The sequence below is a fragment of the Streptococcus sp. V919 genome (genome assembly GCF_054353475.1).
In genome coordinates this window covers 651,193-766,535 of sequence record NZ_JBTHHY010000001.1, presented here as the reverse complement: position 1 = coordinate 766,535, position 115,343 = coordinate 651,193, and the positions used below count along the sequence as shown (strand labels likewise).

Below are 115,343 nucleotides of genomic sequence, written 5' to 3'. Positions count from 1 at the left end.
GTTTAGGTGACTAAGATGCTGTACAAACAAATTGCTAGTAATAAACGTAAAACTTGGATTCTTTTAATTGTCTTCTTTCTTTTGCTAGCCATAGTTGGTTATGCGGTTGGTTTTCTGTTCATGAACTCAGGTATCTGGGGCGTGACCATAGCTATGATTATCGGTTTCATCTATGCCTTGACCATGATTTTTCAATCTACAGAGATTGTCATGAGTATGAATGGTGCGCGTGAGGTTGATAGAAACGAAGAACCTGTTCTCTATCATGTTGTCGAGGATATGGCAATGGTGGCACAGATTCCTATGCCACGAGTTTATGTAATTGATGACCCGGGTTTGAATGCCTTCGCCACCGGTTCGAATCCTCAAAATGCTGCTGTTGCTGCTACGTCAGGCCTTCTAGAGATTATGAATCGTGAGGAGTTAGAGGCAGTAATCGGGCATGAAGTTAGTCACATTCGCAACTTAGATATTCGAATCTCTACTATTGCTGTTGCTCTTGCTAGTGCCATCACTCTTTTATCGAGTATGGCTGGTCGTATGATGTGGTGGGGTGGAGCTAGTCGTAGTCGTAGAAGTAATGACCGTGATGGTGGAGGAATTGAAGTGATTATGTTAGTTGTTTCTCTCCTAGCCATCGTTCTAGCACCTCTTGCAGCAACTTTGGTGCAGTTAGCTATCTCTCGCCAACGAGAATTTTTAGCGGATGCTTCAAGTGTGGAATTAACACGCAATCCTCAGGGGATGATCAATGCCCTCCTTAAACTAGACAATAGTCAACCCATGAGTCATCATGTAGATGATGCTAGTAGTGCCCTTTATATCAATGATCCTCAAAAACCAGGTTTCTTGAAAAAACTATTTTATACTCATCCGCCCATTTCAGAGCGGATTGAACGTTTGAAAAATATGTAAAAAACATCCAGAGGTTTTTCTCTGGATGTTTGCTATTTTCTACAGTTATAAATCTTGTAAATCAACGACTTCCAACCCATTTTCGCTTAAATGATAGATACTCCTACAGACTTCTTTTAAGAAACGTCGATCATGCGAAACAGTGACAAGACCACCAGGATAATTAGCAAAGAGTTTTCTAATTTCTGGTTGAGAAGTTGGAGAAAAGTTTCGTGTGGGTTCATCCAGAAGGAGAAAGTTTGGTTTTCGCAGAACTAAATTCAAAAGAAGGAGTTTGCCTTGTTGGCCGCCAGATAACGAGCGGATTTGCTGGTGCATCTCTGGATAGCTGAAATTAAGACTGGCTAAGCGAGATTGGATTTTCTGTATTTCCTCTTTGTGTCCAGTTTGGCTGAGAAATTCTACTGGCGATAGAGCCAATTGCAGTGTTTCTTGGTAATTTTGTGGCATAAAACCAAGCGAAATCTCTCTTTTGCCACTTAGTAGTTGATGTAACTTTGCTAAAAGAGTGGATTTGCCAACGCCATTGGGACCGATAATGCCGATTTTATCTTGACCACGGACAGTTAGTTGTAACTCCTGAGCTAAAACATGCTCACCAATGGACAAATTTTCCTTTTCCAGTCGAATTAAGACTTTAGAAGTTGCTAATGGCTCTATATCTGAAAAGAAAAGTTGGATTTGTTCCTCTTCAAGTGGTTTTTGGATCATGGACTGAGCTTCCTTTTCAAAGCGTTTTTCTTGAGAGAGAATAGTTTTCATCTTTTTAGCCAATAGGCGACCAGCAGTACTGTCTTTGGTAGCTCGAAGTGCAGTTTCTACATTTTGCTTAACTCGGCGATGTTTTTCCATGGTTTTGTCATAGGTTCTCTGGTCGTTGGCAGCTTGCTGGCTTTGCCTGGCAAAATTAGCCTTTCTCTGCTCACTATAGCGATCATAGTCTAAATGCTCGACTAGCGTTTCCGCTTCTTTCCGATGCTTGACCAGTCGCAAGTGGACGATAGTATCAGACGTTTGAGAAAGAAAGTCTTCATCATGGGAAATGAAAATAACTGTTTGCTTCATCTTCTGTATCTTCCTCTTTAGCCAATCAACCGTCTCAAGGTCTAGGTCATTTGAAGGTTCATCTAAAAATAGAACCTCAAAAGGTTTGGATAACTCGTGGATGAGCTGAATTTTCAAAGCTTCGCCCCCTGATAGACTGCCAATTTCTTGGTCGCTAGCAAAACGGTCGCTGTCAAAGTGCAACTCCTCCGCAAAACGATAGAGGATATTGTAGTCTAAATCAGCAGGATCCAAAAAGAAGTAGTCCTGCAGAGATCTTTTTTTCAGTTCTTCAGGGAGATGTTGGGGAATGTAGGCTAGGGACTGAAGGTCAGATTGGATTTCTCCCCTGATAGAGAAATCAGCTAATTTTTCTCCCATTAAACTTTTAAGTAAGGTTGATTTTCCATTTCCTTCTTCGCCTATAATAGCGACTTTTTCTCCGTCTTGGATGGTAATGTTTAAATCGGAAACAAGGTCTCTTAAATCTTTGTTTTGTGTAATGGTCAGATGATTGATGTTTATCATATTATTGCCCTTTCTAGAATGTCCATATTGCATAACAAAAAGGTCTACTTTACCTAGTAGAGCCAATCGTCTATGTCAAAAAAACTCTTTTAAAAGGGCTGAAAATCCAGCAGAAAAAGAGCACACAAAAAAGAGACAGAAACAAGATCTACTAAATAAAGGTTCTTTATTTGATAGACTTAGTTGTTCATGTCTCCCTTACCTCCGAATATTATTGCAATCATCATACTCTTTTTGAGAAAATTTGTCAAGATTAAGCTAGAAAATCCTCTATTTTTAAAACCCAAAAACAGGTCCATAGAGTGTCAAAACGTGCTTAACTTGATCGTAATGAAACTTGTCATAGTTTCGCCAAGCAGTGCGAGCTTGATTGTTTAGTTTTAGACTACCAAGTCCAATCAAAAGGCTAGTCCGTTGGTAAAAAGATTCCAGTTCAATTAAGATGGCGTTGTCTACTTTCTCAGCTTTTTTAAGCGCTCTGAGAATTTCGTCTATATTTTGCTGTAAGCGTAGATCATCAGGCAATCCCTGTTTACAACTTTGTATTGTTTGATTTATTTTGAAACGAGTCGATAAGCTTCTTTTAAAAGAGCTTTGTCTTCCATATTAGCGTCCTCCTTTGCTCATGTATTAATGCCGATAGTATAGCACAAAAAATATATTTGTCATAATAAATATATCAAAAAACGCAGAAAGATGTTTTAAAAGTTTAGAGGCTTTACTTGACCTCCTTTCATGGTATAATCAAGGGAGTAAATCTTTATGGAGGAAGTATGAAATTAAATATTCAAGAAATCCGTAAGCAGCCTGAGGGTTTGTATTTTGAGCAACCTCTAGACTTGTCAGCTGACTTACTTAAACGTAATCAAGAAATTTTAAATGTAAAAGATATTGTCGCAGTAGGAAAAGTCCAGTATGAAGACCGTATGTTTTTCCTAGACTATCTCTTGTCTTATACAATCGTTCTAGCTTCTAGCCGCAGTATGGAGCCGGTAGAATTGAAAGAGTCTTACCCAGTGACAGAAGTCTTTATGGAAGGTGCTACCAATCAATTGGACCAAGAAGTTCTAGATGATGACTTAGTATTACCGATTGAAAATGGTGAAATCGACCTTTCTGAGAGCGTATCTGATAATATCTTGCTAAATATTCCAATAAAGGTCTTAACAGCAGAAGAAGAAGCTGGTCAGGGTTTTGTCTCTGGAAATGACTGGCAAATCATGTCTGAGGAAGAATATCAAGCTCAACAAGCAGTTAAGAAAGAAGAAAATAGTCCTTTTGCAGGGTTGCAAGGGCTGTTTAACGGAGATGAGTAGATGGTTTTATCCAAAAAACGTGCTCGTCATGTCATAGAAGAAATCATAGCTCTTTTTCCTGATGCGAAACCAAGTCTAGATTTTCGCAATCATTTTGAACTTTTAGTTGCCGTTATGCTATCTGCTCAGACGACAGATGCTGCGGTCAACAAGGCCACACCAGGCCTCTTTGCAGCTTTTCCAACGCCTCAAGCTATGGCAGATGCAAGCGAGAGTGAAATTTCTAAACATATTTCTCGTCTAGGTCTCTATCGCAATAAGGCTAAGTTTCTTAAGAAATGTGCCCAGCAGTTACTAGACGATTTTGATGGCCAAGTCCCTCAGACTAGGGAAGAATTAGAGAGTTTGGCAGGAGTTGGCCGTAAAACAGCTAACGTAGTTTTGAGTGTAGGTTTCGGTATTCCAGCTTTTGCAGTTGATACTCACGTAGAACGTATCTGCAAACACCATGATATTGTTAAAAAATCAGCTACGCCACTTGAAGTTGAAAAACGTGTCATGGATGTCTTGCCACCAGAAGAATGGTTGGCAGCCCATCAGGCTATGATTTACTTTGGTCGTGCTATTTGCCATCCGAAAAATCCAGAATGCGAACACTATCCACAGTTGTACGATTTTAGTTCTTTATAAGGCCGAGTATTGAATGTTTTTACTTGCTTTGAACTAGGCTTTGTGATATAGTAAGGACAATAAAATATTCCTTTAAACCTGTCCCGTGAGGCAGGCAAGGAGCTCGATAAAGTAGAAGGGTAAGTCTATACTGTTTACAGTAAGGCTCGCTTAGTTATACATTCTCAAGTCTCCTTGAAAAAGGAGACTTTTCTTTTTGGAGGTTTGTCATGAAGACAAAAGAAGTTGTAGACGAATTAACCGTCAAGCGAGCAATTACGCGTATCACTTATGAAATCATCGAACGCAATAAAGATTTGAATAAAATCATTTTAGCGGGTATCAAAACACGTGGTGTCTTTATTGCTCACCGTATCCAAGAACGTTTGGAACAATTGGAAAATATCTCTGTTCCTGTTGTAGAATTAGATACTAAACCTTTCCGTGACGATGTTAAAAGTGGTGAGGATACTTCATTGATTTCTGTCGATGTGACAGACCGCGAAGTCATTTTGGTGGATGATGTGCTCTATACAGGCCGTACAATTCGAGCTGCTATCGATAACATTGTTGGACACGGTCGTCCAGCGCGCGTGAGTCTTGCGGTGCTAGTTGACCGTGGACACAGAGAATTGCCAATTCGACCAGATTACGTTGGGAAAAATATTCCAACCAGTCGTTCTGAAGAAATCATCGTTGAGATGACAGAACTTGATGGCCAAGATAGAGTTTTGATTACTGAAGAAGCTTAATAGCTAAAGGAGTAGCCATGTCAGAAAATCAACAAGCACTCAACCATGTGGTGTCCATGGAAGATCTCACTGTGGATCAGGTTATGAAATTGATTAAACGAGGGATTGAGTTTAAGAATGGAGCTCAGTTGCCTTACGAAGACCATCCCATTGTTTCCAATCTTTTCTTTGAAAATTCGACAAGAACGCATAAATCGTTCGAAGTTGCAGAGATTAAACTAGGATTGGAACGACTTGACTTTGATGTAAAGACAAGTTCAGTCAACAAGGGTGAGACACTCTATGATACCATCCTGACTTTGTCAGCGCTTGGTGTAGATGTCTGCGTTATTCGTCACCCTGAAGTTGATTACTACAGAGAATTGATTGCGAGTCCGACGATCACGACTTCGATTATCAACGGTGGCGACGGTTCAGGGCAACATCCTAGTCAGAGTCTGCTTGATTTAATGACAATTTACGAAGAATTCGGACATTTTGAAGGACTAAAGGTCGCGATTGCTGGAGACTTGGATCATTCACGTGTTGCCAAATCCAATATGCAGATTTTGAAACGTTTGGGAGCTGAACTTTACTTTGCAGGACCTGAGGAATGGAGAAGCCAAGAATTTTCTGACTATGGCCAGTTTGTTACCATTGATGAGATTGTTGACCAGGTGGATGTTCTGATGTTGCTTCGAGTCCAACATGAACGCCACGAGAGTGGAGCCGTCTTTTCAAAAGAAGGCTATCATGCTCAACATGGCTTGAACCAAGAACGCTACAATCGCTTAAAAGAAGAAGCAATCATTATGCATCCAGCTCCAGTAAATCGGGATGTAGAAATTGCTGACCACTTGGTTGAAGCTCCAAAGTCACGTATTGTCCAACAAATGACTAATGGAGTCTTTGTTCGAATGGCAATCTTAGAATCCGTATTGGCAAGTAGAAAAGCCAAATAAGACACAAAACGTTAAAAGACGCCAGTGAGCGTCCACGAGAGGTGAGAATATGACAAAAAGACTTCTAGTTTTAGAAGATGGCACAGTTTTTGAAGGTAAAGCCTTCGGTGCAGATATTGATGTAACAGGGGAAATCGTCTTTAACACAGGGATGACAGGTTATCAAGAATCCATTACAGACCAGTCTTATAATGGACAAATCTTGACCTTCACTTATCCACTGGTAGGGAATTATGGGATTAACCGTGATGACTACGAATCTATCAGCCCTACTTGTAAGGGAGTTGTAGTTTTCGAAGAGGCACGTAGAGCAAGTAACTGGCGGAATCAAATGACGCTGGATGAGTTCTTGAAAGCTAAGAAAATTCCAGGTATTTCAGGAATTGATACACGTGCGCTTACAAAGATTATCCGTAAACATGGAACCATGCGAGCAACCTTGACACACGCTGGAGACAGTATGGATCATGTTGCTGATCAACTTCAAGCAACTGTTTTGCCAACTGATAATATCAGACAAGTTTCCACCAAGACTTCTTATCCAGCTCCAGGAGTTGGTTTGAGTGTTGTTTTAGTAGACTTTGGACTTAAACATTCTATTTTACGAGAACTTTCAAAACGTGATTGTAATGTGACTGTAGTTCCATACACAACTACAGCTGAGGAAATCCTACATTTGAATCCTGACGGAGTTATGTTATCAAACGGTCCGGGAAATCCAGAAGATGTACCGGAAGCACTTGATATGATTCGTGGTATTCTAGGGAAGATTCCAATCTTTGGTATTTGTATGGGGCATCAACTCTTTGCAATGGCAAATGGAGCTAAGACGTACAAGATGAAGTTTGGTCACCGTGGTTTCAACCATGCAGTTCGTGAAATTGCAACTGGGCGCGTGGATTTCACTAGTCAAAACCATGGCTACGCCGTTAGCCGTGAGGATTTACCAGATCACTTGATAATTACCCACGAAGAAATCAATGATAAGTCAGTTGAAGGTGTACGTCACAGATACCAACCAGGTTTCTCTGTGCAATTCCACCCAGACGCAGCTCCTGGACCACATGATGCAAGTTATCTATTTGACGAGTTCATCGAGATGATGGAAGCCTTCAAACAAACAAATTAATGACGAGTGTAAAATCGTCGGAGAATTTATTTAATGTCGCCCTGTGAGGCGACGAATAGAAAGGAGAAGGGTGGTCCGTATTTGCTGAACTGAATACGGGCTACGGACTAAGCTAAAAAGATAGTTATTCCTAGAACTAGCAGTTCTTCGTCATAACTCCTATTTTAGCTTTGTCCGCTTGACGCCCTTAATATCTTATAAATGCCTAAACGTACTGATATCAAAAAAATTATGGTGATTGGTTCTGGTCCAATTATTATTGGTCAGGCTGCTGAGTTTGACTATGCTGGAACCCAGGCTTGCTTGTCTTTGAAAGAGGAAGGTTACGAGGTTGTCTTGGTAAACTCCAACCCTGCAACCATCATGACTGATAAGGAAATTGCAGACAAGGTTTATATCGAGCCAATCACACTCGAGTTTGTGACTCGTATTCTCCGTAAGGAACGTCCAGATGCTTTACTTCCAACTCTTGGAGGTCAAACAGGGCTTAATATGGCCATGGAATTGTCTAAAAACGGGATTTTAGATGAGCTTGGTGTGGAGCTTCTCGGGACTAAATTGTCTGCCATTGACCAAGCTGAGGACCGTGATCTCTTTAAACAATTGATGGAAGAGCTTAAACAACCGATTCCAGAATCAGAAATTGTAAATACAGTTGAAGAAGCTGTTGCCTTTGCTGCGACTATTGGATACCCAGTTATCGTCCGTCCTGCCTTTACTCTAGGTGGTACTGGTGGTGGTATGTGTGCCAACGAGGAAGAACTGCGTGAAATTGCTGAAAATGGTTTGAAATTGTCACCTGTTACCCAGTGTTTGATTGAGCGTTCTATTGCAGGTTTCAAGGAAATCGAGTACGAGGTCATGCGTGACTCAGCTGACAATGCCCTTGTTGTGTGTAACATGGAAAACTTTGACCCAGTTGGGATTCACACAGGAGACTCCATCGTATTTGCCCCAGCACAAACCATGTCAGACTATGAAAACCAAATGCTTCGTGACGCCAGCTTGAGCATTATCCGCGCTCTCAAGATTGAAGGTGGATGTAACGTTCAGTTGGCTCTTGATCCAAATAGCTTTAAGTACTATGTCATCGAAGTAAACCCTCGTGTATCTCGTTCTTCTGCCCTTGCTTCTAAGGCGACAGGTTACCCAATCGCTAAATTGGCTGCTAAGATTGCAGTAGGTTTGACATTGGATGAGGTTATTAACCCTGTTACAGGTTCAACTTATGCTATGTTTGAACCAGCCCTTGACTACGTTGTTGCTAAGATTCCGCGTTTCCCATTTGATAAATTTGAAAAGGGTGAACGTCGTCTCGGTACCCAGATGAAGGCAACTGGAGAAGTTATGGCTATCGGTCGTAACATTGAGGAATCTCTCCTTAAAGCTTGTCGCTCACTTGAAATTGGAGTTCACCACAATGAAATGCCTGAACTTGCAGAAGTCTCAGATGATGCCTTGATTGAAAAAGTTGTCAAAGCACAGGATGATCGTCTCTTCTACGTATCAGAAGCCATTCGTCGTGGTTATACACCAGAAGAGATTGCTGACTTGACTAAGATTGATATCTTCTATCTTGATAAACTCTTGCATATCTTTGAGATTGAGCAAGAGTTAGGATCACATCCACAAGATGTAGCAGTCCTAAAAACAGCAAAACTCAATGGTTTCTCAGATCGTAAAATCGCAGAACTCTGGGGAACTACAGCTGACCAAGTTCGCCAACTACGTTTGGAAAACAAGATTGTCCCAGTTTACAAGATGGTAGATACTTGTGCCGCAGAATTTGAATCAGAAACTCCTTACTTCTATTCAACCTATGGTTGGGAAAATGAATCTATCAAATCTGATAAGGAATCCGTTCTAGTCTTGGGTTCTGGTCCAATCCGTATCGGTCAAGGGGTAGAGTTTGACTACGCAACAGTTCACTCTGTTAAGGCGATTCAAGCTGCTGGTTACGAAGCTATCATCATGAACTCAAACCCCGAAACCGTTTCAACAGACTTCTCTGTGTCTGACAAGCTCTACTTTGAACCATTAACATTCGAAGATGTTATGAATGTCATTGATCTTGAACAACCAAAAGGCGTTATTGTTCAATTTGGTGGTCAAACAGCTATCAACCTTGCGGAGCCCTTAGCAAAAGCTGGGGTGACTATCCTTGGTACGCAAGTTGCGGACTTGGACCGTGCGGAAGACCGTGACCTCTTCGAACAAGCCCTCAAAGACTTGGATATTCCACAACCTCCTGGACAAACAGCAACCAATGAAGAAGAAGCAGTACTTGCTGCACGTAAAATTGGTTTCCCAGTTCTCGTTCGCCCATCTTATGTCTTAGGGGGGCGTGCTATGGAAATCGTAGAGAATGAAGAAGACCTTCGCTCTTATATGCGTACTGCGGTTAAGGCCAGTCCAGACCACCCTGTTCTTGTTGACTCTTATATCGTTGGTCAAGAGTGTGAAGTCGATGCTATCTCAGACGGAGAAAATGTCCTCATTCCAGGTATCATGGAGCATATCGAACGCGCTGGTGTCCACTCAGGTGACTCCATGGCGGTTTATCCTCCACAAACCTTGTCTCAAAAGGTTCAAGAAACGATTGCGGACTACACTAAACGTCTTGCAATTGGCCTCAACTGTCTTGGTATGATGAACATTCAGTTTGTTATCAAGGATGAGAAAGTATACGTCATTGAAGTAAACCCTCGTGCTAGCCGTACTGTTCCATTCCTTTCTAAAGTAACCAATATCCCAATGGCACAGGTAGCGACTAAGTTGATTCTTGGTCAAAGTCTCGAAGAACTTGGTTACCAAGATGGACTTTACCCAGAAAGTACTCGCGTCCATATCAAGGCACCAGTCTTCTCCTTTACTAAACTAGCTAAGGTAGACAGCCTTCTTGGTCCTGAAATGAAGTCAACAGGGGAAGTTATGGGGTCTGATACCACTCTTGAAAAAGCCCTCTATAAAGCTTTTGAAGCTTCATACCTCCACTTGCCAACCTTTGGGAATGTTGTCTTTACCATCGCAGACGATGCAAAAGAAGAAGCCTTGGAATTGGCGCGTCGTTTCCAAAATATTGGCTACGGAATCCTTGCAACTGCAGGAACAGCTGAGTTCTTTGCAAGTCATGGATTGCAAGCCCAACTCGTTGGTAAGATTGGTGATGATGAACACGATATCCCAAGCTATGTCCGCAAAGGAAAAATTCAAGCTATCATCAATACTGTTGGTACCAAACGGACAGCCGATGAAGATGGAGAGCAAATCAGACGTTCAGCTATCGAACATGGGGTGCCTCTCTTTACAGCTTTGGATACAGCAGATGCCATGCTAAAAGTATTAGAAAGCAGAAGTTTTGTCACAGAAGCGATTTAAAAAATAAGATTCTCTTTGGAGAATCTTTTTTTATTTATGAAAACAATGATAAGGTTTTCACAATCATTAAAATGTAATCAAATTGAAATATTTAGAAAAATAAATATAATAAATAAAAAGATCTTGTATATAAGGAATGATTTATGCATACATGTAAATATATATTATAAATTATAGATAGCTAAAAAAACTGTTAAAATCCATAAGAAAGCGTTTTCCAGAGTGTATAGTTAATTGAATTAATATTGATTTTTTGATATGATGGAAATGCTAAAGTGGGTAAATTCTAGCTTTCAATTATTGTTCATAGGGTACAAGATTTTTAGAAATATTACCTTCTGTTAGTGAAATATATAAAAGGAGAACTTATCCATATGATAAGAAAGGAACAACAACGTTTTTCTTTGAGAAAATATAAGGTAGGTGTTGCATCTGTATTTTTAGGGACAACTCTTAGCTTTTTGATGGCTAATGGTGGTGCAGTTCAAGCTTCTGAGCTTCCTACACAACCAGCTTCTGAAGAAAAAACTGAGTTGGTGAAAAAGGATGTCAGAAGTGAGGATTCCTCTAAAAAGGAACAAGATGTTGTAGCAAATGTTCCAACAGCTGAGCTTGCTGAAGAAAATAAAGTAGAAGAAGCAAAACCTACTTCTGAGTCTAAAGTAGAAGAAGCTAAATCTGAAGCTACTACTTCAGAAAAAGCATCAGAGGTAAAACCTGCTTTAACTGAGACTGAGGTTGCTAATAAGGAAACTGCTAAGCCGGTTGAAAAAGCTGAAGAAACTAAGCCAGCTATTTCAGAAGGTGATAAACCTAAAGTTCGTAATCGTCGTGCTACAACTGAAGATGCAGTTTCTGGAGATCACAACTCTAAACCAGTCAGTGTTAGTACATATCTAAAAGACGGTGAAACTGTTGCCCCTGATATCACAAATCCAAATGGAGCTAAGGTTGAGTCACAAACTGTTCCTTCTGGTTATGCAAGAAAAGAAGGTGATTACTATACATATGCGGTTTGGGATTTAACTGAATTCAATAATCGTTATGGTACAAAATACTATGCACGTGCTTATAAGAGATTTGATGAATCTACAGATACAACAGTTGAATTGATTGATAAAACAACTGGTAATGTCGTAGAAACAAAAACAGTTACAGCTACAAGTGGTGTTCAAAAATTCACAACTACTACAACAGCGTCTAATAGTCAATTAACGTTCCAAGTAGATTATCAAGCTGGTACTGCTGAAAGAGGTAAAACAACTCAGCCATTTATTCAAAATGGTTATGAAGTTGGAAAGAGCATCACAGATTTAGTCGCACCAGGTCATAACCTTACACCTGCTGAACAAGCTCTTTATACTGCGGTTTATAACGCTCGTACGACAACAGATATTTTAAACGTTTTAGAACCAGTTTATAACGGTCGTACAGTTACCGATTCAAATGTAAAAATCCCAGATGCAGTTGAAAAAACAACTTACTATAGAGTAGTTGATAAAAACAATCCGACATTCAACGCAAATAAGACAGATAAAACTGTTCAAGACTATGTACCAAATGGTAATGAAGTAGACCTAGCTAGATATACTCTTAAAGCTATGGAAGGACAAAGCTTTACAGCATCAGGTGAGCGTCAATTTGATGGCTACAAGTTGTATCAAACAGCTGATGCAAACGATAAATCAGGCTATGTAAGTCGCCCATACAAAGTCGGTACTAAATTTATGGACGCTGAGCGTGCAGGAATTAAACGTATTAAAGAAATCGTCGGCGAAGATGGAACTGTAGTCGTTCGTGTTTATCTTCTTGATCCAAAACAACAAAGCAAACGTTCTGATGGTTCATTAAGTACAGACGGTTACATGTTGCTTGCAGAAACAAAACCGATTAAACCAGGTGATTATAATAAAGAAGATTTAGTATATAAGATATCACATCTTACAACTATTCCGTACACAGTAACAGATTATTTTACTGGAGCAAAAACAGAATATCCAAATGGTAGAGAACTTCCATTTGACTTCCAAACAGCACCAGGATTCACACCTAAGAAAACTGTATTCGTACCATTCTTGGGAGATAAGATCGGTCATCTTTCTCCAAATTATCAATTGGAAAGTGGAATTAATGGAATCGGTACAAACGTTGACTTGCTCAACTCATTAACACCATACAAACAACCAATTTATTACTACGTCAAACAAAATCCAGTTGAAGTGACTCCGGAAGTTGAAAAACAATTGGACGGACGTGTCTTGACAGACGGTGAGTTTACATTCAAATTAACAGAAGAGAAAAGTACACCTGACAAACATGAAGAAACAGTTAGCAATAAAGATGGAAAAGCTACATTCAGCAAGCTTTCCTTTAACAAAGTTGGTACTTATAAATACAAGATCACTGAACAAAAGGGCTCTGATGCAAATGTAGATTATGATTCAATGACAGTTACCATGACTGTCAATGTAACTGAGAACACTCAGGGGGACTTGGAAGCTACAGTTAAATACAGTTCAGAAGGTGGATTTAGCGCAAGTAATGATGATAAAATCTTCAATAACTATGTGGTTTCTCCAGTTGTAACGAAATTTGACTTCACTAAGAAGTTGGCTGGACGTGAATTGAAAGCCGGTGAATTCAGCTTCGTATTGAAAGATGCTGCTGGTCACGAAGTTGAAACAGTGAAAAATGATGCTGCTGGTAACGTAACTTTCTCAGAACTGTCATTCGACAATACAAAAGTTGGTACTCATACGTATACAGTAGAAGAAGTGATTCCTGCAGATAAAGAATTTGGAATGACTTACGACCAAATGAAAGCAACTGTTACAGTTGAAGTTGCTAAGAACGGTCACTCATTGACAACTGTTACAAACGTTACATCAACTGGTGGTAAAGATGCCAACGGTAAGGCTACTGATGGTACTGCAGATAAAGAATTCAACAACAAAGTTACTCCTCCAGAAACTCCAGAATTCCAACCAGAAAAATTTGTCGTTTCTAAAGAGAAATATGACATCACTGGTAACAAGTTGATGGATGACGACGATGAGTTGACAAATGAATACACTGAAACAAATGCGGATCCATATGTAGACAAGACAACTAACAACGAACCAGAAAACTTGAATACCAAGACAGTTAAACGTGGTTCTAAATTGGTTTACCAAGTATGGCTTGATACGACTAAATTCACTGAAGCGAACAACATCCAATACGTTGGTGTATCTGATACATACGACGCTGATAAATTGGACGTCAATGCAGCGGACATCAAAGCATATGATTCAGTAACTGGTGCAGAAGTAACCAATAAATTCGACATCAAAGTTGAAAATGGTAAAATCACTGCAACTTCTAAAGATGAATTTATCAAAGATAAAGTAAATGCTCCTGTTATCGATACAACTAAGTTCGAGTTTGAACGTTACTATAAATTTGATATTCCAGCAACTGTGAAAGAATCTGTTAAAGCTGGTGCTGATATTGAAAATACAGCCAACCAAACAGTTCACGTTTACAACCCAGTAAGCAAGACAGTTGAAAAACCTGAAAAACCAACACAAAAACGTGTCAACAGCGTTCCAGTTCCAGTGGAAATGAACTTCACTAAACGTTTGGAAGGTCGTAAACTTCAAGCCAACGAATTCGAATTCGTATTGAAGAAAGACGGCGTTGAAGTTGAACGCGTGAAGAATGACGCTGCTGGTAAGATTGTCTTCAAGACTCTTGAGTTCGGTCGTGATGATCTTGGTAAGACTTACAACTACACAGTAGAAGAAACTCCTGGTACAGATGCAACTGTCAAATACGACACAATGGTTGCTACTGTTAAAGTAGTTGTATCACATGATGGTACAGCAAAGGCAATTGTTGCCAACGTAACAGATGCTGCTGATAAAGAGTTCAACAATACAGTTACTCCTCCAGAAGAACCTAAGTTCCAACCAGAGAAATACGTTGTTTCTAAAGAGAAATATGATATCACTGGTGATAAGCTCGCTGATGACGATTCTGAGTTGACAGATAAATATGGTGAAACAAATACAAACCCATATGTGGATACAACTAACAACAACGAAGATGAAAATTTGAATACGAAACCAGTTGAACGTGGTCAAAAACTTTACTATCAAGTATGGTTGGATACAACTAAATTTGACGCAAACAACAAAGATAATATCCAAACAGTAGGAATCACAGATAACTACGACAAGGATAAATTGACTGTTAATGCTTCAGATATCAAGGTTTACGATTCCGTTACTGGTGCAGATGTTACGACGAAATTCGATATCTCTGATAACAATGGTGTTCTGACAGCTAACCTGAAAGATGGCTTCACGAAGTCACTTGGCGACGCTGAAAACACACAAGTGATCGATACAACTAAATTCAAATTCGGACGTTACTACAAGTTCGATATCCCAGCAACAGTGAAAGATGATGTCGTAGCTGGTGCAGATATTGAAAACAAGGCAGCACAAGTCGTTAACTACTACAACCCAGTAAGCAAGACTGTTGAAAAACCAAACAAACCAACTGAAAAACGTGTCAACAGTGTTCCAATCTCAGTAGAATTTAACTTCACTAAGAAATTGGAAGGTCGTGAACTGAAAGCTAACGAATTCAGATTCGAGTTGAAAGACAGCGACAATGTTGTGATTGCGACTGCAACCAATGATGCGGCTGGTAAGATCAAGTTTGCTCCAGTAGATTACACTAATAAAGCTGGTGAAACTGTTACTGCCCTTAAATACAAGAAGGGTCAAGAAGGTACTTACAAGTACACTGTAACAGAGGTTAAGGGTACAGACGCAACTGTATCATACGATACAATGAAAGCAGAAGTAACTGTAACAGTATCTCATGACGGTACTGCGAAAGCCTTGATCACAAACGTGACAAAACCTGCGGATAAAGAATTTAACAACCGTGTGACTCCACCAGAAACTCCTGAGTTTAACCCAGAAAAATATATTCTTAATGAAGAAAAATTTGATATTACTGGAACTAAACTTCTGGATGATGATAAAGAGTTGACTGATAAAGTAGCTGATACCAACAAAGATCCATATGTGGACAATGTTGATAATAATGAAAAGCAAAATATCAATACTCAAACACTCCATAAAGGTGATAAGGTTGTTTACCAAGTATGGTTGGATACAACTAAATTCAAAGAAGGTCACAATATTCAATCTGTAGGAATTACAGATAAATATGACAACGAAAACTTGGATGTTAATGTATCTGAAATTAAGGCTTACGATTCAGTAACTGGAGCTGATGTGACTGACAAGTTCGATATCAAGGTTGAAGATGGTGTTATTACTGCTACGTCTAAGGTTGATTTGACTAAATCACTCGGTGATGCGGAAGATACACAAGTAATTGATACTACTAAGCTAGCGTTTGGTCGTTACTATAAGTTTGATATTCTTGCACATATCAAGGACACTGCTAAGGAAGGTGTAGATATTGAAAATACAGCTTCTCAAATTGTTCACCAATATGATCCAACTAAGAAATCAGTTGAAAAACCAGAAAAACCAACTGAAAAACGTGTTGTTAATATCCCAGTAAAAGTTGAATTCAACTTCACGAAGAAATTGGAAGGACGTGCGTTGAAAGCTGGAGAATTCAGCTTCGTATTGAAAGACAAAGATGGCAACGTAATTGAAACTGTAAGTAACGATGCAGAAGGTAAGATCAAGTTCTCAGCTCTTGAGTTCAAACGTGGTCAAGAAGGCACTCATATCTATCATGTAGAAGAAGTGAAAGGTACAGAGGCTGGAGTTGAGTATGACAAGATGGTAGTGACTGTTGGAGTTACTGTAACTAAGGATGGTAAAGTGTTGACCCTTACTTCACAAATGCCTGAAGATACTGAGTTTAACAACAAGGTAACACCGCCAACACCACCAACACCACCAACACCGCCAACACCACCAACACCACCAACGCCGCCAACACCACCAACGCCGCCAACACCGCCAACACCACCAACACCGCCAACACCACCAACACCACCAACACCGCCAACACCACCAACGCCGCCAACGCCGCCAACACCACCAACACCACCAACGCCGGTAACACCACCAACACCAGAAAAACCTAAAGGTCCTGAGTTGCCAAATACTGGTGAACAATCTAAATCTGGAGTTGCTGCACTTGGTGCTGCGCTTGGTCTTGTAGGTCTAGGTTTGGTTGTAAAACGTAAAAAACGTGAAGAATAAAATATACAAAATCGCATTCATTTAGCGATGAACTAACGATTTTAGTTCTGAAATGAAGAGGCTTTGCTCGAAAGAGCAAGGCCTTTTTATTATTTTTAAATGTCTATGAAATTTTATTGAAAGAAAATGAAAATTATTGAAATCACATATTTTTTTTGATAAAATTAGTATGTTTTTAAGAATCAAATCTTTTTCTTGAGAATGTTTTAAATCTTAAATAAAAGAAGGAGTTTGTCATGTCATCGTTAAAGAATAATAAAACGATTAAGTATGCTTTGAGAAAAACCTCAGTTGCTTTTGGTTCTGTTGCAGTCGCAACAATGATTGCTGCTGCAGGTATTGCCACTGTATCAGCCGATGAAACTTCATCAGTAACGACACCTGTTACTTCAACTACAACAGTAGCTGGAGAAGAAACAAAAGAAGTAGCGGTTCCAGAGAAGTTGGAAGAAGCTAAAACTGCTGCCACAAATGAAGGTCTTGAAGTTAAAGAAACTGAGACTAAAAAGCAAGATTCAGAGGAAGCTGCTGCTAAAGATTACGAAAAACAAGTTACTGATATTAATAAAATTGTAGCTGATTATAAAGCTGAAGTAGCAGCAAATCAAGAAGCTTACGAAAAAGAAAAAGCTGAAGTTGATGCTAAAAATGCTGCTGCACAAGCAAACTACGATAAAGAGCTTGAAGCTTACAACGAAAAACTTACTGCTTATAAAAAAGAATTGACTGAAAAATCAGCAGAAAAAACAGCAGTAGAACAGAGTAATGAAGAAGCACGTGTTGCTTATGAAAAAGCGCTTGAAGAATATAACACAGCACTTGCAGCATACAATGCATCTGTAACAGCAAATCAAGAAGCTACTGAAAGTAATAAATTAGCTCAAGCAGAATATGAAGCTAAATTAGCTGACTACAAGACTAAAAAAGCTGCTTATGATGAAGCACAAGCTGCTTACTTGATTGAGCTCGAAATTTACAACAAGAAAAAAGCACAATACGATGATGCTAAAGATGCCTTCAATAAGATGGTTGCAGAGCGTGGTGGAAATCCTGAGAAATACAAACAAGATTTGACATTCCTCTCTGAAGAACTTGCTGATGGTGAAACAACTAAAATTACACACCAAACAACTGGATTAACAACTTACTTGACAAAAGAAGGTCAAGCTCGTATGTACGGTGATGGTAAAGCTACTAAGATGTATGAAACTAAGAATCTACAAGATTCCGATTTGACAACTACAAACCCATATGCTAACAATGAAATCGAGTGGGGTCTTGTAAAAGTCGGAGATAAATTTGATGTGACATACACAGGACTTACTCAAGCTAAAATTGTAAAAGGTAGCGAAGAAAAACGTATTGCAAAAGTTGTTTATAAATACGAAGTGAAGAGCCTTCCATCATCAGATGGAAAAGGAATCGTTCAAATTTATAACGATCCAGCGGTTACAATGACAATTGGTAGCTCAACAGATACTGAAAACCCAGTAACTGTTGGTGTTGATATTGAGTTTTACGATGAAAATGACCAATTGATTGATTTGTCACAACACAATGCAATTCTTGCCCTTAACTCACTTAACCACTGGAATGGTGCATCTTATGTTGAAAATGACAAACCTCGTCCTCTAGTTGTTGAAGCTAAAGATAGCGAAGGCAATACAGTTCGTGGAACTTGGGATCCATATTCAGATGGAAGTGAACCAAAACTTGATGGTGCAGACGTCGTTGTGAAAAGCGGTAAAGCTGACTTCGGTAGTGCAGAAGTTGATATCAATGCTGATAATCCTTTGAAAATTATTGCTCAAAAAGCAACATGGGATGATGATGCCTTCAAAGTAACTGAAGAAACAACAGTTGATGCTACAACAGTGAACGCATCTGGTGGCGGAAATGGTCACTCAGTTGGTACTGAAGATTACACATTCGGTGATAAATCAGACGTTATCGGTTCTTACACTGTAGACGCTACATCAGGTGTTTTGAGATACACACCAAAAATGAAACACCAAGATACTCCTCACATTGAGTCTGTAAACATTGGTGACAAAGAGTTTATTAAACTTCCAAATTCAAGTGTAGACCAAGATTCATCGACAAAAGAAGTATCTGCTAAAGAACAAAATCAATACATGGCTCAAGGTGCTACATTTAATGCAGACTCTTCAAGTGAAACTAAGGGTTGGGATGATCCTAAGAACCCTTACCTTTACTATGGTGGTGGTGCTGTTATTTTGAAAGATGGTCATCTTGAATTTACAGCAAAAGGTGCTAACGCAACAGGCGAAGCAACTCTTTATTGGTTCTCTATTAGCTCAAATGTTGCCTTCCCTCAAGATCCAGGTGAAGAGCCAGTTAAACCAACAGAACCAACACCTCCAGTTAAACCTGAAAAACCAGAATTGACTGAAGTTCCAACTGTTAAAGAGAAACCAGTTCCACCAACAGAACCAGAATATAAAACTGTACCTGTTTTACCAAGTGAGCCAGTTAAACCAGAAGCACCTGAGTTACTTAAGGATCCTGTTAAGAAAGAAACAGAAAAACCAGTTGTTGAATGGAATAAAAATGTTGTGCTTATCAAGGAAAATGAAAAACCACAACCTAAGCCAGAACCTAAGCCAGAACCAAAACCAGAGCCTAAGCCAGAATCAAAACCAGAATCAAAACCAGAATCATCTAAGAAATCATTGCCAAATACTGGTTCAGTTGAACAATCATTCATGACTTATTCAGCACTTATTGGTTTAGCTACTGCCGGTTATGCTTTGTCAAGAAAGAAAAAAGAAGACTAATTCATTCTGACAGTTTAAAAAGAGAAGACTAGTTTAGTCTTCTTTTTTTACTTAACTTTATCCTATAAAATTTAAAATATTAAACCGTTTACACTTGACAAAAATTGGTCTATACCATATAATGAAATAAAGAAATATGGAGGAACAATTATGAAAGTTATTCAAGTAAAAAATCCTGAAGAAGGTGGAAAAGTAGCTTTTGAAATTTTAAAAGAAAAGTTAGCAAATGGTGCTCAAACATTAGGACTTGCGACAGGTAGCAGTCCACTTGAGTTCTACAGAGAAATCGTAGAGAGTGACCTTGATTTTTCAAACCTTACAAGTGTCAACTTGGACGAATATGTAGGATTAGATGGAGATAATCCTCAATCTTATCGTTATTTCATGCAAGAACATCTGTTCAATAAAAAGCCATTTAAAGAAAGCTTTTTGCCTCGTGGAGTCAAAGACAATGCAGAAGAAGAAGTAGAACGCTATAATCAAATTCTTGCTGATCATCCGGTTGATTTGCAAATCTTGGGAATTGGTCGAAATGGTCACATTGGATTTAACGAACCAGGAACTCCGTTCGATAGCCAAACTCATCTTGTAGACCTTGATCAGTCTACCATTGAGGCTAATGCTCGTTTCTTTGATAAAATCGAAGACGTACCAACACAAGCTATTTCAATGGGTATTAAAAATATCTTAGATGCAAAATCTATTCTTCTCTTCGCTTATGGCCCATCAAAAGCAGAAGCTATTGCCGGAACTGTTGAAGGTCCAGTGACTGAAAATCTACCAGCAAGTAGTTTGCAAAATCATTCGGATGTGACTATTATTGCGGATGCAGAAGCACTTAGCTTGTTAAAGAAATAAGTTGACATTTATATAGACCAATCTATGGTTTACTTTGATTGGTCTTTTTGTTTGATATTTGATAAGTAAACATTTAAAAATATCTAGCAGTCAGATTTAAAAAAGAACGAATTATAAAATAACAACACCTAATAAACGTAAAATATATAAAAAGTGTTTTTTATAAATATATTTCAAACTATTTTATGAATAAAACTAGACTTTAGTAGAAAATACTGGTATACTGAATCGTTTAATGTCTAAACAATTAAATTTAAGGAGACTATTTAAGGTAAATAAGAAAAAAATAGCTTTTTTTCGTTCATTATTTGCTTATTTACGATCATTTTTTCTCTTAGCTTGAACAAAGCTTTTGCAGAAAATGCAGCAAGTAGTAAGACTATTGATGCCATAACATCATTAGATATTGCAAATAATTCAGGTGGTAATCTTGAGAAAGATTTGGAACAGTGGGTTACATTTAGGCTTAACGCAACATATGATTTGACAGATAAAGATGTTAAAGCTGGTGATACCACGGTTGTAGATTTGTCAGATGCTTTATATATCGAATCAGAAAATTTTAAGATTCGTGATGAAAAAACAAATGAAGTCATTGCAAATGCTAAGATTGATGAAACAAAAAAACATATTGTCTTGACTTATACAGATTATGTTGAAAAGCATTCTGATACAAGTGGATCTTTCTTTGTCTATACTCGAGTGGATTTCCAAAAACACCCTGAAAAAGGAGAAATCCCTATCGAGGTTACCATTAATGGGAAAACACGAGTCGTTGGTAAGGTTAACTTTACTGGAGTTGGAGATGGAAATCCTGAATTAATCAATAAAACTGGATGGGTAAGTAGCGAAGATCAAAAAACACTTTCTTACACCATTTCAATTAACCGTACCAAAGAATCCCTTCAAGATGCAACTGTAGAAGACACTTTGAAGTTTTCTAACGCATCTTATATCAAAGATAGTATTCGTATTATCAAGGGTAAATTTGACTATGTGAAAGGTCTATGGGAATTTACAGATAGAACAGATGTAACAGACCAACATACTGTTACAGTCAGTGAAGATGGTCAGTCATTTGTTATTCAACTTGGTGATATTACAGAAAATGACCAGTACCGCATTGAATATAATGTTCAAGCCAATTATTCACCAGCAGATGGCGAAATCTTGAATAATGACGCTGTCTTAAAAGGTAAAGGAATAACTATTAAAGAGGTTGTACAATCAACTGTAGTTCAAGTATCTGGTGGGTCAGGTATTGGATATGTATTCACGATTCATATCCATAAAGTTGATGATGAAAACCAACCGGTAGCTGGTGCTAAATTTAAGGTTGTTCGACAAGCTAACAATCAAGTGATTGGTGAGTATATTACAGATGCTGAAGGGAAAATTACAGTAACTGGCCTTTTGAAAGACAAGTATATCTTAACTGAAGTTGAAGCACCAACAGGTTATGTGATAAATGCAGCAGACACAGAAGTGAATGCAACAGATTTTGGAGCTGATAAATCAGTTACAAAAACAATCGTCAATCCAAAAGAACAAACCACAACTACGACAACCACAACAGAAGCGCCGACGACAACATCAACAATCACTTCAAAACCAGAAGTATCTGAGACAACTACTACAGAAGATAAGCCAGGTCTTCCATATACTGGTGAGTCTACAGGTATTGCATTAGTAATTGCTGGTGTATCTATCTTGGCAGGTAGTCTCGTTATGAAAAAGAAATTTTCTAAATAATTGAGTTTAGAAAAAGATAGTTAATAAAAAGGACTTTAGGGTCCTTTTTATTTGTCAATGAAAAATAATGAAATGCACTATTTTTCTTGACAATTTTCATCAATACATGTAAAATAGAATAGATCTTGAACTTGAAGGGAGTGAAAATAATGTCTAAAACAGTAGTACGTAAGAATGAATCTCTTGACGATGCACTTCGTCGTTTCAAACGTGCGGTTACTAAAGCTGGTACTCTTCAAGAAACACGCAAACGTGAATTCTATGAAAAACCTTCTGTAAAACGTAAACGTAAATCAGAAGCAGCTCGTAAACGTAAAAAATTCTAATTTGAAATGAAAGACTAGACTTATCTAGTCTTTTTTTGCTAATCACAAAGAGTAAAATCACAGTGAAGATTGTTAATTCAGTGTTAAACAGATATTCTAAACTTGGAAGCTTTTTGATTGTAGTTAGGTGTTTTATATAAAGTTAAAATGTTGACGTTGAGAAAGTATCCTCGTTGAGGAAATTAAAAACATACTGACAGAAGTATAGGAAAACTGCTAGATATAGGTGCTGACAAAAACTATTAAAAGTCAATTTTTGAGAATAGATTTACTGATAAAAGAAAATTAAAACTCATCAATTAATCTGAAATAGTGTTGCTAAAGTCATTTGGCGCAGTAAAAATGACATTTTGTATTTTACCCCCCCTTTTTTCTTGTTTTTTTGGTATAATTATATATATTAGTAGAAAAAATCTGAGAGGGCTTTATCATGAGAAAAACAAAAGTCGCAGTCGCTTTAGGAGCATTTTTGTTTCTTAGTGTCGGCGCGAGAGTAGAGGCGGACACAACTTCGCGGTCCGACGTCAATCGGATTCATTTCATTAATACCAAAGGAAGTCCAGGGACTGATGCCATTTTACTTGAAAGTAACGGGCATTATGCGTTGATAGATATGGGTGAAGACTATGACTTTCCAGATGGAAGCGATCCGCTTTATCCATTAAGAACGGGTATTATTACTTCAAATGTCTATGCAATTGAAGATCGACTTTTCCGTCATCTTGACCATGTAGGTGTTAAGAAGTTGGACTTTATGCTTGGAACGCATGTCCATAGTGACCATATTGGTGGAGCTGATGAAGTTCTAAAAAAATATAAGGTTGATAAATTTTATCTAAAACGATATTCGGATGATCGAATTGCCACTCAATGGGGCTTGTGGGATAATCTTTTTAACTATAATAATGCACTGAATGCCGCTAGAAAATATGGCGTTAATCTTATTCAAGATATCTCAGATAATGATAGTCATTTCAAATTGGGTGATATGGATATTCAGTTGTATAACTACAAAAATGAATATGGCCCAGATGGGAAATTAAAGAAAGTATATGATGACAATCCCAATTCTATTGTTGCTGTAGTTACAGTAAATGGGAAGAAAATTTATCTGGGTGGGGATCTTGATAACGTTTATGGAGCTGAAGATCGCTTAGGCCCACAAATTGGGAAAGTCGATTTAATGAAATGGAACCATCACCTTGACGGAAAAGTTTCAAACAGCATTAATTTTCTTAATAATCTTTCCCCATCTATTGTTGTGCAAACAACAGGATTGGATATAAATGTCCAAGCAACGAGAGATAAATTGAAACAGATGAATGTCCAAGTTGTTCATGCTTCAAGTGATAAGAAAGATGCGACTGTTTTTGATATAAAAACAGATGGCATTAATAATATTTCTCAAGAATTCCCAGATATTCCGAATACGAATTCACGTTGGATCACTGAAGATGGATATAAGAAGTATTATTTCGCTGATGATCAGATGGCAACAGGTTGGCATACAATTGATGGAGCAAAATACTTCTTCAATGGGAAAGGACATCTGCAACAAGATAAATGGCTTCAAGATTTTGATGACGAAGGTACTCTTAAGTCTTTATATATGGATAAAGATGGGAAGTTACAAACTTCCAAATGGCTTCAAATTGACAAGCAATGGTATTATGTGGATTCTAAGGGATATCGAAAAGAATCTGAGTTAGCTATCATTAATGGTAAGACCTACTACTTTGATGAAAAAGGGATTATGCAAACTGGCACCAGAACAGTGAATGGAGCAACTCTGGTCTTTGATGATACAGGTGCGCTTTCAAATGAGGTAAGAGCATCATCTTGGAATAAAATCGGTAATAAATGGTATTACCTAGATGAAAATAAAAATATGACCATTGGTTTCAAAGAAATTGATGGAAAGATGTACTATTTCAATGAAGCCGGAGAAATGGAAACTTATTGGCAATATACGCACCAAAAATGGTATTACTTTGGCGCTTCAGGTGAAATGAAACGTGGTTGGCTCAATGATGCAGGTAAATGGTATTATCTAGATCCTAAAACTGGAGAAATGTTCACTGGTTTAAATAAAATTGATGGTAAACTCTATCGCTTCAATGATGGAGGCGTCATGGCAACTGGTTGGGAACAGTTTGATAGCAAATGGTACTATTATACATCCAGTGGCGATCAGAAAAAAGGCTGGCTTAAATACAATAATGACTGGTACTATCTCGAACTGAAGGATGGAGAGATGGTTACAGGAAACAAAGAAATCGATGGACAACAATATAGCTTTAAAGACAGTGGTGCTATGGTTACTGGTTGGAAACAAACAGATGACAAATGGTACTATTATGCATCAAGTGGTGAACTGAAAAAAGGCTGGATTAAATATGCTGGTGATTGGTACTATCTTGATTCGAAAGATGGAGAGATGGTTACAGGAACCAAAGAAATCGATGGGCAACAATATAGCTTTAAGACTAGTGGTGCTATGGTTACTGGCTGGAAACAAGCGGAAGACAAATGGTACTATTATGCATCAAGCGGTGAGCAGAAAAAAGGTTGGATAAAATCTGCAGGTAAATGGTACTACTTGAATCAAAATGACGGCGTTATGGTGACCGGTAGACAGGAAATTGATGGTGTCAAATATAGCTTTAACCAATCTGGAGCTATGGAAACCGGATGGGTATTTGACGGCAAAGATTGGTACTATCATAAAGAATCTGGAGCCATGGAAACTGGTTGGTTTAAATATTCTGGCAAATGGTTCTTCCTAGATGGTGATTCTGGAAAAATGCTTACTGGTATCCATGAAATCTCTGGAGATAACTATTACTTTAATATTGCTGGTGAAATGCAAGTTGGCTGGATTCAAAAAAAAGGGGACTGGTATTATTTCAAACCAAGTGGTGAAATGCTTCGTGATGGAATTACACCTGATGGCTATAAAGTCGCTAGTGATGGTAGATGGCGTTCAAATGGAGTGACTACCACAACGACGAGTGTAGAAGAAACAACTTCAAAAGATTCATCGCTTAGAGAAGCTTTTGAACCTACAACAGATGCTACCCAAACTAGTGAGGAAAAATCAGTTCCAGTTAGTGATGACAAAGCTTCTAACTAATCACTTTTTCGAATAGATTTTAAAGAAGGGATTAAATAACAGTTTGTTGTTTAATCTCTTTTTCTATAGGTTAAATCTTTTAAAGAGTTCTTCCTAAATAAATAGCGTAAAGACTGTTAAAAACATAAACTTATTTCTACAATCTGATATAATAGTAGGAGAACCTTATTGAAGGAGAAAAATATGTCGGTTTTAGTTAAAGAAGTAATTGATAAACTCAGACTAGACATTGTCTATGGTGAGCCAGAATTACTTGAAAAGGAAATCAATACGGGCGATATTTGTCGACCAGGTCTCGAAATGACGAGCTATTTTGATTACTATACTCCAGAACGTATCCAACTGTTGGGAATGAAGGAGTGGTCCTATCTCATTAGTATGTCTTCTCACAACCGCTACCAGGTTTTGAAGAAATTATTTCAACCAGAAACACCTGCAGTTATTGTTTCGCGTGGTTTAGTAGTTCCAGAAGAAATGCTAAAGGCTGCTAGAGAATGTAAAATCGCTATTTTAACAAGTCGTACTGCAACCAGTCGTCTATCTGGTGAACTATCAAGTTACTTGGACTCTCGTTTGGCCGAACGCGCAAGTGTGCATGGTGTTTTGATGGATATCTATGGTATGGGTGTTCTGATTCAAGGTGATAGTGGTATCGGTAAGAGTGAAACTGGACTTGAACTTGTCAAACGTGGTCACCGTTTAGTTGCAGATGACCGTGTGGATATTTATGCTAAAGATGAGATGACACTTTGGGGTGAGCCAGCAGAAATCTTGAAACATTTGTTAGAAATCCGCGGCTTTGGTATTATTGATATCATGAGCCTTTATGGGGCTAGTGCCGTTAAGGATTCTTCACAAGTTCAATTGGCTGTCTATCTAGAAAATTACGATACCGATAAGGTCTTTGACCGTTTGGGGAATAATGCGGAAGAATTGGAAATCTCAGGTGTTTCTATTCCACGTATTCGTATCCCAGTAAAAACAGGACGTAATATCTCTGTCGTTATCGAGGCGGCTGCAATGAATTATCGTTCGAAGGAGATGGGCTTTGATGCGACACGCCTCTTTGAAGAACGATTGACAAAACTAATTGAAAGGAACGAGATGAAGAATGATTGATCCAGTTGCTTTTCAAATTGGTCCTTTGGGTATTAGATGGTATGCACTCTGCATCGTTTCAGGTCTTATTTTAGCAGTCTATCTTGCAAGTAAAGAAGCACCAAAAAAGAACATCTTATCCGATGACATTTTAGACTTTATTTTAATTGCTTTTCCTTTAGCTATCATTGGTGCTCGACTTTATTATGTCATTTTTAGATTTGACTACTATAGTCAGCATATGGGAGAGATTTTTGCCATCTGGAATGGTGGTCTTGCCATATACGGCGGTTTAATCACCGGAGCAATCGTACTCTATTTCTTTTCTGATCGTAGATTAATCAACACATGGGATTTCTTGGATATTGCAGCTCCGAGCGTTATGATTGCGCAGAGTCTAGGACGTTGGGGAAATTTCTTTAACCAGGAAGCCTACGGAGCAGCTGTTGAAAATCTTGATTACCTACCTGGTTTTATTAAGAATCAGATGTATATCGATGGCTCATATCGGCAACCAACCTTCCTTTATGAATCTATCTGGAATCTCATTGGGTTTACGTTGATTATTATTTTTAGACGTCGATTAAAGAGTATTCGTCGTGGTTATATCACTGCCTTCTATCTAATTTGGTATGGATTTGGACGTATGATCATTGAAGGTATGCGAACAGATAGTCTCATGTTCTTTGGACTTCGAGTATCTCAATGGTTGTCAGTTCTATTAATTGGACTTGGAATTTATATTATCGTTTATCAAAATCGAAAAAAAGCACCATTTTATAATGTGAAAAAGGAGAATTAAAATGTTAGAAGTTGCTTATATCATTGTGGCAATTGCCTTGGTTGTATTCTTAGTTTATCTGATTATTACCCTTCAAAAAGTTGGTCGTGTAATCGATGAAACTGAAACGACTGTTAAAACCTTAACTTCAGATGTAAATGTTACTCTACATCACACAAACGAACTACTTGCAAAGGTCAATGTTCTTGCTGACGATATCAATGTTAAAGTTGCAACGATTGATCCACTCTTTACAGCAGTTGCAGATCTTTCTGTTTCTGTTTCTGATCTAAATGAGCAAGCTCGTGTCTTGAGTAAAAAAGCTTCATCTGCAGGTTCAAAAACTTTAAAGACTAGTGCTGGTTTGTCTGCCATTCGTGTTGCAAGTAAATTTTTTAAAAAATAAAAAGGAGATAGCTCATGGGTAAATTATCATCAATCCTTTTAGGAACTGTTTCAGGTGTTGCCGTTGCTTTATTCCTAACAAGTGAAAAAGGGAAACGAGTTACGAGTCGAGCACAAGACTTTATTGAAGATTTGAAAGAAGATCCTGAATACGCTAAAGAACAAGTCTGCGAAAAGTTGACTGATGTCAAAGATCAAACCAAAGAATTTGTTCTTAAAACAAAAGAACAAATCGAATCTGGGGAAATTACTCTCGATACCGTCCTCGATAAAGCAAAATATCACGCTCAACAAGCTACTGAAGCTTCGAAAGAAACCTTGAACAGTCTCAAAGAACAATTGGAAGAAAAAGTAGTTGTTGAAGATCAAGAAGATGGTCAAGAAATTGTCATCGATATTCAAGAAGACTAAATAGAATCGCCATTTCCTGATTTTCAAATGAATCAGGAATGGTGATTTTTTTCTTGAGTGAACTCTTTGTGGTATAATAAATACTATGCAGAAGAAACCGACATCAGCTTATGTGCACATTCCATTTTGTACACAAATCTGTTATTATTGTGACTTTTCAAAAGTTTTTATCAAGAATCAACCGGTGGATAGCTATCTAGAGCATCTACTGCAAGAATTTCATTCTTATGATATTCAAAAATTACGTACACTCTATATTGGAGGTGGAACACCGACAGCCTTGTCTGCGCCACAGTTAGAGTTGCTTCTGGATGGATTGACTAAAAACTTAGATTTATCAGTCTTAGAAGAATTGACCATTGAGGCCAATCCCGGTGATTTGGATGCTGATAAGATTGCTGTTTTGAAAAATTCTGCAGTCAATCGTGTTTCACTAGGTGTTCAGACCTTTGATGACAAAATGTTGAAAAAAATAGGGCGTAGTCATTTGGAGAAGGATATTTATGAAAATATTGACCGCCTCAAATTGGCTGGTTTTGATAATATCTCTATTGATTTAATCTACGCACTTCCTGGTCAGACTATGGACCAGGTTAAGGAGAATGTTGCCAAGGCTATCGCTCTGGATATTCCTCATATGAGCCTTTATAGTTTGATTTTGGAAAACCATACGGTCTTTATGAATCGTATGAGACGAGGGAAATTACCTCTTCCTAAGGAAGAATTAGAAGCTGAGATGTTTGAGTATATCATTTCAAAGCTAGAAAAAGCTGGCTTCGAGCATTATGAGATTTCTAATTTTTCTAAACCAGGATTTGAAAGTCGTCACAATCTTATGTACTGGGATAATGCTGAGTATTATGGTATTGGTGCAGGTGCATCTGGCTATGTAGATGGTATTCGCTATAAAAATCATGGGCCTATTCGCCATTATTTAAAGGCAGTAGAAGATGGGAATGCTCGTATCAACGAAGAACATCTGACTCAAAGGGAGCAAATGGAAGAAGAGATGTTCCTTGGACTTCGCAAGAAGTCTGGAGTTTCCATGGAGAGATTTGAAGAAAAATTTGGACAGTCTTTCCAAGAACTTTATGGGGACATCATCAAAGACTTGATTCAACAAGGTCTTATGCAGGTTGATGGCGATCATGTTCGTATGACTAAGAGAGGTCTCTTCTTAGGTGATACAGTAGCAGAAAGATTTATATTGGAGTAAAATTATGGGCTTAACTTATCAAATGAAAACTAAAATCCCTTTTGATATGGCTGACATGAACGGTCATATCAAGCTACCAGATGTTATCTTGTTATCCCTACAAGTATCAGGAATGCAATCAATTAATCTAGGAGTGAGTGACAAGGATGTTTTAGAACAGTATAATCTAGTTTGGATTATCACTGATTATGATATCGATGTGATTAGACTTCCTCGTTTTGCTGAGGAAATTACCATCGAAACAGAGGCCTTGAGCTACAATCGTCTATTTTGCTACCGCCGATTTACTATTTATGATGAAGATGGTCAAGAAATCATTCGCATGGTAGCTACATTTGTCCTTATGGATCGTGATAGTCGGAAGGTTCATCCTGTAGAACCTGAAATAGTCTCACCTTATCAATCTGAGTTTTCTAAGAAACTGATCCGTGGACCAAAATACGCTGAGTTGGAAGAAGCGATTAGCAAGGACTATCATGTCCGTTTTTACGACTTAGATATGAATGGCCATGTCAATAATAGCAAATACCTAGACTGGGTTTTTGAAGTTATGGGGGCAGATTTTCTAACCAATCATATTCCTAAAAAAATCAACCTCAAATATGTCAAGGAAGTTCGACCAGGTGGTATGATTACTTCTAGTTATGAATTGAATCAACTAGAAAGCAATCACCAAGTCACAAGTGATGGCGATATCAATGCTCAGGCAAAGATAACTTGGCAAAAAATTAACAAAGATTAGAAAGAAACGTATGACTTATAAAGGTTATTTAATCGATTTAGACGGAACGATTTACAAGGGTAAAGACCGCATCCCTGAAGGAGAAGCTTTTGTTCATGACTTGCAAAAGCGTAGAATTCCCTACCTTTTTGTAACTAACAATACAACTCGCACACCTGAAAGTGTTCAGGAAATGTTGGCTAAGCAGTTTGATATTGATACTCCTGTGTCAACCATTTATACTGCAACCTTAGCGACTATTGATTACATGAATGATTTGGGGCTTAAAAAGACAGTCTATGTGATTGGAGAAGCAGGGCTCAAGGAAGCCATTCAAGCAGCAGGCTACGTTGAAGATAAAGAAAATCCAGCCTATGTTGTTGTTGGTTTGGACTGGCAGGTCGACTATGAAAAATTTGCTACAGCGACCCTAGCTATCCATAAAGGTGCTCATTTTATCGGTACTAATCCAGATTTGAACATCCCAACGGAACGAGGCCTTTTACCTGGTGCTGGTTCGCTGATTACTCTGCTCGAAGCAGCAACTCGCGTAAAGCCAGTTTATATTGGGAAACCTAATGCGATTATTATGGACAAAGCTGTTGAACATCTAGGACTTGAACGTCAAGAAATTGTCATGGTGGGGGATAATTATCTTACTGATATTCGAGCTGGTATCGATAATGGAATTCCAACTTTGTTAGTAACTACTGGTTTTACAAAACCTGAAGAAGTAGCGGATTTACCAATCGCCCCAACCCATGTCCTCTCAAGTCTAGCGGAGTGGAATTTTGATGAAAACTAAGTTAACTTTTGGAGGAAGTCTCCTTTTCCTCCTTTCGCTTTCTATTTTATTGACCATTTATCTAGCTTGGTTCATTTATCCTCTGGAAATTTCTTGGTTAAACTTGACAAATCGTGTTCATCTGCAACCTCAGACCATCCAACATAACTTTAATGTTTTGATGGATTATTTGACCAATCCATTGAGTCAAGTATTGAAAATGCCAGATTTTCCTTCGTCTGCCTCTGGGATTCATCATTTTGAGGTTGTCAAGGGACTCTTTCACCTAGCGCAAGGAGTAGCGATAGTTACCCTACCGATTTTTTATCTTTTTTGGAAGCAAGTCATTCAGAAAGGTTTTCTGTCTCTACATCGCAGAGGTCTCTTGATTATGCTGTCTTTACCTTTGGTTCTTGGTTTAGTTGGTGTCTTCATTGGGTTTGAACAATTCTTTACCTTGTTTCATCAAATTCTTTTTGTAGGTGATGATACCTGGCTTTTTGATCCAGCAAAAGATCCAGTCATTCTCATCCTACCAGAGGACTTTTTCCTGCATGCCTTTCTCCTATTTTTCTGCTTATATGAGTTAATTTTTGGATTTATGTACCTTAAAAGTCGAAAAACAGGCAATTAAAAGATTAGATGCATAAAAATGTTTTAAAAGAATGTGCGAAAAACCTATTTTTCTTGAAAAAATAGGTTTTTTTACGGAAATAACTAGTCAAGCGCTTTATTTTTTTGTATAATAGAATGAGAAAAGTATGCAAAGAAGAGAATAGCATGATTACACTATTTTTATCACCGAGTTGTACATCATGTCGTAAGGCAAAGGCCTGGCTAGATAATCATAAGGTGCCTTTCCAAGAGCACAATATTATGACCAGTCCTTTATCAAGAAAAGAATTGCAACAAATTCTTTCCTTGACCGAAAACGGTACCGATGACATCATTTCAACTCGTTCAAAAATTTTCCAAAAGTTAAATATCGATGTGGAAAGTATCTCGGTGACGGAGTTGCTTAGTTTAATTGAGCAATACCCTAGTCTTTTGCGTCGTCCTATTATCATTGATGATAAACGTATGCAGATTGGCTTTAATGAAGATGAGATTCGTGCGTTTCTTCCTCGTAGTTATCGTAAGCAAGAATTGAAAGAGGCTACATTGAGAGCTGGTATTAATTAGATGAATAAACAGTATAGTTACCCACTAGATTTGTCGTGGAGCACTGAAGAACTTGCTTCAGTGCTTTCTTTTTTTAATGATGTTGAAGCTGCCTATGAAACCAAGGTAGAAGCAAAACAACTATTAGATTCCTACAAGGTATTCAAATCAGTTGTGCCCAGCAAGAGCGAAGAAAAACGTTTGGGACGTGAATTTGAAGCAGTTAGTGGATATTCTTTCTACCGTGCAGTCCAATTGGCAAAAGAAAAAGGAGAAGGGAAGATTTCACTTGGAAAATAAATTTACATTTGCCAAAGAAATTGTTAGGGAAGCTGGAGAGTATATTCTCGAGCATATGAAAGAAGATCTCCATGTTGAGAGAAAATCTTCGCCTACAGATTTGGTCACTAAGTTAGATAAAGAAGTTCAAGCCTTTCTTATTGAGAAAATTCGTTCTCGCTATCCAGATGATTTGTTTTGTGCAGAAGAAGGATGTATGCGTGCAGCAGTTGGACAAGGTTGTGTATGGATTATTGATCCTATTGATGGAACCAATAACTTCGTAGCACAGGGGGAAGATTTTGCAGTAATGCTAGCCTATTTTGAGGATGGTGTTGGGAAATTTGGGATTATCTATGATGTTATGAAAGGCGATTGCTACCATGGTGGAGGAGACTTTCCGCCTTGTCGCAATGATGAACCTTTACCAGCATTTAAAAAGAAACCGTTAAGAGAATTTTTGGTGGCTGGTAATTCTGGTATGCTAGAAACCAACGAATGGGGCTTAGCAGACTTGGGAAATGCTGCACTTGGCACACGAGTTTATGGCAGCGCTGCGATTAGTTTTGCAAAGGTGCTATCAGGTCGACTACTAACGTATATCACTTATCTTCAACCCTGGGATTATGCAGCAGCGAGTATCCTAGGTGAAAGTTTAGGTTATAAGGTTCTTACGATTGCTGGTGAGGAAGTTGATTTCCAAACACGGCAGGCCGTAATGATGGTACCAGTCGAGATGCAAGATGAAATTCAATCCTATATCTACGAAAGGAAATAATCTTAAATGCAATTTCCAGAAGGATTTGTAAAAAAATATGAAACAATATTGGGAGATGAGGCAAGAGCTTTTCTTGCCTCTTTTGATGATGAAGCCGTTTCTGCTTTTCGTGTCAATCCCTTAAAAGAAAGTCAAGTTTCTTTTTCAGACGCTATTCCAAATACACCTTGGGGCTACTATGGTAAGGTTTCTGGAAAGTCTCCAGAGCATGTAACTGGTCTGGTCTATTCCCAAGAACCAGCTGCACAAATGGTGGCGCAAGTAGCTCATCCAACTCCTGGCATGAAGGTCTTGGATTTGGCAGCAGCACCAGGTGGAAAATCGACACAATTGGCAGCCTATCTAGAAGGTGAGGGGCTTCTCGTTTCCAATGAAATTTCAAGTAAGCGAGCAAAAATACTGGTTGAAAATATGGAACGTTTTGGTGCGACTAATGTCGTTGTGACCAATGAATCAGCAGACCGTTTAGCTAAGATTTTTAAAGGCTATTTTGACCTAATCGTTTTAGATGCACCTTGCTCAGGAGAAGGGATGTTTCGTAAACAACCTGACGCTATGGATTATTGGAGTGTCGATTATCCTAGTCAGTGCGCTAGTTTACAACGTGAGATTTTAGCAGATGCAGTTACTATGTTGGCTGATGGTGGTCGACTAATCTATTCAACCTGTACCTGGGCGCCAGAAGAAAATGAAGAAATCATTAGCTGGCTCATGGATAATTATGACTTTGAACTCATTCCAGTAGAACATATAAATGGTATGTCACAAGGAATCAACCAAGCTGAGACTGCTAGAATGTACCCTCATCACTTTAAGGGAGAAGGTCAGTTCGTGGCCCATCTTCAGTTTAAAGGTCAAAACAAGGCTGGGAAGTTCAAACCTTCTAAATCAAACCTTTCTCGTGAACAACTTTCCTTGTGGCAGGATTTTGAGAAGAAACATTTAAAAGAAAAATTGACTGGAGTCTTACAAGTTTTTGGAGACCAACTGTATTTGTTACCAGAAGTTCTACCGGATTTAGGAAAACTTAGAATTGCTCGGAATGGACTACATCTTGGAACTTTTAAGAAAAAACGTTTTGAACCAAGCTTTGCTCTTGGCCTGGCTTTAAAACCGAGTCAAGTAAAGCAAGTTATTGAGATTCATCAAGAAGATTTTGTCAAATACGTATCTGGTGAAACAGTTCAATTGTCTGAAACTCAGCAAAATGGTTGGTACCAAGTTTTAGTTGGTGGGAATGGTCTGGGCTTTGCAAAAGTGACCGGAAATACTCTAAAGAATTATTTCCCTAAGGGCTTGAGGTTTAAGGTAAAAAACTAGTCAAAATCAGTATTCTATGTTATAGTGGAAGTATGGAATTTTCGTGAAAATTAATGGAAAATAAGGGCGAAATTCCAAGCTATTCATCATTATTTTCAAGGAGACAAATAGTGAAAAAATTTAAAAAACTCACCATTTCTCTTGCAACTCTTTTACTTGCTGGTTCGCTAGCAGGATGTGCAAGTTGGATTGACCGTGGGGAGTCTATGACGGCTGTTGGTTCAACCGCCCTTCAACCTTTAGTCGAGGCGGCAGCAGATGATCTTGCGTCAACTCACATCGGTAAAACAGTCAATGTTCAAGGTGGTGGATCTGGTACAGGTCTATCTCAAGTTCAGTCAGGTGCAGTAGATGTTGGAAACTCTGATGTATTTGCTGAGGAGAAAGACGGGATTGATGCAACTGCTCTAGTTGACCATAAGGTAGCCGTTGCTGGAATTGCTGTTATTATTAATAAAGAGGTGGATGTCGATGATCTAACGACAGACCAGCTCCGTCAAATCTTTACAGGAGAAATTACCAACTGGAAAGAAGTTGGTGGGAAAGATTTGGCTATTTCTATTATCAACCGTGCTGCGAGTTCAGGTTCTCGTGCGACCTTTGATAGTGTGATTATGAATGGTCAATCAGCGATTCAGAGTCAGGAGCAAGATTCAAATGGTATGGTTAAATCAATCGTTTCCCAAACCCCTGGAGCTATTTCCTACCTAGCATTTGCATATGTTGATGATTCCGTTGGGACCATCAAACTTAATGGTTATGAACCAATCTCTGAAAATGTAACCACTAATAATTGGCCTTTGTGGTCTTATGAACACATGTATACTCTTGGTGAGCCAAATGAATTGGTTGCAGAATTCTTAAACTTTGTCCTTTCAGACGAAGTTCAGAACGGAATCGTTAAGGGAATGGGCTATATTTCTGTCAAGGAAATGAAAGTCGAAAAAGATGCTGCAGGTACTGTGACAGCGCTAGAAGGGAGCCAATAATGAATCAAGAAGAATTATCTAAAAAATTGCTCTCTCCGTCAAAGAACTCTCGTCTTGAGAAATTAGGGAAAAGTCTGACTTTTGCCTGCCTCTCTTTGATTGTTATTATTGTGGCTATGATTTTAATCTTTGTAGCCCAAAAAGGCTTGTCCACTTTCTTTGTTAATGGTGTGAATATCTTTGATTTTCTTTTTGGTGCAACTTGGAATCCGTCAGGTAAACAATTTGGTGCTCTTCCAATGATTTTAGGTTCCTTTATTGTTACTATCCTGTCAGCTCTTATTGCAACACCATTTGCCATTGGTGCAGCAGTCTTTATGACAGAAGTATCACCAAAAGGGGCAAAGATTTTGCAACCTGCTATTGAACTCCTAGTTGGGATTCCTTCAGTAGTTTATGGATTTATCGGTTTGCAGGTCGTAGTACCATTTGTACGCACTGTCTTTGGTGGTACTGGTTTTGGGATTTTGTCAGGGATTTTCGTTCTCTTTGTTATGATTTTGCCAACTGTAACCTTCATGACAACTGATAGCCTACGTGCGGTTCCACGTCACTACCGTGAAGCAAGTTTAGCTATGGGAGCAACTCGTTGGCAGACCATTTGGCGTGTAACCTTGAAGGCTGCTCGTTCAGGTATTTTTACGGCTGTAGTCTTTGGTATGGCGCGTGCTTTCGGTGAAGCCCTTGCGATTCAGATGGTTGTTGGTAACTCAGCAGTTGTTCCAACATCATTGACAACACCAGCAGCGACGTTAACATCTGTATTGACTATGGGAATTGGTAATACAGTTATGGGAACTGTTGATAATAATGTTCTTTGGTCACTGGCCTTAGTATTGCTCTTGATGAGTTTGGCCTTTAACAGTGTGATTAAATTGATTACGAAAGAAAGAGGAAAGAAAAACTATGCACGCTAAGAAATTAGATAAACTTGCAACAGCTGTCCTCTATACCATCGCAGGAATCATTGTCACTATTCTGGCTTCCTTGATTCTTTATATCTTGGTTCGAGGCTTACCTCATGTTTCATGGTCCTTCTTGACTGGGAAATCATCTTCTTACCAAGCAGGTGGAGGTATTGGAATTCAGCTTTATAATTCCTTCTTCCTTTTGGTCATTACCCTGTTCATCTCTGTTCCCCTATCAATGGGGGCTGGAATTTACTTGGCTGAGTATGCTAAAAAAGGTCGTGTTACCAATTTCGTTCGTACCTGTATTGAGATTTTGTCTTCTCTACCATCTGTTGTTGTAGGTCTCTTTGGTTACCTCATCTTTGTAGTTCAGTTTGAGTATGGATTTTCTATTATTTCAGGTGCCTTGGCTTTAACGGTCTTTAACCTTCCGCAGATGACTCGTAACGTTGAAGACAGTTTGAAGCACGTTCACCATACACAACGTGAAGCTGGTTTGGCGCTTGGACTTTCTCGTTGGGAAACAGTTCTTCATGTTGTCATTCCTGAAGCTCTTCCCGGTATTGTAACGGGGATCGTGCTTGCATCAGGTCGTATCTTTGGTGAAGCTGCAGCCCTAATCTACACAGCAGGACAATCTGCTCCAGCTCTTGACTGGTCAAACTGGAATATTCTCAGCGTAACAAGTCCAATCTCAATTTTCCGTCAAGCAGAAACCTTGGCTGTCCATATCTGGAAAGTCAACAGTGAAGGAACTATTCCTGATGGAACTCTTGTTTCAGCAGGTTCTGCTGCGGTGCTTCTCATCTTTATCTTGATCTTTAACTTTGGAGCACGTAAACTTGGAAGCTATCTACATAAGAAATTAACAGCTGCCTAAAGGAGAAGCCATGTCAAAATATAATTGGGATGAAAAGCATATCATTACCTTTCCAGAAGAAAAAGTGGCCCTCTCTACTAAGGATTTACATGTTTACTACGGTAAAAACGAATCCATTAAGGGCGTCGATATGCAATTCGAAAAAAATAAAATCACAGCCTTGATTGGTCCGTCTGGATCAGGGAAATCAACCTACCTTCGCAGTCTCAACCGTATGAATGATACCATTGATATTGCTAAGGTGACAGGACAAATTCTCTATCGAGGTATTGACGTTAACCGTCCTGAAATTAATGTTTATGAAATGCGTAAACATATCGGAATGGTGTTCCAACGTCCAAATCCATTTGCTAAATCAATCTACCGCAACATCACCTTTGCACATGAACGTGCAGGAGTTAAGGACAAGAAAGTTCTTGATGAAATTGTAGAAACCTCACTTCGCCAGGCTGCCCTTTGGGATCAGGTAAAAGATGACCTTCATAAGTCAGCCTTGATGCTTTCAGGTGGTCAGCAGCAACGTCTCTGCATTGCTCGTGCTATTTCTGTAAAACCAGATATTCTCTTGATGGACGAACCTGCATCAGCCTTGGATCCGATTGCAACAGCTCAACTTGAGGAAACTATGTTGGAGTTGAAGAAAGACTTTACCATTATCATCGTAACCCACAGTATGCAACAGGCTGCGCGTGCTAGTGACTATACAGGATTTTTCTACTTGGGTGATTTGATTGAGTATGATAAAACTGCTAATATTTTCCAAAATGCTAAGCTACAGTCAACCAATGACTACGTAACTGGACACTTTGGTTAGAAAGGGAACAGTATGACAGAACCGATTTTGCAGGTTAAAGACCTGTCTGTTTATTACAATAAAAAGAAGGCTTTGAATAGTGTTTCCTTATCTTTCCAACCCAAGGAAATCACAGCTCTTATCGGACCATCAGGCTCAGGGAAGTCAACCCTACTCAAAGCTATTAACCGAATGGGTGACCTTAATCCTGAAGTGACGACAACTGGATCAGTGGTTTATAATGGGCACAATATCTATAGTCCGCGTACTGACACGGTTGAATTACGTAAGGAAATCGGGATGGTTTTCCAACAACCTAATCCATTCCCAATGTCTATCTACGAAAATGTTGTTTATGGTCTCCGCATTAATGGGGAAAAAGATAAGAACGTTTTGGATGAAGCGGTGGAGAAAGCTTTACAGCGTGCTTCAATCTGGGATGAGGTCAAAGATCGCTTGCATGATTCAGCAATTGGTCTTTCAGGCGGTCAACAGCAACGTGTCTGTGTAGCCCGTGTCTTGGCGACTAGTCCAAAGATTATTCTTTTGGATGAGCCAACCTCGGCCTTAGACCCTATCTCAGCTGGAAAAATCGAAGAAACCCTATATAGTCTCAAGGACAAGTACACTATGCTCTTGGTAACTCGTTCTATGCAGCAAGCATCTCGAATCTCTGATAAAACAGGCTTTTTCCTTGATGGAGATTTGATTGAATTTAACGATACCAAGGAAATGTTCCTCTACCCACAACATAAGGAAACAGAGGATTATATTTCAGGTAAATTTGGATAAGGAGAAAAAGATGTTACGATCTCAATTTGAAGAAGATTTAGAGAAATTGCATAATCAATTTTATGCTATGGGACAAGAAGTTCTTTCCCAAATCAATCGTACAGTACGAGCTTTTGTGACACATGACCGTGACTTGGCAAAAGAAGTTATCGAGGAAGACGCAGAAGTAAATGAATACGAAGTAAAACTTGAAAAGAAATCATTTGAAATTATTGCACTTCAACAGCCTGTTTCACAAGACTTGCGTACAGTGTTGACAGTCCTAAAAGCTGTATCAGACTTAGAACGTATGGGTGACCATGCGGTATCTATTGCGGAAGCAACTATTCGTATGAAGGGTGAACAACGTATCCCAGCAGTTGAGGAAGAAATCAAAAACATGGGACGCGATGTTAAAGATTTTGTGGAAACAACTCTTGAACTTTACCTTAACGGATCAGTTGATAAGGCCTACGAAGTTGCAACCATGGATGAAAAAATCAACCATTACTTTGAAAATATTCGAGATCTGGCAACTGAAGAAATCAGAAAGAATCCAGATGCTATTGTCACAGGTCGCGATTACTTCCAAGTGATTTCATACTTGGAGCGCATCGGTGACTATGCAAAGAATATCTGTGAATGGGTTGTTTACTTTGAAACAGGTAAGATTGTCGAATTGTAAAATTGATTAAATATACAGAAAAAGAAGCCTAATAATGAATAAAAGCTTCTTTTTTTGTTTAAGAGAATGAAAAAATAAATAAATATTAAATTTATACTTGACAAGCGAGGCTTACTGAGTTATAATTATACAAAATTGATAGAGAGGTTGTTTATTTATGAAATTAAAAAAATGGATATTTGTCTTATGTAGTTTTCTTGCAAGTTTCTTTTTAGTTGCTTGCCAATCATCTAGCTCAAGCTCACAGTCTGCAGTAGAGGCAATCAAACAAAAAGGTAAATTAGTGGTCGCAACTAGCCCAGACTATGCACCATTTGAATTTCAAGCACTTGTGGATGGCAAGAACCAAGTCGTCGGTGCTGATATTGATATGGCACAAGCTATTGCTGATGAACTTGGAGTGAAATTGGAAGTTTCAAGCATGAGTTTTGATAATGTCTTGACCAGTCTTCAAACAGGGAAAGCAGATTTGGCCATTGCGGGAATCAGTGCAACTGAAGAAAGAAAAGAAGTCTTTGATTTCTCAATTCCTTACTATGAGAACAAGATTAGCTTCCTAATCAGAAAAACTGATCTTGAAAAATACAAAGATTTGGATTCTCTAGCAAGTGCAAATATTGCAGCTCAAAAAGGAACTGTCCCTGAATCTATGGTCAAAGAGCAACTTCCTAAAGCGCAGTTGACTTCATTGACAAATATGGGTGAAGCTGTTAATGAACTTCAATCAGGTAAGGTTGATGCTGTTCATATGGACGAGCCAGTAGCCCTCAGCTATGCAACAAAAAATGCTGACTTGGCTGTCGCAACAGTAAGCTTAACTATGAAAGAAGGCGAAGAAAATGCAATTGCTATCAAGAAAGGCAATTCAGATTTGAAGGAAGTAGTTGATAAGGTTATTCAAAAACTGAAAGATGACGGTACTTATCAAACATATCTTGAAAAAGCTGCCAAGCTAACAGAAGTAGAGCAATAAAAAATAACAGAGGCTGGGACAAAAGTCCTAGCCTCTCAATTGTCATTGGATTATCAAGCAAGACGCAGTGGTTGAGTGGGCTCTACTACGCTGATTTCATCAGCTTTTACAGCCTTACTCAACTGTGCGGAGGTGGGACGACGAAATCGAATTCTAACGAATTACCGATTTCTGTCCCACTCTCTGTTTTTAAGTAATTTAATGTTGTTTCAAGATTTTCTAAAGGAATCTTAGCAAATTGATAAGGGCAAGTCTCAATGTAGGACGATTCGAAAAAGTCTAGATTTAAAGAGCTATGTTTGAGGCTTGCAATCTTAGGATAGTTCCTGAGATCAAGCAGAAGTCCATCATGGAGAGGATAGTTTGGTAGGGAAAGGGGATAAGATTTTAATAGCTTATGAATGAAGTCTTGACTTTTCTCTTGCAGTGCCAATCTTGCTACTCTATTTTTTTCAAAGAGTTGACTATCAATATAGAGTGATAAAGCCTTTTGCATAATGAGGTTGTTATCATAGTCCAGAATGTTTTTATAGGCCACAAAAGGACCTTTAATAGGATTTGGAAGTATGAGAGCAGTGATTCGAAGTGCAGGGAAAATACTTGTAGAAAAAGACTTGATGTAGATGACCAAATCATTTTGGTCCAAATAATGAAAGGTTTGTCCCATTTTAGGATCTAGATCTCCTAGATAATCATCTTCAACGATATAAATTTGATATTTGGCTGCTAGATCAAGGATAGCACGTTTCTCCTCTTCAGAATATGAATGACCCAGAGGATAGTGGAATCGAGGAATGGTGTAGAAAAATTTAATGTTACCACTTTTAAAATGTTTCTCAAGTTCTTTCAGGTCAATGCCATCCACCCGACGTTCAATGGTTTGATAGGGAAGATTTTGAGCCAGCAGAAGTTGGTTCATTCGGTGATAGGTTGGTTGTTCGACCAGTATTTCTTGGCCCTTACCTGGAAAGTCAATTTGAGAAAGAATAAACAGTGCTTGCTGGGTTCCAGTTGTCATGACTAACTGGTCTGGTTTGCTATAGATTGCTTGGTCAAAGAGTAAGGAATGAACAGACTTTCGTAATTCTTCTAAGCCTTCTTGGTGTTCATAGTAGTTGTAGAGATAGTTTTCTCGACCAATTAAGCTTTCATTAACACAAAGGCGAAAGTCGTCATAGGCAGCAACATGCTCGTCATTCACTGAAATTAATAGGTCTTCGTGACTACTTTGTTGTTCTAAAACATAATAGCCACTTTGAGGTTTGGAGTAGATGTATTTCTCGTGTCGGAGTTCCAAGAGTGCACGCTGAATGGTGTCCTTACTGCAGCGAAATTCCTGACTGAGTTTTCGGATAGAAGGCAGGCGACTTCCTGTTTGAAGTTTTCCTGATTCAATCTCTTCTTTTAGATAGCGAACAACTTGTTCATACTTGCTTTCTTGCTTCATTCCAGACCTCTCTTGATTTTGTTACATTGTACCTTTTTTTTGGACGTTTGACAATGTTATACTCTTTGAAAATCTCTTCAAACCGTGTCAACGTCGCCTTGCCGTATATATGTTACTGACTACGTCAGTCTTATCTACAACCACAAAGCAGAGCTTTGAGCTGACTACGTCAGTCTTATCCACAACCTCAAAACAGTGTTTTGAGCAACCTGTGGCTAGTTTCCTAGTTTGCTCTTTGATTTTCATTGTGTATTAAAAGGGAGTCTAGCATTCAATTCTAGTAAGAAATATGATATACTTAGAAAGTAAAATTTTCAAAGAATAGTGAGATGATGAAGGTGCAAGAACCAGTGAAATTATTCCAATATAATACTTTGGGAGCCTTGATGGCAGGACTTTACGGTGGAACCATGACCGTTGGTGAATTGCTTGAACATGGTGATTTAGGGTTAGGAACCCTGGATTCTATCGATGGAGAGTTAATTGTCTTAGATGGTAAAGCCTATCAGGCTAAAGGGTCAGGTGACAAACCTGAAATCGTAGAAGTTTCACCAGATGCCTTGATTCCTTATGCGGCAGTCGTACCCCACCAGGCAGAAGTTATTTTCCGTCAGCGTTTTGAAATGACTGATCAGGAACTAGAAAAACGTATCGAGTCCTATTATGATGGAGAAAATCTTTTCCGTTCGATTAAGATTCATGGTGATTTTAAACACATGCATGTTCGCATGATACCAAAATCGACAAGCGAAACTAAGTTTGCTGAGGTTGCGACTCATCAGCCTGAATATAGTTGCGAAAATATCTCTGGGACTATCGTTGGATTCTGGACACCTGAAATTTTCCATGGTGTTAGTGTTGCAGGCTATCATTTGCACTTTATCTCAGATGACCTAACCTTTGGTGGTCACGTGATGGATTTTGTCATCAAGGAAGGTATTGTAGAGGTTGGAGCTGTCGATCAGTTGGATCAACGTTTTCCTGTCCAAGACCGTCAGTACCTCTTTGCTAAGTTTAATGTTGATGAGATGAAAAAAGATATCGATCAGGCTGAATAAAAGGAGAAAAGTATGAAAATTCATGTAATAATTACTATGATAGCTTTAGTTGTATTTCTTATAGCAGCTATTTGGTACGCAAGAAAGAAATACAAGATTAATTTTGCAGTATTGGGATTGGGGGCAGTTGCATTCTTTGTTTCTTCTCAAGTCTTAGAGAAAATTGTTCATCTCCTAGTTCTTCATCCACAAAAGGATGGGACTATTTCGCTCATGACGGAAAATCCTCTTCTCTATGTAATTTATGGAATCAGTATGGCTGCTCTCTTTGAAGAAACAGCTCGCCTTGTTTTCTTTAAATGGTTGGAGAAGAAGAGAAACTTGGAAGATTCAGATGCCCTAGCTTATGGATTGGGGCATGGTGGATTGGAGTTGCTCTACCTAGGAATGGGAAGTTTGATTAGTCTTTTGATTCTTTTTTCATTATTAGAGTCTTCAAATCCCGATGTAGCAAATCTCCTTCCCAAAACTACTCTCGAAACAGTTCAATCTCTATCTGCTTGGCAGGTTTATTTACTAGGTGTTGAACGTATACTTGCTCTGGTGATGCAAATTGGTCTCTCTTTCTGGGTTTATCAAGCAGTCCGTCAAAAGAATTGGATTTATCTAGTAGCTGCTTATGGTTTACATGCCTTCTTTGATCTAGCTCCTAGTCTTTCACAGGTTGGTTGGATTTCAAATCCGCTTCTTGTCGAAGGATTGTTAGCAGTGGAAGTTGTTTTATTTGTATACTTTACAAAAACTATCTTGTATAAAAAACAATAAACTAAAAGAGGCCTAGCCTCTTTTTCATTTGTATCAATAAAAAAGCTCATCAAATCATCGAAAAAAATCGCTAAAAATGGTATAATGGAATGAATTTTATTAAAGGATAAGAAAGATGACTGTATTAGATAAATTAAAAGAAACCTTAGAAGGAATTGATATTCGATTCGATGAGCCATTGAAAACTTATACCTACACCAAAGTTGGAGGAAAGGCAGATTATCTAGTTTTTCCTCGTAATCGCTACGAGATGGCTCGTGTCGTTAAATTTGCCAATCAAGAAAATATCCCATGGATGGTTCTTGGAAATGCAAGTAATATTATCGTTCGTGAAGGTGGCGTTCGTGGTTTTGTCATCATGTGTGACAAGTTAAATAATGTCACAGTTGATGGTTATACGATTGAGGCAGAAGCTGGAGCTAACTTGATTGAAACGACTCGTATAGCTCTTCGTCATAGTTTGACGGGTTTTGAGTTTGCTTGTGGAATTCCAGGAAGCGTCGGTGGTGCTGTCTTTATGAACGCTGGTGCCTATGGTGGTGAGATTGCTCATATCTTGCAATCGTGTCAGGTTTTAACAAAAGATGGTGAAATTGAGACTTTAGCTGCCAAAGACTTAGCCTTTGGTTATCGTCATTCAGCCATTCAAGAATCTGGAGCAGTCGTCTTATCAGCTAAATTCGCACTATCTCCAGGAAATTATGAGACTATCAAACAAGAAATGGAACGCTTGACTCATTTACGAGAACTCAAACAACCGTTGGAGTATCCATCTTGTGGTTCTGTCTTTAAACGTCCGGTTGGGCATTTTGCAGGGCAATTGATTTCAGAAGCTGGTTTGAAGGGCTACCGTATCGGTGGTGTAGAAGTCTCAGAAAAGCATGCAGGCTTTATGATAAATGTAGCTGATGGAACTGCTAGAGATTATGAAGACTTAATTGAGTCTGTCATTGAAAAAGTTAAAGAACATTCAGGCGTTACCCTCGAGAGAGAAGTTCGTATCCTGGGTGAGCACGAATAACATTATTTTTACACATCATTCAAAGATTGGGATTTTATCGCTAGATGAGATTTAGGGCATTTTATGTCCTAAGCTTCTTTCTAGCATTCAAAAAGGTCCCAATCTGTTAATTTACGAAGAAAAAGGAATTTAGAGGAATTGAAAAAACCAATTATCGAATTCAGAAACGTTTCTAAAGTTTTTGAAGATAGCGACACCAAGGTTCTCAAGGATATTAACTTTGAGTTGGAAGAAGGAAAGTTCTACACGCTTTTAGGAGCATCTGGTTCAGGGAAATCAACTATTCTGAATATCATCGCAGGTTTGCTGGATGCAACGACTGGTGATATTTTGTTGGACGGCGTGCGAATCAATGATATCCCGACCAACAAGCGTGATGTTCATACAGTCTTCCAGTCTTATGCCTTGTTCCCGCATATGAATGTCTTTGAAAATGTTGCCTTTCCATTGCGTTTGCGTAAGGTCGATAAGAAAGAAATCGAAAAACGTGTCTTAGAGGTTCTCAAGATGGTTCAGTTAGAAGGTTTTGAAAAACGTTCGATTCGTAAGCTATCTGGAGGACAACGTCAGCGTGTAGCTATTGCGCGTGCGATTATCAACCAGCCTCGAGTGGTGCTCTTGGATGAGCCTTTGTCAGCACTTGACTTGAAGTTGCGGACAGACATGCAGTACGAACTGCGTGAACTGCAACAACGCTTGGGTATCACCTTTGTTTTTGTTACCCACGATCAGGAAGAAGCCCTGGCTATGAGTGACTGGATTTTCGTTATGAATGACGGAGAAATCGTTCAGTCTGGTACACCAGTTGATATCTACGATGAGCCCATCAACCACTTTGTTGCTACCTTCATCGGGGAATCAAACATTCTTCCAGGAACCATGATTGAGGACTACTTGGTCGAGTTCAATGGCAAACGATTTGAAGCGGTCGACGGTGGGATGAAGCCAAATGAGCCAGTCGAAGTCGTCATTCGTCCAGAGGACTTGCGTATTACTCTTCCAGAGGAAGGAAAACTTCAAGTTAAGGTCGATACGCAGCTCTTCCGTGGGGTTCACTATGAGATTATCGCCTATGATGAACTTGGCAACGAATGGATGATTCACTCAACTCGTAAGGCCATCGTTGGTGAGGAAATCGGTCTGGACTTTGAACCAGAAGACATCCACATCATGCGTCTCAATGAAACAGAAGAAGAGTTCGATGCTCGTATCGAAGAATACGTAGAAATCGAAGAGCAAGAAGCAGGTTTGATTAACGCTATTGAGGAGGAAAGAGATGAAGAAAACAACCTCTAAACTCTTTGTAGTGCCCTACATGCTTTGGATTGCCCTCTTTGTATTGGCACCCTTGGTCTTGATTTTTGGACAATCATTTTTCAACATCGAAGGTCAGTTTAGTATAGAAAACTATAAATCCTATTTTGCGTCACAAAACTTAACCTATCTCAAAATGAGCTTCAACTCTGTTCTCTATGCAGGGATTGTGACTTTAGTGACACTCTTGATTAGCTATCCAACAGCCCTCTTTTTGACTCGTCTCAAACACCGTCAACTCTGGCTCATGCTAATCATTTTGCCAACTTGGATCAACCTACTCCTTAAGGCTTATGCCTTTATCGGAATTTTTGGTCAAAATGGCTCTATTAACCAATTCTTAGAATTTATCGGAATTGGTTCTCAGCAGTTGCTATTTACAGATTTCTCATTTATCTTTGTCGCAAGCTATATCGAGCTTCCATTTATGATTTTGCCCATCTTCAATGTTTTGGATGATATGGATAACAATCTCATTAATGCCAGCTATGACCTCGGTGCAACCAAGTGGGAAACCTTCCGCCATGTCATCTTCCCTCTGTCTATGAACGGGGTGCGAAGCGGAGTCCAATCTGTCTTTATCCCAAGTTTGAGTCTCTTCATGTTGACACGCTTGATTGGAGGGAACCGAGTGATTACCTTGGGGACTGCCATTGAGCAGAACTTCTTAACCAATGACAACTATGGTATGGGTTCAACTATCGGTGTTGTTCTTATCCTGACTATGTTTATCACTATGTGGGTGACTAAGGAAAGGAGAGAACGATGAAAAAATTATCAAATCTTTACCTAGCCTTTGTCTTTATCGTCCTTTATTTGCCAATCTTTTACCTAATCGGATATGCCTTCAATGCCGGGGATGATATGAATAGCTTTACAGGCTTTAGTTTGTCTCACTTTGAAACCATGTTTGGAGATGGAAGACTCATGCTCATCTTGGTTCAGACCTTTTTACTAGCCTTTCTATCAGCCTTGATTGCGACAGTGATTGGAACTTTTGGTGCTATTTACATTTATCAATCACGTAAAAAATACCAAGAAGCCTTTCTATCACTCAATAATATCCTCATGGTTGCACCCGACGTTATGATTGGTGCTAGCTTCTTGATTCTCTTTACCCAACTCAAGTTCTCTCTTGGATTTCTGACTGTTTTATTCAGTCACGTGGCTTTCTCGATTCCAATCGTAGTGCTCATGGTCTTGCCACGATTGAAAGAGATGAATGGAGATATGATCCATGCAGCCTATGACCTTGGAGCTAGTCAGTTCCAAATGTTCAAGGAAATTATGTTGCCATATCTGACACCTTCTATCATCGCTGGTTACTTCATGGCTTTCACCTATTCACTAGATGACTTTGCCGTGACCTTCTTTGTAACGGGGAATGGTTTTTCAACTCTCTCAGTCGAGTTTTACTCTCGGGCTCGTAAGGGAATTTCGCTGGAAATCAATGCTCTCTCAGCCTTGGTCTTTCTCTTTAGTATTATCCTAGTAGTTGGATATTACTTCATTTCACGTGAGAAGGAGGAGAAAGCATGAAACGACTCTATTCATTTTTAGCTGGAATTTTAGCCATTATCCTTGTCTTGTGGGGAATTTCTTACCATCTTGATAGTAAAATCAATAGCCGGGATAGTCAAAAATTGGTCATCTACAACTGGGGAGATTATATCGATCCTGAACTTCTGGAGAAATTTACAGAAGAAACAGGAATCCAAGTCCAGTACGAAACCTTTGACTCCAACGAAGCCATGTACACGAAAATCAAGCAGGGTGGGACAACCTATGATATTGCCATCCCAAGTGAGTACATGATTAACAAAATGAAGGATGAAGACCTTTTAGTTCCATTAGATTATAGTAAGATTAAGGGCATTGAGAATATCGGTCCAGAATTTCTCAATCAGTCTTTTGATCCAAATAACCAGTACTCTATCCCATACTTCTGGGGAACTTTGGGAATTGTCTACAATGAAACCATGGTGGAAGAAGCGCCTGAACATTGGGACGACCTCTGGAAACCTGAATACAAGGATTCGATCATGCTCTTTGATGGGGCGCGTGAAGTGCTTGGTTTAGGTCTTAACTCACTAGGCTATAGCCTTAACTCAAAAGATCCTCAACAACTATCACAAACGGTCGATAAACTGTATGAGCTAACTCCTAATATCAAGGCTATTGTAGCCGATGAGATGAAGGGTTATATGATTCAGAACAATGCTGCTATCGGTGTGACTTTCTCAGGAGAAGCCAGTCAGATGTTGGAAAAGAATCCTAACCTCAAATATGTTGTGCCGACAGAAGCAAGTAACCTCTGGTTTGACAACATGGTTATTCCTAAAACTGTCAAGAACCAGGATGCGGCCTATGCCTTTATCAACTTCATGTTGAAGCCTGAAAATGCTCTCAAGAATGCAGAGTATGTCGGCTATTCAACACCAAACAATGCTGCTAAGGAAATGCTCCCAGAGGAGACAAAAGAGGACAAGTCCTTCTATCCAGATGCAGATACCATGAAACACCTAGAAGTTTATGAGAAGTTTGACCATAAATGGACAGGAATCTATAGTGACCTCTTCCTACAATTTAAGATGTATCGGAAGTAGGAGATTATCTACTATCGGAAATAATTTCAATCAGACAAAAAAATAAAACCTAGCCATAGAAAATTAACTATTTTATGGCTAGGTTATTTATTAAAATAGAACATGAATTAGTAGAAAAATATACTTAATTATGCTATAATTTCGATAGAGTTAAAGGCATTTTAGTTTATGATTGAGGTAGTAGCTATGATTAAAAAAGCTATTTTTAGAGGAATTATTCCTTTTGTCATTATGACCAGTTTAGCAATTTTTATGAGACTTCAAGGGATTGATATTTTTCAGGTTAAAAGTACATTTTTGGTTGGCATTATTGCTACCTCAATAGCATCAGCCTCGGTAATTTATGAAATTGAAAAATGGTCGCTATTTAAACAATCTATTATACATTTTATCATTATGCTATTTACTGTTCTTCCCTGTCTTCTATTTAGTGGATGGTATAAGTTAGTCTCAATTTTGGATTATCTCATTGTTTTAGGTCAATTCTTATTGGTTGGAAGTTTCTTGTGGTCTATCGCCTATATAATATTTGGGAAACTTCTAAAGAAATGAGTTGGCCATTAACCTTGACGAAATCCTTTAAAAACGATATAATAATAAAGTTGAGAATTGATTTTCTCTCCATCTTAGTTCAGAGAATTGGCGGTGCTGCGAGCCATCTAAGATAGAAAATCATGCTACTCGATTGTAACAATTGCATAAGAATCAAGAATGACAAGTTCATTGAATGAAGGTGGTACCGCGGTTTTTCGCCCTTCGTGATATGGATTTGTCTTTTATTTTTGGAGGTACTTATGAGAACATTTCTTGTCAAACAAAAATTTCGCCTAGGTGGCGAACGCTTTGATATCAAGGATGAGTTGGGCAATATCGCCTATCAAGTTGAGGGTTCTTTTTTAAGTTACCTAAAACCTTTACCATCTATGATGCAGCCGGTGAGCAGGTAAGCGAGATTAGTAAAGAAATTCTGACCTTCATGCCCCGCTTTGAGATTCAACTCAGTAATGGAGATAGTTTTTATATCCGAAAGAAGTTGACTTTCTTCAGAGATAAGTATGAGTTTGACAACCTCGGACTTCGTATCGAAGGAAATATCTGGGATTTGAATTTTAAACTTCTGGATGACCGTGATCAAGTGATTGCGGAAATCGCCAAGGAACTTTTCCATTTAACCTCTACCTACACTGTAACAGTCTATGACGAATCTTATGCAGACCTAGTTATTTCCCTCTGTGTCGCTATCGACTATGTGGAAATGCTAGAAAGAGACTCAAATTAGTAAAAAGGAGATACATATGAAACAATTATCTAGTGCACAAGTTCGCCAAATGTGGCTTGATTTCTGGGCTAGTAAAGGCCACTCTGTAGAACCATCAGTAAGTTTGGTTCCAGTAAACGATCCAACCCTTTTGTGGATCAACTCAGGGGTTGCAACTCTTAAGAAATACTTTGATGGGACTATCATCCCTGAAAATCCACGTATTACCAATGCACAAAAGGCAATCCGTACCAACGATATCGAAAACGTAGGGAAGACGGCTCGTCACCATACTATGTTTGAAATGTTAGGGAACTTCTCCATTGGAGATTACTTCCGTGATGAAGCCATTACCTGGGCATATGAGCTTTTGACAAGTCCTGAGTGGTTTGACTTCCCTAAAGACAAACTCTACATGACCTACTATCCAGATGATACAGATTCTTACAACCGCTGGATTGAAGTAGGAGTGGACCCAAGCCACTTGATCCCAATCGAAGACAACTTCTGGGAAATCGGTGCGGGACCTTCTGGACCTGATACTGAAATCTTCTTTGACCGTGGAGAAGCCTTTGACCCAGAAAATATCGGTCTTCGTCTTCTTGCAGAAGATATCGAAAACGACCGTTACATCGAAATCTGGAACATCGTTTTGTCACAATTTAATGCAGACCCTGCTGTTCCTCGTAGCGAGTACAAGGAATTGCCACACAAAAACATTGATACGGGCGCTGGTTTGGAGCGTTTGGTGGCGGTGATTCAAGGTGCTAAGACCAATTTTGAAACAGACCTCTTCATGCCAATCATCCGTGAAGTTGAGAAATTGTCTGGTAAGGTTTACGACCAAGATGGCGACAACATGAGCTTCAAGGTCATCGCTGACCACATCCGTTCACTTTCATTTGCTATCGGTGATGGCGCCCTTCCTGGAAATGAAGGTCGTGGCTATGTTCTCCGTCGTCTCCTCCGTCGTGCGTCAATGCATGGTCAAAAATTGGGTATCAATGAGCCTTTCCTTTACAAACTGGTTCCAACTGTTGGAAAGATCATGGAAAGCTACTACCCAGAAGTGCTTGAAAAACGTGACTTTATCGAAAAAATCGTTAAGAGTGAAGAAGAGTCATTTGCACGTACCCTTCACTCAGGTCAACACTTTGCAGAAACAATCGTAGCAGACTTGAAAGAAAAAGGTCAAAGCGTTATCGCTGGTCAAGATGTCTTCAAACTCTACGATACTTACGGATTCCCAGTAGAATTGACAGAAGAAATTGCTGAAGAAGCAGGAATGACTGTAGACCGTGAAGGCTTTGAAGCAGCCATGAAGGAACAACAAGAACGTGCGCGTGCATCTGCTGTCAAAGGCGGATCAATGGGGATGCAAAACGAAACCCTTCAAAACATCACTGTGGAAAGTGTCTTCAACTACAATGCTAGTCAATTACTTTCTAAGTTGGTGGCTATCGTAGCAGATAATGCAGAAGTAGAAGCTGTTTCAGAAGGAACTGCATCACTGATCTTTGCAGAAACACCATTCTACGCTGAAATGGGTGGACAGGTTGCGGACCACGGTCAAATCTTGGATGCTGCAGGAAATGTCGTAGCGACGGTAACAGATGTACAAAAGGCACCAAACGGACAACCACTCCATACCGTTGAAGTTCTTGCGCCACTTGCTTTGAACCAAGACTACACCTTGGCTATCGATACCAACCGTCGTCACCGTGTTATGAAGAACCACACAGCCACTCACTTGCTCCATGCAGCTCTTCATAATATCCTTGGTCACCATGCAACTCAAGCAGGTTCACTTAATGAAGTAGAATTCCTTCGTTTTGACTTCACTCACTTCCAAGCTGTCACTCCAGAAGAGTTGCGTGCTATTGAGCAACAAGTCAATGAGAAGATTTGGGAAGCCATCGCAGTGGAAACTGTTGAGACAGACATTGATACTGCTAAAGAAATGGGAGCTATGGCCCTCTTTGGTGAAAAATACGGTAAGGAAGTCCGTGTTGTAACGATTGGTGATTACTCTGTTGAGCTCTGTGGTGGTACTCACGTAGGTAATACTTCTGAGATTGGTCTCTTCAAGATTGTCAAGGAAGAAGGAATTGGCTCAGGAACTCGTCGTATCTTGGCAGTGACTGGTAAGGAAGCCTTTGAAGCGTATCGTGAACAAGAAGATGCTCTGAAAGCAGTTGCAGCAACCTTGAAAGCTCCTCAACTCAAAGAAGTACCTCACAAAGTTGAAGGACTTCAAGAACAACTCCGTCAATTGCAAAAAGAAAATGCAGAATTGAAGGAAAAAGCTGCAGCTGCAGCCGCAGGCGATATCTTCAAGAATGTTCAAGAAGCAAACGGACACCGTTACATTGCTAGCCAAGTGTCTGTATCAGATGCAGGTGCTCTTCGTACATTTGCGGATAACTGGAAGCAAAAAGACTACTCTGATGTGCTTGTTCTTGTCGCAGCCATCGGTGACAAGGTGAATGTCCTTGTAGCCAGCAAGACAAAAGATGTGCACGCAGGTAACTTGGTTAAGGAATTAGCTCCAATCGTCGATGGACGTGGTGGTGGTAAACCAGACATGGCCATGGCTGGAGGAAGCAACCAAGCGAAAATCCAAGAATTATTGGATGCAGTAGCAGGTAAATTATAAGAAAATAAAGATCTATCTATTCGGATAGGTCTTTTTGTTTAAAAATCATAGAGCAGTTGATTTCTTTGAAGAATAAGCGTATAATATATAAAAATTAATTGAGTATTCACTCAATTTGTTAGGGATTAGGAGAATTAGATAATGGTTATTAAAGCAATACAGTATAATCGTTTTGGTAATGAAAAAGTCCTAGAATTAGTAAATATTACATCTGAATCATTAAGAATGAATCAAGTTAGGGTAAAAGTATTTGCTGTTGGTTTAAATCCTATTGATTACAAAACTTTCGAGGGGGCGAAGCCACTTCGTTTTTTGAGTTTTTTGACAAAATTAAAACAACCAAGTCGTTGGTTTGAATCAAAATCATCTTTATTTCCAAGAGGTGTCGCTAGGGATTTTGCTGGTGTTATCACAGAAATTGGTGAAGGAGTGAGCCATTTTTCAGTAGGTGACAAGGTTTTTGGAACAATAATAAGTGATCCTGGACTTGGTACTAAGAGGGGTGCGTTAGCAACAGAAATTTGTGTTTGTGAATCGGAAATCGCATTGAAACCAGAGAAGATTGACATGAATCATGCTGCTACTATGGGCGTGGCCTCTTTAACAGTAGGTGGAGCTTTTAGAAGAATTCATTTAAATTCAAAAGATGTTGTAGTTATTTCGGTTGCTTCAGGTGGCATTGGTAGCATTGCAGTACAGTATGCGGTTGCTAAGGGCGCAACTGTTATTGGTATTGCGAGCAAGAATAATGCAAAATATTTAGAGTCTTTAGGAGCTATACCAGTAACTTATGAAGAGGATGTCCAAAAGTCTCTTTTATCAGTAGCTCCAAAACCTATTACAAAATTCTTGGATTGCTATGGTGGTGATTACGTTAAATTAGCTTTCCATCTTGGATTGAACGGAACTGATATTGGAACTTTAGTACCTTCACCATTTGTTATGATCAAAGGGGCTCAGTTCACTGGGCCAAGACATTCTACATATGATGATTTAAGAATTCTAGAGGAGATGGTTTCAGATGGAAAAGTTCAGCTAAATATTGAGAAAGAGTATAGTTTTTCTCTGGAGTCTGTTAGAGAGGCATATCGTAGTCTGAAATTGGGACATACTCGTGGTAAAAGAATTATTAAAATAAGAGAGTAGATAGAGTAGATAGAGGGGGTAGCAATGGAAAGTATAGAATATAAATTTGCTGAGACATTAAAAAGCAGTGAATTAAGTTTAAAACAACGTCAAGTATTAATATCCAGTTTAAAATTATTTTCCGAGATCGGTTTTGAAAATACAACTTCTCATCTTATTGCTGAACACGCTGGAGTCTCAGAAGGAACCGTTTTTAGTTATTTTAAAACCAAGGAAGGTATCCTAGATGCTATTTTATCTAAATTTCTAGAGCAAGTTATTCCAGAAGTGATTGCTGATTTTTCGGATAAGAGATTTACAATAGAGCAAGATTCTTTTTCACTTTTTCTAAGAAGCATCGTTCGGGATAGGTTAGTTTTTATTAGGAACAATAAAATGCAAGTTAAAATACTTTTGAGTCGATCACTTATTGATAAAACTATTTCTGAAGAACTAGGAAATATTATTGTTCATTCTATCATTAATCCAATTACACCAGTTTTGAATCAGTTTAAAAAAAATGGTGTTATTCGAGATTGGTCAAATGAAAGGATTGTTCGCTATATTTTAGCTTTAAGTCTTTCTTATATTGTTCCTATGATTATAAATGACAAAGAAGATATAAACATTGATAAAGTAACAAATGAAATTGTTGAATGTCTTTCTTTTGCCTTAGTTACAGTAAAATAACTATTAATTTTAAGCTCACTAAAAAATTTAGTGAGCTCTTTTTAAAACCAAAATAAAAATCCCCAATCAAAGTGATTGAGGATTTTTGTATTGAATTATTTTACACGATACCTTGTGCGATCATAGCGTTTGCTACGTTTTCGAAAGCAGCGATATTTGCACCTGCAAGGTAGTCAGTTCCAAGACCGTAAGTTTCTGCAGTTGTTTTAGCAGTGTTGAAGATGTTCGTCATGATATCTTTCAAACGACCGTCAACTTCTTCACGTGTCCATGAAAGGCGAAGGCTGTTTTGGCTCATTTCAAGAGCAGATACAGCTACACCACCAGCATTGGCAGCTTTAGCAGGTCCGTAAAGGATTCCATTTTCCTTGTAGACTTTGATAGCTTCAAGGTCGCTAGGCATGTTAGCACCTTCAGATACACAGATAACTCCTTGAGCAACCAAGCGTTTCGCAGCTTCTCCGTTGATTTCGTTTTGAGTCGCACATGGAAGAGCGATGTCATAGTTACCAGTGTAAGTCCATACAGAACCTTCGTAGTAAGTAGCAGTTGGTTTTTCTGCAGCATACTCAGTCAAACGAGCACGACGTTTTTCTTTTACATCTGTAAGAAGGTCAAAGTCAATACCATTTTCATCGATGACATAACCATTTGAGTCAGATACAGAGATAACAGTTGCACCAAGTTCAGTTGCTTTTTGAAGAGCGTATTGAGCTACGTTACCAGAACCTGAGATAACAACTTTCTTACCAGCAAAGCTGTTGCCGTTAGCTTTAAGCATTTCTTCAGTGTAGTAAACCAAACCGTAACCAGTTGCTTCTGGACGAATCAAGCTACCACCAAATCCAAGAGGTTTACCAGTCAAGACACCAGCATCAAATTGGTTAAGGCGTTTGTATTGTCCGTAAAGGTAACCAATTTCACGCCCACCAACACCGATATCACCAGCAGGTACGTCAAGAGATGGTCCGATGTATTTTTGTAATTCGGTCATGAAGCTTTGGCAGAAACGCATCACTTCAGCGTCAGTCTTTCCTTTAGGATCGAAGTCTGATCCCCCTTTACCTCCACCGATTGGAAGTCCAGTCAAAACGTTTTTAAAGATTTGTTCGAATCCGAGGAATTTCAAGATCCCTTGGTTTACAGTTGGGTGGAAACGAAGTCCGCCTTTATATGGTCCAACAGCTGAGTTAAATTGAACACGGTAACCACGGTTAACTTGAACTTTTCCATCACGGTCAACCCAAGGAACACGGAAAGAAATTACGCGCTCAGGCTCAGTGATACGTGCCAAGATATTTTCTTCAATATACTCAGGGTGTTTTTCAAAGACAGGCTCCAAAGTGCTGAAGAATTCTTCAACCGCCTGGAGAAATTCAGCCTCATGCCCGTTACGAGCTTTTACAGTTTCAAACACGCTTTGGATATATTCTTTAGCAGATGTCATATCGTTCTCCTTTTTGTTGTCATATTTTATTACATGAGACATTATAGCAGAAAAATTTTTTACTGTAAAGGAAAAAACACAAATTTTCTAAAAATTCTTTCAATTTAGCAACAGCTCTATTTTTCAGCTAAAAAAGCCAACATTTTTATAAGGTCAGTTTTATTAAAAAGGTCCTATCAAAGTATGGTATAATAGTAGGGAGATTAAGGAATCTGGAGGAATAGAATCATGGTATCAACTAAAACACAGATTGCTGGTTTTGAATTTGATAATTGCTTGATGAATGCGGCAGGAGTTGCTTGTATGACCATTGAGGAATTGGAAGGTGTTAAAAACTCAGCAGCAGGAACCTTTGTCACTAAAACAGCAACCTTGGAATTTCGTCAGGGGAATCCTGAACCACGCTACCAAGATGTTCCACTTGGCTCTATCAACTCTATGGGTCTGCCAAATAATGGTTTAGACTATTACTTGAACTACCTTTTGGAATTGCAAGAGAAGGAACCAAATCGTACCTTCTTTTTATCATTAGTTGGAATGTCTCCAGAGGAAACTCATACCATTTTGAAGAAGGTTCAAGATAGTGATTTCCGCGGGCTAACTGAGCTCAATCTTTCATGTCCCAATGTTCCAGGTAAGCCACAGATTGCCTATGACTTTGAAACTACAGACCGTATCTTATCAGAAGTCTTTGAGTATTTTACAAAACCTCTAGGAATTAAGCTTCCACCTTATTTTGATATTGTACATTTTGATCAGGCTGCAGAAATTTTCAACAAATACTCGCTCAAGTTTGTCAATTGTGTCAACTCTATCGGAAATGGTCTTTATATTGAGGATGAAAAAGTGGTTATTCGCCCTAAAAATGGCTTTGGCGGTATTGGTGGAGAATACATTAAACCAACTGCCCTTGCCAATGTCCATGCCTTTTATCAACGCTTAAATCCAGAAATTCAAATCATTGGAACTGGTGGAGTATTAACAGGGCGTGATGCTTTTGAACATATCCTATGTGGTGCCAGCATGGTGCAAGTAGGAACTACTCTACACAAAGAAGGAGTAGGTGCTTTTGAACGTATTACCAAGGAACTCAAAGAAATTATGGCGCAAAAAGGTTATCAAAACCTTGATGATTTCCGTGGTAAATTACATTATATTGATTAAATAAAAGTGAAACTAAAAAGAAAGGAGAATAGATGCTAGCTATAGAAGAAAGCCGAAAACTGTCCTTAGCGAACCTTCCGAGTTTGACCCTGTTTACAGGGGCTGATCAAGGACAGTACGACATTATGAAAACTCAGGTTCTAAAGCAAATCGGATACGATCCTGCAGATTTGAATTTTGCTTATTTTGACATGAAAGAAGTAGACTACAAAAGCTTGGAACTTGAGTTGGTCAGTCTTCCTTTCTTTGCGGATGAAAAAATTGTTATTTTAGATCATTTTCTCGATATTACAACTGCTAAAAAACGCTATCTAACTGATGATGAGCTCAAGGCCTTTGAAGGCTATCTGGAAAATCCTGTACCTTCTAGTAAACTAGTCATTTTTGCTGAAGGAAAACTGGATAGTAAGAGACGTTTGGTCAAATTGCTCAAGCGGGATTCGAAGGTTTTCGAAGCCATCGAGCCTAAAGAGCAAGAAATACGAACTTATTTTCAAAAGTGGGCTCAGGAACAAGGACTTACCTTTGCTGGAAAATCCTTCGAACAGTTGCTTATCAAATCAGGTTTTCAATTTAGTGAAATTCAGAAAAATCTACTCTTCTTACAGTCTTACAAAGATACTGGTTTCATTACAGAAGAAGACATTGTTGAAGCCATACCGAAGACTTTACAGGATAATATCTTTGATTTGACCCAATTGATTTTAGGGAAGAAGATTGATCAGGCGCGAGATTTAGTCAAAGATTTGACCTTGCAGGGTGAAGATGAAATCAAACTAATTGCCATTATGCTGGGTCAGTTTAGACTCTATACACAGGTAAAAATATTGCAAGAGTCTGGTCAGACAGAGTCCCAGATGGTCAGCAGTTTGGGTCACTATCTTGGTCGCAATCCGAATCCCTATCAAATAAAATTTGCCCTTCGTGATACGCGAGGATTGTCCTTGAATTTCTTACAGGATTCTATCCGTTATCTCATCCAGGCTGATTACCAAATTAAGACTGGTGTTTACGAAAAAGGCTACCTGTTTGAGAAGGCTTTGTTGCAAATTGCAAGCCAGTCAAATTGAGCAAATAACTTGAAAAAATAGGTTGTTTGCGTTATCATTTTTATATAAAAAGAAAAAGAGGTATTACAGATGGCTATTATCTTACCAGATCTTTCATACGCTTACGATGCATTGGAACCATACATCGATGCTGAAACAATGCACTTGCACCATGACAAACACCACCAAACATACGTAAATAATGCAAACGCAGCTCTTGAAAAACACCCTGAAATCGGTGAAGACCTCGAAGCATTACTTTCAGATGTTGAATCTATCCCAGCTGATATCCGTCAAGCGCTTATCAATAACGGTGGTGGACACTTGAACCACGCTCTTTTCTGGGAATTGATGACTCCTGAAAAAACAGCTCCTTCAGCAGAACTTGCAGCAGCAATCAATGAAGCTTTTGGTTCATTCGAAGAATTCCAAGCAGCTTTCACTGCAGCAGCAACAACTCGTTTCGGTTCTGGATGGGCATGGTTGGTTGTTAATAAAGAAGGTAAACTTGAAGTGACTTCAACTGCAAACCAAGATACACCAATCTCAGAAGGTAAGAAACCAATCTTGGGCTTGGATGTTTGGGAACATGCTTACTACGTGAAATACCGCAACGTTCGTCCTGACTACATCAAAGCTTTCTTCTCAGTGATTAACTGGAACAAAGTAGACGAGCTTTACGCAGCAACTAAATAATAGTAACACTAACACCTTTTGGTTAGAATTTTATCTACCTTAAAAGGTGTTTTTTGTTTGCTTTGATTAGAACTATCTGCCTCATGATTTTCCTTTGTTGGATAGGCTTGATTTATGGTATAATGATAAGATAGAAATCGAAGGAGAAATCATGAATATTCAACAATTACGCTACGTTGTGGCTATTGCTAATAGTGGTACTTTTCGTGAAGCGGCTGAGAAGATGTACGTTAGCCAACCGAGTCTATCTATTTCTGTAAGAGACTTGGAAAAAGAGCTCGGATTCAAGATTTTCCGCAGAACCAGTTCTGGAACTTTCCTTACTCGTCGTGGAATGGAATTTTATGAAAAGGCACAAGAGTTGGTCAAAGGATTTGATGTTTTTCAGAACCAGTATGCCAATCCTGAAGAGGAAAAGGATGAGTTTTCAATAGCCAGCCAGCACTATGATTTCTTGCCACCAACCATTACAGCTTTTTCGCAACAATATCCTGAATATAAGAATTTCCGTATTTTTGAATCTACAACTGTTCAAATTTTGGATGAAGTAGCCCAAGGACATAGTGAGATTGGGATTATCTATCTCAACAATCAAAACCAAAAGGGAATCATGCAACGGGTTGAAAAGCTAGGACTTGAAGTGATTGAATTAATTCCTTTCCAAACTCATATCTATCTACGTGAAGGACATCCCTTAGCCAAGAAAAAAGAGTTGGTTATGGATGATTTGGCTGATTTACCAACAGTTCGATTCACACAGGAAAAGGATGAGTATCTTTATTATTCAGAGAACTTTGTGGATACCAGTGCTAGCTCTCAAATGTTTAACGTAACTGACCGTGCTACCTTAAATGGGATTCTTGAAAGAACAGATGCTTATGCGACTGGTTCTGGATTCTTAGATAGCGATAGTGTGAACGGAATTACAGTTATTCCATTAAATGATAATCTCAATAATCGCATGGTTTATGTGAAGCGTGAAGAAGTAGACTTGAGCCAAGCGGGAACCTTATTTGTAGCGGTTATGCAAGAGTATTTTGATCAGAAGAGGAAAGCATGAAAAAAAGAGGAATAGTAGCAGGGATTATAGCAGCCTTGATTGTCTTAGATCAATTGGTAAAGTCTTATGTCGTTCAGAATATTGCTCTTGGTGAAATCAAGTCATGGATCCCAAATCTAGTTAGTTTAACCTATCTGCAAAATAGAGGAGCAGCCTTTTCGATGCTCCAAGATCAACAGTGGTTTTTTGCAGTGATTACCCTGGTAGTCATGGTTGGAGCTATCTGGTATCTTCATAAGCATATAGAGGATTCCTTCTGGACAGTCTTTGGATTGGTTTTGATTATTGCAGGTGGCCTTGGGAACTTTATCGATCGTATCAGTCAAGGATTTGTCGTGGATATGTTTCACTTAGACTTTATCAATTTCGCGATTTTCAATGTGGCTGATAGTTATCTGACTGTAGGAGTAGTTGTGTTATTGCTTGCAATGCTAAAAGAGGAAATGAATGGAAATTAAAATTGAAACCGGCGGGGTACGTTTAGATAAGGCTTTGTCCGATTTGACAGAATTGTCTCGTAGTCTCGCCAATGAACAAATCAAGTCGGGTCAGGTCTTGGTCAATGGACAGGTTAAAAAAGCTAAATACTCAGTTCAAGAAGGGGATGTTATCACTTATCAAGTTCCAGAACCAGAAGTTTTAGAGTATATAGCTGAAGATATTCCTTTAGAAATCATTTATCAAGATGAGGATGTAGCAGTAGTTAACAAGCCTCAAGGGATGGTTGTTCATCCAAGTGCTGGTCATACCAGTGGTACCTTGGTTAATGCCCTCATGTACCATATCAAGGACCTATCAGGCATCAATGGTGTATTGCGTCCAGGGATTGTCCATCGTATTGATAAGGATACGTCAGGCCTCTTGATGATAGCTAAAAATGATGAAGCGCATATGGCACTGGCTCAAGAATTGAAGGATAAGAAGTCTCTTCGAAAGTATTGGGCTATTGTTCACGGTAATCTCCCAAATGACCGTGGAGTCATCGAGGCACCAATCGGACGTAGCGAAAAAGACCGTAAGAAACAAGCTGTTACTGCCAAAGGAAAACCAGCAGTGACACGTTTCCAAGTCTTGGAGCGCTTTGGTGATTATAGTTTATTAGAGTTGCAACTGGAAACAGGTCGTACTCATCAAATTCGTGTACACATGGCTTACATCGGTCATCCTGTTGCTGGAGATGAGGTCTATGGTCCTCGTAAAACTCTGAAGGGGCATGGACAATTTCTCCATGCTAAGACACTTGGTTTTACCCATCCAAGAACTGGTGAAACCATGGAATTTACTTCCGATATCCCAGCTATCTTTAAAGATACTTTGGAAAAACTTAGAAATAACTAAACAAAAAAAGGACTCAACTGAGTCCTTTTTATTTGCGTTTTTTCTTAGCTTTTTTCATTTTGTTGGCCATGCGTTTCATGGATTGCTTCATGGCAAATTCACCGATTTTACCTTTGAGGCCTCCACCGAGCACCTGGCTCATATCAGGCATACCAGCTCCTCCGAGAGCAGACATATCAGGCATGCCACCTTGTCCCATCATTCCTTCAAGGGCGGACATATCCATGCCTCCAGGTATATTTTTAGGAAGGTTGTTAGGGTTTATGCCCATTTGCTTCATCATCTTGTTCATGTCTCCAGACATGACACCTTGCATGAGTTGTTTGGCCTGATTAAAGTCTTTAATGAACTTATTAACTTCGATAAAAGTATTACCAGAACCAGCAGCGATACGACGACGACGGCTTGGTGTGAGCAAATCCGGATTTTCACGTTCTTCTGGAGTCATAGAAGACACGATAGCACGTTTGCGAGCAATTTGTTTCTCGTCCACCTTCATATTTTGAAGGGCAGGATTGTTAGCCATACCAGGAATCATCTTGAGCAAATCTTCCATTGGTCCCATATTTTGTACCTGATCCAACTGATCAATGAAATCGTTGAAATCAAAGGTATTTTCACGCATTTTTTCAGCCATTTCAAGGGCTTTTTGCTCATCGTATTCTTGGGAAGCTTTCTCAATCAGAGTCAGCATATCTCCCATACCGAGAATACGGCTGGCCATACGATCTGGGTGGAAGGTTTCAATGTCAGTAATCTTTTCACCAGTACCAGTGAACTTGATTGGTTTTCCAGTGATGTGACGAACAGAAAGGGCAGCACCACCACGAGTGTCACCGTCAATCTTTGTAAGGATGACACCTGTAACTTCTAATTGTGCGTTGAATTCGCGTGCAACGTTGGCAGCTTCTTGACCAATCATGGCATCGATGACAAGAAGAATTTCATTTGGTTGAGCTAGAGCTTTAACATCACGAAGCTCATTCATGAGAAGTTCATCGATTTGCAAACGACCAGCTGTATCAATCAAGACATAGTCGTTATGGTTGGCTTTGGCTTGCTCCAAACCTTGGCGAACAATCTCAACCGCAGGAACTTCAGTTCCAAGTGCAAACACAGGAACATCAATTTGTTGTCCAAGTGTTTTGAGCTGGTCAATAGCTGCAGGACGATAGATATCGGCCGCGATCATTAAAGGACGAGCATCCTCTTCCTTTTTGAGTTTATTAGCAAGTTTACCTGCAAAAGTTGTTTTACCAGCCCCCTGCAAACCAACCATCATGATAATAGTTGGGATTTTTGGAGACTTAATAATCTCAGCTGTGTCAGAACCAAGAACTGCGGTTAACTCTTCATTGACAATCTTGATGATTTGTTGGGCTGGATTGAGGGTATCAATCACTTCATGTCCGATTGCACGTTCACGAACTTTTTTGATAAAATCCTTAACCACTGGCAAAGCAACATCGGCTTCTAAAAGAGCTAGACGAATTTCCTTGGTTGCTTCTTGGATATCGCTCTCTGTAATTTTTCCTTTTTTACGTAAATTTTTAAAGACGTTCTGTAAACGTTCTGTTAAATTTTCAAATGCCATTATTTATTCCTCTTATTCTCTATTGTCAATACTTGTTAAAATCTCAACTTGCTCTTGTAGAAAAGCATCTTCTGGATAACGCTCCAAAATCTGATCAAAAATCTGACTGCGAACAATGTAGTCGGAGTACATATGAAGCTTCATTTCATAATCTTCCAGTATTTTTTCTGTACGTTTGATATTGTCATAAACAGCCTGGCGACTAACGCCGAACTCTTCAGCGATTTCAGCTAAACTATAGTCGTCAGCATAATAGAGCTCGATATAGTTCATCTGCTTATCAGTCAAAAGGGCTGCATAAAATTCAAACAGAGCATTCATTCGATTGGTTTTTTCAATTTCCATAAGATTTATTATACCAAAAAATAGCCTGAACTGCTAGTAATGGATTGATTTTAGAGATAAGTGAGAAAAAGTCGTTTTAACGGTTATTTTCTGACTATGAATCCTTTTTTTGGTATAATGGGGTGTATTATAATGTTTTAGAAAGAGGTTCTTATGAAGGAATTAGAAACCGTGTTAGAGCAACGTTTTGATCTTGTTTTTTCAGATAAACAATTACTTGAAACAGCTTTTACTCACACTAGTTATGCAAACGAGCACCGCCTCTTAAAAATTTCACACAATGAACGCTTGGAATTTTTAGGAGACGCTGTTCTGCAATTATTGATTTCAGAATATCTGTACAAGAAATATCCTAAAAAACCAGAAGGTGATTTATCTAAACTTCGTGCCATGATTGTTCGCGAGGAGAGTTTAGCTGGTTTTGCGCGTGATTGCCAGTTTGATCAGTTTATCAAGTTAGGAAAAGGAGAAGAAAAATCAGGTGGTCGCAATCGTGATACCATCTTGGGAGATGCCTTTGAAGCCTTTTTGGGTGCTCTTCTTTTAGACAAGGATTTGGCTAGAGTGAAGGATTTTATCTATCAAGTCATGATACCAAAAGTAGAAGCCGGCGATTTTGAAATGATTAAAGACTACAAGACTCACTTGCAAGAATTACTCCAAGTCAATGGTGATGTCGATATTCGTTATCAAGTGATATCAGAGATTGGGCCTGCCCATGATAAGATGTTCCAAGTGGAAGTCCTTGTTGAAGGGAAAAGTCTTGGAACTGGTCAAGGACGCTCAAAAAAATTAGCAGAGCAGGAAGCCGCAAAAAATGCAGTTGAGGAAGGGCTGGATTCATGTATTTAAAGGAAATTGAGATTCAGGGATTTAAGTCCTTTGCTGATAAGACCAAGGTTGTTTTTGACCAGGGAGTTACAGCAGTTGTAGGACCTAATGGTTCTGGAAAATCAAACATCACGGAAAGTCTGCGTTGGGCACTAGGTGAATCTAGTGTAAAAAGTTTACGTGGTGGAAAAATGCCTGATGTTATCTTTGCAGGAACAGAAAGTAGAAAACCTTTAAACTATGCTTCTGTGGTTGTTACCCTAGATAACCAGGATGGCTTCATCAAAGATGCAGGTCAGGAAATTAAGGTAGAGCGTCACATCTATCGTACAGGAGATAGCGAGTACAAGATTGACGGCAAAAAAGTCCGTCTTCGTGATATACATGATCTCTTCTTAGATACTGGGCTTGGGCGCGATTCCTTCTCTATTATTTCCCAAGGGAAAGTCGAAGAAATCTTTAACTCCAAACCTGAGGAACGCCGGGCTATTTTTGAAGAAGCTGCCGGAGTCTTAAAGTATAAGACTCGTCGCAAAGAGACGGAAAGCAAGCTCCAACAAACACAAGATAATCTAGACCGTTTGGAAGATATCATTTATGAGCTAGATAATCAAATCAAGCCCTTAGAAAAGCAAGCAGCAACAGCTCGTAAATTTATAGAATTAGATGGTCAGCGTAAGGCGATTTACTTGGATGTTTTGGTTGCACAAATTCAAGCAAGTAAAGCTGAATTGAATCTAACAGAAGAAGAATTAAACCAAGTTCAAGAACTTTTGACGAGCTACTATCAGAAACGTGAAGAATTAGAAGAAGAAAATCAAACACTTAAAAAGAAACGTCATGATTTGCAAGCTGAAATATCAAAAGACCAGTCCACACTGATGGATTTGACTGGTCTAATCAGTGAATTAGAGCGTAAGTTAGCCCTGTCAAAACTGGAAACAGAGCAAGTCGCTCTCAATCAACAAGAGGCTCAAGCTCGTTTAGCTAGTTTGGATGAAAAGAGAAATGCTCTTATTCAAGAGAAGGAAGAAAAAGAAGCAAATCTCAGTCAGTTAGAAGAAAATTTAGCGGTCAATACTAAGGAACTCAACCGTTTAGAAGCAGAATTATTAGCTTTTTCTGATGATCCAGATCAAATGATTGAGCAATTGCGTGAACGTTTTGTGGCTTTCTTACAGGAAGAAGCGGATGTCTCTAACCAACTGACAAGGATTGAAAATGACCTTGAAAATAGTCGCCAACAGACTCAGAAGCAAGAAGAACAATTAGAGTCCTTGAAGGAGCAATTGGCTTCTGCCAAGTCCAAGGCTAGTGAGCAAGAGCTTGCTCTTAAATCAGCTAAAGAAAAAGTACAAAGCTTACTTGCTGACTATCAGACCAATGCCAAGCAAGAAGAAGAACAAAAGCAGGCTTTTCAAAGTCAGCAAAATCGACTCTTTGACCGTTTGGATAATCTAAAAAACAAACAGGCCAAGGCGCAAAGTTTGGAAAATATTCTTAAAAACCATAGTAATTTCTATGCAGGTGTTAAGAGTGTTCTCCAAGAAAAAATTCGCTTAGGTGGGATTATCGGAGCAGTTAGTGAACATTTAACCTTTGATGTTCGTTATCAGACAGCCCTTGAGATTGCTCTCGGTGCAAGTAGCCAACACATCATTGTTGAAGATGAACAGGCAGCGACTAAAGCTATCGACTTCCTTAAACGAAATCGAGCTGGTCGTGCGACTTTCCTACCTTTGACAACCATTAAGGCTCGTAGCATTTCAGGTCAGAATCAAGATGTGATTGCCTCAAGTCCAGGTTTTCTTGGCATGGCAGATGAATTGGTTACTTTTGATGTCAAGCTTGAAGCTATCTTTAAAAATCTTCTAGCTACGACAGCTATCTTTGATACAGTGGAGCATGCACGTGATGCGGCTCGTAAGGTACGCTATCAAGTTCGTATGGTAACGCTAGATGGAACAGAGCTACGAACAGGTGGTTCTTATGCAGGTGGTGCTAATCGTCAAAATAACAGCATATTCATCAAACCTGAATTGGAGCAGTTGCAAAAAGAGATCGCTCAGGAAGAAAAACTACTTCGTCAAGAGGAAGAAAATCTGAAGTCAGTTCAAGAAGCCTTGAATGCACTTAGTCAAACTTTGGAGACCATTAAGTCCCAGGGAGAGCAGGCTCGTATTCAGGAACAAGGCTTGTACTTAGCTTATCAACAAACTAGCCAGCAGGTCGAAGAACTTGAGACACTCTTGAAACTTCAGGAGCAAGAATTAACTAATCTCAGAGGTGGAGATTGGCAAGCTGAAAAGGAAAAATGCCAAGAACGTCTCGCAATTATTGCAACTGAAAAACAAAAGCTGGAATCTGAAATCGAAGAAATAAAGTCCAATAAAAATGCTATTCAGGAACGCTACCAAAACTTGCAGGAAAAAATTTCCCAAGAACGTCTGCTTAAAACAGAAATGCTTGGACAGAAGCGTTATGAAGTTGCCGATATTGAACGGATTAACAATGAACTTGAGAACCTCAATATCGAGCAAGAAGAGATTGAACGTCTTTTGCAAGAAAAAGTAGACAACCTTGAAAAAGTTGATACAGAACTTTTGGCTAAGCAGGAAGCAGAAGCCAAGAGTCAGAAGGAAGAAATTCAACAAGGATTGATTCGTAAGCAGTTTGAACTAGACGACATTGAGGGACAACTGGATGATATTTCCAGTCATTTAGAACAAGCACGTCAGCAAAATGAAGAATTGATTCGTAAGCAAACACGAGCAGAAGCGACCAAAGAAAAAATTACGGACCGCCTTCGTTATCTTCAAGGTCAACTGACTGAAGAATACCAGATTAGTTATACAGAAGCTTTGGAGCAAGCCAATCCGTTGGAAGATTTGGCAATCGCAGAACAAAAGGTTAAGGATTTGGAAAAATCCATTCGTTCACTTGGTCCAGTCAATTTGGATGCTATTGAACAGTTTGATGAAGTACATGAACGTTTGGAGTTCTTAAATACTCAGCGAGATGACATTCTTTCTGCTAAAAACCTACTTCTTGAGACCATTACAGAAATGAACGATGAAGTGAAAGAGCGCTTTAAGTCAACATTCGAAGCCATTCGGGAGTCCTTTAAAGTGACCTTTAAGCAGATGTTTGGTGGTGGTCAAGCAGATCTAATTTTGACTGAGGGAGATTTATTGACTGCAGGTGTCGAAATCTCTGTGCAACCACCAGGTAAGAAAATCCAATCCCTCAATCTCATGAGTGGTGGAGAGAAGGCCTTGTCAGCTCTAGCTCTACTTTTCTCAATCATTCGTGTCAAGACCATTCCATTTGTTATCTTGGATGAAGTAGAAGCTGCACTTGACGAAGCAAACGTTAAACGCTTTGGGGATTATCTTAACCGATTTGACAAGGATAGCCAGTTTATCGTTGTTACCCACCGTAAGGGTACAATGGCAGCTGCAGATTCTATCTATGGAGTAACCATGCAAGAATCTGGTGTATCAAAGATTGTCTCTGTAAAACTAAAAGATTTAGAGAATATGGATGCTTAGTTAGTGCTCGATACAAACTTTCATCTAAGCATTTAGAATGACCTTTAAGAAGTCAGAAGGGTTACAAAAATAATTTGAGGAGCTTATATGGATTTTGATCTATTCCTAATGGTTTGTAATTATATTGGGACAATAGCCTTTGCAGCGTCAGGAGCCATCAAAGGATTTGGTAAACGTTTAGATATTTTTGGGATTAGTTTATTGGCAATTGTAACGGCAGTAGGCGGTGGGATTTTGAGAGATTCTATTATCAGTCGTTTTCCCTCCGCTCTTGCAGATCCTGGACCGATTTATGTCTCTATCTTTGTAGCGGTTATCATGTATATCTTTGTGACTTCAAAACAGGCCAATGCGAGTCATGATAAAAAGTTCTATAAATGGTTGAGAGAAGCCTATCTCATCTTTGATTCGATTGGGTTGATTATCTTTTCCTTGATTGGAGCTACAGCTTTAGCTGATAGTAAATTGAATTTGATGTCTGCAGGTATTTTGGCCTGTTTAACGGGAGCAGGTGGTGGTATTATCCGAGACCTCCTGATCAATGAAGTTCCAAGTGTTCTAAAAGAAGACATCTATGCCCTTCTATCTTTTGTAATTGGCGTTATTTATTACTGGTTGGCCTTTGTCCTCCATTTTCCAAGAATTACTGCCTTTATTATTCTCTCAATTGTCGGTTTTGTGATTCGACTCTGTATTATTAAGTTTAAGCTCTCTTTGCCAAATATGGATAAGAGAACTTTGAATTGATGGATAAGTCAAGGTTTAATTTCTAAGTGCATATATTTTAAAAAAAATAGTCAGTTTATCAGGCGTCTAATCTCGTATGGATTAGGCGCTATTTACTTTTTCTATGGTATAATAGAAGATAGATTTACAACTGGAGAATATGAGTATTTATGATTAAACTAGTCGCAACTGATATGGACGGGACTTTTCTAGATGAAGCAGGCCAATTTGATATGGAGCGTTTAAAAGCTCTTCTCTCTTCATATAAACAACGAGGAATTTATTTTGCTGTCGCATCGGGACGTGGTCTCTTGTCACTTGAAAAGCATTTTGCGGATGTCAAAGATGAGATTATTTTTATCGCTGAAAATGGGAGTCTCGTTCGTTTCCATGGAGAGGACCTCTATGAAGCAACCATGCCACGTGATTTTTACCTGTCAACTTTTGAAAAACTAAAAACTTCACCATATTTTGATGAGAAGAAGATGCTTTTGACTGGTAAAGAGGCTTGTTATGTGCTTGATACGGTGGATGAGACCTATCTTATGTTTAGCCATCATTACAATGAGAACATCCAAAAGGTAGCTAGTCTCGAAGATATTACCGATGAGATTTTCAAATTCACAACGAACTTTACTGAAGAGACAGTAGAAGCCGGAGAAGCTTGGGTCAATGAACATGTGCCTGGTGTTAAGGCTATGACTACTGGTTTTGAATCCATCGATATTGTTCTAGATTATGTTGATAAGGGAGTTGCGATTGTCGAGCTAGCAAAAAAATTAAATCTAGATATGGATCAAGTGATGGCCTTTGGTGATAATCTCAATGACCTTCACATGATGCAGGTTGTAGGACACCCAGTCGCACCTGAAAATGCACGTCCAGAGATTCTAGAACTAGCTGAAACAGTTATTGGACACCACAAAGACCAATCAGTTATCGCTTATATGGAGGAATTGTAATGGCAGATATTAAATTAATTGCTTTGGACTTAGATGGTACTTTGCTGACGACAGACAAAAAATTGACAGAACGTACCAAGGCCACTTTGAAGGCTGCGCGTGAACAAGGAGTTAAAGTAGTCCTTACTACTGGACGTCCCCTCAAGGCCATGGATTTCTTCCTCAAAGAACTTGGAACAGATGGTCATGAGGATGAGTATACGATTACTTTTAATGGCGGTTTGGTTCAAAAAAATACGGGTGAAATCCTTGATAAGACAGTCTTTTCCATCGATGATGTGAGCCGTATTTACGAAGAGACTGAAAAACTAAATATTCCATTAGATGCTATTTCTGAAGGCATCGTTTATCAGATTCAATCAGACCAGGAAAGTTTATATGCTCAGTTTAACCCAGCTCTAACTTTTGTTCCAACTGCTTTTGAAGATTTGTCTAGTCAGATTACTTACAATAAATGTGTCACTGCCTTTCCTCAAGAACCCTTGGATGCAGCTATTCAAAAAATTTCTCCTAAATTGTTTGACAAATATGAAATTTTTAAATCACGTGAACTCTTGCTAGAATGGTCACCAAAGAATGTTCATAAAGCGACAGGACTAGCTAAGTTAATTGAGCATTTAGGAATTGATCGAAGTCAAGTGATGGCTTGTGGAGATGAAGCTAATGACCTTTCGATGATTGAATGGGCAGGTCTTGGTGTAGCCATGCAAAATGCTGTTCCTGAAGTTAAAGCAGTTGCAAATGTGGTAACACCTATGACCAACGACGAGGAAGCCGTTGCCTGGGCTATTGAAAAATATGTACTGAAGGAGAATTAAAGTATGGGATTATTTGACCGTTTATTTGGGAAAATAGAAGAACCAAAAATTGAAGATGTTGTCAAAGAAGCTTTAGAAAATATTGACTTATCAGATGATAATGAGCAACACGAGGCATCGGAATCTGAAAATGCTGAAGTGACAGAACCAGAAGAAGTTATCTTACCTGCTGAACCTCAGGAAGAAACAAATGAAGACTCTCCTGCAGTAGAGGGTTTAGAAGAAGTTATCATTGAACCTCTTGACGAAGTTGAAGTTTCTCAAGATGAATCAAATCTATTTGAAGAGGCAGAAAGTCCTCAAGTGGAATCATCTCACGTTGAAGATATGACTTCAAGCGATGAAGAAGAAGAGGATTTTAATCAACTTCAATCAGACGAAACAGAATCAGAAATTTTTGAAGAAGAGGAAGCAAATCAAGCAACCGAGGAAACTCCTCAAGTACAAGAGACTGTACAGGAAAAGTATGATCGTAGTCTCAAGAAAACTCGTACGGGATTTGGTGCCCGTTTGAATGCCTTCTTCGCTAATTTCCGATCAGTTGATGAAGAATTCTTTGAAGAACTAGAAGAACTCTTAATCATGAGTGACGTTGGTGTCCAGGTGGCTTCAAATCTTACGGAAGAATTGCGTTATGAAGCCAAGCTAGAAAATGCTAAGAAACCTGAAGCACTTCGTCGTGTTATCATCGAAAAATTGGTGGAGCTGTATGAGAAGGATGGCAACTACAACGAAAGTATTAATTTCCAAGATGGGTTGACTGTCATGCTCTTTGTAGGTGTTAATGGTGTCGGAAAGACAACATCAATCGGTAAATTAGCTCATCGCTACAAACAAGCTGGGAAGAAGGTCATGCTTGTTGCTGCGGATACCTTCCGTGCTGGTGCGGTAGCTCAGCTAGCAGAATGGGGTCGTCGTGTCGGTGTGCCTGTTGTAACGGGTCCAGAAAAAGCTGATCCAGCCAGTGTGGTCTTTGATGGAATGGAACGTGCAGTAGCAGAAGGTATTGATATTCTCATGATTGATACAGCTGGACGTTTGCAAAACAAAGAAAACTTGATGGCAGAGTTGGAAAAAATTGGTCGTATCATCAAGCGTGTTATGCCTGAAGCACCTCATGAAACCTTCCTAGCTCTAGATGCCTCAACTGGTCAAAATGCTCTTGTACAAGCTAAAGAATTTTCAAATATCACTCCTTTGACAGGTATTGTATTGACCAAGATTGATGGAACAGCTCGAGGTGGTGTCGTTCTTGCTATCCGTGAAGAGCTGAATATCCCTGTTAAGTTGATTGGTTTTGGTGAAAAAATCGATGATATCGGTGAATTCAATTCTGAAAACTTTATGAAGGGGCTTTTAGAAGGTTTGCTATAAAAGAAAATCCTGCAAGAATTCTTGCAGGATTGTTTTTGATTATTCTAATCGACCATCTTCACGATAGGCGATATCCGGTTGCCAAGTCCATTCAGCTCCGTATTTTTTGAGTAAATCAAAGCTAGCTTGAGGTCCCATGCTACCAGCTTTGTAGTCATGAAGTGGAGCACCATTTTCAGCCCACAGCTTCTCTATACGGTCAATCAATTTCCATGATGCACTCACTTCATCCCAGTGGCTAAAGTTGGTTGAGTTATTGTTCAAAACATCATAGATGAGTTTTTCATATGGGTCTGGTGAAGCACCTGTAGCTGTAGCATCAGTTCTGTAGTCAAGCGAATTATGTGCAAGTTTGAACTCTTCTCCAACTTCTTTACCGTTAAGGCTAAGAGAGAATCCTTCAGTTGGTTGGATGTAGATTGTAAGCACATTCGGTGCTAGTGGTTCTCCGAAAATAGAATCCATTTGTTTGAAGACAATGTTCACGTGTGTTCCTTTTTCAGTCATTCGTTTACCTGTACGGAAGAAGAAAGGTACATCACGGAAGCGGTCGGTATCTACAAAGAAGGCACCTGAAGCGAAGGTTTCTGTCATTGATTCTGGGTTGACATTTGGTTCGCTACGGTATGAAATATATTTCATGCCATCAACTTTACCAGAACGATATTGACCACGGATGAATTGTTCTTTGAGTTCCTCATCTGTAGGGTGGTAAAGGTTCTTGAAGACCTTGATTTTCTCTGCGCGAATGTCATCCTTTGTAAAGCTTGCAGGCTTGTCCATAGCAAGGAGTGACAGAAGTTGGAGGGTATGGTTTTGAACCATATCTCGAAGGGCACCAGACTCATCATAGTAGCCGCCACGCTCTTCAACACCTAGACGTTCTGCAAAGGTAATCTGAACATTATCGATGTGCTCACGATTCCAAACATTTTCAAAAATCATGTTGGCAAAACGGATAGCAAAAATACTTTGAATCATTTCTTTACCGAGATAGTGGTCAATACGATAGATTTGCTCTTCGTTAAAAGTAGCTAGGAGTTCTTCGTTTAGTTTGCTTGCAGTCTCATAGTCTGTTCCAAAAGGTTTCTCAACGATCAAACGTTCAAAGCCTTTACCATCAACAATTTGCTCTGATTTGAGGTGTTTGGCGATGGTACCAAAGAACTGAGGTGCCATTGAGAGGAAGAAGAGTTTGTTGTGTTCAGCTTGATATTTTTCGTTTAACTCAGCCTGAAGCTTGCGTAATTCGATGTAGTGCTCAGTGTCATTAACATCGTGACTTTGATAGTAAAAATGACTAGCAAATGCTTGAGCTTCTTCTACGCTATCTGCCAAGTCCAAAATAGATTCGACAACAACAGATTCGAAATACTCTTTACTCCAAGGTCTACGAGCAGTTCCAATAACAGCAAAATGATCAGATAGATTACCTGATTTGTAAAGTCTAAAAAGTGAAGGGTAGAGCTTGCGTTTAGCCAAATCTCCACTTGCACCGAAAATTGTAACAATAACTTTAGATGACATCCAGCTACCTAATTTCTATTTTGTTTCCTAGTCCAACTAGGCAGGGGAAAACCCCATTTTCATATCCTTTATTTTATCATAATTTTCTAAAAAATCCAAAATTCCAATACAAGTAAGAAAAAAACTGCAAGGTATCCCTTGCAGTTTTTTTAAGCGTTGAGGACCTTGTCCAAAAATTCTTTTAGACGAGGGTGTTGTGGGTTATCAAAGATTTGATCAGGAGTTCCATCTTCTAGGAATTCACCGTCTGCAGTAAAGATAACACGATTGGCAACCTTACGAGCAAATCCCATTTCGTGGGTTACGATGATCATGGTCATGCCTTGCTCTGCCAATTCCTTCATAACATTTAGAACGTCGCCGACCATCTCAGGGTCAAGGGCAGAAGTTGGCTCATCAAAGAGCATGATATCAGGGTTCATTGCTAAACCTCGAGCAATAGCTACACGTTGTTTTTGTCCACCAGACAAACTATCAGGATTAGCATTGGCCTTGTCAGCAAGTCCAACTTTTTCAAGAAGTTCCATCCCCAATTTTTCAGCTTCTGGTTTGGTTAATAACTTATGCTCGATAGGAGCAAAAGTGATATTTTCCAAGACAGTCATATGTGGAAAGAGATTAAAGTGCTGGAATACCATTCCTACATTTTCACGAACATGGTCCACGTTGGTTGCTTTGTCAGTCAAATCATAACCATTAACTGTGATATGACCTTTTGTACCTTCCTCAAGGAGATTCAAGCTACGCAAGAAGGTTGACTTACCTGACCCAGAAGGACCGATGATACAAACAACATCACCTTCGTAGAATTTTACAGAGATTCCTTTTAGAACCTTGTTTTTTCCATATTGTTTATGTAAATTATCGACATCAATTTTTAATTTTGCCATTATTGAATCCTCTTTTCTAAGCGTTTTGCTAGTCTAGTTAGAAGAGTGATAATCGCAAGGTAAAAGACTGCGAGAATTGCGTACATTTTGAAACTTTGGTAGTTACGAGCAATGATAATTTTACCAGTTTGGAAGAGTTCTACAAGACCGATCGCAGATACGATCGTTGTATCTTTCAATGCGATAACAAATTGGTTAACGAAATTTGGAAGCATGAGTTTGGTTGCTTGAGGCAAGACAATCTTACGCATGGTTTTGCCATATGAAATACCCAGACTTCGACTAGCTTCCATTTGCCCAACAGGAACGGCCTTGATACCACCACGTACGATTTCAGCGATGTAAGCTGCTGAGTTTAGGGAGAGGGCAATTGTACCAGCGACAAAGTCGTTGATTGGGCTTTGTTGTCCTGTAAGAGATTCGATAAAGTTAGGAATGCCCCAGAAAATAAATGCTGCAAGAATCATCAATGGAATACCACGGATGACGTCAACAAAGATTTCTGAAATCAAACGAAGTGATTTATAAGGACTAACGCTAAAAATACCGAAGATAATTCCGATAAAAATCGCAATTACAAATGAAATAAGTGCTAATGAAAGAGTAATTCCGAGACCACTGAGGAGTTGTTTGTAGTTGTTTTTCAACAAGCCCCAAATAGTTGTTTCATCAGCAGTTGAAGTTGTGGTAGTAGAATCGCTAGCTAAATATTTATCAAGAATCTTCTGGAATTCTCCATTTGCCTTAAGGTTTGCGAGTCCCTTGTTAAACTTCTCTAGCAATTCTGGATTGCTTCCTTTTTTTACGGCAAAAGCAGTTTCGCCAATTGGAGTACCTGCGATAGGTGTTTTTAACTTTTGTCCTTGACTGATAGAGTATTTAATAACAGGTTCGTCATCCATAACGGCGTCAATTGAACCGGTATTTAAACTATCATACATAGAAGCAGCATCTGAAAAAGTTTTGATCTTGTAACCGTACTTGCTTTGATTCTCTGTTAGGAAGGTTTGTGAAGCAGTACCGTTCTTGACACCGACTGTCTTACCGTTCAAATCCTCATAAGAAGAAATGGTACTTGATTCCTTAACACCAAGAATAGTATTAGCGGTATAGTAAGAATCAGAGAAATCAAAAGTTTCCTTACGAGCATCTGTAACTGACATACCTGCTATGATACCGTCTGCTTGTCCAGATTGGACTGCGTTAATAGCAGCATCAAAACCTGGATTGGTAATCTCGATTTCAAAACCTTGATCTTCAGCGATTGCCTTGATTAGATCCATATCGATACCAGCGTATTGATTGCTTGAATCCTGGAAAACAAATGGCGCAAATGACGAGTCACTGGCAATGACATACTTGGTTTTTTCTGTATCCGCTTTTGCTAATCCTAGTGAAAAAATAGGAAATAAAATTAGCAAACAAGCTAGAATTTTTTTCTTCATGTGATATCTCCTTTCAAGATATTTTCAAATTATATCAAAAAAGTTGAAGAACGGCAAATATTTTATATTCTTATGTAAGAAGATATAACATAAAACAAAGCAAGGTGGTCTGTTGAGAAACAGAAACTCTTTCCTTTTTATGGTAAAATAGAAGGATAGAAAATGTGTATGAGGCTATTATGATTAATCGAATTACAGACAACAAATTTAAACTTGTATCCAAATACCAACCGTCTGGGGATCAACCACAGGCCATTGAGCAGTTGGTGGATAATATCGATGGTGGAGAAAAGGCCCAAATCTTAATGGGGGCGACTGGTACAGGGAAGACCTATACTATGAGTCAAGTGATTGCGCAAGTTAATAAGCCGACCTTGGTCATTGCCCACAACAAGACACTGGCAGGCCAGCTCTATGGGGAGTTCAAGGAATTTTTCCCTGAAAATGCGGTCGAGTATTTCGTTTCTTATTATGATTATTACCAACCAGAAGCCTATGTCCCATCGAGTGATACCTACATCGAAAAAGATAGCTCGGTCAATGACGAGATTGATAAACTCCGCCACTCAGCAACATCAGCTTTGTTGGAGCGTAATGATGTTATCATTGTGGCATCAGTTTCTTGTATCTATGGTTTGGGTTCTCCTAAGGAATATGCTGATAGTGTGGTAAGTTTGCGCCCAGGTCTTGAGATTTCTCGTGATAAGCTCTTGAACGACTTGGTTGACATTCAGTTTGAACGCAACGACATCGATTTTCAGCGTGGAAGATTCCGTGTGCGTGGGGATGTGGTGGAAATTTTCCCAGCATCTCGTGATGAGCATGCCTTTCGTGTTGAGTTTTTTGGGGACGAGATTGATCGCATCCGTGAGGTTGAAGCTCTGACTGGTCAAGTCCTTGGTGAAGTGGACCATTTGGCCATTTTCCCGGCTACGCACTTTGTGACCAATGACGAGCACATGGAAGTAGCTATTGCCAAGATTCAGGCCGAGTTGGAGGAGCAGTTAGCTCTCTTTGAGAAAGAAGGCAAACTCCTTGAGGCACAACGCTTGAAACAACGGACAGAGTACGATATCGAGATGTTGCGTGAGATGGGTTATACCAATGGTGTCGAAAACTACTCCCGTCACATGGATGGACGAAGCGAAGGAGAGCCTCCGTACACGCTTCTTGATTTCTTCCCTGATGATTTTTTGATTATGATAGATGAGAGCCACATGACCATGGGACAAATCAAGGGGATGTATAATGGAGACCGTTCTCGTAAGGAAATGTTGGTGAATTACGGTTTCCGTTTACCTTCTGCCTTGGATAATCGTCCTCTTCGTCGTGAAGAGTTTGAAAGCCATGTCCACCAGATTGTCTATGTGTCAGCGACACCTGGTGATTATGAGCGCGAGCAGACTGAGACCGTTATTGAGCAAATCATTCGTCCGACTGGTCTTTTGGATCCAGAAGTTGAAGTCCGTCCAACTATGGGACAGATTGATGACCTCTTAGGTGAAATCAACGCCCGTGTTGAAAGGAATGAACGTACCTTTATTACAACCTTGACCAAGAAAATGGCAGAAGATTTGACTGACTATTTCAAAGAAATGGGCATCAAAGTCAAGTACATGCACTCGGATATCAAGACCTTGGAGCGAACGGAGATTATTCGTGATTTGCGTCTTGGCGTTTTTGATGTCTTAATCGGAATTAACCTTCTTCGTGAAGGAATTGACGTGCCTGAAGTCAGTCTAGTTGCTATTCTTGATGCCGACAAGGAAGGCTTCCTCCGAAATGAACGTGGTCTGATCCAAACCATTGGTCGTGCTGCCCGTAATAGTGAAGGACATGTGATTATGTATGCGGACACCATAACTCAGTCTATGCAAAAAGCCATTGATGAAACAGCTCGCCGCCGTAAAACCCAGATGGCTTATAATGAAGAACACGGTATTATTCCACAAACGATTAAGAAGGAAATCCGTGACCTTATTTCTGTTACCAAGACAGTTGCTAAGGAAGAAGACAAGGAAGTCGATATCAATAGCCTTAACAAACAAGAACGCAAAGAATTGGTTAAGAAACTGGAAAAACAAATGCAAGAAGCCGTCGAAGTGCTTGATTTCGAGTTGGCTGCTCAAATCCGTGATGTGATGTTGGAAGTCAAGACCTTGGATTAGGGGAATGAACGTAAATCTCTTTGAACAGTTTTTAAAACGAAAGATTAAGAAACGAATGAGAAAGAATAACAGTACACAGAAAACATCAAAAAAACATTATAATCCAAATCGAAAAATGAGCTGGCTAGATAAAGTAAAATTGTGGTTGTTACAGTATTCAAAAATAGCTTTTCTATTAGATAGTAGTGTATTTTGGTTCTCAGCTATCGGGTTACTTTATTTGTTGCTTGGGACAACTTTTGTTCCAAAACCATATCAAAACCTCAATTATGTCTTTCCACTTTTTATGAATCTTGTATTCTTAGTGAATATACTTTATCAGGGTATTTTTAGAGATAATTTCGATGGAATGCTTACAGTACAAGATTTTGTAAACCCATTCTTGTACCTAAATGGAGTAGGTTTATTGTTTCACTCATTTTTCGGAATAATAGGTAGAAATAGAAAGACTATTCCTCCCTTGCTAACTTTAGATCACCGCTACATCTGGTTTCCTATTCTTACTTATATAATTTTCTTCCTAGTGGCTGCTTTGATTATTTTAATTTTCAAGCATCTTGATAACAAAAAGAGAGAAGAAGAAAATGGGGAAAATCCACTCAAATGAAAAAGAATAAAAGAAATTCAAATACAAAAAAGAATCTATCAAGGAGAGAAAGTTTTCAGCTCTGGCTAGATTCTCATAAATTTTTAGGATTCTTCTTGATCCTCGGTCTTATCCTAGCAATAGGACTAAGTTTGAATCTAATTTTTGAAAGTCTTCCTATTCCTTCACCATACAGAGATATCAACTATAGTTTTCCACTATATATAAATCTTTTTTGTCTGGTGTATGGATTATTTGACTATTGGTTCCTAGACTTGTCTGGGAAAAGGATGACAATTAAGAGATATGCAGATTTATTTATTTATCTTAATAGTATCGGTTTAGTGGCCCATCTCTTTATCGGGGTTGGTGGAAAAAATAGTAAAGGGATGTTGCCATCTCTCTTATCCCTAGATCACCGCTATATCTGGTTTCCGATTCTTACTTATATAACCTTCTTCTTAGTGGCTGCTTTGATTATTTTAATTTCCAAATATGTTAAAAAGAAAAGGAGTTAATCATGCTAAAACATCTAACTATATTTAGGATTCTTTACCTTATGTTTCTTGTATTTGTCCTGATTCATTTTATCTTAGGTTTATTTGGCTTGGCCTTTACGCCAGTCTTGTGGAATGTCTGGTTTTTTGGTCTCTGCTTAACTTTATTTATCCAACCATGGACCATTTTTTACAAAACAAGAATCTTTCAATGGCATCATCTAATTTTTCAGGCTCTCAGTGGATTCGTTGCTCTCATAATCTGGTTTATGATATTTTTCTTTTTCTCCACGGTTCCAGATTCATCTATGCCTATCAATTTAGACTACTATGTGATTAGGGAAAAAAATGAAATCAGAATCAACAGAGGATTCTTACTCCATGAAATTCATGAATATCACGACTGGATTAATCCATTGATTATGAAATCTAAAGTTAAGTATAAGATAGAAAATTAAAGATTAGAAAGTGAGTCCTATGTCTCGAGCACAATTAACTATTCTAACCAATATTTGTTTGATTGAAGACCTTGAAAAGCAGCGCGTAGTTATGCAGTATCGATCACCTGAAACCAATAACTGGTCTGGCTATGCCTTTCCAGGAGGGCATGTGGAAAATGGAGAGGCTTTTGCAGAGTCAGTTATTCGTGAAATATACGAGGAAACAGGTCTGACAATCCAAAATCCTCAACTTGTCGGCATTAAAAATTGGCCACTGGATACAGGTGAGCGCTACATTGTCTTTTGTTACAAGGCGACTGAGTTTACGGGCACTCTCCAATCATCTGAAGAAGGAGAAGTGTCCTGGGTAGAAAAAGACCAGATTCCAAATTTGGATCTGGCCTATGATATGTTACCTTTGATGGAGATGATGGAAGCTCCAGACAAGTCAGAATTTTTCTACCGTCACCGTACAGAAGACGGGTGGGAAAAGAAAATCTTCTAATCCTTTACCAAATAACCTAGCTGGTCCAAGGCCTTCTCAATATAGAGGAGGTCTTGTTTATTTTCGGCTTCAATTAAGTGATAATGAATCCCATCTGTCAATTCAGATAAAGGATGGAAATCAGACGTCTTGACCTGGTTTAAAAAGTGCTCGACATCGCGTCTACAACTCAACTTGAGAAGGGTTTCGATTTCACCGTAGACAGGATGATCAATGAGAATATTTTGTACCCGACCCCCGTTATCAACGATAGCAAGTAATTCTTGCTCCATATCTTCCTCTCTATGTTTAACCTTAAAGAGTTTGTGAACAAAAGGATTGGCTCTATTTTCCTTATAGATATAGCCACGATTAGTCGATAGAATAGGAGCTCCATCTGCGCGAAGAACAGCTATATCCTGAACAATAATCTGCCGAGTTACGTGAAAATGTTCTGCTAAACTTTGGCCATTCATCGGCTTTTGAGCTTCTTTTAAGAGTTGAATAAGCGATTCTTTGCGGTCTTTAGTCATGATTTACTTTCTTAATGGCGTTTTTTTAGTGCTTTATAAACAGCTAATGCTAAGTAATAGTCTACCATACTATGAATAATTGTACCAATACCAACCAGTACAAAGAGAACATAGAACATATTTTTTAGGTCTGTTCCTGTACTAGCATAGAAGATGATACAAGCAAAGACTTCCGCGATAGCGTGTACTAAACCAAGTACAAAGTTAAAAATCAAAGAAGATTTTGGATTATCTAAGGTTTGAGGATGTTTTTGCAGATAGAAGGCGCCCAAAGTGCCAAAAAAGATATGGGAGAAAGCTCGAAGTACAATGACAATTGGATAACCAGCCATGAGGAATCCTAGGCTAGAAGCTATAATGACAAAGATTGCCATCCATGGAGAGAGAAACATAGCAATGAAGATGGCCACGTGGCTTCCAAGAGTGTAGGAAGCGGGAGGAATAACGATTTTAAATGGCATCACTATAGGAATCAAAATAGCGATAGCTGTCAGCAATGCGGTTACAGTCATGAACTGTGTTTTCTTTTGTGTATTCATAATAACTCCTTTTTATCTGTATATACAGTTGTATAGTACACTAAAATTTTAATTTAGTCAAGGAGCAAATTGCATTTCTGGAGAAAAATCGTTAAAATATAGTAAATAATCTTATTAAAAGTGGAGAGTTGAGATGGTAGATATTCTTTACCCGATTTTTGTCATTTATTATACATCTAAGCTGAAGAAAACTGGATTACGAGTATCAAAATTTACTACATTTACCGCTTATAGTTTCTTAATGATTTCTTTAATTCAAATTGCTTTTGGATCACTAGCACTAATTGTTTTTAGTATACCCATTTTAGGTTTTCTATATTTTCGTGAGATAGGAGTGATTCTTTTTCACATTAGTATTATTTATGGAATGATTTTGCTTTTCTTGTCATTAACACTATTCTTAGACAGTCAAAAATCTAATCAAGATTTTCAAATTACGCAAAAAATTCCATTTATATTAAATGTACTCATGTTAGCCTTTCATGCGCTCTTAATCTATACAGACTTAGTTCCAATTCTTTCCATTTAATGATAAAATCAAGAGATGTTCTTCAAAATAGCAAAGAATAGGTGAAAATTGAGAGTGTAAAAGGTACTGAATTGTTTATTTCTTTTTTAAAAAAATCAAATTTTTTCAAAAAATACTTGCTTTGAAGTAACAAGTGTGATATACTTATAAATGGTTTGAAAAAACTGCCTAAGACAGTAGGGGAGCTAGACTCATAAATATCCTACCGAGGACAAAACGTATCATGTAAAAAGAAGCGTATTGTACTTTCGTGTCTAGGTTTGGGCGCGTTTTTCTTTTGGAAAAATTCCCCAAGCAAAATAATTACGGAGGTGAACACACTAATGAGTGAAGCAATTATTGCTAAGAAAGCGGAACTAGTTGACGTAGTAGCTGAGAAAATGAAAGCTGCTGCATCAATCGTCGTTGTAGACGCTCGTGGTTTGACAGTTGAACAAGATACAGTTCTTCGTCGTGAACTTCGTGGAAGCGAAGTTGAGTATAAAGTTATCAAAAACTCAATCTTACGTCGTGCAGCTGAACAAGCTGGACTTGAAGATCTTGCATCTGTTTTTGTTGGACCATCTGCAGTAGCATTTTCTAACGAAGATGTTATCGCACCAGCGAAAATCTTGAACGACTTTGCTAAAAACGCTGAAGCACTTGAAATTAAAGGTGGTGCAATCGAAGGCGCTGTCGCATCTAAAGAAGAGATCCTTGCTCTTGCAACTCTTCCAAACCGCGAAGGACTTCTTTCTATGCTCCTTTCTGTACTTCAAGCGCCAGTGCGCAACGTTGCTCTTGCAGTCAAAGCGGTTGCAGACAACAAAGAAGACGCAGCTTAATTATAAGCTACGCAGCGTAGCCTAGCTACCTAGCTACAAAAAAATAACAAAATTAAATTTAAACTTATTTGGAGGAAATAACAATGGCATTGAACATTGAAAACATTATTGCTGAAATTAAAGAAGCTTCAATCCTTGAATTGAACGACCTTGTAAAAGCTATCGAAGAAGAATTTGGTGTAACTGCAGCTGCTCCTGTAGCTGTTGCTGCAGCTGGTGCTGCTGACGCTGGTGCTGCTAAAGACTCATTTGACGTTGAATTGACAGCTGCTGGTGACAAAAAAGTTGGCGTTATCAAAGTTGTACGTGAAATTACTGGTCTTGGACTTAAAGAAGCTAAAGAACTTGTTGATGGTGCACCAGGTGTCATCAAAGAAGGCGTTCCAACTGCAGAAGCTGAAGAAATCAAAGCTAAATTGGAAGAAGCTGGAGCTTCAGTTACTCTTAAATAATAGAGCGACTACATTTGTAGCTTAAAAACATGATTAAACCGCTATTCTTAGGAGTAGCGGTTTTTCTTTTTGTTCTAGAAGGGGCAAGAATGGGAACGACGTCGGATTAGTATTTCAATTTTATGTGAATTATTGAAGATTTCTTATGAAAAAAATTTACTTTTTAATTTCATTTTGTTATAATAGATGACAAGAAAGAATATCTTATCAGTAAATCCTAAGCGAGCCTGTGGCAGTGTGAGTCAGGTGGTTAAGAGATAAGTGTGGCGCTTTTGGTATTTTAATAAAAATAATGAAGTAATAAATTAGGGTGGAACCGCGTTTCTGACGCCCCTAGGTCACAGACTTAGGAGCAGAGACTCGGTTCTTTTTGTATCCAGAGTCAGACTCAATCATATAGAAAAAGGAGTAAAACATGTCTAAAAAACTAACCTTTCAAGAGATTATCTTGACTTTGCAACAATATTGGAATGACCAGGGTTGTATGCTCATGCAGGCTTATGATAACGAAAAAGGTGCAGGAACAATGAGTCCGTATACTTTCTTACGTGCTATTGGTCCTGAGCCATGGAATGCAGCTTATGTAGAGCCATCACGTCGCCCAGCGGACGGTCGTTACGGAGAAAACCCAAACCGTCTTTACCAACACCACCAATTCCAAGTGGTTATGAAACCATCGCCATCAAACATCCAAGAGCTCTACCTAGAGTCATTGGAAAAATTGGGCATCAATCCTTTGGAACACGATATTCGTTTCGTTGAAGATAACTGGGAAAACCCATCAACTGGTTCAGCTGGTCTTGGTTGGGAAGTTTGGTTGGACGGTATGGAAATCACTCAGTTCACATACTTCCAACAAGTCGGTGGCTTAGCAACTCGCCCTGTTACAGCTGAGGTTACATATGGTTTAGAGCGTTTAGCTTCTTACATTCAAGAAGTAGATTCTGTTTATGATATTGAGTGGGCTCCAGGTGTTAAATACGGAGAAATCTTCCTTCAACCAGAATACGAGCATTCAAAATACAGCTTTGAAGTTTCAGATCAAGATATGTTGCTTGAAAACTTTGAGAAATTTGAAAAAGAAGCAGGACGTGCTTTGGAATTGGGACTTGTGCACCCAGCCTATGACTACGTTTTGAAATGTTCACACACGTTCAACTTGCTTGATGCTCGTGGAGCGGTATCAGTTACAGAACGTGCAGGTTACATTGCCCGCATCCGTAACTTGGCCCGTGTCGTAGCTAAAACTTTCGTTGCAGAACGCAAGAAGCTCGGTTACCCGCTTCTAGATGAAGCCACACGCGCAAAACTCCTAGCAGAAGAGGAAGAATAAAGAGAGTATATTAAATAGGATTTGGTTATAGAGGAATCCTACAGGACCAGTTGCCACAGTGATAGAGGTATCGTTAGAGAAACTAACGATACCAGGCAAAATTGGAGACCTTAGGCTCCAATTTTAGCAATGAAACGACGCAGTCGGTTGCTTGCGTGCCAATCACATAAGGCAAACTGGAAAAAAGATATTTTTCGGAGAAAAAACATGACAAAAAACTTATTAGTAGAACTAGGACTCGAAGAGTTACCAGCCTACGTTGTCACACCAAGTGAAAAACAACTAGGTGAAAAAATGGCAGCCTTCTTGGATGAAAATCGCCTTTCATACGAAGGGATTCAAACATTTTCAACTCCACGTCGTTTGGCTGTTCGTGTACTTGGTTTAGCAGACCAACAAACGGATTTGACTGAAGATTTTAAAGGACCTTCTAAGAAAATCGCCTTGGACGCAGATGGGAACTTTTCTAAAGCTGCTCAAGGATTTGTCCGTGGAAAAGGCTTAACTGTGGATGATATTGAATTCCGTGAAATTAAGGGTGAAGAATATGTCTACGTGACTAAACATGAAGCTGGAAAACCAGCTGAGGAAGTATTGACAGGAATTCCAGAAGTATTGGCTAGCTTAAGTTTCCCAGTAACCATGCACTGGGCAAATAATACTTTTGAATATATTCGCCCAGTTCACACTTTGATCGTCCTTTTGGATGATGAACAGCTTGATATGGACTTCTTAGATATTCATTCAGGAAGAGCTAGTCGTGGACATCGCTTCCTCGGACATGAAGTTGAAATTCGTCATGCTGATAGTTACGAAGAAGATTTGCGTAAAGTTTATGTTATTGCTGATAGCATTGAACGCGAAAATATGATTCGGGAACAAATCAAGGCTATTGAAGTAGAACAAGGTGTTCAAGTTCAGGTTGATGAAGGTCTTTTAAATGAAGTTTTGAATTTGGTTGAATACCCAACTGCCTTCATGGGGAATTTTGACCCTAAATACCTAGAAGTTCCAGAAGAAGTTTTGGTTACTTCAATGGAAACTCATCAACGCTACTTTGTAGTCCGTGATCTTGAAGGAAATCTAAAACCCAACTTCATTTCAGTTCGAAACGGTAATGCAGAGCATTTGGAAAATGTTGTTCGAGGAAATGAGAAAGTCTTGGTGGCTCGTTTAGAAGATGGAGAATTCTTCTGGCGTGAAGACCAAAAATTGAAGATTGAAGATCTTGTAGCTAAATTATCTCATGTAACTTTCCATGAAAAGATTGGTTCACTTCGTGAACATATGATTCGTACGGGTCAAATTGCGATCCTTCTAGCAGAAAAAGCTGGCTTATCAGTTGATGAAACTGTTGATTTGGCACGTGCTGCAGCTATTTATAAGTTTGATCTCTTGACTGGTATGGTAGGTGAATTTGATGAGCTTCAAGGAATCATGGGTGAGAAGTATGCTCTGCTTGCTGGTGAAAATCCTACAGTTGCGCAAGCCATTCGCGAACACTATCTTCCAGATTCAGCTGACGGAGCCCTTCCTGAGTCTAAAGTTGGTGCTATCCTTGCACTAGCTGATAAATTAGATACTCTCTTATCTTTCTTCTCGGTTGGCTTGATTCCATCAGGTTCAAACGACCCATATGCTCTTCGACGTGCAACACAAGGAATTGTTCGAATCTTGGAAGACTTTGGTTGGAAGATTCCAATGGACGAATTGATTGCGAGCCTTTATGCCTTATCATTTGAAAGTCTAACTTATGATAATCAAGAAGAAGTGCTTAACTTCATTAAAGCTCGTGTTGATAAGATGATGGGTTCTACTGCAAAAGATATCAAAGAAGCTGTTCTCGCAAGTTCGAATTTTGTTGTTTCTGATATGATTGAAGCTGCAGAAGCTTTAAGCGAAGCTGCAAATACTGAAGATTACAAATCATCAGTTGAGTCTCTATCTCGTGCCTTTAATTTAGCTGAAAAAGCAAATGGTTTGGTTAAAGTCGATGCAAGTCTTTTTGAAAATGAACAAGAAAAAGAACTTGCTCAAGCAGTAGAAAGTCTTGAATTGCAAGGTTCAGCTAGTGATAAATTAACGCAACTATTTGCTCTTAGTCCTGTAATTGATGCTTTCTTTGATAATACAATGGTTATGGCAGATGATGTTGATGTGAAGAATAACCGTTTAGCTATCCTTGCTGAACTTGTAAATAAAGCAAAAACAGTAGCTGCTTTCAATCTTCTCAATACAAAATAAAATTAAAAAATAATTGGAGGTTCTAATATGACACCAGAAAAAATTGCTCGTATTAATGAGCTTGCTAAAAAGAAAAAAACAGAAGGGTTGACTGCGGAAGAAAAAGTAGAACAAACCCAACTTCGTGAAGAATACATTGAGGGATATCGTCGAGCAGTTCGTCACCACGTTGAAGGAATTAAAATTGTGGATGAGGAAGGAAATGATGTTACACCTGAAAAGCTTCGTCAAGTGCAACGCGAAAAAGGTTTACACGGTCGAAGTCTAGACGATCCCAATTCATAAGCTAAATAAAACCTCGGTTAGTGTCTGCTAACCGAAGTTTTTTATATTGAAAAAAGGAACCATTTGGTTCCTTTGGGTTATTTTTTAGTTACTTGCACCAGAAGTAGCATCAGCATCACTATGTCCTCCAGCGTCAGATGCACCAGAAGTAGCATCAGCATCACCATGTCCTCCAGCAGGAGCAAATGGGCCGCTACCTCCTACCAAACGTTGACCGGTTTCTTTCAAGTACCAATCAAGCCATGGTTGGAAGTTAAAGACAATTTCATTGATACCAGCATATGATCCATCAGGATAGTACATAGCTTGGTAGTTGTGTGTATTGATAACACCTGCAGGTGAACCAGGAACAATTGTACGTACGTATTCTTGGTTGCCATTGCGAAGTGTTCCGATAACCCACTCTACATTTTTCATACGTGCTGGAGGGAGTGAACCATGAATAGTAGACATACGACCGCCTGATTGGGAAGGAACTCGCTTCGCAAACATAGTATTAGGGTCTTGGTGGGCATTGTTATAGTAGAGGAATTGATTGTTATCGTCAGCGTATGTCAATTCAAAAGGCATAGCTTTCAAGAACATATCAATCTGGTTAACAGTCAAGATACCATGGTCAAGTTTAACATATGTATCACCTGAAACAGCACCTGTGATTTCTGCAACTTTTTCTACCCAGTTTGGATCGTCTGGATCAACCTCTGTAATAGTTGTAGCGATTGGTTTGCCACAATCCAAGTCTTCTGGTTCAATTGGTTTTGGTTTTTTCAATTTAGAAACGACTCCTACGTATTTGACAAAGTTATCTAAGCAAGTTTCAAGGAATTTAACTGTTCCTTCGTTAATAATGTTTCCATTAGCGTCAAAAGCTTCTTTAGCTTTTCCAAGGAGGAATTCATTACCTGGCAATGTGTAGGCATTCACTCCTGGTGCATCAAGAATTTTACGAAGGTGAACTTGAGCACGTGAAGTTCCTTGGTCATAGTATGATGCACCCACAATCATAACTGGTTTGTTTTCAAATGGATGAACTTCAAATGAAAGCCATTCAAGTACAGACTTAAGTGAAGCAGAAATAGTGTGGTTGTGTTCAGGAGTTGCAATGATTACACCATCGGCACGAGTAATTTTGTTGTAAAGAAGGCGCAACTGGAAGCTGTCATCCCATTTTTCGTCTTGGTTAAACATTGGAACTTCATCGATTTCCAAAACTTCTAGTTCAAATTTAAATTTAAACTGACAGCGGATGAATTCCAAGAGTTTGCGGTTATATGATTGATCATAGTTTGATCCAACAAGTCCAACAAATTTCATTCTTTCGATCTCCTATCTTACAATTTTTCCCAGTCAAAATCTTCAGCATCTTTGCGAAGAAGTTCTTGTGCGTTACGCAATTTCTCAGTAACTTTAACAAAGATACGGAAGTCATCAAAGATGGCATCCAATTTCTTGATGACATCAAGATCTACCAAGTCACCATTTTGATCAAATGCTTGAAGAGAATGTGAAAGCAAGAATTCATCTGGAAGAACATTTGCTTTGATTTCAGGAGCATTAAGGATTTGACGAAGTTGCAATTGAGCACGTGATGAACCGAGTGTACCATATGAAGCACCTGTAATCATAACAGGTTTGTTCAAAAGCGGGAATACACCATATGAAATCCAAGCAAGAGCGCTCATAAGAACAGCTGGGATTGAGTGGTCGTATTCAGGTGTACCGATAATAACTCCATCAGCAGCTTCGATTTTAGCAGCGATTTCCGTAGCTTCAGCTGGGATTTGTTTGTCAGCTGGTTTGTTAAATACAGGTAGATCTTTAATTTCTACCAATTCGATTTCTGCTTTATCAGCAAAGTGTTTCTGCATATATTGAAGCAGTTGGCGGTTTGTGGAACGTTTTGAGTTTGTTCCTACAATAGCAATAAGTTTAAGCATGGGCTTTCCTTTCTCTTTTGCATTATTAATTAATTACCGTTGGATACCAGATGAACAAACGACATGTCCATCTTTGTCAATGAGGATGGCTTCGATACCATCAATATTTTCGACTTGCCACATAATAGAGGCGCTACGTTCGCCAAACAAACGAGTGGTCCATATCTCACCGTCGACTGAACGGTCAGATACAATGGTTAAACTGGCTAAATCCGTTGCAATGGGATAACCTGTCTCACTATCAAAAATGTGATGATAATCCTTGCCGTTGATTTCAAGATGCCGTTCATAAATCCCAGATGTAACCACTGATTTTCCAGTAATAGACAAGGTCATCAGGTGATTACCGCGTGGATTATTTGGATCTTGAATGCCGATTTGCCACGGACGTCCATCTTTTGATTGGTTGTTCCCAATTGTGAGGATGTTTCCTCCAAGATTGATAAGAGCAGAGGTGACACCTTTTTCTCTCAGGAAAGCAGCAACTTTATCTGCACTATAGCCCTTCGCTAAACATCCTAAGTCAATTTTCATTCCCTTTTTTTCTAGGAAAACTGTGGAATGTATTGAATCGAGTTTGATATAACTGGGGTTTATCAATGGTAGAACAGAAGTTATCTCTTCAGGACTAGCAACCTTTGCGTCGGAAAAACCAATACGCCAGGTTTGAACCAAAGGCCCGATACTAATATTGAGATGACTTTTAGGTGCCAGACTGTGTTCTAAACCTAATGAAATCAGTTCAAGCAAATCAGAGTGGACTTTAACTGGGGCAATACCTGCCTGATAGTTAATTTCCATTAATTCAGATTCAGCACTATTGGCATTAAACCGAAATTCAAGCTCTTTAAGCAAATCAAAAGCTTGTCTGAGCAGACAATCAGCCTGATCATGAACTAAGGAAATAGTAATCGTAGTTCCCATTAATCGCTCAGATGATGAACTGAGAGACAAAGAATCAACTCCCTTCAAATCACTAGGAAATAGCTAGAAATCTTGAATTAATAAGAAATTTAAAATTTATAATCTATTTCCATATAAATAGAATATCATAAAGTCAGCGTTTTCACAAATTATTTTTAACAAAAAGTCAAGAAAAATGCTCAAAATAATAATTATTAAAAATTAGAGAGTAAATAAGTTTTAATTATAATAGATTAACTTTTTATTTATAGTCAAAATTAAGTAATTTCAAACAAAAAAACTTGTAAACGCTAACAGAAAGTGTTATAATATTAAGGAAAAAATAATTAAAGGTAGGATTTATCTTATGAGTAAAATCGTAGTTGTGGGTGCTAACCACGCTGGAACTGCATGTATCAACACTATGTTGGACAACTTTGGAAACGAAAACGAGATCGTTGTATTTGACCAAAACTCAAATATTTCATTCCTTGGATGTGGAATGGCTCTTTGGATCGGTGAGCAAATCGACGGTCCTGAAGGCTTGTTCTACTCTGATAAAGAAACGCTTGAAGCTAAAGGTGCGAAAATTTACATGAACTCACCTGTACTTTCAATCGACTACGATAACAAAGTTGTTACTGCAGAAGTTGAAGGAAAAGAACACAAAGAATCATACGATAAGTTGATCTTTGCTACTGGTTCTACACCAATTTTGCCTCCAATTGAAGGTGTTGAAATTGTTAAAGGTAACCGTGAGTTCAAAGCAACTCTTGAAAACGTACAATTTGTTAAGTTATACCAAAATGCTGAAGAAGTTATCAACAAACTTGCGGATAAGAGCAAACACCTTGAACGTATCGCTGTAGTTGGTGGTGGTTACATTGGTGTTGAGCTTGCTGAAGCTTTCGAACGTCTTGGAAAAGAAGTTGTCCTTGTTGATATCGTTGACACAGTATTGAACGGATACTATGACAAAGACTTCACACAAATGATGGCTAAAAACTTGGAAGACCACAACATCCGTTTGGCTCTTGGACAAACTGTTAAAGCTATCGAAGGTGAAGGTAAAGTTGAACGCTTGATCACTGACAAAGAAACATTTGATGTGGATATGGTTGTTCTTGCAGTTGGATTCCGTCCAAACACAGCTCTTGCTGACGGTAAGATTGAACTCTTCCGTAACGGTGCCTTCCTTGTTGACAAGAAACAAGAAACATCAATTCCAGGTGTTTATGCAGTAGGTGACTGTGCGACTGTTTATGACAACGCTCGTAAAGACACTAGCTACATCGCGCTTGCTTCAAACGCTGTTCGTACCGGTATCGTAGGTGCGTACAACGCTTGTGGACATGAACTTGAAGGAATCGGTGTTCAAGGATCAAATGGTATTTCTATCTATGGTCTTCACATGGTTTCAACTGGTTTGACACTTGAAAAAGCAAAAGCTGCAGGCTACAATGCAACTGAAACTGGATTTAACGACCTTCAAAAACCAGAATTTATGAAACATGATAACCATGAAGTTGCTATCAAGATTGTTTTTGATCGCGACAGCCGTGAAATCCTTGGTGCTCAAATGGTATCTCGCGATTCAGCAATCAGTATGGCTATCCACATGTTCTCACTTGCTATCCAAGAACATGTTACAATTGATAAATTGGCATTGACTGATCTATTCTTCTTGCCACACTTCAACAAACCATACAACTACATCACAATGGCAGCATTGTCAGCTGAAAAATAATATCTATTAAAACAGAAGAGCATGCTCTTCTGTTTTTTTGTATATTGAAATAAAAAAGCAATCCTATGATTAGGTTGCTTTTCTGTTTTAAATTGCTAGTTTACCTTGGGTCAAATGTAAATCCTTCCCCTAGGATTTCATGGGCTTCAGTAATAGTGATAAAGGCCATAGGATCTACAGAATGAATCATTTCTTTCATCTTAACCATTTCATTTCTAGCTACAATACAGTAGACAATCTTTAAATCGTTTTTACTGTAGTAACCTTGACCGGAGATAAAAGTTACACCTCGACCAAGTTCATCATTAATTTTATCAGCTAGTTCCATTGGCTTTTGTGTGATAATCATGAAGCCTTTACCAGCATAACCACCCTCTCCAATCAAATCGATAACTCGAGATACTATAAAGTCGAATAGAAGAGTATAGGTTACTAAACGTAGATCTTGGAAGATAATTAAAATTAGCATAAGAATGAAGAAGTCTAAGCCAAAAAGTAATTTTCCGACTGAAATATTGGTATATTTATTAAGGATACGAGCGACGATATCAGTACCACCAGTTGTTCCACCCGCGTTGAAAATAACACCAAGTCCAACACCTAGGAGTACTCCTGAGACTAAAGCTACGATAACTAAATCACCTTCAAGATTAAACTGAAGAGGAATCTTCTCAAAGATAGCTAACCAGACGGAGACGGCAATGGTTCCAAGTAGACTGGAATATAGTGATCTTAGTCCAAAAATTTTCCAAGCGAGAATAAAGAGCGGGATGTTAATGATGATGTTCATCAATGAGATAGGGATATTAAAGAGATAGTAGGTAATCAAGGTAATCCCTGTGGCTCCACCTTCAAATAAATGATGTGGGACTACAAAATATGTGAGTCCGAATGCGAAGATAGCAGCTCCGAATATGATAGTTATTGTTGATTTAATATGCCGTAGCATAGAGCTCCCTCCTATTTTTGTACAAAAATGAAGTAGTAAGAGTTGGACTATAAGAATTTATTTTACAGTTTCATGGAATGAATTTTATCAGGATCAGGTGTGACACGAAGCGTTTTTTGACCAGTATAAGTCACGAATCCTGGTTTTACGCCAGTTGGTTTATTAAGCTTTTTAACCTCAATCATGTCAACTTGAACGAGATTTGAGAGGCGTCCTTTCGAATAGTAGGCTGCAAGTTCTGCAGCATCTGTCTTCACTTCATCAGTAGGATTAAGATTTCCTGAGATGACGACGTGGCTTCCTGGTATATCCTTGGCATGGAACCAAAGTTCTTCTTTACGAGCTATTTTAAAGGTCAATTCTTCGTTCTGCAGGTTATTTCGTCCAACGAGGATAATGGTTTTACCGTCACTAGCCAGATACTTCTCAGGTTTTTTCCGCTTCTGGATTTTCTCTCGTTGACGTCTTCTAATAAAGCCTGTTTGAATTAATTCTTCACGAATTTCAGCAATTTCATCTAACCCAGCTTGGTTGAGTTCTGTTTCGACGCTTTCCAGATAAAGAATGGTAGCCTTGGTTTCCTCTATCAAGTCTGTCAGATATTTAACAGCCTCTTTTAGCTTCTGATATCGTTTGAAGTATTTTTGCGCATTCTGATTAGGTGTCAATGCTTTATCAAGAGCGATAGTGATGGGTTGATTGGTATAGTAGTTATCTAAGACGACTTGGTCTTGGTCGTTTGGGACTTGATGAAGGAAAGTCGTTAGTAACTCCCCTTTTTGTCTGAATTCTTCCGCATTTTCGGTAGCCTGAAGTTCTTTTTCTTGTTTCTTAAGTTTTTGGCGATTTTTTTGTAGTTCATTTTCAACTCGGCGAATAAGTTCACTAGCCTGTTGTTTGACCCGATCACGTTCAGCTTTATCTTTGTAAAAGGTATCCAGTAATTGAGAAAGGCTTGAGAAATGATCATCAATGGTATTAGAAAAAGGGACACAAGAAAAAGACTTATCCGTTAAGCAAGGTTTAGTTTCTTGTTTAAAAAAATTACGGAAATTAGAAAGTTTATCATTAACTAATAAATTTTCCAATTCATTCGCCGTATCACGACCTAGTCCTTGAAACAGACTTTGAATGTTTCTCGCTGTTAATTCCTGTGTTTGGAGAATTTCAAAGAGTTTTTCATCTTTGATGGTAAAGGGGTTTAGAGCATCTGTGCTTGGAGGAGTTATATAAGTAGCACCGGGCAGGAGAGTACGGTAACTATTTTGAGAAAAACCGATATGCTTAATAACTTCAAGAATTTTGTGGCTACTTTTATCGACAAGGAGAATATTACTATGTTTTCCCATAATTTCAATAATAAGTGTGACCTGAATATCGTCACCAATCTCATTCTTGTTAGAAACTGTGATTTCAACAATTCGGTCGTTTTCAATCTGCTCGATAGACTCGATAACAGCACCCTGTAAATATTTCCTCAAAACCATGATAAAAGTAGAAGGTTGAGCAGGGTTTTCAAAGGTCGTTTCTGTCAACTGGATGCGTCCAAAAACAGGGTGAGCAGAAAGGAGCAGACGATGACTTTGGCGATTGCTACGGATTTGTAAGACCAATTCTTGGTCAAAGGGTTGATTAATCTTTTGAATGCGACCGTTTAGTAGTTCAGCTCGCAATTCCTCAACCATGTGGTGTAAAAAAAATCCATCAAATGACATGGTTCTCTCCTTATGAATGTATTCCATAGTATTATATCAAAAAGGTAGAATAAAATCATAGAAATATGGTATAATAAAGCCAAGTAAAGAGAATCGAGAAGCACATGTATATTGAAATGGTAGATGAAACTGGTCAGGTTTCTGAAGAAATTTTAAAGCAAACACAAGAAATTTTGGAATTTGCTGCTAAAAAAATTGGAAAAGAAGACAAGGAGATGGCAGTCACTTTTGTGACCAATGAACGCAGTCATGAACTCAATTTAGAGTTTCGTGATACTGACCGTCCAACAGACGTTATTAGTCTTGAATACAAACCTGAATTAGAGATTACCTTTGACGAAGAGGATTTGGCAGAAGATCCTGACTTAGCAGACATGATGTCAGAATTTGATTCTTATATCGGCGAGTTATTCATTTCAATTGATAAAGCGCATGAGCAAGCTGAAGAGTACGGTCATAGTTTTGAACGTGAAATGGGCTTTTTAGCTGTGCACGGTTTTTTACATATAAACGGTTATGATCACTACACTCCGGAAGAAGAAGCGGAGATGTTCGGTTTACAAGAAGAAATTTTAACAGCCTATGGACTCACAAGACAATAAACGAAAATGGAAGAATCGCGACTTGCTTTCAAGTTTAGATTTTGCCCTGACAGGTATTTTTACTGCCATAAAAGAAGAGCGTAATATGAGAAAGCATGCGGTGACTTCTCTCTTAGTTCTACTTGCAGGCATTGTTTTTCAAGTTTCCAGAATTGAATGGCTCTTTCTCCTATTAAGCATTTTTTTAGTAATTGCTTTTGAGATTTTGAATTCTGCTATTGAAAATGTAGTGGATTTGGCTAGCCATTATCACTTCGATATGCTTGCAAAGAAGGCTAAAGACATGGCTGCAGGTGCAGTTCTTGTTGTGTCTTTATTTGCTGCAGTGACTGGACTTATCATTTTCATCCCTAGGATTTGGGATTTGATATTTTAAACATTATAGAGGTAACTATGACATTTAAATCAGGCTTTGTAGCCATTTTAGGACGTCCCAATGTTGGGAAGTCAACTTTTTTGAATCATGTCATGGGGCAAAAAATTGCCATCATGAGTGACAAGGCGCAGACAACGCGCAACAAGATTATGGGGATCTACACGACCGATAAGGAACAGATTGTCTTTATCGATACCCCAGGGATTCACAAACCTAAGACAGCTCTTGGAGATTTCATGGTAGAGTCAGCCTATAGCACTCTTCGTGAAGTCGATACAGTTCTTTTTATGGTGCCAGCAGATGAACCACGAGGGAAGGGGGACGATATGATTATCGAACGCCTCAAAGCTGCTAAGGTTCCTGTGATTTTGGTGGTGAATAAAATTGACAAGGTTCACCCTGATCAACTTTTAGCTCAAATCGATGATTTCCGTAATCAGATGGACTTTAAGGAAATTGTGCCAATTTCAGCTCTTCAAGGAAATAATGTTTCTCGTCTAATCGACATTCTCAGTGAAAACCTTGAAGAAGGATTCCAATATTTCCCAGCAGACCAAATTACAGACCATCCAGAACGTTTCTTGGTTTCTGAGATGATTCGTGAAAAAGTGTTACACTTAACTCGTGAAGAAATTCCACATTCAGTTGCAGTGGTGGTAGACTCTATGAAACGAGATGAGGAGTCTGATAAAGTTCATATCCGAGCAACCATTATGGTTGAACGCGACAGCCAAAAAGGAATTGTCATCGGTAAAGGTGGTGCCATGCTTAAGAAAATTGGTACCATGGCTCGTAAAGATATCGAACTTATGCTAGGAGATAAGGTTTTCCTAGAAACCTGGGTTAAGGTCAAGAAAAACTGGCGTGATAAAAAGCTGGATTTGGCTGACTTTGGCTATAACAAAAAAGAATATTAAGAAGAGGTGGGCGGTAGCCTGCTTCTTGTTTTTAGTGAAGGAGGAGTTATGCCTGAATTACCTGAGGTCGAAACAGTTCGACGAGGTCTTGAAAAATTGATTCTAGGGAAGAAGATTTCAAACATTGAGATTCGCTATCCTAAGATGATTAAGACGGATTTAAACCAATTTCAGAAAGAGTTACCTGGTCAAGTGATTCAGTCAATGGGACGTCGAGGAAAATATCTACTTTTTAACCTTAGAGATAAAGTTTTGATTTCTCATCTTCGGATGGAAGGGAAGTATTTTTATTATCCAGACCAAGTTCCAGAACGTAAACACGCCCATGTTTTAATTCATTTTGAAGATGGTGGTACTTTGGTGTACGAGGATGTTCGTAAGTTTGGGACTATGGAGTTGCTTGCTCCGGAGCTTTTAGAGGCTTACTTTATTTCTAAGAAATTGGGTCCAGAACCGACTGAGCAAGATTTTGATTTAGGAAGATTTAAACTAGCTTTGAAAAGATCTAAAAAGCCTATTAAATCTCATTTGCTGGACCAGACTCTTGTTGTAGGATTAGGTAATATCTATGTGGATGAAGTACTCTGGAGGGCGAAAGTTCATCCAGCTAGGATTTCTCAAGGTTTAACAGCCCAAGAGGCTAAAAAAGTTCATGACGAAACGATCAATGTTTTAGGTCAGGCTGTTGAAAAGGGTGGTTCAACGATTCGTACCTACACCAATGCTTTTGGTGAGGATGGAACCATGCAAGAATTTCATCAGGTCTATGATAAAACTGGACAAGCTTGTTCACGTTGTGGATCCATCATCGAGAAAATTCAGCTTGGTGGTAGAGGAACCCATTTTTGTCCAGAATGTCAAAGGAGAAAGTGATGGGAAAAATAATCGGAATTACTGGTGGTATTGCATCTGGAAAATCCACTGTCACAAATTTTTTAAGACAAAAAGGGTTTCAAGTAGTGGATGCGGATGCCCATGTCCACCAACTGCAGAAACCTGGAGGTCGACTTTATCAGATGTTAGTTGCGCACTTCGGTGTGAAAATACTTTTAGAAGATGGGGAACTGAATCGTCCCTTACTTGCTAGTCTGATTTTTAATAACTCTGATGAGAGAGAATGGTCTAAACAGACTCAAGGCAAAATCATCCGTGAAGAATTGGGCTCTTTGAGAGACAAGTTAGCTCAAACTGAGGATGTATTTTTCATGGATATTCCATTGCTTTTTGAGCAAGACTATGCTGCTTGGTTTGATGAAACTTGGTTGGTTTATGTATCACCTGATGTTCAATTAAAACGTTTGATGAAAAGAAATCATTTATCAAAAGAATCGGCTGAAGCTCGGTTGGCTTCTCAATGGTCTTTAGAAGAAAAGAAAAAATTGGCTAATCATCTTTTAGATAATAATGGCAGTCGTGATCAGCTTCTGAGTCAAGTAGAGACTTTACTTGAAGGAGGCGGTGCTCATGCAAGAGATTAGTTGGAAGGATAATCTTCGTATTGCTTGGTTTGGCTGTTTTTTAACAGGAGCCAGCATTTCTCTCGTTGTTCCTTTTATGCCTATTTTTGTAGAGCAATTAGGAGTTGAAGGGGATCAAGTTGCTTTTTATTCAGGTTTAGCTATTTCTGTTTCTGCCGTTTCTGCAGCCTTTGTATCACCAATCTGGGGTATCTTAGCAGACAAATATGGGCGAAAACCTATGATGATTCGTGCGGGGCTAGCCATGACTATTACCATGGGAGGACTGGCTTTTGTCCCAAATATTTTCTGGCTCTTGTTTCTACGTTTTCTCAATGGCGTTTTTACAGGTTTCGTACCCAATGCGACAGCTTTGATTGCGAGTCAAGTCCCTAAAGACAAGTCGGGGTACGCCCTAGGAACTTTATCAACTGGCGTTGTCGCTGGAATTTTAACAGGTCCATTTGTTGGTGGTCTTATTGCAGAATTTTTTGGAATTCGGAATGTGTTTTTATTGGTTGGCAGTTTCTTGTTTTTAGCTGCTATTCTAACCATTCTTTTTATTAAAGAAGACTTTCAACCTGTGACGAAAGAAAAAGCACTCCCGACCAAAGAGCTTTTTAAATCTGTTAAGTATCCTTTTCTCTTGATAAATCTATTTTTAACTAGTTTTGTAATTCAGTTTTCTGCACAATCGATAGGTCCCATCCTTGCCCTTTATGTACGAGATCTTGGACAGAAAGAGAATCTTCTCTTCGTATCTGGTTTGATTGTGTCTAGCATGGGATTTTCAAGTATGATGAGTGCAGGAGTCATGGGGAAATTAGGTGATAAAGTAGGGAATCATCGACTACTTGTTGTGGCTCAGGTATATTCAGTTTTCATATATCTATTATGCGCAAATGCAACAAGTCCATTTCAATTAGGATTCTATCGTTTTCTATTCGGGCTAGGTACAGGCGCTCTGATACCGGGGGTTAATGCACTCCTCAGTAAAATAACTCCCAAAGCAGGCATTTCAAGAGTATTTGCCTTTAATCAAGTCTTCTTTTATCTAGGGGGTGTGATAGGTCCCTTGGCAGGATCAGCAGTAGCTGGCCAATTTGGCAACCACTCTGTATTTTATGCAACAGCTCTTTGTGTAGCTCTGAGTTGTACATTTAATCTTATCCAATTTAGAACATTATTAAAAGTGAAGGAAATCTAGTGCGCGTAAAAATAAATTTAAAATGCTCCTCTTGTGGTAGCGTCAATTATCTAACCAGTAAAAACTCAAAATCACATCCAGATAAGATTGAAGTCTTAAAGTATTGTCCCAAAGAAAGAAAAGTGACTCTACATCTTGAATCTAAGTAGAAATTATGGTAAAATAATAGGGATTTTAAGGAGTTTGATATGTATAACCTATTATTAACCATTCTATTAGTATTATCTGTTGTGATTGTGATTGCAATTTTTATGCAACCAACTAAAAACCAATCTAGCAATGTATTTGACGCCAGCTCAGGTGATTTGTTTGAACGTAGCAAAGCGCGTGGTTTTGAAGCCGTAATGCAACGTTTGACAGGAATCTTAGTCTTTTTCTGGCTAGCCATTGCCTTAGCATTGACGGTATTATCAAGTAGATAAGAAAATAATGGGCGAGACCAGGTCTTAGCCTATTTTTATTTTGAAAGAAATAAGGTTTTACACAAAAAATAGTATACAAATCTAGAAAGAAAACATGAAAGATAAAATAAAAGAATATTTAGAAGAGAAGGGAAGAGTTACGGTAAATAATCTAGCTCAAGCTCTGGGAAAGGAGAGCTCTAAGGATTTTAGTGAGCTCATCAAAACTTTGTCTCTGATGGAAAGAAAGCACCAGATTCGCTTTGAAGAAGATGGTAGTCTCAGTTTAAGCAAAAAGAAGAAGCATGAAATTACCCTTAAAGGGACTTTTCATGCTCATAAAAACGGATTTGGTTTTGTCAGTTTAGAAGGTGAAGAAGACGATCTTTTTGTTGGGAAAAATGATGTTAACTATGCTATTGATGGGGATACTGTAGAGATTGTTATTAAGAAAGTTGCAGATCGCCAAAAAGGAACTGCTGCAGAAGCTAAGATTATCGATATTTTAGAACACAGTTTAACAACAGTTGTTGGCCAAATCATTCTTGATGAGGAAAAACCTAAGTATGCTGGTTATATCCGTTCTAAAAATCAAAAAATTAGCCAACCGATTTACGTAAAGAAACCACCTCTCAAGCTAGAAGGCACAGAAGTTCTCAAGGTTTTTATTGAAAAGTACCCAAGTAAAAAGCATGATTTCTTTGTCGCAAGTGTTCTGGATGTGGTAGGACATTCGACAGATGCAGGAATTGATGTTCTAGAAGTACTAGAGTCCATGGATATCGTCTCAGAGTTTCCAGAGGCTGTTCTTAAGGAAGCAGAGAGCGTTCCAGATGCACCATCTGAGGCGGATTTGGAAGGACGTCTAGATCTGAGAGATGAAATTACATTTACCATAGATGGAGCGGACGCTAAGGATTTGGATGATGCAGTTCACATCAAGTCTTTAAAAAATGGTAATTTTGAACTTGGAGTCCACATTGCAGACGTTTCCTATTATGTTACTGAGGGTTCAGCCCTTGATAAGGAAGCCCTTAATCGTGCGACCTCTGTCTATGTAACAGACCGCGTGGTTCCAATGCTTCCAGAACGCCTTTCAAATGGTATTTGTTCCCTCAATCCTCAAGTAGATCGTTTGACCCAATCGGCTATTATGGAAATTGATAAACATGGTCATGTTCGTCATTACACTATTACGCAAACAGTTATCAAGACAAGTTTTCGTATGACCTATAGTGATGTGAATGACATTCTTGCAGGAGATGAAGAGAAGAGACAAGAGTTCAAGAAAATTGTACCAAGTATCGAACTCATGGCCAAGCTCCATGAAATTCTTGAAGGTATGCGGATTAAGCGTGGGGCTCTAAATTTTGATACCAATGAAGCTAAAATCTTGGTTGACAAGCAAGGGAAACCAGTAGATATTGTGCTTCGTCATCGTGGGACAGCTGAACGTATGATTGAGTCCTTTATGTTGATTGCTAACGAAACAGTTGCTGAGCATTTTAGCAAGCTAGACCTTCCTTTCATCTATCGAATCCATGAGGAGCCAAAAGCAGAAAAAGTTCAGAAGTTTATTGATTACGCTTCTAGTTTTGGCTTGCGAATCTACGGAACTGCCAGTGAAATTAGTCAAGAAGCCCTCCAAGACATCATGCGTGCCGTTGAGGGTGAACCTTACGCGGATGTATTATCCATGATGCTTTTGCGTTCGATGCAACAGGCTCGTTATTCTGAGCATAACCATGGCCACTATGGCTTAGCCGCGGACTATTACACACACTTTACCAGTCCGATTCGCCGTTATCCTGACCTCTTGGTTCACCGTATGATTCGTGACTATGGACGTTCTAAAGAAGTGGCGGAACATTTTGAACAGGTCATTCCAGAGATTGCGACCCAGTCTTCCAACCGTGAGCGTCGGGCTATCGAAGCTGAACGTGAAGTTGAAGCTATGAAAAAAGCCGAATACATGGAAGAGTTTGTGGGTGAAGAGTATGATGCGGTTGTGTCCAGCATCGTCAAATTCGGTCTTTTTGTTGAATTGCCAAATACAGTCGAAGGCTTGATTCATATTACAAATCTGCCTGAGTTTTACCATTTCAATGAACGTGATTTGACTCTTCGTGGAGAGAAATCAGGGACAACCTTCCGTGTGGGACAACAGATTCGTATTCGTGTTGAAAGAGCCGATAAAATGACTGGTGAGATTGATTTTTCTTTTATTCCAAGCGAGTTTGATGTCATTGAGAAAGGTTTAAAACCGTCTGGCCGCAAGGATAGAGGTCGTCGTTCTGATAAGAAAGAAGACATGAAAAAAGTTGGTCGCTCAAGTGATAAACGTAAGCATTCTTCAAAAGACAAGAAAAAAAAGAGTAAGAAACCTTTTTATAAGGAAGTAGCAAAGAAAGGAGCTAAGTATGGCAAAGGGCGTGGGAAAGGTCGTAGCGCAAAATAAAAAAGCGCATCACGACTATACTATCGTAGATACGCTAGAAGCAGGAATGGTTCTAACTGGTACAGAGATAAAGAGTGTTCGAGCAGCTCGTATCAATTTAAAAGACGGATTTGCCCAGGTTAAGAATGGGGAAGTTTGGCTGAGTAATGTCCATATCGCTCCTTATGAAGAGGGCAACATCTGGAACCAGGAGCCAGAACGTCGTCGTAAACTTCTCCTTCATAAAAAACAAATCCAGAAATTGGAGCAAGAAACTAAAGGAACAGGTATGACCTTGGTTCCTCTTAAAGTTTATATCAAAGATGGCTATGCCAAGCTCCTTTTAGGACTTGCAAAAGGGAAACATGACTACGATAAACGGGAGTCTATCAAACGCCGTGAGCAAGATCGTGATATTGCGCGTGTTATGAAAGCTGTTAACCACCGATAGAAAGAGTGAAGAATATGAAAAAACTAGTTGCCTACAAACGCATGCCTGTCTGGAATAAAGACACCATGCCAGAGGCTGTTCAAAGAAAACACAATACTAAGGTCGGAACCTGGGGGAAGATTACCGTATTAAAAGGAGCTCTAAACTTTATTGAATTGACTGAAGAGGGAGAAGTTATAGCTGAGCACCTCTTTGAAGCGGGTGCTGATAATCCGATGGCACAACCTCAAGCTTGGCACAGAGTGGAAGCTGCCACAGATGATGTGGAGTGGTACTTGGAATTTTATTGTAAACCAGAGGATTATTTCTCAAAGAAATACAATAGCAATCCAGTTCATTCGGAGGTTTTAGAAGCTATACAGACCGTGAAACCATGTAAAGCATTAGACCTAGGATGTGGTCAAGGAAGAAATGCACTCTTTTTAGCTCAACATGGATTTGATGTTACAGCAGTGGATCAAAATGAGCTATCCCTTGAAATCTTGCAAAGTATCGTAGAGCAAGAAGATTTAGAGATGCCTGTTGGTCTCTATGACATCAATTCAGCAAGCATCGGACAAACTTACGATTTTATCGTATCAACGGTTGTGCTCATGTTTTTACAAGCAGATCGTATTCCGTCTATCATTCAAAATATGCAAGAACAAACCTCTATCGGTGGCTATAATTTGATTGTTTGTGCTATGGATACAGAAGATTATCCATGTTCTGTTAATTTCCCATTCACCTTTAAAGAGGGGGAGCTGGCAAATTACTACAAGGACTGGGAATTGGTTAAGTACAATGAAAATCCAGGGCATTTACATCGTCGTGACGAAAACGGCAATCGTATTCAACTACGCTTTGCGACCATGTTGGCAAGAAAAGTAAAATAAAAGACTAAGGGAATAGAAAAGGATTTTTCTATTTCCTTTTTTGTAACCCTAATAAGAAAGGAAGTTCTCAATTTATGCTATACTAGAAGTAGGAGAAGTCGATGAAATGAAACAGAATCGTGATAGTTTTAAAATGATTCTAATCGACCACTATTCTATTTCCTTTTTTGTCTAGGAGGTCTTAGGATGACTAGTCTTTTAATTGAACTGTATGACCGTCATACCATTGAGAAAAATGTCTACCAAGCTTTTGTCAGTGATTGTGATGAAATTTTATTTTTATCTTTGAAAAAAATTGCTGAAGAAGAAAGAGTATCCCTGAAACATTTTTTATTGGAACAAGTACCCCACTTAAAACAAGTACATTTTCGTCAATTTAAGCTAAATAAAGTCTGGCAGGATTTAGACCTCTTTATAGAAAGTTATGATTCAGTTACAATTGATGTTTTTGGTGGAGATAATCTATTAGCGATTGTCTTATTTCAATATGGTTTAGAAAATAATATTCCGATTATTGCTATGGATGTTGAACAAGGAAAACAGTATGCATTAGGAAGGACTAAAATTGAGGATGAAGTCCTAGACATTCCTAGTCTATCCATTGAACAGTTGGTAGCCTTACGTGGTGGGAAAATCCTGAAATCAAGACGACCTCAGCATACGGTTAAGCAAATTGAAGCTATCAAAAAATTGGCCAAGTACGCTATTGAGAATCCAGAGGAATGGTATCAGATTACTCAATTTTTTGCGCTAGCAAAAACAGCCGATTTTCACTCTGAAACAGCAAAAGTTTTGGAAAGTAACGGAAAAACTTACTCCTATCCAGCTAAATTGATTCCTCTATTTAGAGATGCCAATTTACTAAAAATCGAAGAGGAAACAAGTGATAGGGTTACCTATACATTTCCCAGTCCAGAAGCACATTTGTTATGTCGCACTAAGGGACATATTTTGGAGCTTTATATCTATTTACTAGCCCTTGAGTCTGAGTATTTTGACGAATGTCTCATTGGCGCTGAGATTGATTGGAATGGTATCTTTCCTGAGATGGACAATGTTCAAAATGAGATTGATGTTATCTTTCGTAAAGGTCACTCAGTAGTATTCATTTCCTGTAAAATGACAGATTTATCTGTTGAAGCTATTAATGAACTTGAAGTTTATGCCAATCATTTTGCAGGTGATAATTGTTTGAAGATGATTGTTTGCTCTGGTAGGATTAATCCCGTCTACAGCAATCGTTGTCAGGAATATGGTGTGACTGTGATTAAGCAGGATCAAATACAAAATCTCATCCCTATGGTTCAGAAATATATTAAAAATCAAAGAAAATAGTTGAGAATTATATAGTATAAAAGGTTGAATCTATCAGCCTTTTTCTTCTTCTTTTCGAATGGGATAGAAAAGGAGGTCTCTATGTTTCTAGCGAGGGATAAAAATGGGAATTTAATTAGCGCTTTAGGGGATGAAGTAAAGAAACAAACTTATTATTGCCCAGCTTGTGGAGCACGTGTTCGCTTGAGAAAAGGGAAAAATGTACGAGCGCATTTTGCTCATGAAAGTCTAAAAAAATGTGATTTTTTCCATGAAAATGAAGGACCAGAACACCTGGAAAACAAGGAGCAATTGTTTTATTGGGCTAAGAAGAATGATGAGGTTGAAATGGAATATCCGATACCTGAACTGAAGCAAATTGCTGATATCTTTGTCAATAAACAACTAGCCCTAGAAGTTCAGTGTAGCCCAATTTCTTGTGAACTTTTAAGGGAGAGAAGCAATGGTTATCAAACTCTCGGGATTCAAGTTTTGTGGTTACTTGGAGAAAAACTATGGATAAAAGAGCGACTAACTCAACTTCAGAGAGATTTTCTTTATTTCAGTCATAATATGGGATTTCATCTTTGGGAGTTAGACCATAAAAGAAGAGTTTTGAGACTTAAGTACTTACTCCACCAAGATTTGAAGGGAAAACTTCATTATCAGGTCAAGGAATTTTCTTATGGCAAAGGGAATCTTCTAGAAATATTACGGACTCCTTATCAACAACAAAACCTGATTTCTTTTTCAGTTGAGCAAGACAGGAACATCTGTTATTACATTCAAAAACAACTTTATTATCAAAATCCCTATTGGATGAAGCAACAAGCTCAAGCCTATTTGAGAGGAGAGAATCTTTTGAATCGGAAGAAACAGGACTGGTATCCCCAAGTAAGGCCGATAGAAAAAGGTTATTTTTGCCAAATCAAACAAGATCTTCATGATTATTATCGAAACTTTCAGGCTTATTATGAGAAAAATTCTCAAAATAAGCAACAAAAGCTCTATCCACCTGTCTTTTATCAGCGTTATTTCCTGAAAAATATGGTAAAATAGAAAGGATGGAGGAAATTTATGGTATTACAACGAAATGAAATAGATGAAAAAGATACATGGGATTTGTCCACTATCTTTGAAACAGACCAAAAATGGGAAGAAGAACTTGCCCTTCTAACGGAAGATACAAAACAAGCAGCTAGTCTTGAGGGACATCTCTTGGATAGTGCAGAGAGTCTTCTTGACATTACAGAGCGTTATCTAGAATTGAGTCGTCGTCTTGAAAAACTTTATGTTTATGCACATATGAAAAACGACCAAGACACACGAGTAGCTAAGTATCAAGAATACTATGCAAAAGCTATGGCTCTTTATAGTCAACTTGATCAAGTCTTTTCTTTCTATGAGCCAGAATTTATGGCTATCACAGAAGAGCAGTATCAAAACTTTCTAGCAGAAGAACCAAAACTCCAACCATATAAACACTTCTTTGATAAACTATTGCAAAATAAGGACCATGTCCTTTCACAACGTGAAGAAGAGTTGCTTGCAGGTGCTGGTGAAATCTTCGGTGCTGCTAGTGAAACCTTTGCTATTTTAGATAATGCAGATATTGTCTTTCCATTCGTTAAAGATGAAGATGGAAATGAAGTTCAATTGTCACACGGTGTTTATATGCGCTTGGTAGAATCTAAAAATCGTGAGGTTCGTCGTGGAGCTTATGAAGCTCTTTACTCTACCTATGAGCAATACCAGCACACTTACGCAAAAACTTTGCAGACCAATGTTAAAGTGCAAAACTATCGTGCTAAGGTTCGTAACTACAAGAGTGCGCGTGAAGCAGCTCTTGCAGCTAACTTTGTGCCAGAAAGTGTTTATGATAACCTAGTGTCTGCCGTTCGTAAGCATTTGCCACTCTTACATCGTTATCTAGCTCTTCGCTCAAAAATCTTGGGTATTCCAGACCTCAAGATGTACGATGTCTACACTCCTTTGTCTTCAGTGGAATACAGCTTTACTTATGAGGAAGCATTAAAGAAAGCAGAAGAAGCTTTAGCGGTTCTTGGTGAAGATTACTTGAGTCGTGTGAAACGTGCCTTCAGCGAACGTTGGATTGATGTTTATGAGAATCAAGGGAAGCGATCAGGTGCCTACTCTGGTGGTTCATATGATACCAACGCCTTCATGCTTCTTAACTGGCAGGATAACCTCGATAATCTCTTTACTCTTGTACATGAGACAGGTCACAGTATGCATTCTAGCTATACACGTGAAACTCAGCCTTACGTTTACGGAGATTACTCAATTTTCCTAGCTGAGATTGCTTCAACAACCAATGAAAACATCCTGACAGAAAAATTATTGCAAGAAGTTCAAGATGATGCAACACGCTTTGCCATTCTCAACAACTTCTTGGATGGTTTCCGTGGAACAGTATTCCGCCAAACTCAATTTGCAGAATTTGAACATGCCATCCACCAAGCAGATCAAAACGGTGAAGTCTTAACAAGCGAGTTCCTAAACAAACTCTATGCAGACTTGAACCAAGAATACTATGGTTTGAGCAAAGAAGATAATCCACAAATCCAGTACGAGTGGGCTCGAATTCCTCATTTCTACTATAATTACTATGTATATCAGTATTCAACTGGTTTTGCAGCAGCTTCAGCCTTGGCTGAAAAGATTGTTCATGGTAGCCAAGAGGATCGTGACCGTTATATTGAATACCTGAAGGCTGGGAAGTCAGACTATCCACTCAACATCATGCGTAAAGCTGGTGTTGACATGGAAAAAGAAGATTATCTCAACGATGCCTTTGCAGTCTTTGAACGTCGTTTGGATGAGTTTGAAGCCCTTGTTGAAAAATTAGGATTAGCATAAGATGGTTGAGTCATACAGTAAAAATGCTAACCACAACATGCGACGTCCTGTCGTAAAAGAAGAAATCGTCGAATTTTTACGTCAACGACAAAAGCAAGTGTCAGGTTCCTTAAAAGAACTAGAAAACTTTGCTCGCAAGGAAAACATTCCCATCATCCCTCATGAAACTGTCGCTTATTTTCGTTTCCTAATGGAAACAATACAACCCAAAAACATTTTAGAGATTGGAACCGCAATTGGTTTTTCTGCACTTTTGATGGCTCAACATGCCCCAAATGCAAAGATTACAACCATTGACCGTAATCCTGAAATGATTGGTTTTGCTAAAGAAAATTTTGCAAAATTTGACAGTCGTAAACAAATCACTCTCTTAGAAGGGGATGCGGTAGATATCTTGTCAACATTGACAGAGACCTATGACTTTGTTTTTATGGATTCTGCCAAGTCTAAATACATCGTATTTCTTCCAGAAATTCTCAAACACCTAGAAGTGGGTGGGGTAGTTGTCTTGGATGATATTTTCCAAGGTGGAGACATTGCTAAGGATATTATTGAAGTCCGACGCGGGCAACGAACCATTTATCGTGGTTTGCAAAGACTATTTGACGCAACTCTAGACAATCCTGGATTAACAGCTAGTCTAGTTCCTCTCGGAGATGGAATCTTGATGCTAAGAAAGAATCAAGCAGAAATAGAACTGCCTGATGTTGATTAATTTCAGATATTTTTAAGACAATTTAGTAAAATAGATAAGGTAAACATTTATCTAGTGTATAAAAAGGAGTAAACATGAAGAAAAAATTATTGGCTGGTGCCATCACTTTGTTATCAGTAGCTACTTTGGCTGCTTGTTCAAATAGCTCTCAAGGAGCTGACCTCATTACTATGAAGGGTGATGTTATCACAGAACATCAATTCTATGAAGAAGTGAAAAACAACTCAACTGCTCAACAAGTTTTGCTTAATATGACTATTCAAAAAGTTTTCGAAAAACAATATGGTTCTGAAGTAAGTGATAAGGAAGTTGAAGATGCTGTAGCAGAAGAACAACAAAAATACGGCGATAGCTATCAAATCGTTCTTTCTCGTGCTGGTATGACAGCTGAAAGTCGTAAAGCTCAAATCCGTACAAGTAAATTAGTTGAGTACGCTGTTAAGAAAGCTGCAGAATCAGAATTGACAGACGAAAACTACAAAAAAGCTTACGATGAGTACACACCGGATGTAACTGCGCAAATTATTAAACTTGATAGTGAAGATAAGGCCAAAGAAGTTCTTGCTAAAGCAAAAGAATCTGGAGCTGACTTCGCACAACTGGCTAAGGATAATTCAACTGACGAAAAGACAAAAGCAAATGGTGGAGAAATCACTTTTGACTCTGCGTCAACAGAATTGCCAGACGTTGTTAAAAAAGCTGCATTTGCTCTTGATGTAGATGGTATTTCAGATGTAATCACAGCTCCAGGAACACAAGCTTATTCTAGCAGTTTCTATATTGTTAAATTGACTAAAAAAACTGAAAAATCAAGTAACTGGGAAGACTACAAAGACAAACTTAAAACAATCATTTTAACTCAAAAACAAAATGATGCTACTTTTGTTCAAGGTGTCATTAGTAAAGAATTGCAAGCTGCAAATATCAAGGTTAAAGATCAAGCCTTCCAAAATATCTTTACTCAATACATCCAAAGTGATTCAACAACAGAAACTACAACTACATCTTCTAACTAAAGATTAAGACTCTATCTTTCTACTAAGAAAGGTAGAGTTTTTTATATATTTGGAATACCAATTCTAAAAACAAAAATTGATAGAGAATCTCAATAAATAGAAATTCAGTTGGTTAAAGGGTAAGAGTTTTTTTCTAACTCAAAAAATGGTATAATAGCGAGAAAACTAAAATTAATAAAAAATAAGATTTGTTAGTGGTGAAGTATGAAAATTAGTAAACGGCACCTGTTGAATTATTCCATTTTAGTGCCCTATATCCTCTTGTCTGTTTTGGGCTTGATAGTGGTATATTCGACAACGAGTGCGTCCTTAATCCAAGAAGGGCAGAGCGCTTTTCAATTAGTTCGAAACCAAGGTATATTTTGGTTCGTTAGTTTAATACTGATTGCAGTTATCTATAAGTTGAAGCTAGGATTTTTACGTAATGAACGCTTGTTATTCATTGTGATGTTTTCAGAGTTAGTATTGCTTGCTCTAGCACGTTTGATTGGGATTCCTATTAATGGTGCCTACGGTTGGATTAAAGTAGGACCAATTACTGTTCAACCTGCCGAATACTTGAAAATTATTATTATCTGGTACTTGGCTCAACGTTTTTCAAAACAACAAGAAGAAATTGGTGTTTATGATTTCCAAGTCTTGACTCTTAATCAATGGTTGCCTAGATCCTTTAACGATTGGCGATTTGTACTCATAGTCATGATTGGTAGCTTGGCTATTTTCCCTGACCTTGGAAATGCGACAATTCTCTTTTTAGTAGCATTGTTGATGTACTCAATTAGTGGGATAGCTCATCGATGGTTTGCAACTATTCTTGGAATATTGACTAGTTTATCCTTTGTTTCCCTTACAGCCATTAAATTGATTGGTGTGGATAAGTTTTCTAAGATTCCAGTATTTGGATACGTAGCTAAACGATTCAGTGCTTTCTTTAATCCATTTGATGATGTCGCTGGTGCCGGACACCAATTAGCCAATTCGTACTATGCAATGGTTAATGGTGGCTGGTTTGGCTTAGGTTTAGGTAATTCTATCGAAAAGCGTGGCTATCTACCTGAGGCGCATACGGACTTTGTGTTCTCAATCGTCATCGAAGAATTTGGGTTTGTAGGTGCAAGTCTTATCTTAGCTCTATTGTTCTTTTTAATCCTCCGTATTATCTTGGTGGGTGTTCGTGCAAAAGATCCATTCAACTCAATGGTAGCAATTGGTATTGGTGGAATGATTCTAATTCAGGTATTCGTTAATATCGGGGGGATTTCAGGATTAATCCCTTCAACAGGTGTAACCTTCCCATTCCTTTCTCAAGGGGGGAATAGTCTCCTGGTTCTATCGGTAGCAATCGCCTTTGTCTTAAATATCGATGCTAGTGAAAAACGTGCAAAACTTTATAGCGAGTATGAAGCACAGCTCTAAGAAAATGTGACAAGGAGAAAAAAATGTCTCTTCAAAAACTAGAAAATAACAGAAACAAAACTGTAGTCCAAGAAGAAATTCAAATCTTGACAGATTTACTTGAAGATATCACGAAAAATATGCTTCCCACTGAAACCTTTGACAAGATTATGCAGTTGAAGGAGCTATCATCAAAATTAGACTATCAAGGACTAGATAAGGTAGTGAGAAGCCTTTCAAATGATGAAATGGTCTACATCTCTAGATATTTCTCTATTTTGCCACTTTTGATTAATATTTCTGAAGACGTTGACTTGGCATACGAGATTAACCATCTAAACAATATTGATCAAGATTATCTCGGTAAATTGTCAACAACCATTGAAATGGTTGCTGAAAAGGAAAATGCGGCCGAGATTCTTGAACATCTGAACGTGGTGCCTGTTTTGACAGCCCACCCAACTCAAGTTCAACGTAAAAGTATGTTGGATTTGACCACACATATTCATACTCTCTTGCGTAAATACCGTGATGTGAAAATGGGCCTTATTAACAAGGAAAAATGGCACAATGATCTTCGTCGCTATATAGAGATTATCATGCAGACGGATATGATTCGTGAAAAGAAACTAAAAGTAACTAATGAAATCACAAATGTGATGGAATACTACAATAGTTCCTTCCTTCAAGCAGTACCAAATCTAATGCTAGAGTATAAACGTCTAGCAAAAGAGCAAGGGATTGACCTAAAACAAGCAAAACCTATTACTATGGGAATGTGGATCGGTGGAGACCGAGATGGGAACCCATTTGTAACTGCTGAAACTCTCATGCGTTCAGCAACTATTCAGAGTGAAGTAATCTTAAATTATTATATCAGTAAGATTTCTAGTCTCTATCGTACATTCTCGCTTTCGACAAATTTATCTAAGACAAGCAAAGCTGTCGAAGAAATGGCATCACAATCTCGTGACACATCTGTCTTCCGTGAGAAAGAACCTTATCGTCGTGCTTTTCACTTTATCCAATCTAAATTAATTCAAACCCTTTTAAATCTAAAAGAGTGGGCTCTTGTTGGTTCATCAGCAGATGAACGACATCATGTTGAACGTCTCCTTGGTGCTCAAGGATACCAACAGGGAGAGATAACTGACTATATCAGCAATCGACTCTCGGGAGCCATTCAAGAATTAGCAGATGATCGTCCTCCTTACTATGAAACAATTGAAGAGTTTAAGCATGATTTAAATGTTATTAAGGATTCATTACTTGAGAATAAAGCAGAGGCTTTGCTCACTGGTGAGTTTGCAGAGCTTTTAGAAGCAGTCGAAGTATTCGGATTTTTCCTGGCATCAATCGATATGCGTCAAGACTCAAGCGTTCATGAAGCCTGTGTGGCTGAATTGTTGGCATCTGCTGGAATCAATGACCACTATAGCGATTTGTCAGAAGATGAAAAGTGCGAGTTGCTTTTACATGAATTGTTAGAAGATCCTCGAATCTTGTCAGCAACTCATGCTGAGAAGTCTGAACTCCTCGAAAAAGAATTGGCTATTTTCAAAACTGCACGTGAATTAAAAGATCGTTTGGGAGAAGACGTCATTCGTCAAACAATTATCTCTCATGCAACTAGCGTGTCTGATTTGTTAGAATTAGCCATCATGCTCAAAGAAGTAGGTCTTGTAGATGCTGAAAAAGCTCGTGTTCAGATTGTTCCTCTCTTTGAAACAATTGAGGACTTGGATCATTCTGAAGAAACGATGAGAAAGTATTTCTCTTTACCACTTGCTAAGAAGTGGATTGCTTCTAGAGATAATTACCAGGAAATCATGCTTGGCTACTCTGATAGTAACAAAGATGGTGGATATCTTTCATCTTGTTGGACACTCTATAAGGCCCAAAAACAATTGACTGCTATTGGTGATGAATTCGGAGTCAAAGTAACCTTCTTCCATGGTCGTGGTGGTACCGTTGGCCGTGGTGGTGGACCAACTTATGATGCCATTGCTTCTCAACCGCTCAAATCCATCAAGGATCGTATTCGATTGACTGAACAAGGTGAAGTTATCGGAAATAAATACGGAAACAAGGATGCAGCCTACTATAACTTGGAAATGTTGGTATCAGCAGCTATCAATCGTATGATTACGCAGAAGAAGAGTGATACCAATACTTCAAATCGCTATGAAGCTATCATGGATCAAGTGGTAGAACGCAGCTACGATATCTACCGTGAGCTCGTATTTGGAAATGAACATTTCTATGATTATTTCTTTGAATCTAGTCCAATCAAGGCAATCTCAAGTTTCAATATTGGTTCTCGTCCAGCAGCTCGTAAAACGATTACTGAAATTGGTGGTCTACGCGCCATCCCTTGGGTATTCTCATGGTCACAAAGTCGTGTTATGTTCCCAGGTTGGTATGGAGTGGGTTCAAGCTTTAAGGAATTTATCGATCAGGATCCTAAAAATATCGAAACGCTTAGAGAAATGTATCAATACTGGCCATTCTTCCAATCTCTTCTCTCTAACGTAGATATGGTTTTGTCAAAATCTAACATGAACATTGCCTTTGAATACGCTAAACTATGTGAAAGTGAAGAAGTACAAGCAGTCTTCTATACTATCTTAGATGAATGGCAATTGACCAAGAACGTTATCTTGGCCATCGAAGGCTACGATGAACTTCTGGCAGAAAATACGTACTTGAAAGATAGTCTAAACTACCGTATGCCTTATTTCAATATCCTTAACTATATTCAGTTGGAGTTGATTAAGCGTCAACGTCGTGGTGAGCTTTCTTCAGATGAAGAAAGATTAATTCATACGACTATTAACGGAATTGCTACAGGATTACGTAATTCAGGTTAATATAAACTTCATTTTCCAAATACCGTAGGAATTTTTATAATTTTAAAAAATAATTCATAAAAAGCCTTGACAAGTTTTAGTAAAATGATATAATTTAAGCATTCAGAAAGTAATCATCGAATTTTTTTTAGCGAATCTGTGGTTGGTGAAAACAGATAGATGAAGATGATGAAATTGGGCTGAATGCTATTAAGAATTTGAAATCATAAGAATTCGGTGAGCACACCTTATAGTGCAACTCGTGAAGCGAGTAAGAGCGATAGGAATAGTTCCTATAATTGAGGTGGCACCGCGCATTGACGTCCTCACACAAGTTTTTTGTGTGAGGACTTTTTCTATGGGGAGGAAAGAATTTTGGAAATCAAACGATGGCGACGCTTGGTAAAGTTATATTGAAAGTGAAATGAACATTACTAAGTTTAATAAAATAAGGAGAAATAGATATGAATAAACGTTTAATTGGTATTATTGCAGCACTAGCACTTGTAGTTGGAGGAAGCTTGGTGTACTCTAACTTGACGAAACAAGAAACTAAAACCGAGACAGCTAACAAGACCGCTAAAGTTGGTGTCCTACAATTTGTCAGCCATCCATCACTTGATTTGATTTACCAAGGAATCCAAGATGGACTTGCTGAAGAAGGCTATAAAGGTGACCAAGTTAAAATCGACTTTATGAACTCTGAAGGTGACCAAAGTAAGGTTGCTACAATGAGTAAACAATTGGTGGCAAACGGAAATGATGTCGTTGTCGGAATCGCAACACCTGCGGCTCAAGGTCTTGCAAGTGCAACAAAAGACCTTCCTGTTATCATGGCTGCTATCACAGACCCAGTTGGTGCTAACCTTGTACAAAACTTGGAAAAACCAGGTGGGAACATCACAGGGGTATCTGACCACAACCCTGCTGAACAACAGGTTGAATTGATCAAAACATTGACTCCTGATGTCAAGACAGTTGGAGCTCTTTATTCAAGTAGCGAAGATAACTCTAAATCACAAGTAGAAGAATTCAAGGCTTACGCTGAAAAAGCTGGTTTGAAAGTAGAAACTTTTGCAGTACCTTCAACGAACGAAATTGCTTCAACAGTGAACGTTATGACTGGTAAAGTTGATGCAATCTGGGTTCCAATTGATAACACAATCGCATCTGCATTTTCAACTGTAGTATCAAGTAACCAAACAGCTAAAAAACCAATCTATCCAAGTGCGACTGCAATGGTAGAAGCGGGTGGTTTGGCATCAGTCGTTGTGGACCAACACGATCTTGGTGTTGCTACTGGTAAAATGATTGCAAAAGTCTTGAAGGGTGAAAAGCCTGCAGATACACCAGTTAATGTCTTCTCAACTGGTAAATCAGTTATCAACAAGAAAGTTGCTCAAGAACTTGGAATTACTATTCCTGAATCAGTTATCAAAGAAGCTGGTCAAGTAATCGAATAAGAATAAAGGAGGAGTTGGAGACATCTCCTCCAATTTTTAGAATAAAGGAAACGAATCAAACATGCTAATATCTATTATTTCACAGGGATTGGTCTGGGCTATCCTAGGTTTAGGAATCTTTATGACCTTTCGAATCCTGAACTTTCCAGATATGACAACTGAAGGTTCCTTCCCTTTGGGAGGAGCAGTAGCAGTTACTCTCATTACCCAAGGGGTTAATCCTTTTCTTGCGACTTTAGCAGCTGTAGGAGCGGGTTGTCTTGCTGGTTTAGCAGCGGGTCTTCTTTATACGAAAGGGAAGATTCCCACCCTTTTATCAGGAATTTTGGTCATGACTTCTTGTCATTCTATCATGCTCATGATTATGGGACGGGCTAACCTTGGACTCTTAAACACCAAGCAGATCCAAGATGTTCTTCCATTTTCATCAGAGATTAATCAATTACTGACAGGTTTGATTTTTGTTACTTTGGTCATTTTACTCATGCTTTTCTTCCTAGATACCAAACTTGGACAGGCCTATATTGCTACAGGAGATAATCCAGATATGGCTCGTAGTTTTGGTATCAATACAGGACGTATGGAGCTTATGGGCTTGGTCTTGTCAAATGGTGTAATCGCACTTGCTGGTGCCCTTATCGCCCAACAAGAAGGATATGCCGATGTCTCTCGTGGTATCGGGGTTATCGTAGTTGGTCTTGCCAGCTTGATTATCGGTGAAGTTCTCTTCAAGAGTCTAACTCTAGCAGAACGCCTAGTTACCATTGTAGTTGGTTCCATCAGTTACCAATTCTTGGTATGGGGAGTTATTGCTCTCGGCTTTAATACTAGCTACCTCCGTTTGTACAGTGCTCTTATCCTGGCAACTTGCTTGGTAATTCCAACCCTTAAGGATAAATACTTGAAAGGAGTCAAATTAAGCAAATGACAGCAATTGTAGAATTAAAAAATGCCACAAAAATTGTGAAAAATGGCTTCGACGAGGAAAAAATTATCCTAAACGATGTTTCACTTGAAATTTATGAACATGACTTTATCACAATCTTGGGTGGAAATGGAGCAGGGAAGTCAACCCTCTTTAATAGCATTGCGGGAACTCTACCTTTGACAAGTGGTAGCATTCGCATCATGGGCGAAGATGTAACTCATTTTACCCCTGAAAAACGTGCCAAGTATCTTTCTCGTGTTTTTCAAGATCCAAAGATGGGGACAGCTCCACGTATGACAGTCGCAGAAAACCTTTTGATTGCTAAGTTTCGTGGAGAAAAACGTGGTTTATTTCCAAGAAAACTCTCAGCCTATAAAGAAGAATTTCAAGCAACCATTGAGAAAGTTGGCAATGGTCTAGAGAAGCATTTGGATACTCCGATTGAATTTTTATCAGGT

The 115,343-nt window shown here is 38.8% G+C and carries 104 protein-coding genes, 2 pseudogenes and 2 other annotated features (2 of these 108 only partly in view); of the genes and pseudogenes, 90 read left to right on the top strand and 16 right to left on the bottom strand.

All coding sequences use genetic code 11. The features are described 5' to 3' along the window. A protein-coding gene (locus ACXYSK_RS04040) for a LemA family protein (protein ID WP_458625408.1) crosses the window boundary here: on the top strand, positions 1 to 14 show its final stretch. The gene continues 547 nt to the left of window position 1, outside the view; the window shows 14 of its 561 coding nt (coding positions 548-561); its start codon lies beyond the left edge, outside the window; its stop codon occupies positions 12 to 14. A gap of 1 nt (position 15) precedes the next feature. Further along, positions 16 to 915, top strand: coding sequence for a zinc metalloprotease HtpX (gene htpX, locus ACXYSK_RS04035; protein ID WP_458625128.1), 900 nt, complete (start codon positions 16 to 18; stop codon positions 913 to 915). Positions 916 to 960: 45 nt separating this feature from the next. Here the strand turns inward: htpX and ACXYSK_RS04030 are convergent, their stop codons facing one another. Together ACXYSK_RS04030 and ACXYSK_RS04025 are read right to left on the bottom strand one after the other, a co-directional pair. Continuing rightward, positions 961 to 2,520: an ATP-binding cassette domain-containing protein gene (locus tag ACXYSK_RS04030; RefSeq protein WP_458625127.1), complete on the bottom strand. Its 1,560-nt coding sequence runs from the start codon at positions 2,518 to 2,520 to the stop codon at positions 961 to 963. A 243-nt stretch (positions 2,521 to 2,763) separates the two neighbouring features. Continuing rightward, a pseudogene (locus tag ACXYSK_RS04025) lies at positions 2,764 to 3,092 on the bottom strand (helicase BlpT). A 168-nt stretch (positions 3,093 to 3,260) separates the two neighbouring features. Between ACXYSK_RS04025 and ACXYSK_RS04020 the strand changes: the two are divergent. From ACXYSK_RS04020 to ACXYSK_RS03870, 31 genes are all read left to right on the top strand, one after another. Then, positions 3,261 to 3,803, top strand: coding sequence for a YceD family protein (locus tag ACXYSK_RS04020; protein ID WP_458625126.1), 543 nt, complete (start codon positions 3,261 to 3,263; stop codon positions 3,801 to 3,803). Then, positions 3,804 to 4,433 (top strand): endonuclease III, encoded by a 630-nt coding sequence (nth, locus tag ACXYSK_RS04015; RefSeq protein ID WP_458625125.1) that lies wholly within the window; start codon positions 3,804 to 3,806, stop codon positions 4,431 to 4,433. Between the two features lie 209 nt (positions 4,434 to 4,642). Further along, positions 4,643 to 5,164 (top strand): bifunctional pyr operon transcriptional regulator/uracil phosphoribosyltransferase PyrR, encoded by a 522-nt coding sequence (gene pyrR, locus ACXYSK_RS04010; RefSeq protein ID WP_000850019.1) that lies wholly within the window; start codon positions 4,643 to 4,645, stop codon positions 5,162 to 5,164. 17 nt (positions 5,165 to 5,181) lie between these two features. Beyond that, positions 5,182 to 6,105, top strand: a complete 924-nt coding sequence (locus ACXYSK_RS04005; protein WP_458625124.1) for an aspartate carbamoyltransferase catalytic subunit — start codon at positions 5,182 to 5,184, stop codon at positions 6,103 to 6,105. 49 nt (positions 6,106 to 6,154) lie between these two features. After that, positions 6,155 to 7,234 carry a carbamoyl phosphate synthase small subunit gene (locus ACXYSK_RS04000; RefSeq protein WP_414307134.1) on the top strand — a complete coding sequence of 360 codons (1,080 nt, stop codon included), beginning with the start codon at positions 6,155 to 6,157 and terminating at the stop codon, positions 7,232 to 7,234. Between the two features lie 201 nt (positions 7,235 to 7,435). Beyond that, the gene (gene carB, locus ACXYSK_RS03995) at positions 7,436 to 10,612 is read left to right on the top strand and encodes a carbamoyl-phosphate synthase large subunit (protein ID WP_458625123.1); all 3,177 of its coding nucleotides are present in this window, start codon (positions 7,436 to 7,438) and stop codon (positions 10,610 to 10,612) included. A 374-nt stretch (positions 10,613 to 10,986) separates the two neighbouring features. Continuing rightward, positions 10,987 to 16,857, top strand: coding sequence for a Spy0128 family protein (locus tag ACXYSK_RS03990; RefSeq protein ID WP_458625122.1), 5,871 nt, complete (start codon positions 10,987 to 10,989; stop codon positions 16,855 to 16,857). A 236-nt stretch (positions 16,858 to 17,093) separates the two neighbouring features. Then, positions 17,094 to 19,655, top strand: coding sequence for a GbpC/Spa domain-containing protein (locus ACXYSK_RS03985; RefSeq protein WP_458625121.1), 2,562 nt, complete (start codon positions 17,094 to 17,096; stop codon positions 19,653 to 19,655). Positions 19,656 to 19,805: 150 nt separating this feature from the next. Continuing rightward, entirely contained in the window at positions 19,806 to 20,513 is a 708-nt protein-coding gene (locus tag ACXYSK_RS03980) for a glucosamine-6-phosphate deaminase (protein ID WP_458625120.1), read from the top strand. A gap of 339 nt (positions 20,514 to 20,852) precedes the next feature. Further along, on the top strand, positions 20,853 to 22,265 hold the full coding sequence (locus tag ACXYSK_RS03975) for an Ig-like domain-containing protein (protein ID WP_458625119.1): 1,413 nt from the start codon (positions 20,853 to 20,855) through the stop codon (positions 22,263 to 22,265). 149 nt (positions 22,266 to 22,414) lie between these two features. Then, a complete protein-coding gene (gene rpsU / locus ACXYSK_RS03970; RefSeq protein WP_000048054.1) occupies positions 22,415 to 22,591 on the top strand; it encodes a 30S ribosomal protein S21 in 177 nt (58 codons plus the stop codon). A gap of 430 nt (positions 22,592 to 23,021) precedes the next feature. After that, the gene (locus ACXYSK_RS03965) at positions 23,022 to 25,724 is read left to right on the top strand and encodes an MBL fold metallo-hydrolase (protein ID WP_458625118.1); all 2,703 of its coding nucleotides are present in this window, start codon (positions 23,022 to 23,024) and stop codon (positions 25,722 to 25,724) included. A gap of 183 nt (positions 25,725 to 25,907) precedes the next feature. Next, on the top strand, positions 25,908 to 26,843 hold the full coding sequence (gene hprK / locus ACXYSK_RS03960) for an HPr(Ser) kinase/phosphatase (RefSeq protein ID WP_458625117.1): 936 nt from the start codon (positions 25,908 to 25,910) through the stop codon (positions 26,841 to 26,843). Further along, positions 26,836 to 27,624 (top strand): prolipoprotein diacylglyceryl transferase, encoded by a 789-nt coding sequence (lgt, locus tag ACXYSK_RS03955; protein WP_458625116.1) that lies wholly within the window; start codon positions 26,836 to 26,838, stop codon positions 27,622 to 27,624. The genes hprK and lgt overlap by 8 nt, the downstream gene beginning before the upstream one ends. 1 nt (position 27,625) lies before the next feature. Further along, on the top strand, positions 27,626 to 28,009 hold the full coding sequence (locus tag ACXYSK_RS03950; RefSeq protein WP_045615599.1) for a DUF948 domain-containing protein: 384 nt from the start codon (positions 27,626 to 27,628) through the stop codon (positions 28,007 to 28,009). A gap of 14 nt (positions 28,010 to 28,023) precedes the next feature. Continuing rightward, on the top strand, positions 28,024 to 28,419 hold the full coding sequence (locus ACXYSK_RS03945; RefSeq protein WP_006150786.1) for a YtxH domain-containing protein: 396 nt from the start codon (positions 28,024 to 28,026) through the stop codon (positions 28,417 to 28,419). A gap of 85 nt (positions 28,420 to 28,504) precedes the next feature. After that, on the top strand, positions 28,505 to 29,635 hold the full coding sequence (hemW, locus tag ACXYSK_RS03940) for a radical SAM family heme chaperone HemW (protein ID WP_458625115.1): 1,131 nt from the start codon (positions 28,505 to 28,507) through the stop codon (positions 29,633 to 29,635). Between the two features lie 4 nt (positions 29,636 to 29,639). Then, on the top strand, positions 29,640 to 30,377 hold the full coding sequence (locus tag ACXYSK_RS03935) for an acyl-ACP thioesterase domain-containing protein (protein WP_458625114.1): 738 nt from the start codon (positions 29,640 to 29,642) through the stop codon (positions 30,375 to 30,377). A 10-nt stretch (positions 30,378 to 30,387) separates the two neighbouring features. Beyond that, positions 30,388 to 31,161, top strand: a complete 774-nt coding sequence (locus tag ACXYSK_RS03930; RefSeq protein WP_458625113.1) for a TIGR01457 family HAD-type hydrolase — start codon at positions 30,388 to 30,390, stop codon at positions 31,159 to 31,161. Next, the gene (locus ACXYSK_RS03925; protein ID WP_458625112.1) at positions 31,151 to 31,774 is read left to right on the top strand and encodes a TIGR01906 family membrane protein; all 624 of its coding nucleotides are present in this window, start codon (positions 31,151 to 31,153) and stop codon (positions 31,772 to 31,774) included. The genes ACXYSK_RS03930 and ACXYSK_RS03925 overlap by 11 nt, the downstream gene beginning before the upstream one ends. A gap of 146 nt (positions 31,775 to 31,920) precedes the next feature. Continuing rightward, positions 31,921 to 32,322 (top strand): Spx/MgsR family RNA polymerase-binding regulatory protein, encoded by a 402-nt coding sequence (locus tag ACXYSK_RS03920; RefSeq protein ID WP_373115371.1) that lies wholly within the window; start codon positions 31,921 to 31,923, stop codon positions 32,320 to 32,322. Next, positions 32,323 to 32,601, top strand: a complete 279-nt coding sequence (locus ACXYSK_RS03915) for a UPF0223 family protein (protein ID WP_458625111.1) — start codon at positions 32,323 to 32,325, stop codon at positions 32,599 to 32,601. It abuts the gene before it with no gap. Beyond that, a complete protein-coding gene (locus ACXYSK_RS03910) occupies positions 32,591 to 33,358 on the top strand; it encodes an inositol monophosphatase family protein (protein ID WP_458625110.1) in 768 nt (255 codons plus the stop codon). Before ACXYSK_RS03915 ends, ACXYSK_RS03910 begins: the two co-directional genes overlap by 11 nt. 6 nt (positions 33,359 to 33,364) lie before the next feature. Beyond that, positions 33,365 to 34,678, top strand: coding sequence for an RsmF rRNA methyltransferase first C-terminal domain-containing protein (locus tag ACXYSK_RS03905; protein ID WP_458625109.1), 1,314 nt, complete (start codon positions 33,365 to 33,367; stop codon positions 34,676 to 34,678). A gap of 110 nt (positions 34,679 to 34,788) precedes the next feature. Continuing rightward, complete coding sequence (locus ACXYSK_RS03900; RefSeq protein ID WP_458625108.1) at positions 34,789 to 35,667, top strand: phosphate ABC transporter substrate-binding protein PstS; 879 nt, start codon at positions 34,789 to 34,791, stop codon at positions 35,665 to 35,667. Continuing rightward, a complete protein-coding gene (pstC, locus tag ACXYSK_RS03895; protein WP_223334186.1) occupies positions 35,667 to 36,584 on the top strand; it encodes a phosphate ABC transporter permease subunit PstC in 918 nt (305 codons plus the stop codon). The genes ACXYSK_RS03900 and pstC overlap by 1 nt, the downstream gene beginning before the upstream one ends. Next, a complete protein-coding gene (gene pstA, locus ACXYSK_RS03890; RefSeq protein WP_458625107.1) occupies positions 36,574 to 37,458 on the top strand; it encodes a phosphate ABC transporter permease PstA in 885 nt (294 codons plus the stop codon). Before pstC ends, pstA begins: the two co-directional genes overlap by 11 nt. A 10-nt stretch (positions 37,459 to 37,468) precedes the next feature. Then, positions 37,469 to 38,272 (top strand): phosphate ABC transporter ATP-binding protein PstB, encoded by an 804-nt coding sequence (pstB, locus tag ACXYSK_RS03885; RefSeq protein WP_316107928.1) that lies wholly within the window; start codon positions 37,469 to 37,471, stop codon positions 38,270 to 38,272. Between the two features lie 12 nt (positions 38,273 to 38,284). After that, positions 38,285 to 39,043, top strand: a complete 759-nt coding sequence (gene pstB / locus ACXYSK_RS03880; protein WP_458625106.1) for a phosphate ABC transporter ATP-binding protein PstB — start codon at positions 38,285 to 38,287, stop codon at positions 39,041 to 39,043. A gap of 10 nt (positions 39,044 to 39,053) precedes the next feature. Further along, on the top strand, positions 39,054 to 39,707 hold the full coding sequence (phoU, locus tag ACXYSK_RS03875) for a phosphate signaling complex protein PhoU (RefSeq protein WP_178895157.1): 654 nt from the start codon (positions 39,054 to 39,056) through the stop codon (positions 39,705 to 39,707). Positions 39,708 to 39,864: 157 nt separating this feature from the next. Further along, the gene (locus tag ACXYSK_RS03870; protein WP_458625105.1) at positions 39,865 to 40,680 is read left to right on the top strand and encodes an ABC transporter substrate-binding protein; all 816 of its coding nucleotides are present in this window, start codon (positions 39,865 to 39,867) and stop codon (positions 40,678 to 40,680) included. A gap of 118 nt (positions 40,681 to 40,798) precedes the next feature. On the opposite strand, the gene ACXYSK_RS03865 is transcribed toward ACXYSK_RS03870, so the two are convergent. Further along, positions 40,799 to 42,127: an aminotransferase-like domain-containing protein gene (locus ACXYSK_RS03865; RefSeq protein WP_458625104.1), complete on the bottom strand. Its 1,329-nt coding sequence runs from the start codon at positions 42,125 to 42,127 to the stop codon at positions 40,799 to 40,801. A gap of 329 nt (positions 42,128 to 42,456) precedes the next feature. Here ACXYSK_RS03865 and budA point away from each other — a divergent pair, with 329 nt between their 5' ends. From budA to ACXYSK_RS03805, 12 genes and pseudogenes are all read left to right on the top strand, one after another. Beyond that, entirely contained in the window at positions 42,457 to 43,185 is a 729-nt protein-coding gene (gene budA, locus ACXYSK_RS03860) for an acetolactate decarboxylase (RefSeq protein ID WP_458625103.1), read from the top strand. A gap of 12 nt (positions 43,186 to 43,197) precedes the next feature. After that, positions 43,198 to 43,950, top strand: coding sequence for a YhfC family intramembrane metalloprotease (locus ACXYSK_RS03855; protein WP_458625102.1), 753 nt, complete (start codon positions 43,198 to 43,200; stop codon positions 43,948 to 43,950). Positions 43,951 to 44,065: 115 nt separating this feature from the next. Next, on the top strand, positions 44,066 to 44,971 hold the full coding sequence (gene murB, locus ACXYSK_RS03850) for a UDP-N-acetylmuramate dehydrogenase (protein WP_458625101.1): 906 nt from the start codon (positions 44,066 to 44,068) through the stop codon (positions 44,969 to 44,971). 138 nt (positions 44,972 to 45,109) lie between these two features. After that, complete coding sequence (locus ACXYSK_RS03845; protein ID WP_269796753.1) at positions 45,110 to 46,267, top strand: ABC transporter ATP-binding protein; 1,158 nt, start codon at positions 45,110 to 45,112, stop codon at positions 46,265 to 46,267. Next, complete coding sequence (locus ACXYSK_RS03840; RefSeq protein ID WP_458625100.1) at positions 46,248 to 47,054, top strand: ABC transporter permease; 807 nt, start codon at positions 46,248 to 46,250, stop codon at positions 47,052 to 47,054. The genes ACXYSK_RS03845 and ACXYSK_RS03840 overlap by 20 nt, the downstream gene beginning before the upstream one ends. Then, complete coding sequence (locus tag ACXYSK_RS03835; RefSeq protein WP_458625099.1) at positions 47,051 to 47,824, top strand: ABC transporter permease; 774 nt, start codon at positions 47,051 to 47,053, stop codon at positions 47,822 to 47,824. Before ACXYSK_RS03840 ends, ACXYSK_RS03835 begins: the two co-directional genes overlap by 4 nt. Next, complete coding sequence (locus ACXYSK_RS03830; RefSeq protein ID WP_458625098.1) at positions 47,821 to 48,891, top strand: ABC transporter substrate-binding protein; 1,071 nt, start codon at positions 47,821 to 47,823, stop codon at positions 48,889 to 48,891. The genes ACXYSK_RS03835 and ACXYSK_RS03830 overlap by 4 nt, the downstream gene beginning before the upstream one ends. A 186-nt stretch (positions 48,892 to 49,077) precedes the next feature. Continuing rightward, the gene (locus ACXYSK_RS03825; protein ID WP_458625097.1) at positions 49,078 to 49,443 is read left to right on the top strand and encodes a DUF3021 family protein; all 366 of its coding nucleotides are present in this window, start codon (positions 49,078 to 49,080) and stop codon (positions 49,441 to 49,443) included. 242 nt (positions 49,444 to 49,685) lie between these two features. Next, positions 49,686 to 50,170 (top strand): annotated as a pseudogene (locus ACXYSK_RS03820) (LURP-one-related/scramblase family protein). Between the two features lie 16 nt (positions 50,171 to 50,186). Next, positions 50,187 to 52,805, top strand: coding sequence for an alanine--tRNA ligase (gene alaS, locus ACXYSK_RS03815; protein WP_458625096.1), 2,619 nt, complete (start codon positions 50,187 to 50,189; stop codon positions 52,803 to 52,805). Between the two features lie 141 nt (positions 52,806 to 52,946). Next, positions 52,947 to 53,951 carry an NADP-dependent oxidoreductase gene (locus tag ACXYSK_RS03810; protein WP_458625095.1) on the top strand — a complete coding sequence of 335 codons (1,005 nt, stop codon included), beginning with the start codon at positions 52,947 to 52,949 and terminating at the stop codon, positions 53,949 to 53,951. A gap of 24 nt (positions 53,952 to 53,975) precedes the next feature. Beyond that, complete coding sequence (locus ACXYSK_RS03805; protein WP_458625094.1) at positions 53,976 to 54,620, top strand: TetR/AcrR family transcriptional regulator; 645 nt, start codon at positions 53,976 to 53,978, stop codon at positions 54,618 to 54,620. 100 nt (positions 54,621 to 54,720) lie between these two features. On the opposite strand, the gene gdhA is transcribed toward ACXYSK_RS03805, so the two are convergent. Beyond that, the gene (gdhA, locus tag ACXYSK_RS03800) at positions 54,721 to 56,067 is read right to left on the bottom strand and encodes an NADP-specific glutamate dehydrogenase (protein ID WP_045763342.1); all 1,347 of its coding nucleotides are present in this window, start codon (positions 56,065 to 56,067) and stop codon (positions 54,721 to 54,723) included. Between the two features lie 228 nt (positions 56,068 to 56,295). Here gdhA and ACXYSK_RS03795 point away from each other — a divergent pair, with 228 nt between their 5' ends. The 6 genes from ACXYSK_RS03795 (at position 56,296) to ACXYSK_RS03770 (ending at position 61,374) form a co-directional block, all read left to right on the top strand. Then, positions 56,296 to 57,231 (top strand): dihydroorotate oxidase, encoded by a 936-nt coding sequence (locus ACXYSK_RS03795; protein ID WP_458625093.1) that lies wholly within the window; start codon positions 56,296 to 56,298, stop codon positions 57,229 to 57,231. 32 nt (positions 57,232 to 57,263) lie between these two features. Then, the gene (holA, locus tag ACXYSK_RS03790; RefSeq protein ID WP_458625092.1) at positions 57,264 to 58,301 is read left to right on the top strand and encodes a DNA polymerase III subunit delta; all 1,038 of its coding nucleotides are present in this window, start codon (positions 57,264 to 57,266) and stop codon (positions 58,299 to 58,301) included. A gap of 69 nt (positions 58,302 to 58,370) precedes the next feature. Beyond that, positions 58,371 to 58,976, top strand: coding sequence for a superoxide dismutase SodA (sodA, locus tag ACXYSK_RS03785; protein ID WP_458625091.1), 606 nt, complete (start codon positions 58,371 to 58,373; stop codon positions 58,974 to 58,976). 151 nt (positions 58,977 to 59,127) lie between these two features. Then, positions 59,128 to 60,036, top strand: coding sequence for a LysR family transcriptional regulator (locus ACXYSK_RS03780; RefSeq protein ID WP_414253513.1), 909 nt, complete (start codon positions 59,128 to 59,130; stop codon positions 60,034 to 60,036). After that, the gene (gene lspA, locus ACXYSK_RS03775; protein ID WP_458625090.1) at positions 60,033 to 60,494 is read left to right on the top strand and encodes a signal peptidase II; all 462 of its coding nucleotides are present in this window, start codon (positions 60,033 to 60,035) and stop codon (positions 60,492 to 60,494) included. Before ACXYSK_RS03780 ends, lspA begins: the two co-directional genes overlap by 4 nt. Further along, positions 60,484 to 61,374, top strand: a complete 891-nt coding sequence (locus ACXYSK_RS03770; protein ID WP_458625089.1) for an RluA family pseudouridine synthase — start codon at positions 60,484 to 60,486, stop codon at positions 61,372 to 61,374. The genes lspA and ACXYSK_RS03770 overlap by 11 nt, the downstream gene beginning before the upstream one ends. A 28-nt stretch (positions 61,375 to 61,402) precedes the next feature. Here the strand turns inward: ACXYSK_RS03770 and ffh are convergent, their stop codons facing one another. Continuing rightward, positions 61,403 to 62,968 carry a signal recognition particle protein gene (gene ffh, locus ACXYSK_RS03765; protein ID WP_458625088.1) on the bottom strand — a complete coding sequence of 522 codons (1,566 nt, stop codon included), beginning with the start codon at positions 62,966 to 62,968 and terminating at the stop codon, positions 61,403 to 61,405. Positions 62,969 to 62,980: 12 nt separating this feature from the next. Next, the gene (locus tag ACXYSK_RS03760; RefSeq protein ID WP_125374075.1) at positions 62,981 to 63,313 is read right to left on the bottom strand and encodes a putative DNA-binding protein; all 333 of its coding nucleotides are present in this window, start codon (positions 63,311 to 63,313) and stop codon (positions 62,981 to 62,983) included. A 153-nt stretch (positions 63,314 to 63,466) separates the two neighbouring features. On the opposite strand from ACXYSK_RS03760, the gene rnc reads away from it, so the two are divergent. The 6 genes from rnc (at position 63,467) to ftsY (ending at position 71,575) form a co-directional block, all read left to right on the top strand. Next, the gene (rnc, locus tag ACXYSK_RS03755; protein WP_373113601.1) at positions 63,467 to 64,165 is read left to right on the top strand and encodes a ribonuclease III; all 699 of its coding nucleotides are present in this window, start codon (positions 63,467 to 63,469) and stop codon (positions 64,163 to 64,165) included. Continuing rightward, complete coding sequence (gene smc / locus ACXYSK_RS03750; RefSeq protein ID WP_458625087.1) at positions 64,156 to 67,695, top strand: chromosome segregation protein SMC; 3,540 nt, start codon at positions 64,156 to 64,158, stop codon at positions 67,693 to 67,695. The genes rnc and smc overlap by 10 nt, the downstream gene beginning before the upstream one ends. Positions 67,696 to 67,782: 87 nt before the next feature. Next, positions 67,783 to 68,442: a trimeric intracellular cation channel family protein gene (locus tag ACXYSK_RS03745; protein WP_006150784.1), complete on the top strand. Its 660-nt coding sequence runs from the start codon at positions 67,783 to 67,785 to the stop codon at positions 68,440 to 68,442. 149 nt (positions 68,443 to 68,591) lie between these two features. Further along, positions 68,592 to 69,383: a Cof-type HAD-IIB family hydrolase gene (locus ACXYSK_RS03740; protein WP_458625086.1), complete on the top strand. Its 792-nt coding sequence runs from the start codon at positions 68,592 to 68,594 to the stop codon at positions 69,381 to 69,383. After that, positions 69,383 to 70,201 carry a Cof-type HAD-IIB family hydrolase gene (locus tag ACXYSK_RS03735; RefSeq protein ID WP_458625085.1) on the top strand — a complete coding sequence of 273 codons (819 nt, stop codon included), beginning with the start codon at positions 69,383 to 69,385 and terminating at the stop codon, positions 70,199 to 70,201. The genes ACXYSK_RS03740 and ACXYSK_RS03735 overlap by 1 nt, the downstream gene beginning before the upstream one ends. 3 nt (positions 70,202 to 70,204) lie before the next feature. Beyond that, a complete protein-coding gene (ftsY, locus tag ACXYSK_RS03730; RefSeq protein ID WP_458625084.1) occupies positions 70,205 to 71,575 on the top strand; it encodes a signal recognition particle-docking protein FtsY in 1,371 nt (456 codons plus the stop codon). Positions 71,576 to 71,614: 39 nt separating this feature from the next. On the opposite strand, the gene zwf is transcribed toward ftsY, so the two are convergent. The 3 genes from zwf to ACXYSK_RS03715 form a co-directional block, all read right to left on the bottom strand. Continuing rightward, positions 71,615 to 73,102, bottom strand: a complete 1,488-nt coding sequence (gene zwf / locus ACXYSK_RS03725) for a glucose-6-phosphate dehydrogenase (protein ID WP_458625083.1) — start codon at positions 73,100 to 73,102, stop codon at positions 71,615 to 71,617. Between the two features lie 149 nt (positions 73,103 to 73,251). Then, positions 73,252 to 73,992 carry an amino acid ABC transporter ATP-binding protein gene (locus ACXYSK_RS03720; protein WP_006150592.1) on the bottom strand — a complete coding sequence of 247 codons (741 nt, stop codon included), beginning with the start codon at positions 73,990 to 73,992 and terminating at the stop codon, positions 73,252 to 73,254. Next, entirely contained in the window at positions 73,992 to 75,437 is a 1,446-nt protein-coding gene (locus ACXYSK_RS03715; RefSeq protein ID WP_458625082.1) for an amino acid ABC transporter substrate-binding protein/permease, read from the bottom strand. Before ACXYSK_RS03715 ends, ACXYSK_RS03720 begins: the two co-directional genes overlap by 1 nt. A 179-nt stretch (positions 75,438 to 75,616) precedes the next feature. On the opposite strand from ACXYSK_RS03715, the gene uvrB reads away from it, so the two are divergent. From uvrB to ACXYSK_RS03690, 5 genes are all read left to right on the top strand, one after another. Continuing rightward, positions 75,617 to 77,605, top strand: coding sequence for an excinuclease ABC subunit UvrB (gene uvrB / locus ACXYSK_RS03710; RefSeq protein ID WP_458625081.1), 1,989 nt, complete (start codon positions 75,617 to 75,619; stop codon positions 77,603 to 77,605). Between the two features lie 115 nt (positions 77,606 to 77,720). Beyond that, positions 77,721 to 78,212 carry a hypothetical protein gene (locus ACXYSK_RS03705; protein WP_458625080.1) on the top strand — a complete coding sequence of 164 codons (492 nt, stop codon included), beginning with the start codon at positions 77,721 to 77,723 and terminating at the stop codon, positions 78,210 to 78,212. 269 nt (positions 78,213 to 78,481) lie between these two features. Next, complete coding sequence (locus tag ACXYSK_RS03700; RefSeq protein WP_458625079.1) at positions 78,482 to 78,709, top strand: hypothetical protein; 228 nt, start codon at positions 78,482 to 78,484, stop codon at positions 78,707 to 78,709. A 2-nt stretch (positions 78,710 to 78,711) separates the two neighbouring features. Then, entirely contained in the window at positions 78,712 to 79,146 is a 435-nt protein-coding gene (locus tag ACXYSK_RS03695; RefSeq protein ID WP_458625078.1) for a hypothetical protein, read from the top strand. 19 nt (positions 79,147 to 79,165) lie between these two features. Next, on the top strand, positions 79,166 to 79,633 hold the full coding sequence (locus ACXYSK_RS03690) for an NUDIX domain-containing protein (RefSeq protein WP_458625077.1): 468 nt from the start codon (positions 79,166 to 79,168) through the stop codon (positions 79,631 to 79,633). Here the strand turns inward: ACXYSK_RS03690 and ACXYSK_RS03685 are convergent. Further along, entirely contained in the window at positions 79,630 to 80,145 is a 516-nt protein-coding gene (locus ACXYSK_RS03685; RefSeq protein WP_458625076.1) for a 3H domain-containing protein, read from the bottom strand. The two genes, ACXYSK_RS03690 and ACXYSK_RS03685, sit on opposite strands and share 4 nt — an antisense overlap. A gap of 11 nt (positions 80,146 to 80,156) precedes the next feature. Next, entirely contained in the window at positions 80,157 to 80,684 is a 528-nt protein-coding gene (locus ACXYSK_RS03680; RefSeq protein ID WP_006153518.1) for an ECF transporter S component, read from the bottom strand. A gap of 133 nt (positions 80,685 to 80,817) precedes the next feature. Here ACXYSK_RS03680 and ACXYSK_RS03675 point away from each other — a divergent pair, with 133 nt between their 5' ends. From ACXYSK_RS03675 to ACXYSK_RS03650, 6 genes are all read left to right on the top strand, one after another. Continuing rightward, complete coding sequence (locus ACXYSK_RS03675) at positions 80,818 to 81,213, top strand: hypothetical protein (RefSeq protein ID WP_458625075.1); 396 nt, start codon at positions 80,818 to 80,820, stop codon at positions 81,211 to 81,213. A gap of 149 nt (positions 81,214 to 81,362) precedes the next feature. Further along, positions 81,363 to 81,498 (top strand) — a sequence feature (ribosomal protein L10 leader region). A 38-nt stretch (positions 81,499 to 81,536) separates the two neighbouring features. Next, positions 81,537 to 82,037 (top strand): 50S ribosomal protein L10, encoded by a 501-nt coding sequence (rplJ, locus tag ACXYSK_RS03670; protein ID WP_045615818.1) that lies wholly within the window; start codon positions 81,537 to 81,539, stop codon positions 82,035 to 82,037. Between the two features lie 83 nt (positions 82,038 to 82,120). Then, positions 82,121 to 82,489, top strand: coding sequence for a 50S ribosomal protein L7/L12 (rplL, locus tag ACXYSK_RS03665; RefSeq protein WP_001196964.1), 369 nt, complete (start codon positions 82,121 to 82,123; stop codon positions 82,487 to 82,489). Between the two features lie 415 nt (positions 82,490 to 82,904). Continuing rightward, positions 82,905 to 83,822 carry a glycine--tRNA ligase subunit alpha gene (gene glyQ, locus ACXYSK_RS03660; protein WP_458625074.1) on the top strand — a complete coding sequence of 306 codons (918 nt, stop codon included), beginning with the start codon at positions 82,905 to 82,907 and terminating at the stop codon, positions 83,820 to 83,822. A gap of 207 nt (positions 83,823 to 84,029) precedes the next feature. Then, positions 84,030 to 86,066 (top strand): glycine--tRNA ligase subunit beta, encoded by a 2,037-nt coding sequence (glyS, locus tag ACXYSK_RS03655; RefSeq protein WP_458625073.1) that lies wholly within the window; start codon positions 84,030 to 84,032, stop codon positions 86,064 to 86,066. Between the two features lie 27 nt (positions 86,067 to 86,093). Continuing rightward, positions 86,094 to 86,351 (top strand): DUF896 family protein, encoded by a 258-nt coding sequence (locus tag ACXYSK_RS03650; RefSeq protein ID WP_458625072.1) that lies wholly within the window; start codon positions 86,094 to 86,096, stop codon positions 86,349 to 86,351. Between the two features lie 84 nt (positions 86,352 to 86,435). Here the strand turns inward: ACXYSK_RS03650 and ACXYSK_RS03645 are convergent, their stop codons facing one another. The 3 genes from ACXYSK_RS03645 to ACXYSK_RS03635 are packed head-to-tail and all read right to left on the bottom strand — an operon-like array spanning position 86,436 to position 89,242. Next, on the bottom strand, positions 86,436 to 87,665 hold the full coding sequence (locus ACXYSK_RS03645; protein ID WP_458625071.1) for an NAD(P)H-dependent oxidoreductase: 1,230 nt from the start codon (positions 87,663 to 87,665) through the stop codon (positions 86,436 to 86,438). 17 nt (positions 87,666 to 87,682) lie between these two features. Next, positions 87,683 to 88,288, bottom strand: a complete 606-nt coding sequence (locus ACXYSK_RS03640) for an NADPH-dependent FMN reductase (RefSeq protein ID WP_006150642.1) — start codon at positions 88,286 to 88,288, stop codon at positions 87,683 to 87,685. A gap of 33 nt (positions 88,289 to 88,321) precedes the next feature. Further along, a complete protein-coding gene (locus tag ACXYSK_RS03635) occupies positions 88,322 to 89,242 on the bottom strand; it encodes an FAD:protein FMN transferase (protein ID WP_458625407.1) in 921 nt (306 codons plus the stop codon). A 316-nt stretch (positions 89,243 to 89,558) separates the two neighbouring features. On the opposite strand from ACXYSK_RS03635, the gene nox reads away from it, so the two are divergent. Continuing rightward, on the top strand, positions 89,559 to 90,938 hold the full coding sequence (nox, locus tag ACXYSK_RS03630) for a H2O-forming NADH oxidase (RefSeq protein ID WP_006153682.1): 1,380 nt from the start codon (positions 89,559 to 89,561) through the stop codon (positions 90,936 to 90,938). Positions 90,939 to 91,038: 100 nt separating this feature from the next. Here the strand turns inward: nox and ACXYSK_RS03625 are convergent, their stop codons facing one another. Together ACXYSK_RS03625 and ACXYSK_RS03620 are read right to left on the bottom strand one after the other, a co-directional pair. Next, entirely contained in the window at positions 91,039 to 91,887 is an 849-nt protein-coding gene (locus ACXYSK_RS03625) for a YitT family protein (RefSeq protein WP_303943719.1), read from the bottom strand. Between the two features lie 62 nt (positions 91,888 to 91,949). Continuing rightward, positions 91,950 to 93,602, bottom strand: a complete 1,653-nt coding sequence (locus ACXYSK_RS03620) for an Rqc2 family fibronectin-binding protein (RefSeq protein ID WP_458625070.1) — start codon at positions 93,600 to 93,602, stop codon at positions 91,950 to 91,952. Positions 93,603 to 93,706: 104 nt separating this feature from the next. On the opposite strand from ACXYSK_RS03620, the gene ybeY reads away from it, so the two are divergent. From ybeY to ACXYSK_RS03515, 21 genes are all read left to right on the top strand, one after another. Further along, positions 93,707 to 94,204: an rRNA maturation RNase YbeY gene (gene ybeY, locus ACXYSK_RS03615; protein ID WP_458625069.1), complete on the top strand. Its 498-nt coding sequence runs from the start codon at positions 93,707 to 93,709 to the stop codon at positions 94,202 to 94,204. Then, a complete protein-coding gene (locus tag ACXYSK_RS03610) occupies positions 94,185 to 94,580 on the top strand; it encodes a diacylglycerol kinase family protein (protein ID WP_441348313.1) in 396 nt (131 codons plus the stop codon). The genes ybeY and ACXYSK_RS03610 overlap by 20 nt, the downstream gene beginning before the upstream one ends. Positions 94,581 to 94,597: 17 nt before the next feature. Continuing rightward, positions 94,598 to 95,497 (top strand): GTPase Era, encoded by a 900-nt coding sequence (gene era, locus ACXYSK_RS03605; protein WP_006150601.1) that lies wholly within the window; start codon positions 94,598 to 94,600, stop codon positions 95,495 to 95,497. Positions 95,498 to 95,545: 48 nt separating this feature from the next. Beyond that, positions 95,546 to 96,370, top strand: coding sequence for a DNA-formamidopyrimidine glycosylase (gene mutM, locus ACXYSK_RS03600; RefSeq protein WP_235084069.1), 825 nt, complete (start codon positions 95,546 to 95,548; stop codon positions 96,368 to 96,370). Beyond that, a complete protein-coding gene (gene coaE / locus ACXYSK_RS03595; protein ID WP_458625068.1) occupies positions 96,370 to 96,975 on the top strand; it encodes a dephospho-CoA kinase in 606 nt (201 codons plus the stop codon). Before mutM ends, coaE begins: the two co-directional genes overlap by 1 nt. Then, positions 96,962 to 98,161: a multidrug efflux MFS transporter gene (locus ACXYSK_RS03590; protein ID WP_458625067.1), complete on the top strand. Its 1,200-nt coding sequence runs from the start codon at positions 96,962 to 96,964 to the stop codon at positions 98,159 to 98,161. The genes coaE and ACXYSK_RS03590 overlap by 14 nt, the downstream gene beginning before the upstream one ends. Next, positions 98,161 to 98,310, top strand: a complete 150-nt coding sequence (gene rpmG / locus ACXYSK_RS03585) for a 50S ribosomal protein L33 (protein ID WP_458625066.1) — start codon at positions 98,161 to 98,163, stop codon at positions 98,308 to 98,310. The genes ACXYSK_RS03590 and rpmG overlap by 1 nt, the downstream gene beginning before the upstream one ends. A 39-nt stretch (positions 98,311 to 98,349) precedes the next feature. Beyond that, positions 98,350 to 98,583, top strand: a complete 234-nt coding sequence (gene secG / locus ACXYSK_RS03580) for a preprotein translocase subunit SecG (RefSeq protein ID WP_000282517.1) — start codon at positions 98,350 to 98,352, stop codon at positions 98,581 to 98,583. A gap of 94 nt (positions 98,584 to 98,677) precedes the next feature. After that, positions 98,678 to 101,020 (top strand): ribonuclease R, encoded by a 2,343-nt coding sequence (rnr, locus tag ACXYSK_RS03575; protein ID WP_458625065.1) that lies wholly within the window; start codon positions 98,678 to 98,680, stop codon positions 101,018 to 101,020. Continuing rightward, a complete protein-coding gene (gene smpB / locus ACXYSK_RS03570) occupies positions 100,983 to 101,450 on the top strand; it encodes an SsrA-binding protein SmpB (protein ID WP_235084073.1) in 468 nt (155 codons plus the stop codon). Before rnr ends, smpB begins: the two co-directional genes overlap by 38 nt. Before the next feature lie 14 nt (positions 101,451 to 101,464). Next, complete coding sequence (gene tehB, locus ACXYSK_RS03565; protein WP_458625064.1) at positions 101,465 to 102,325, top strand: SAM-dependent methyltransferase TehB; 861 nt, start codon at positions 101,465 to 101,467, stop codon at positions 102,323 to 102,325. A gap of 186 nt (positions 102,326 to 102,511) precedes the next feature. After that, positions 102,512 to 103,660 carry a PDDEXK family nuclease gene (locus tag ACXYSK_RS03560; protein ID WP_458625063.1) on the top strand — a complete coding sequence of 383 codons (1,149 nt, stop codon included), beginning with the start codon at positions 102,512 to 102,514 and terminating at the stop codon, positions 103,658 to 103,660. Between the two features lie 81 nt (positions 103,661 to 103,741). After that, positions 103,742 to 104,698, top strand: coding sequence for a competence protein CoiA (locus ACXYSK_RS03555; RefSeq protein WP_458625406.1), 957 nt, complete (start codon positions 103,742 to 103,744; stop codon positions 104,696 to 104,698). An 18-nt stretch (positions 104,699 to 104,716) separates the two neighbouring features. Further along, positions 104,717 to 106,519, top strand: a complete 1,803-nt coding sequence (pepF, locus tag ACXYSK_RS03550) for an oligoendopeptidase F (RefSeq protein ID WP_235084077.1) — start codon at positions 104,717 to 104,719, stop codon at positions 106,517 to 106,519. Position 106,520: 1 nt separating this feature from the next. Next, positions 106,521 to 107,234, top strand: a complete 714-nt coding sequence (locus ACXYSK_RS03545; protein ID WP_458625062.1) for an O-methyltransferase — start codon at positions 106,521 to 106,523, stop codon at positions 107,232 to 107,234. Positions 107,235 to 107,308: 74 nt separating this feature from the next. Next, a complete protein-coding gene (prsA, locus tag ACXYSK_RS03540) occupies positions 107,309 to 108,250 on the top strand; it encodes a peptidylprolyl isomerase PrsA (RefSeq protein WP_458625061.1) in 942 nt (313 codons plus the stop codon). Positions 108,251 to 108,454: 204 nt separating this feature from the next. Next, complete coding sequence (gene ftsW, locus ACXYSK_RS03535) at positions 108,455 to 109,666, top strand: cell division peptidoglycan polymerase FtsW (RefSeq protein ID WP_458625060.1); 1,212 nt, start codon at positions 108,455 to 108,457, stop codon at positions 109,664 to 109,666. Positions 109,667 to 109,689: 23 nt separating this feature from the next. Then, positions 109,690 to 112,515 carry a phosphoenolpyruvate carboxylase gene (ppc, locus tag ACXYSK_RS03530; RefSeq protein WP_458625059.1) on the top strand — a complete coding sequence of 942 codons (2,826 nt, stop codon included), beginning with the start codon at positions 109,690 to 109,692 and terminating at the stop codon, positions 112,513 to 112,515. A 94-nt stretch (positions 112,516 to 112,609) separates the two neighbouring features. Then, positions 112,610 to 112,825, top strand: a binding site (T-box leader). Between the two features lie 133 nt (positions 112,826 to 112,958). Continuing rightward, positions 112,959 to 113,957: a tryptophan ABC transporter substrate-binding protein gene (gene trpX, locus ACXYSK_RS03525; RefSeq protein WP_458625058.1), complete on the top strand. Its 999-nt coding sequence runs from the start codon at positions 112,959 to 112,961 to the stop codon at positions 113,955 to 113,957. A 61-nt stretch (positions 113,958 to 114,018) separates the two neighbouring features. Continuing rightward, entirely contained in the window at positions 114,019 to 114,885 is an 867-nt protein-coding gene (locus ACXYSK_RS03520) for an ABC transporter permease (protein ID WP_016465932.1), read from the top strand. Further along, positions 114,882 to 115,343, top strand: the 5' portion of a protein-coding gene (locus tag ACXYSK_RS03515; protein WP_458625057.1) for an ABC transporter ATP-binding protein. It continues 297 nt past the right edge of the window; only the first 462 of its 759 coding nucleotides appear in the window; its start codon is at positions 114,882 to 114,884; the stop codon falls past the right edge of the window. Before ACXYSK_RS03520 ends, ACXYSK_RS03515 begins: the two co-directional genes overlap by 4 nt.

Bases quoted from the DNA above. Each gene is read 5' to 3' on its own strand.
- htpX (WP_458625128.1), top strand. From the start codon at position 16: ATGCTGTACAAACAAATTGCTAGTAATAAACGTAAAACTTGGATTCTT.
- ACXYSK_RS04030 (WP_458625127.1), bottom strand. From the start codon at position 2,520: ATGCAATATGGACATTCTAGAAAGGGCAATAATATGATAAACATCAAT.
- ACXYSK_RS04020 (WP_458625126.1), top strand. From the start codon at position 3,261: ATGAAATTAAATATTCAAGAAATCCGTAAGCAGCCTGAGGGTTTGTAT.
- nth (WP_458625125.1), top strand. From the start codon at position 3,804: ATGGTTTTATCCAAAAAACGTGCTCGTCATGTCATAGAAGAAATCATA.
- pyrR (WP_000850019.1), top strand. From the start codon at position 4,643: ATGAAGACAAAAGAAGTTGTAGACGAATTAACCGTCAAGCGAGCAATT.
- ACXYSK_RS04005 (WP_458625124.1), top strand. From the start codon at position 5,182: ATGTCAGAAAATCAACAAGCACTCAACCATGTGGTGTCCATGGAAGAT.
- ACXYSK_RS04000 (WP_414307134.1), top strand. From the start codon at position 6,155: ATGACAAAAAGACTTCTAGTTTTAGAAGATGGCACAGTTTTTGAAGGT.
- carB (WP_458625123.1), top strand. From the start codon at position 7,436: ATGCCTAAACGTACTGATATCAAAAAAATTATGGTGATTGGTTCTGGT.
- ACXYSK_RS03990 (WP_458625122.1), top strand. From the start codon at position 10,987: ATGATAAGAAAGGAACAACAACGTTTTTCTTTGAGAAAATATAAGGTA.
- ACXYSK_RS03985 (WP_458625121.1), top strand. From the start codon at position 17,094: ATGTCATCGTTAAAGAATAATAAAACGATTAAGTATGCTTTGAGAAAA.
- ACXYSK_RS03980 (WP_458625120.1), top strand. From the start codon at position 19,806: ATGAAAGTTATTCAAGTAAAAAATCCTGAAGAAGGTGGAAAAGTAGCT.
- rpsU (WP_000048054.1), top strand. From the start codon at position 22,415: ATGTCTAAAACAGTAGTACGTAAGAATGAATCTCTTGACGATGCACTT.
- ACXYSK_RS03965 (WP_458625118.1), top strand. From the start codon at position 23,022: ATGAGAAAAACAAAAGTCGCAGTCGCTTTAGGAGCATTTTTGTTTCTT.
- hprK (WP_458625117.1), top strand. From the start codon at position 25,908: ATGTCGGTTTTAGTTAAAGAAGTAATTGATAAACTCAGACTAGACATT.
- lgt (WP_458625116.1), top strand. From the start codon at position 26,836: ATGATTGATCCAGTTGCTTTTCAAATTGGTCCTTTGGGTATTAGATGG.
- ACXYSK_RS03950 (WP_045615599.1), top strand. From the start codon at position 27,626: ATGTTAGAAGTTGCTTATATCATTGTGGCAATTGCCTTGGTTGTATTC.
- ACXYSK_RS03945 (WP_006150786.1), top strand. From the start codon at position 28,024: ATGGGTAAATTATCATCAATCCTTTTAGGAACTGTTTCAGGTGTTGCC.
- hemW (WP_458625115.1), top strand. From the start codon at position 28,505: ATGCAGAAGAAACCGACATCAGCTTATGTGCACATTCCATTTTGTACA.
- ACXYSK_RS03935 (WP_458625114.1), top strand. From the start codon at position 29,640: ATGGGCTTAACTTATCAAATGAAAACTAAAATCCCTTTTGATATGGCT.
- ACXYSK_RS03930 (WP_458625113.1), top strand. From the start codon at position 30,388: ATGACTTATAAAGGTTATTTAATCGATTTAGACGGAACGATTTACAAG.
- ACXYSK_RS03925 (WP_458625112.1), top strand. From the start codon at position 31,151: ATGAAAACTAAGTTAACTTTTGGAGGAAGTCTCCTTTTCCTCCTTTCG.
- ACXYSK_RS03920 (WP_373115371.1), top strand. From the start codon at position 31,921: ATGATTACACTATTTTTATCACCGAGTTGTACATCATGTCGTAAGGCA.
- ACXYSK_RS03915 (WP_458625111.1), top strand. From the start codon at position 32,323: ATGAATAAACAGTATAGTTACCCACTAGATTTGTCGTGGAGCACTGAA.
- ACXYSK_RS03905 (WP_458625109.1), top strand. From the start codon at position 33,365: ATGCAATTTCCAGAAGGATTTGTAAAAAAATATGAAACAATATTGGGA.
- pstC (WP_223334186.1), top strand. From the start codon at position 35,667: ATGAATCAAGAAGAATTATCTAAAAAATTGCTCTCTCCGTCAAAGAAC.
- pstA (WP_458625107.1), top strand. From the start codon at position 36,574: ATGCACGCTAAGAAATTAGATAAACTTGCAACAGCTGTCCTCTATACC.
- pstB (WP_316107928.1), top strand. From the start codon at position 37,469: ATGTCAAAATATAATTGGGATGAAAAGCATATCATTACCTTTCCAGAA.
- pstB (WP_458625106.1), top strand. From the start codon at position 38,285: ATGACAGAACCGATTTTGCAGGTTAAAGACCTGTCTGTTTATTACAAT.
- phoU (WP_178895157.1), top strand. From the start codon at position 39,054: ATGTTACGATCTCAATTTGAAGAAGATTTAGAGAAATTGCATAATCAA.
- ACXYSK_RS03870 (WP_458625105.1), top strand. From the start codon at position 39,865: ATGAAATTAAAAAAATGGATATTTGTCTTATGTAGTTTTCTTGCAAGT.
- ACXYSK_RS03865 (WP_458625104.1), bottom strand. From the start codon at position 42,127: ATGAAGCAAGAAAGCAAGTATGAACAAGTTGTTCGCTATCTAAAAGAA.
- budA (WP_458625103.1), top strand. From the start codon at position 42,457: ATGATGAAGGTGCAAGAACCAGTGAAATTATTCCAATATAATACTTTG.
- ACXYSK_RS03855 (WP_458625102.1), top strand. From the start codon at position 43,198: ATGAAAATTCATGTAATAATTACTATGATAGCTTTAGTTGTATTTCTT.
- murB (WP_458625101.1), top strand. From the start codon at position 44,066: ATGACTGTATTAGATAAATTAAAAGAAACCTTAGAAGGAATTGATATT.
- ACXYSK_RS03840 (WP_458625100.1), top strand. From the start codon at position 46,248: ATGAAGAAAACAACCTCTAAACTCTTTGTAGTGCCCTACATGCTTTGG.
- ACXYSK_RS03835 (WP_458625099.1), top strand. From the start codon at position 47,051: ATGAAAAAATTATCAAATCTTTACCTAGCCTTTGTCTTTATCGTCCTT.
- ACXYSK_RS03830 (WP_458625098.1), top strand. From the start codon at position 47,821: ATGAAACGACTCTATTCATTTTTAGCTGGAATTTTAGCCATTATCCTT.
- ACXYSK_RS03825 (WP_458625097.1), top strand. From the start codon at position 49,078: ATGATTAAAAAAGCTATTTTTAGAGGAATTATTCCTTTTGTCATTATG.
- alaS (WP_458625096.1), top strand. From the start codon at position 50,187: ATGAAACAATTATCTAGTGCACAAGTTCGCCAAATGTGGCTTGATTTC.
- ACXYSK_RS03810 (WP_458625095.1), top strand. From the start codon at position 52,947: ATGGTTATTAAAGCAATACAGTATAATCGTTTTGGTAATGAAAAAGTC.
- ACXYSK_RS03805 (WP_458625094.1), top strand. From the start codon at position 53,976: ATGGAAAGTATAGAATATAAATTTGCTGAGACATTAAAAAGCAGTGAA.
- gdhA (WP_045763342.1), bottom strand. From the start codon at position 56,067: ATGACATCTGCTAAAGAATATATCCAAAGCGTGTTTGAAACTGTAAAA.
- ACXYSK_RS03795 (WP_458625093.1), top strand. From the start codon at position 56,296: ATGGTATCAACTAAAACACAGATTGCTGGTTTTGAATTTGATAATTGC.
- holA (WP_458625092.1), top strand. From the start codon at position 57,264: ATGCTAGCTATAGAAGAAAGCCGAAAACTGTCCTTAGCGAACCTTCCG.
- sodA (WP_458625091.1), top strand. From the start codon at position 58,371: ATGGCTATTATCTTACCAGATCTTTCATACGCTTACGATGCATTGGAA.
- ACXYSK_RS03780 (WP_414253513.1), top strand. From the start codon at position 59,128: ATGAATATTCAACAATTACGCTACGTTGTGGCTATTGCTAATAGTGGT.
- lspA (WP_458625090.1), top strand. From the start codon at position 60,033: ATGAAAAAAAGAGGAATAGTAGCAGGGATTATAGCAGCCTTGATTGTC.
- ACXYSK_RS03770 (WP_458625089.1), top strand. From the start codon at position 60,484: ATGGAAATTAAAATTGAAACCGGCGGGGTACGTTTAGATAAGGCTTTG.
- ffh (WP_458625088.1), bottom strand. From the start codon at position 62,968: ATGGCATTTGAAAATTTAACAGAACGTTTACAGAACGTCTTTAAAAAT.
- ACXYSK_RS03760 (WP_125374075.1), bottom strand. From the start codon at position 63,313: ATGGAAATTGAAAAAACCAATCGAATGAATGCTCTGTTTGAATTTTAT.
- rnc (WP_373113601.1), top strand. From the start codon at position 63,467: ATGAAGGAATTAGAAACCGTGTTAGAGCAACGTTTTGATCTTGTTTTT.
- smc (WP_458625087.1), top strand. From the start codon at position 64,156: ATGTATTTAAAGGAAATTGAGATTCAGGGATTTAAGTCCTTTGCTGAT.
- ACXYSK_RS03745 (WP_006150784.1), top strand. From the start codon at position 67,783: ATGGATTTTGATCTATTCCTAATGGTTTGTAATTATATTGGGACAATA.
- ACXYSK_RS03740 (WP_458625086.1), top strand. From the start codon at position 68,592: ATGATTAAACTAGTCGCAACTGATATGGACGGGACTTTTCTAGATGAA.
- ACXYSK_RS03735 (WP_458625085.1), top strand. From the start codon at position 69,383: ATGGCAGATATTAAATTAATTGCTTTGGACTTAGATGGTACTTTGCTG.
- ftsY (WP_458625084.1), top strand. From the start codon at position 70,205: ATGGGATTATTTGACCGTTTATTTGGGAAAATAGAAGAACCAAAAATT.
- zwf (WP_458625083.1), bottom strand. From the start codon at position 73,102: ATGTCATCTAAAGTTATTGTTACAATTTTCGGTGCAAGTGGAGATTTG.
- ACXYSK_RS03720 (WP_006150592.1), bottom strand. From the start codon at position 73,992: ATGGCAAAATTAAAAATTGATGTCGATAATTTACATAAACAATATGGA.
- ACXYSK_RS03715 (WP_458625082.1), bottom strand. From the start codon at position 75,437: ATGAAGAAAAAAATTCTAGCTTGTTTGCTAATTTTATTTCCTATTTTT.
- uvrB (WP_458625081.1), top strand. From the start codon at position 75,617: ATGATTAATCGAATTACAGACAACAAATTTAAACTTGTATCCAAATAC.
- ACXYSK_RS03705 (WP_458625080.1), top strand. From the start codon at position 77,721: ATGAGCTGGCTAGATAAAGTAAAATTGTGGTTGTTACAGTATTCAAAA.
- ACXYSK_RS03700 (WP_458625079.1), top strand. From the start codon at position 78,482: ATGACAATTAAGAGATATGCAGATTTATTTATTTATCTTAATAGTATC.
- ACXYSK_RS03695 (WP_458625078.1), top strand. From the start codon at position 78,712: ATGCTAAAACATCTAACTATATTTAGGATTCTTTACCTTATGTTTCTT.
- ACXYSK_RS03690 (WP_458625077.1), top strand. From the start codon at position 79,166: ATGTCTCGAGCACAATTAACTATTCTAACCAATATTTGTTTGATTGAA.
- ACXYSK_RS03685 (WP_458625076.1), bottom strand. From the start codon at position 80,145: ATGACTAAAGACCGCAAAGAATCGCTTATTCAACTCTTAAAAGAAGCT.
- ACXYSK_RS03680 (WP_006153518.1), bottom strand. From the start codon at position 80,684: ATGAATACACAAAAGAAAACACAGTTCATGACTGTAACCGCATTGCTG.
- ACXYSK_RS03675 (WP_458625075.1), top strand. From the start codon at position 80,818: ATGGTAGATATTCTTTACCCGATTTTTGTCATTTATTATACATCTAAG.
- rplJ (WP_045615818.1), top strand. From the start codon at position 81,537: ATGAGTGAAGCAATTATTGCTAAGAAAGCGGAACTAGTTGACGTAGTA.
- rplL (WP_001196964.1), top strand. From the start codon at position 82,121: ATGGCATTGAACATTGAAAACATTATTGCTGAAATTAAAGAAGCTTCA.
- glyQ (WP_458625074.1), top strand. From the start codon at position 82,905: ATGTCTAAAAAACTAACCTTTCAAGAGATTATCTTGACTTTGCAACAA.
- glyS (WP_458625073.1), top strand. From the start codon at position 84,030: ATGACAAAAAACTTATTAGTAGAACTAGGACTCGAAGAGTTACCAGCC.
- ACXYSK_RS03650 (WP_458625072.1), top strand. From the start codon at position 86,094: ATGACACCAGAAAAAATTGCTCGTATTAATGAGCTTGCTAAAAAGAAA.
- ACXYSK_RS03645 (WP_458625071.1), bottom strand. From the start codon at position 87,665: ATGAAATTTGTTGGACTTGTTGGATCAAACTATGATCAATCATATAAC.
- ACXYSK_RS03640 (WP_006150642.1), bottom strand. From the start codon at position 88,288: ATGCTTAAACTTATTGCTATTGTAGGAACAAACTCAAAACGTTCCACA.
- nox (WP_006153682.1), top strand. From the start codon at position 89,559: ATGAGTAAAATCGTAGTTGTGGGTGCTAACCACGCTGGAACTGCATGT.
- ACXYSK_RS03625 (WP_303943719.1), bottom strand. From the start codon at position 91,887: ATGCTACGGCATATTAAATCAACAATAACTATCATATTCGGAGCTGCT.
- ACXYSK_RS03620 (WP_458625070.1), bottom strand. From the start codon at position 93,602: ATGTCATTTGATGGATTTTTTTTACACCACATGGTTGAGGAATTGCGA.
- ybeY (WP_458625069.1), top strand. From the start codon at position 93,707: ATGTATATTGAAATGGTAGATGAAACTGGTCAGGTTTCTGAAGAAATT.
- ACXYSK_RS03610 (WP_441348313.1), top strand. From the start codon at position 94,185: ATGGACTCACAAGACAATAAACGAAAATGGAAGAATCGCGACTTGCTT.
- era (WP_006150601.1), top strand. From the start codon at position 94,598: ATGACATTTAAATCAGGCTTTGTAGCCATTTTAGGACGTCCCAATGTT.
- mutM (WP_235084069.1), top strand. From the start codon at position 95,546: ATGCCTGAATTACCTGAGGTCGAAACAGTTCGACGAGGTCTTGAAAAA.
- coaE (WP_458625068.1), top strand. From the start codon at position 96,370: ATGGGAAAAATAATCGGAATTACTGGTGGTATTGCATCTGGAAAATCC.
- ACXYSK_RS03590 (WP_458625067.1), top strand. From the start codon at position 96,962: ATGCAAGAGATTAGTTGGAAGGATAATCTTCGTATTGCTTGGTTTGGC.
- secG (WP_000282517.1), top strand. From the start codon at position 98,350: ATGTATAACCTATTATTAACCATTCTATTAGTATTATCTGTTGTGATT.
- rnr (WP_458625065.1), top strand. From the start codon at position 98,678: ATGAAAGATAAAATAAAAGAATATTTAGAAGAGAAGGGAAGAGTTACG.
- smpB (WP_235084073.1), top strand. From the start codon at position 100,983: ATGGCAAAGGGCGTGGGAAAGGTCGTAGCGCAAAATAAAAAAGCGCAT.
- tehB (WP_458625064.1), top strand. From the start codon at position 101,465: ATGAAAAAACTAGTTGCCTACAAACGCATGCCTGTCTGGAATAAAGAC.
- ACXYSK_RS03560 (WP_458625063.1), top strand. From the start codon at position 102,512: ATGACTAGTCTTTTAATTGAACTGTATGACCGTCATACCATTGAGAAA.
- ACXYSK_RS03555 (WP_458625406.1), top strand. From the start codon at position 103,742: ATGTTTCTAGCGAGGGATAAAAATGGGAATTTAATTAGCGCTTTAGGG.
- pepF (WP_235084077.1), top strand. From the start codon at position 104,717: ATGGTATTACAACGAAATGAAATAGATGAAAAAGATACATGGGATTTG.
- ACXYSK_RS03545 (WP_458625062.1), top strand. From the start codon at position 106,521: ATGGTTGAGTCATACAGTAAAAATGCTAACCACAACATGCGACGTCCT.
- prsA (WP_458625061.1), top strand. From the start codon at position 107,309: ATGAAGAAAAAATTATTGGCTGGTGCCATCACTTTGTTATCAGTAGCT.
- ftsW (WP_458625060.1), top strand. From the start codon at position 108,455: ATGAAAATTAGTAAACGGCACCTGTTGAATTATTCCATTTTAGTGCCC.
- ppc (WP_458625059.1), top strand. From the start codon at position 109,690: ATGTCTCTTCAAAAACTAGAAAATAACAGAAACAAAACTGTAGTCCAA.
- trpX (WP_458625058.1), top strand. From the start codon at position 112,959: ATGAATAAACGTTTAATTGGTATTATTGCAGCACTAGCACTTGTAGTT.
- ACXYSK_RS03520 (WP_016465932.1), top strand. From the start codon at position 114,019: ATGCTAATATCTATTATTTCACAGGGATTGGTCTGGGCTATCCTAGGT.